A 91,733-nucleotide genomic window follows, 5' to 3' on the forward strand; every position below is an offset into this window, starting at 1 on the left:
CGGGCGGGCAGGTGTAGTAGTCGGGCTGGACGCCGTAGCGCTCGGCGAGCAGCAGCTGCGCGAGCCGGACCGAGGTGCGGGAGGTCGAACCGAGGGCGACCCGGGCGCCGTCGAGCCGGTCGAGGGGGACCTGGGAGACGATCACGCAGGACATCACCGGGCCGTCGCAGCCGACGGCGATGTCCGGGAAGGCGACGAGGTCGTCGGCGTTGCGCAGGAACTCGACCAGGGTGACGGGCCCGATGTCGAGGTCGCCGCGCACGATCTGCTCGCTGAGCTTCTCCGGGGTGTCCTTCGTCAGATCGAAGTCGAGGAGCGTGCCGGTTCTCGCGAGCCCCCAGTAGAGGGGCAGGCAGTTCAGGAACTGGATGTGGCCGACGCGCGGCCGGGTGCGAGAAATGTCCACATCGCGAGACTAGACCCCGTGCGGTACGGTGCCCGGACCGGCCCCCACCCTCGAACGGCCCAGCGGACGTTCAAACATCCGGGTGACGTGATCTTGACCTCTATTGCTTTCGGCTGCCCGCGTGCTAGGCTCGCCGCAAGTTGCAGTTTGGTTTCCCTTGCAGTACAGAGCCTGCGGAGCATGTGACCGCGGGCTCTCGTCGTTTTCAGAGTTATGCAGTTGTGCAGCACCGTTTCACACTTGCAGGTTCTGGAGCAGGGCAACCCTTTGTGAGCCCAAGGAGGGCTTATGGCTACCGGAACCGTTAAGTGGTTCAACGCCGAAAAGGGCTTTGGCTTCATCGCCCAGGAGGGCGGCGGCCCCGACGTCTTCGTTCACTACTCGGCGATCAACGCGCAGGGTTTCCGTTCGCTCGAGGAGAACCAGCAGGTCTCCTTCGACGTGACCCAGGGCCCGAAGGGTCCGCAGGCGGAGAACGTCACCCCCGTCTGATCACTCCCTGATCGCAGAACCTGAGAGCAGTACCCAAGGAGCCCCACGCCATCCGGCGACGGGGCTCCTGCCTTTTCCCGTTCATTTCACGTTCATGGCGGCGCCCATCTGTGGGGCATGGCCATGACATCCCATCAGTGCCCCGCCCGTCGCCCCTCCCCCGCTCTTCCCCTGTCCCACCCACCGTCCCGCCCGCCGTCCCGGCCAGGTATACCGGCGGACGGTCTGCGAACGTGACGACCGGACATTCAGACGAAACATTCTTATTACAGCTGCCCATAGTCCCTACCGATACCTGAACAAGGTGCTTTTCCGGCTAATCCTTCACCCGTTCGCTGCGCATCCATCATCGAATGGCGGAGGTTATTCGCAGCATGACGAAGGAATTGCGGGGGCGGGGAGTCGAACCTTTCTCGGAGCAGTCCCGTTCGACTGTACGGCGACCCACTCGACTGGGCTCTCACACCTACCTGCCCGCACCGAACGGCGCCGGCCTCAGCAAGGGAGCTTTGGCGAGGGGTGGACTCCTTGTCACGCTCGAGGCGACCGAGGAGATCCTCCAGGAATTCATGGATGTGATGAGCTCTCTGGAGAGACAGATCTCGAAACGCTGGACAAGCGCGGAAATTATGCACTGTGGCTCATCGGCGGAATGAGCGAGCCGGCCATGCATCCCGAGTACCTGGGGTACTACCCGGACCCACCCGTCGAGTACTCAGGCGGCCGCCAGGGTGGCGGCGGACGCCATCGGGGGCCCGCCGAGACCTTCTATCCGCCCCTCACCCCTCCGGACTCGGCCTGGGACCCCGCGGAAGAGCTGGCCTTCATGCTGCGGGACAGCATCGACCAGCAGCCGAAGATCCCGTCCGCCCGAAACGAGGACAATCTCGCAGGTCCGGGCGCCCAGAGCCATCGCGACGCCCTGGTGGCGATCACCGAGGAACTGCCGCCGGTTCAGTCCGCTCCGCGGGGTCATCGCAAAGTCCGGACACGGCAGCGCCCGGACGGCATTGTTATTACCAGCTACTTAATCGCAGCATTAGTGACCACCATCGCTTCGGCTGTCAGTATCTTCGGAGGCCTGATCGCTTATGACCCGCTGCGTTTCGTGGCAGCGTCCCGCACGCAAAGCAGCGCGGTCTCCTGGTGGCCTCTGCTGGTGTTCGGACCCTGGCTGGTGGCGTCGCTCTCCATTCTCCGGGCATCGCTGCATCAGCGCCGGGCTTTCCATTCCTGGTCCGTGCTGCTCATTTTCTCGGCGATCGCCATGACACTGTGTGTCGCGCAGGCACCGAGAAACATCGTCGACACCGCGGCCGCGGCCCTGCCGAGTTTCGCCTCCCTGGCCTGCTTCCAGCAGGTGGTACGTCAGATCACCCTGACCAGGCCGCCCCGACGGACGCTGCCCCGGCACCGGGTCCAGTCCACCGAGACAGCCACCGACGGAGCGAAGGACGGCGTGCGCAAGGACGGCAAGCCGTCGGCCGGCGGCCCTGCGAACCGAGCGGGGGCAGTGTGACGCCGACGGAGAGTCCGGTCACGGTCCACCACCCGTCCTTGCCCGATGTCGCCCGGCTCCGGCCGCGTCAGCAGATGGGCATCGACTGCGCCCTGTGCGCCCGGCCGCTGGGAGCGAGTGGCCGGGTGCTGGGTGAGGTGCGGCACCGCGGCCTGCTGTTCCGGCTCTGGGGCTGCATCGTCGGCTGCCAGGCGGCCACGTCTGCCGTCGCGACCACATGGGGCCCCATGAGGGGCGGCTGGTGACGTCGCCGCCCGCCCGACTTCCAGGAGCTACCGGTCCGCGTTGCGCCAGACGGTCAGGTCGCCCCTGAGGAAAGCGATGTCCGCGATCGCGGTGGACTTCGTCTCGATCACGTACAGCCCGATGTTGCCCTCGCCGTCCTTGATGCAGAACTCGGTGCCGGCCGCCGCCCCGGCCAGCGTCCAGCTGTGCCGGTCGGCACTCCTCAGCATGAGGCGGCACTCGTCGAGGGTGGTGCCGTGCGCGCCCCACATCTGGACGAACACGGCACTGTCGCTCTTCAGTTCGCAGCTGGGCTCCTGGCAGTCGAAGCGGATGGCACCCTTGCGGTTCTTCCGTTGGGCCTCCTCGTCCGTGAGGCTCAGCGAGTTCTTCGCGTCCAGCCACAGCCCGGCGTACCCCTCCGGCCTCGGGTCCCGGGGCGAGGCCGAGGACGCACCGTCACCGGCCACCCGGCCCGACGCGTCCGAACCGCCCGACACACCCGGGGATCCCGCCGACGAGTCCGATGACGAGCCGGGCGCGGAATCCGACGACGAGCCCGGCCCGGACGCCGACGAGGAGGCCCGTGCGGCCGGTCCCGTCGCGGACGTCTTCGAGCCCGCCGTGTCCCGGTCACCGAGCCGGCCCTTGGCGTCCATGACCGACCACGCGAAAGCCGCCACCAGCAGCGCGCCGCCCGCCACACCGGCCACCGTGATCAGCGCGGCGCGCCGCCTGCGGGCCTTGCGCTGCTCCGGCGCCGGCTGTGGCCACCCGTACGGCTGCGGGTACGCCGCGGTGGGCGCGGGCACCGGCGGCTGCGGGTACGCCGAGGCCGGCGCGGGCACCGGCGGCTGCGGGTAGGCCGGGGTCGGCTCGGCCACCGGCGCCGGGACCGCGACCTCGGGCCCGGTGACCTCGCGCCACACGGCAGGCCCCCCGCCCGCGTCGGCGTCCGCGCCCAGCCGCTGCCGGCACCACTCCACGATCTCCGCCGGGGTGGCCCGCTCCGCCGGATCGGCGGCCAGGCACCGGGCGAACAGCGGACGCAGCGGCTCGGGCAGAAGAGACAGGTCCGGCTCGGAGTGCACGATCCGGTACAGCACGTTGACGCCCGGGCCGTCGCCGTACAGGGGCCGGCCCAGCGCCGCGAACGCGGCTGTCTGGCCGAGCGCGAAGACATCGGTCGCCGCCGTGACCTCACTGCCGGACGCCTGCTCCGGGGCCATGAACGAGGGCGTGCCGATCGTGCCTCCCGTCGCCGTGTACGACGTGCCGTCGGCGGCCAGTGCGATACCGAAGTCGATCACCCGCGGACCGTCGGCGGCCAGCAGCACGTTCGACGGCTTCAGGTCCCGGTGCACGATGTCCTCGGCATGGATGGCCTGCAACGCCTCGGCCACCCCCGCCATCAGCCACAGCACCGCCGGCACCGGCAGCGGCCCACGCCGGGCGACGGCCTCCGCGAGCGACGGGCCGGGCACGTACAGCGTGGCCAGCCACGGCGGTATGCCGTCCGCGTCCGCGTCGATCAGCTCGGCGGTGTACGCGCCCCGCACCCGCCGGGCCGCCCTGATCTCCCGCCCGAACCGCCGCCGGAAATCCGGGTCGTCGGCCAGCTCCGGCCGTACGACCTTGATCGCGACCGGTCGGCCGCCCTGCGTATGCGACAGGTAGACCCGGCCCATGCCACCCGCGCCCAGCCGCGCGGCGAGCCGGTACCCGGCCACCACCGGTGGGTCGTCCGCCTGGAGTGGCTGGAAGACCTCCGTCGCACGGTTCATCGGCCCTGTCCCCCCAGTGTGATGCCTTGGCCAAGGGCAGCAGCCTAAAGGGGCTGTCAGTGCGGCCCGCTACGGTCCCTCCCCATGACCGACACCGAGGACTTCCTGACCGCCACCCGCACCTTCTACGACACCGTCGCCGAGGACTACGCCGGCCACTTCCGGAACCCCCTCGCCGACAGGCCGTTGGAGCGGGCGCTGCTCGCCGCGTACGCCGAGCAGGTCGGCCCCGACGGCACGGTCGCCGACCTCGGCTGCGGCCCCGGCGAGGTCACCGCGCACCTCGCCTCGCTGGGCCTCACCGTCTTCGGCCTGGACCTCTCCGAGTCCATGATCACCGTCGCCCGCCGCGAGCACCCCGCGCTGCGGTTCGAGCAGGGCTCGATGCTGGAGCTTCCCGTCGCCGACGGTTCGCTGGCCGGTGCCGTGTCCTGGTACTCCAGCATCCACACGCCGGTGGACCGGCTCCCCGCACTCTTCACCGAGTTCCACCGCGCGCTGGCCCCCGGCGGCCTGCTCCTGCTCGCCTTCCAGACGGGTGACGTGCCGCTCCGCCTCGACCGTCCCTGGGGCCGCCCCGTGGTGCTCGACTTCCACCGGCGACGCCCCGAACAGATGGCAAAGCTGTTGTCCGCGGCGGGGTTCGCCCTTCGGTCCAGCACCGTGCGGGAACGGGACGAGACGCTCGGGGAGTCAGCCCCGCAGGCGTTCCTTCTCGCCCAGAAGGAAGGCTGACCAGGCGGCGGGGGCGGCAGTGGGGTGAGCAGCGGCCGGTTGCTTCGAGTCGCGGATGTGGATGGCGGTGGGGTGGGCGGCGACTTCCAGGCAATCGCCGCCTTCGCCGCTGCTGTGGCTGGAGTTGCGCCAGGTGTAGGCGAGTTCGAGGCAATCGCCGCCTTCCTCGTCGCACAGCTGGACTTGAACCAGGCCAGGTCCTCGATGCTCATAGCCGCACGCTGCGGTTCCTGAACGGGCGGCCGGAGGACGAGTGCGGCCGTGGACTCGTCGTCGTACAGGTGCTGGCGTCGTCGTGGGGTGTGTCCGAGCGGGACGTCGGCAAGACCGTCTGGGTGCACTTGCCGCTCAGCCCGCGGCAGCGCCCGCAGCGACCCGGCACTCCACGACCGTGTCCGCGAAGGCCCGCGCCGGAGGGCTGAGCGCATCCCAGCGGCGGACGGCCCAGCCGACAGGGAGGGGGCGGAGGCCGGGGAGCGGGATCAGGCGCAAGGTGCTGGCCTCCCCGGGGACGGGGAGGGAGGGTACGGCGGGTACGACGGCCCGGCCCACCCCCAGCTCGGCGAGCAGCAGGGCCGTGTCCCAGTCGGCCACGCTCGGCTCGTACGCGAACCGTATGCCCACCTCGGCGCACGCCGCTTCGAGGTGGGCGGCGGACGTGGAGTTGGGCGGGAGCCGGATGAGCCGGGTGTCGGCCAGCTCCGCGGGGTCCAGGTGCGGGCGGTCGGCCAGCGGGTCTTCCGCGCGGACGGCGAGGAGCCACGGCAGTTCCACGACCGTGCGCTGCTCGATGCCGCGGACCGGGGGGCCGATGGTGATCCAGGCCAGGTCGAGCGTGCCGTCGGCGAGCGCGTCGAAACTGCCGCGGCCCGAACTGACCGTGCGGAATTCCAGGTTGACCTTGGGGTGGCGGCGGCGGAACGTGACGACCGCGTCGGACATGAAGTGGCGGACGGTGGTGGCGCCGGTGGCCACACGGACGTAGCCGCTGTGGCCGTCGACCAGGTCGCGGAGTTGCCGCACGGCCAGGTCCAGGCCGTTGATGCCCTCGGCCGCCGCGGTCTCCAGGAGGCGGCCCGCCTGGGTCGGGACGACTCCGCGCGGCCGGCGTTCCAGCAGGGCCACGCCCGTCTCCCGCTCCAGCCGCTTGACGTGCTGGCTGACGGCGGACTGGGTGCAGCCGAGGTCGCGGGCGACCGAACTCAGGCTGCCGGCGCGGCACACGGCCACGAACACACCGAGGTCGTCCAGAGTCACAAAACCCAAGTTAACACTAGGGTTTGGCGAGAAAACCCAAGGATTGACTCGCTCCCTGGGGGCGTACGAGGATCGTTCCCGGGCCGCGACCGACCCAGGCGGCAACCCGCTCCCCGCCCCACCGAGTCCGGACGACGTGGGATCAGTGAGGAGCGGGTGCCGACCCTTCCGCGCCGCCGCTCATCGCACGTAGAGGCTCTCCACCTCGTCGGCGAAGTCCCGCATGATCTGTTCCCGCCGCAGCTTCATGGAGGGGGTGAGGTGTCCGGCCGCCTCCGTGAAGTCCACCGGCAGTACGGTGAACCGGCGGATGGACTCGGGGCGGGACACCAGCTTGTTCGCCTCGTCCATGGCCCGTTGCAGGACCTCGGTCAACTCTTCGTCACCGGCCAGGAGTTCCGGCGGTACCGGGTGCTTGCCGATCACCTGGCGCCAGTGCGTGATGCCGTCGGGGTCGAGGGTGACGAGGGCCGCGACGTACGGGCGGGCGTCGCCGACCAGCATCACCTGGGAGATCAGCGGGTGCCGGCGCAGCCAGTTCTCCAGCGGGGCCGGGGCCACCGACTTGCCGCCCGCGGTGATCAGCAGCTCCTTCTTGCGGCCGGTGATGGTGAGGTAGCCCTCGTCGTCCAGCTCCCCGATGTCGCCCGTCGGCAGCCAGCCGTCGAGGGTCGCGGGGACCACACCGCCCGCCTGTGGGTCCCAGTAGCCGCGCAGCACATGTTCGCCGGCGACGAGGATCTCGCCGTCCGCCGCGATCCGTACCCGCGTGCCGGGCATCGGCCAGCCGACCGTGCCGAGGCGGGGCTTGAGGGGCGGGGTCACCGTCGACGCGCCGGTCGTCTCCGTGAGGCCGTAGCCCTCGAAGATCTCGATGCCCGCGCCCGTGTAGAACGCGGCGAGGCGCCGGCCGAGCGGGGAGCCGCCACAGATGACGTACCGGACCCGGCCGCCCATGGCGGTGCGGATGCGACGGTAGACCAAGGGGTCGTAGAAGGTGCGCTGCGTCTTCAGGGCGCGGCCCGGGCCGGTGCCGGTGCCGGTCTGGCGGGCCTCCAGCGTCTCGCCGTAACGCTCGGCCACCGCCGCCGCCCGGTCGAAGACGGCCACCCGGCCGCCCGCCTCCGCCTTGGCGCGGGCGGAGTTGTAGATCTTCTCCAGCATGTAGGGGATGGTCAGCAGGCAGGTCGGTCTGAACGCGGCCAGGTCGGGGAGGAGGTCGTCCGGGGCCAGGCTGGGGGCGTGGCCGAGGCGGACCCGGGCGCGGATGCAGGCGATGGCCACCATCCGGCCGAACACATGGGACATGGGCAGGAAGAGGAGGACGGACGGCTCGTCGCCCCTCGTCTTGAACACCGGATAGAGGAGTTCGATCGCGTTGTCGACCTCGGCGAAGAAGTTGCCGTGCGAGAGGGCGCAGCCCTTCGGGCGGCCGGTGGTGCCCGAGGTGTAGATCAACGTAGCGAGCGTGTCGGGGCTCAGCATGCCCCGGCGTACGGCCACTTCCCCGTCCGGCACCTGCGCGCCCGCGTCGGCGAGCCGGGCCACGTGGTCCTGCTCCATCACCCACAGGTGGCGTACGTCGGGCAGACGCGAAAGCTCGGGGCCGACGGCGGCGGCCTGCGCGGCGGTCTCCGTGACCAGGGCGACCGCGCCGGAGTCGTGCAGGATCCAGCGGGTCTGGAAGACGGACGAAGTCGGATAGACCGGGACCGTGACCAGGCCGGCCGCCCAGGCGGCGAAGTCGAGCAGCGTCCAGTCGTAGGTCGTACGGGCCATGACGGCGATCCGGTCGCCGGGCATCAGGCCCTCGGCGATCAGGCCCCGGGCCACGGCCTGCACCTGGTCGGCGAACTGGGCCGCCGTCACATCCGTCCAACGGCCGTCGGGGCGCTTGCGGCTGAGCACGACCGCGCCGGAAGCCGCCTCCGCGTTCTCGTACGGCAGGTCCGCGAGGGAGCCGTGGGTGACCGGGGGTGCGAACGGCGGTACGGACGCCTCCCGTACGGCGCCGTCGAGCCTCCGTATCTCCGGTTCTACGAGCACCGGGCGGCCGTCGTAGTCGGTGGCGGAGACGGGGGCGCCGGAGGAGACGGGGGTGTTCGGGAAGGGAGTGGACACGGGCGGCTCCTCAGGCGTGCGTGCACCGGCGGCGGGCCCTGGAAGGGGGTTACCGCTGGTTAGGCAGGTGATCGTACGGGTCCGCTGTGAGGGGGTTGTGCGGGTCCGGGGATGGTCCGGGGCCGGGGATGTGCAGCCTCGGGGGTTATGTGAGGGGCGTTCAACTTCGCCCGCCCCGAGGGGATCGAGGGCTCTTGAATCACCGTCACCCCTTGTCCTTACAGGGCTTACCTCCGGTAACCTTACTCCAGAGTAAGGAATTCGGACCCAGTCGCGCGGGAGTTGCTCATGGCCGGCCGCCACCTCGGCTTCACCAGCACGACGTCTGCGCGTTCCGGGGCGCCGGGGGACGCCGTGGCGCTGACCGGCGCCCCCGCGCTCGGCCCGCTGCTGCTTCGCGGGGCCCTGCGTTCCCCGTTCAAGCGCCGGCCGATCCCGGACGCCGACGTTCCGCGTACGCGGCTGGTGCTGTCCGGGCTGCGCGTCGACCCGGCCCGGCTGGCCGCGTACGAGCGGGTGTGCGGCTTCGGTACCGGTGAAGCCGGTCTACCGGTCACCTACCCGCATGTCCTGGGCTTTCCGCTGGCCATGCGGCTGATGAGCGCGCGGGATTTTCCGCTGCCGTTGCTGGGGCTGGTCCATACGTCGATCGAGATCGTGCGGGTGGGGGTGCTGTCGGCCGATGCCGTGTATGAGGTTTGTGTGTGGGTGGAGGGGGCGGCCGCGCACCGGCGGGGCGTTGAGGTGGACGTGGTGACGGAGCTGGGGGTGGGGGGTGAGGTGGTGTGGGCGTCGCGCAGTACGTATCTTGCGCGGGGCCGTGGGGGAGGTGAGCCTCGCGGGGCTGCGCCCCGGACCCCGGGCCTCGCCCACCCGCCCACCCGACTCGGTCCGCCGGAAAGTGAGCCTCGCGGGGCTGCGCCCCGGACCCCGGGCCTCGCCCACCCGCCCACCCGACTCGGTCCGCCGGGAAGTGGGCCTTGTGGGGAGGCGGCCCGGGGGTTGGAAGGGGTGGCGTTGCCCGTTGTGGGTGAGTGGCGGCTCGGTGGGGATGTGGGGCGGCGGTACGGGGCTGCCTCCGGGGACCGGAATCCCATTCATCTGTATCCCCTCACCGCCCGCCTCTTCGGCTTCCCTCGGGCCGTCGCGCACGGCATGTGGACCGTGGCCCGCTGCCTGGCCGCGCACGGCACGCCCGACGCGGTCGAGGTCCGGACCCGGTTCCGGGCACCCGTGCTGCTGCCGGGGATGGTGGCGTACGGCGCGGACGGCAGCGGGCGATTCGACCTGCGTGGCCCGGGCGGCCGACTTCATCTGTACGGCGAGGTGCGGCCCTTGTCCGGTACCGGGCGGAACTCGGCCACGGCGTTGTGACGGGACGGGCGCGTGTCCGGGCGCGGCTTTTCGGCAGGGCGGTGGGGTTCGGGGCGCGGTGATCAGTGTCCCGGAGCGCTAGCGTTCCTCGGGCGGCGCGGTGATCGGTGACCCCGGGCGCTGGCGTTCCTCGGGCGGCGCCGTGGTCGGTGACCCCGGGCGCTGGCGTTCCTCGGGCGGCGCCGTGGTCGGTGACCCCGGGCGCTGGCGTTCCTCGGGTGGTGGGGGCCACACGTGGCCCGACATCAGGTTGCCCAGGCCCGACCAGGCGAAGTTCATCAGCATGGCCGCCGCCTGGCGCGCGGTGACGCCGGGGGTGGCGTTGGCCCAGGCGGCGAGGGACTCCGCGGCCCCGACCAGGGCCACGGCGAGGCCGGCCACCTCGTGCTCGGGGAGGTCCGGGTCCCGGTGGGCCGCCCGGGCCGCCACCGCGACCAGACGGGTCACGAAGGCGACGATCTCCGCGCGCATCGCGGCGACCTCGGCCGCGAAGGGCTCACCGTGCGTACGGGCCTGGAGGTGCAGCACCGACCAGCCGTCGGGATGCTCGGCGGTGTGCGCGAAGAACGCCTGCAGGCCGTCCCAGAGCTGGCGGTCGGCGGGCAGCCCCGGACGTACGCCCGCGCGGACGGCCTCCGTGAGCGCGGTGGCCTCACGGCGGATGCAGGCGGTGAAGAGGTCTTCCTTCGAGTTCAGGTACAGATAGACCAACGGCTTGGACACACCCGCCAGTTCGGCTATCTCGTCCATGGAGGCGGCCATGTACCCGCGTTGCCCGAAAATCCGTACGGCAGCGTCGAGCATCTGCTGCTCCCGCACCGCCCTCGGCATCCGTTTGGTCTTCACGGCACCCATGAGGCAAGCCTAGTTGGGCCCGGGGGCGGCTAGCCCCGGGTCGGAAAGGCTCGGGTCAGGAAGGCTGGCTCTGGGCTCGCGCGCTGTCGTCGGCAAGGTCTTCCTGGCTGCGGTTGGCGTCCAGGTTGGCCTTCATCCGGTCGACCTTGCCCACGATCTGCACCGAGGCCCGGTCCCGCTCCTTGCGCAGCGCCACCCAGCTGATCGGCGCCGAGAGGATCAGGGCGAGCAGCAGGATCCACAGGCCGTTGGAGTTGCCGAAGCCGCGAGGGAAGATGCCGGCGTAGACGGCTCCCCAGACGACCGCGAGACAGCCCGCGAAGATACCGAGGCGCATCAGCGTGTAGCGGAGCATCTCAATCCACTCGTCCGATTCCAAAAGGGGTCATCGTCCAGTGAAGCACGCCGCGCAGGCGATCATGCAGCGGGGTCAGTGCAGCGGCAGCAGCATGAAGACGTCGTCGCGGTCGTCGTCGGGAGCCACGCGGATGGCACCGGGCACCCGGCCGACCTCCTTGTAGCCACAGGAGGCGTAGAAGCGCTCCAGACCGAGACCGCCGCGGCAGGTCAGGCGGATCGCCTCGATGCCCCCCATCCCGCGGGCCGCGTCCGCCGCGGCGGCCAGCAGGTCGCGGCCGTAGCCCTCGCCCTGGTGCCGGGGGTGCACCATCACCGTGTAGAGCCACACCCAGTGGGTCATCAGCCGGTGCGTGTTGCGGGTGACGAAGGCGGTCGCGGCGACCTCACCGTCCTCGTCGTGGCCGACGAGCAGCCGGGTGCGCCCCTCGGCCATCTGCGCGAAGTGCCGCACCAGCTCCGGGCGTATCTCCTCGCGGTTCACCGGGGCCGTGAAGCCGACGGCGCCGCCCGCGTTCGAGACGTCCGTCCACAGGCCGAGGATGCCGTCACGGAGGGCCGGGGTGACAGCGGGATCCAAGGTGAAAGTAAGGGGCATGCGCGCATGGTATCCATTACCCGAGGGCGCGTGCAGCCACCTTCAGATCGGCGACCAGTCCCTGGTACGCCTCCTCGCGGTCGTCCGCCCGCAGCACGGCCGACGGATGCACGGTCGGCACCAGCCGCTCCGGGCGGCCGTGGATCTCCTCCTCCAGCACGGTTCCGCGCACCTGGCCGACCCGGAACGACGATCCCAGCAGCGCCTTCCCGGCCGTCGCCCCCAGCACCACGATCAGCTCCGGCTCCACCAGCGCGAGTTCCGCCGCGAGCCAGGGACCGCACGCGGTCATCTCCCTCAGGCTCGGCGACTTGTGGATCCGGCGCTTGCGGGGCTCGGCCTGGGTGAACTTGAAATGCTTGACCGCGTTGGTGACGTAGGTGTCGGCCGGGTCCATGCCGGCTTCCGCCAGGGCCCGGTCGAGGAGCTTGCCGGCGGGGCCCACGAAGGGTCTGCCCTGGCGGTCCTCCTGGTCGCCGGGCTGCTCCCCCACGAGCATCACGCGGGCGTCGGAGTTTCCGGTGCCGAAGACGGTCTGCGTGGCGGCACGGTGGAGGGGGCAGCCGTGGCAGTTGGCCGCTGCGCGGCGCAGGTCGCCGATGGTGCCGTCGGCCGGTACGAAGGGTTCGGCGGTGTAGGCGTCCTCGGGGGGCTTGGTGCCAGCCATGCCCGTCGAGTACCCCTCGTCCGTGGCGGCGAACGAAGGGGATGCCTGGGCCGTCGGCCGGGTGCGGGTGCGCGGTGGCTTGTCGCGCAGTTCCCCGCGCCCCTGGGTCGGACCAGGCACCCCGCCGACGAGATCCGGCCCGCACAAGCCGGTCGCGCCCCGCGGCGCAGCCGCCACCGGCCACAGCCCCGCGCCCCTGGGTCGGACCAGGCACCCCCGCCGACGAGATCCGGCCCGCACAAGCCGGTCGCGCCCACACGGCGCAACCGCCCATCGGCCACGGCCCCGCGCCTGTGGTTGGACCGGGCTCCCCCCGCTGGAAAGGCCCGGCCGTCTCGCCGACGGAGTCGGGGTGGCGGGTGGGCGGCAGGTTTCAGACCCGCATCGGCTGGGGGGACTCCCTGCGTGCCGGGTCGGGGCCGTCGTACTCGCGGATGATCTCGTAGCGCGTGTTGCGTTCCACGGGGCGGAAGCCCGCGTCGCGGATCAGCTCCAGGAGGTCGTCGCGGGTCAGCTTGTTCGGCGTGCCGTAGTTGTCCGCGTCGTGGGTGATCTTGTACTCGACGACCGAGCCGTCCATGTCGTCGGCGCCGTGCTGGAGGGCCAGCTGGGCGGTCTGCACGCCGTGCATCACCCAGAAGACCTTGACGTGCGGGACGTTGTCGAACAGCAGCCTGGACACCGCGAAGGTCTTCAGGGCCTCGGCGCCCGTGGCCATCTGGGTACGGGCCTGGAGGGTGTTGCGGACCTTGCCGTCCTTCATGTCCACGAAGTCGTGCTGGTAACGCAGCGGGATGAAGACCTGGAAGCCGTTCGTCTCGTCCTGCAGCTCGCGGAGACGGAGAACGTGGTCGACCCGGTGCCTCGGCTCCTCGATGTGGCCGTACAGCATGGTGCACGGGGTCTTGAGCCCCTTCTCGTGCGCCAGACGGTGGATGCGGGACCAGTCCTCCCAGTGGGTCCTGTGGTCCACGATGTGCTGCCGGACCTCCCAGTCGAAGATCTCCGCACCGCCGCCGGTCAGCGACTCCAGGCCCGCGTCGATCAGCTCGTCCAGGATCTCCGAGGCCGACAGCCCGGAGATGGTCTCGAAGTGGTGGATCTCCGTCGCCGTGAACGCCTTGAGCGAGACGTCCGGGAGGGCGGCCTTCAGCTCGCGCAGGGAGCGCGGGTAGTAGCGCCACGGGAGGTTGGGGTGCAGGCCGTTGACGATGTGCAGCTCGGTGAGGTTCTCCGACTCCATCGCCTTGGCGAGCCGGACGGCCTCCTCGATGCGCATCGTGTACGCGTCCTTCTCACCCGGCTTGCGCTGGAAGGAGCAGTACGCGCAGGAGGCCGTGCACACGTTCGTCATGTTCAGGTGCCGGTTGACGTTGAAGTGGACGACGTCACCGTTCTTGCGGGTCCGCACCTCGTGGGCGAGCCCGCCCAGCCAGGCCAGGTCGTCCGACTCGTACAGCGCGATGCCGTCCTCGCGGGTCAGCCGCTCACCGGAGCGGACCTTATCCTCCAGCTCGCGCTTGAGCCCGACGTCCATGCCAACACCTTTCTACGACAGCCCGACCAACGGTATCCCTAGACCTCTTCGGGCAGCTCCCCGACCCGGTTCTCCCACTTCGTGGAGAGCACGATCGTGGTACGGGTCCGCGAGACGCCCTTGGTGCCGCTCAGCCGCCGGATGGTCCGCTCCAGGCCGTCGACGTCCGTCGAGCGCACCTTGAGCATGTAGGAGTCGTCGCCGGCGATGAACCAGCAGTCCTCAATCTCCGGCAGGTCCCGCAGGCGTTGGGCCACGTCCTCGTGGTCGGCCGCGTCGGACAGCGAGATGCCGATCAGCGCGGTGACGCCGAGGCCCAGCGAGGCCGCGTTCACCGTGGCGCGGTAGCCGGTGATGACACCGGCCGCCTCCAGCCGGTTGATGCGGTCGGTGACGCTGGGGCCCGACAGGCCGACAAGGCGTCCCAGCTCCGCGTACGAGGCCCGGCCGTTCTCCCTCAGAGCCTGGATGAGCTGCCTGTCCACCGCGTCCATGCGATCGAAGCCTTCCGGTGAAAGTTCCTGAAGTGATGAGAGGTACTGCTGGTTGCCCGCTGTGCTAGTCGCCCGCTGTGCCGCCGCCCAGTTCGCCCCGCCAGCGCCGGTACAGGCCGTGCTCGACGCCCGCCGCGTCCAGCACCCGGCCGGCGACGAAGTCCACCAGGTCCTGGATGTGGGTGGCGCCCGCGTAGAAGGCGGGCGAGGCCGGGACGACCGTGGCGCCGACGTCGTCCAGGGCCACGAGGTGCCGCAGCGTCTGCCCGTTCAAGGGGGTCTCCCGGACGGCCACGACGAGTGTCCGGCGCTCCTTCAGTGTGACGCTCGCCGCACGCTGCAGCAGGTCCTTGGACAGGCCGAGCGCGACACCGGCCACGCAGGCCGTGGAGGCGGGCACGATGAGCATGCCCTTCACCGCGTACGAGCCCGAGGACGGGCCGGCGGCGAGATCGCCCGCGCTCCAGTACCGCACCCCGCTGACGTCCACGTCGAAGGTCCCGGGCTTGCCGTCGGCACCCCGGGCCAGCCATTCGCGCAGGTCGTCCTGCCAGTGGGCGTCACGGAACGAGATCCCCGTCTCGTCCAGCAGCGTCAGCCGCGAGGCCCGGCTGACCACCAGGTCCACCGCTTCCCCCGCCGCCAGCAACGCCCGCAGCACAGCAGCCGCGTACGGCGTCCCGGATGCTCCGGACACCCCCACGATCCAAGGCACGCGCTGCGTTTCTCCTGCGTTCACACCTTGAGCGTACCGGCGGACGTGAAGGTGCTCAGGCCGGGTGGCCCTGGGCCTGGTCAGACGGTCAGACCGCGGACGAGGAGATCGAGCAGCGCGCACACGAACAGGGCAATGCCGATGAAGCCGTTGACGCTGAAGAAGGCCCGGTTCAGGCGGGACAGGTCGTGCGGGCGGACGATGCGGTGTTCGTAGAGGAAGGCGCCGGCGACGATCAGCAGGCCCAGCCAGAAGAAGGCGCCGGCGTGGGTGGCCAGTCCGTACCAGACGAACAGGGCCGTCGTGATCGTGTGGCAGGCCCGGGCCCCCCAGATCGCGGCCGGGATGCCGAAGCGGGCCGGGACCGACATGACACCGATCTCGCGGTCGGTCTCGACGTCCTGGCAGGCGTAGATGAGGTCGAAGCCGCCGATCCAGACGCCGACCGCGAGGCCGAGGATCACCGCGTCCCAGGACCAGCTCCCGGAGATCGCGAGCCAGCCGCCGACCGGGCCCATCGCCTGGGCGAGGCCCAGGATGGCCTGCGGGAAGTTGGTGAAGCGTTTCCCGTACGGATAGACCACCATCGGGATCACCGCGACCGGGGCCAGGGCCAGGCACAGCGGGTTCAGCAGGGCCGCGGCGCCGAGGAAGACCACGAGGGCGACCAGGGCGCCCGTCCAGGCGTGCTTCACCGACATGGCGCCGGTCACCAGTTCACGGTGGGCCGTGCGCGGGTTGCGGGCGTCGATCTCGCGGTCGATGATCCGGTTGACCGCCATCGCGAACGTGCGCAGGCCGACCATGCAGACGGTGACCAGCAGCAGCCGGCCCCAGTGGATGTTGCGGTCCCACTGGAACATCGCCGTGAGGGAGGCGATGTAGGCGAAGGGCAGCGCGAAGACCGAGTGCTCGATCATCACCAGGCGGAGGAAGGCCTTGGTGCGTCCCGGCTGGGGAATGGCGGCAGAGGCGCTGCTCACAGGCCGTACTCCTTCCAGCGGCGGTCCACCAGGGCCGCCGTGTCGGGGTCGGAGAGGACCATGTCCGGCCAGCCCCCGTCCCTGGTGTAGCCCTCCTCGGGCCATTTCTTCGTCGCGTCGATGCCCGCCTTGCCGCCCCAGAACTGCTGGTAGGAGGCGTGGTCGAGGTGGTCGACGGGGCCTTCCACGACGGTGAGGTCGCGGCCGTAGTCCGTGTTGCCGAGGGCCCGCCAGGCGACCTCGTGCAGGTCGTGGACGTCGCAGTCGGAGTCGACGACCACGATCAGCTTGGTGAGGGACATCATGTGGGCCCCCCAGATCGCGTGCATCACCTTCTGCGCGTGCTTCGGGTACTTCTTGTCGATCGAGACGATCGCGCAGTTGTGGAAGCCGCCGGCCTCGGGCAGGTGGTAGTCCACGATGTCCGGGACGATGATCTTGAGGAGCGGCAGGAAGAAGCGTTCCGTGGCCCGGCCGAGGGGGCCGTCCTCGGTGGGCGGCCGGCCGACGACGATCGACTGGAGCAGCGGGCGCTTCCGCATGGTCACGCAGTCGATCTTCAGCGCCGGGAAGGGTTCCTGGGGCGTGTAGAAGCCGGTGTGGTCGCCGAACGGGCCCTCGGGCAGCATCTCGCCGGGCTCCAGCCAGCCCTCCAGGACCACTTCGGCATTCGCCGGGACCTGCAGCGGGACCGTCTTGCAGTCGACCATCTCGATCCGCTTGCCCGCGATGAAACCGGCGAAGAGGTACTCGTCGATGTCGCCGGGGAGGGGGGCCGTGGAGGCGTACGTCACCGCCGGCGGGCAGCCGAAGGCGATGGCGACCGGCAGCCGCTCGCCCCGCCTGGCCGCCACCTGGTAGTGGTTCCGGCTGTCCTTGTGGATCTGCCAGTGCATGCCGATGGTGCGCTTGTCGTGGCGCTGCAGGCGGTACAGGCCGAGGTTCCGGATGCCGCTCTCGGGGTCCTTGGTGTGGGTCAGGCCCAGGTTGAAGAAGGAACCGCCGTCCTGCGGCCAGGTGAACAGCGCGGGGAGCCGGTCGAGGTCGACCTCGTCGCCGTGCAGCACGACCTCCTGCACCGGCGCGTCCTTGACCTTCTTCGGCGGGACGTGCGTCATCGCGCCCAGCTTGCCGAAGGCCTCCCGTACGCCGACGAAGCCGTGCGGCAGCTCGGGCCGCAGCAGGCCGCCGATCTTCTCGGAGATGTCGCCGTACGACTTCAGGCCCAGCGACTTCAGCAGCCGGCGGTCGGTCCCGAAGACGTTCATCGCGAGGGGCATCGCCGAGCCCTTCACGTTCTCGAAGAGAAGCGCCGGACCGCCGGATTTCTGCACCCGGTCGACGATCTCCCCGACCTCCAGATACGGGTCGACCTCGGCCTTGATGCGCTTGAGGTCTCCCTCGCGCTCCAGCGCCCGCAGCAGGGAGCGAAGATCGTCGTAAGCCATGCCCCCCAGTATCCGCCACCGGCTACGCTGGCCCGGTCACCAGGGTCGTCTCACGGCGTGGGGAGTACGCACGGCCATGCTGAGGTATCTGCCGTTCCTGCTGGTCCTGGCGCTGTGGATCTACGCCTTCGTGGACTGTCTGAACACCCCCGAGGAAGAGGTGCGGCACCTGCCCAAGGCGGTGTGGGTGATCATCGTGCTGCTGTTCGGTGAGGTGCTGGTCGGGCCGGTCGCCTGGCTGGTCACCGGCAAGGTGCGACGGGGTCCGGCGGGAGGCTCGACGCCGTCGGAGTGGCACCGCGACGCCGCCGCGAAATGGGTCGCCCCGGACGACAACCCGGAGTTCCTGAAGTCCCTGGACAAGGACGACCCCCGCAACGACTAGCGGCATCGGCGACCGGCGGACCGGCTCGGGCCCGTGGTGCGGAGCGGCTGGGGCCGCCGGGCGAACCGCCTGGGGGCCGCCGGGTGGAGCTGCTGAGGCCCGCCGGGAGGACCGGCTGAGGCCCGGCCGGGTGGAGCGACGAGGAGCGGCGAGGAGCGACAGAGACCCGGTCGGCAGGAGCGGCTGGAGCCCGGTCGGCGGGGCGAGCCCCCGGGGTTCAGCTCCTGGCCCAGCTCTGGGAGGCGGCTCCCGACCGGCAGGTCGCCTCGGCCACGTTGTCGTTCATGGCGATGTCGAGGCAGCCGCCGTCGTAGACGGTGCTCAGGGAGTTCCCGGAACCCGTCTTCCACTGCCGTGCGGTGTGGCTCACGGAGCAGTCGCCGACGAAGACGGCCTGGCCGTTGCCATTGGCGCTCAGGCAGGCGCCGGTCGAGACGTTGACGACCTTGACGCTGCCGCCGCCGGCGCTGCGGAAGGTCCAGCGGGCGGTGCCGGCGGAGCAGTCGCCGAGGCCCGTGGCGCCGTACACCTGGATCAGGCACTTGCCGTTCTCGCCGTTCTCCAGGCGGAACGTGGCGGGGGTGGAGGTCCCGCCCGTCCCACCGGAACTGCCGGACCCGCCGGTACTCCCCGCGCCGCCGCCGGAACTCCCCGTGCCGCCGCCGGAGCCGCCGGCACCGCCCGGACTGCCGGTGCCACCGGAACCGGATCCCGGGCCGGATCCGCCGCCCGGAGCGCCCGAGCCGCCGGCGGCGCCGTTCGGATCGGGCGCCGGGGATCCTTCGCCGTGCTCGCGCCCCTTCTCCCGGGACGCCGGGCCCTTGCCGTCCGGCTTGGGTGTGCCGGTGGTTCCCGTGCCGGAGGCGCCGGGCGCGGGATCGGCCGGCGCGGAGACGGACGTGCCCGGGGTGCCCGCGGCGGCGCCGTCCCGGTGGGCGTCGGTGGTGTACGGCGCCAGTCGGAAGGCCAGGGTCGCCACCCCGGCACCGACCACGACCGGTACGACGGCGAGCACGACGCGGGTACGGCGCCGGTTCCGCTCACGAGGCCGGGCGGAGGGCCGTACGAGGGCGCCGGGGCCCGGAGTGTTCCCTCCGATGACCGCCCCGGGCTCCTCCCCCGTGCCGTTCCCGGCCTGCTCCTCGCCGCGCTCCCCTGCCCCGCGGTTCCCTCCGGCAGGCTCCCGGCGGGTACCGGCCACCGCCCCCGGCACCGCCGCCCCCGGCACCGCCGCCTTCGGCACCGCCGCCTTCGGCTTCTCGGCCCCCGGCTGGGCCCCCGGCTCTTCGCTCCCCGCTTCCTGGGCCCTCGGCTCTTCGCTTCCCGCTTCCTGGGCCCTCGGCTCTTCGCTTCCCGCTGCCTGGGCCCCCGGCTTCTCGGCCTCCGACTCCTCAGCACTCGGCTCCTCGGTCCCGGATTCCTCGGCCCTCGGCTTCTCAGCCTCCGATTCCTCGGCCCCTGATTCCTCGGCCTCCGATTCCTCGGCCCCCGGCGTCTCCAGCACCGGCGGCACCTCCGCCGCGAACGCCGCCCGGGCGGTGAGCTGTTCGGTGAGGGCGGGAGGCCACAGCGGGCCGTCACCGGCCGGCGTCTTCCCCTCGGTGAGTTCGAGCAGCTCGGCCGCGGTGGGCCGGCCCTCGGGGTCCTTGTCCAGGCAGGACGCGACGACCGAGGCCAGCTCCGGGTCGACCGCGCGCAGCTCCGTCAGGTCGGGCTGCTCGTGCACGATCCGGTACAGCACGCCGTGCCCGGACTCGTCACCGAAGGGCGGTCGTCCGGCCCCGGCGTAGGCCACCACCGATCCGAGGGCGAAGACGTCCACCGCGCTGGTCAGCCGCCGGGCACCGCAGGCCTGTTCGGGGGACATGTAGGCCGGGGTGCCGACCACCATCCCGGTCCGGGTCAGCCGGCTCTGCTCGGCCGCCCGGGCGACGCCGAAGTCGATGAGGCTGAGCCCGTCGAGGGTCAGCATGATGTTGGACGGTTTGACGTCCCGGTGCACCATGTCCAGCCCGTGCACCGCCGCCAGCCCGGTGGCGGCCTCCCGGAGCAGCAGCCACAGCGACGCGGCCGGCAGCGGCCCTCCGTGTGCCTCGACGGCCTCGCCCAGGGTCAGCCCGGGCACGTAGGCGGTGGCGAACCACGGCGGCCGGGCGTCGCGGTCGCCGGCGAGCAGCGGTGCGGTGGCCCCGGCGGGCATCCGGGCGAGGTTGTCCAGTTCGTGCCCGAAGCGCCGTACGAAGTCTTTGTCCTCGCCGGCGACGGACGGCCGCACCTGCTTGACGGCGGCGTACCGCCCCTCGTGCACGCCGAGGTAGACCCGGCCCATGCCGCCGGACCCGAGCCGGCCGACGAGCGGGATCGGACCGATCCGCCGCGGATCGTCCTCGGCCAGCGGCTCGACCCCGTGGTGTTCCCCGTTCAACTCTCTCCCCCTGCGGTCCTGTTGACGGTGCGATGGCTGCTTCAGCGCGCGTACGACCCGAGGCCGGCCAGGCAGTACACATACTCGCTGACGGTCGCGCCGTTGATCGTGTAGCTCGAGGAAAAGGCGTATTCCGTACGGGGGTTGTCGTTGCAGCGGCTCATGTCCGTGGTGAACGGGATGGACTGGACGACCTTGTAGTGCGCGTCGGCGGCGGAGCAGGAGACCTCCTCGACCCCGCTGACGGACTGCGCGGTGGTGGAGGTGGGCAAGGTGCCGTTCAGGCAGGTACCGGAGGTGTAGGGGCTCGGGTCCGCGCTCCCCCCGCCATAGGGGTCGCTGCTGCCGTACGGATCACTGGTGTCGTACGGATCGCTGCTGCCGTACGGATCGCTGGTGTACGGCGCGCCGGTCGCCGGTGCGGACGTCGTGTACGACGGCGAGGCTCCCGCCAGGTCGTCGGAGCCGGCGGACGAGCCGCCGTCGCCGCTCCGGCCGGCCTGCCAGACGACTAACACGATCAGCGCGGCGACCACGAGTACGCCCAGGCAGGCGCCTCCTTGCTTCTTCTCGGGGTTCCCGGGTCCTCCGGGATTCGCGGGGCTCATGGGCGACGACACGGGCAGCTCCTGGATGTGAGGATGGTGCACCAGTGTGGGCCGACAGCCCACGATCTAAAATACGTTTCTAGAAAAGTACTTCAGAATGAGTCCCAAGCAGCAGCGTGGCGAGGCCACCGTCGAGCAGCTCCTGGACGCCGCGCTGCGCGTCTACGCCGAGTCCGGCGAGGAGGGGCTGACCGTCGCCGCCGTGACCCGGGCGAGCGGGGTCAGCCTCGGCAGCCTGTACCACCACTTCGGCAGCGTCGACGGCCTGATGAACGCCCTGCTGAACCGCTGGCTGGGCCGGCTGCTCGGCGAGCTGGTCGCGGCCATAGAGCACACCCGTACGGCCCGCACCGGCATCCGCGCCCTGGTCCGCGCGTACCTGGCCTTCGTCCAGGAGCACCGGGACGCCGCCCTGCTGCTGCACTCCTCGTACGCCGACCGGCAGGGCATGGCCGACGGCAAGCGGCTCCGGGACGCCCAGGAGGCCCGGCTGTCCCCGCTCGCCCAGTGGGCCCAGCGGTACCTCGACGCCGGTGAACTCGCGCCGCTTCCGCTGCCGCTGATCGAGTCGCTGATCCTCGGACCGGTGATCGGGGTCGCCCGCCGGTGGCTGTCCGGCATCGACGATGTCGACCTCGACGAGGCGGCGCTCGTCCTGCCGGGCCGGATCTGGCGGTCGGTGGCCGCGGAGCCGGGCTGACGGCGCGCCCGGCGGACGTCCGGTCCACGTTGCCCCGGTGTGCGTGGCGCAGCACAGTGAGGGCATGGACCGACAGCAGGCCCGAGCCCGGCCCGCCACCGCCACCGCGCCCGCAGCGCCGAGGCAGACCCGGCCGGGAGCGGGGGACCGAGAACCCGGATCGGCCGGCCCGGCCGAGTGCGGGACCGAGAACCCGGATCGGCCCGCCCGGCCGAGCACGGAACCGAGAACCCGGATCTCTGGAACGAGGACTTCGGTGAGTGATTCACGCATTCCGGCCATCGATCTGCGGCTCTGGACCAAGGGGGACGCGCCGGCCCGCGCCGCCCTGGCCCGTACCGTCGACGAGGCCCTGCAGACCGCGGGCTTCCTGCTGGTCACCGGGCACGGGGTGGAGCCCGGGCTGCGCGCCGGGATCCGGTCGGCCGCACGGGAGTTCTTCCTGCTGCCCACCGAGGTCAAGCAGCGGTACGAGGTGAAGGTCGGCGGACGCGGCTGGCTCGGGCGGGGCGCCGAGGCCAACGGGTACGCGGAGGGCACCGAGACCCCGCCGGATCTGAAGGAGTCGCTCACCTTCGCGACCGACGAGCCGTTCGAGGACCCGGTCGTGAACTCCGAGTGGTACGCGCCCAACGTGTGGCCCGCCGAGGTGCCGGCGCTGCGCGGGCTGTGCGAGGAGTACCTGGACCGGATGGCCGCGCTGGAGAAGGAGCTGCTGTCCCTGCTGGGCTACGCGCTCGGCCTGGAACCCGACTTCTTCTCGCGGCACATGGACCACCCGACGTACGGCTTCAACATCAACTGGTATCCGGGCACGGAGGTCGTCGGCGAGCCGGAGCCCGGGCAGTTCCGGATCGGTCCGCACACCGACTTCGGGACCGTCACCGTCCTCGACCGGCAGGCCGGCAAGGGTGGCCTGCAGGTCTACACGGACGAGGGCGGGTGGGAGGACGCGCCGTACGACCCGGCCGCCTTCACGATCAACGTGGGCGACCTGCTGTCCCGTTGGACCGGGGCCCGGTGGCGGTCGGGGCGGCACCGGGTGCTGCCGCCTCCGTCGGACGCGCCCGCCGAGGAGCTGATGTCCCTCGTCTACTTCGGCGAGTGCACCCCGGGCACGCTGGTGGAGTCCGTACCGGCGCCGGTGGGCCGGGTTGCGTACCCGCCCGTCGACTCGCACGTGTACCTCCGCGAGAAGCTCGACTCGATCACCGTGGACTGACCACCCGCACGCCCACCCGCCACCGCGGGCTGACCGCGTCCCCTCCGGACCGTCCCCTTGACCGACCGCGCCCGCTCCGGATCACCTCTGAACCGACCACGCCCCTCCTCCGGAGCGTCACCCTGCGCCGGCCGCGCCCCCCTCCGGAGCGTCACCCTGCGCCGGCCGCGCCCCCCTCCGGAGCATCACCCTGCGCCGGCCGTCTGCACTCCGGCTCGTCACCGTCGGCGCAGCCCAGGCCAGGCCCGGGCACCCGCCGTCAATGCCGGTTGTCCGCTTCCGCGTTCGGTCTACCGCCCGTTCCGGTGAAATGGACCGGACGGGCACATCCCGCCGGCCTCCCGCGTCATTGCCTTGAAGGGGGCCCGCATCCAGGGGCCCCCTTCTGCGATCGGAGACGCGTGCGAATCACTGACATCCAGCGCTGCGAGGTCCGGCCGGGACGGCTCGTCGAGTGGACGTTGAGTCCGGCGACCGTCGCGGCGGCGACGGCACTCCCGGAGGACTCCCGGCCCCCCGCCTACATCCAGGAGTCGCACATCAGGACCGCCAAGTGCGTGCGGGACGACGGGCTGTTCGTGCCGACCTGGCTCGGCACCGCGTTCGACCTGCCCGGCCCGGTCGACCTGGATGTGCTGCAGGAGGCGCTGCGGGCCTGGACGGTGCGCCACGAGACGCTGCGCAGCGGCTTCCGCTGGGCGGGCGGCGAGGGCGACGAGCTGCGCCGGTTCACGCTCGACGCGGCCGACGTGTCCCTGCGCAGGGAGGTGACCGGCGACTTCCCCGACGCCGACCGGCTGGTCCAGCACCTGCAAAATCGCTTCGACACCGTCGCGGACGCGCTGCGCTGGCCGAACCTCATCTACACGGCGGTCGTCCGGGACGACGGCGTCAGCGTCTACATGGCCTTCGACCACAGCAACGTCGACGCCTACTCGGTGCACCGGATCCCGGCGGAGATCATCGAGCTGTACGCGGCCGGGGCCGCGGGCGGCACACCCGAGGCGGCGGCGCCGGCCGCCAGCTACGTCGACTTCTGCGAGATCGAGCGGGCGGACGCGGACCGTCTCGACGGCGGCCACCAGATCGTCGCGCGCTGGCGGGAGTTCATCCGCCGCTGCGACGGGACGCTGCCCAGCTTCCCCGTGGACCTCGGCCTGGATCCGGACGGCCCGCTGCCGCGCCAGCAGATGCTGTGCGAACCGCTGGCCGACGCGGACGCGGCGGCGGCGTTCGAGGCGTACTGCAGGCCCTACGGGGGCAGCATGGTCGGGCTGCTGGCCGCGACCGGGCTCACCGTGCACGAACTCGGCGGGCAGCCGGTGTACCGGACGGTGGTGCCGTTCCACACCCGGGTGAAGTCACGGTGGAGCGACTCGGTGGGCTGGTACGTGGGCGGCGCCCCGATCGAGGTGCCGGTGGGCCGTACCCGCGGCTTCCCGGAGACCCTGCGCACGGTCCGTGCCGAGCTGCAGGCGAACCGGTCGCTGGCCCGGATGCCGCTGGCCCGGGTGCTGGCCCTGCTCGGCGCGGACTTCCGGCCGACCTCCCCGGACCTGTACTCGATCGTCTCCTACCTCGACACCCGCGCCATCCCGGGCGCCGAGCGGTGGGCCGAGCAGCGCGCCCACGGCCTGATCCGGGTGTCGTACGGCGACCAGGTGTGCGTGTGGGTGAACCGGCTGCACGAGGGGCTGTGGCTGGCGAGCCGCTACCCGGACACGGACGTGGCGGCGAAGAACATGCGGCTGTACGTCGAGCGGCTGCGCGACCGGATCGCCTGGGTGGCCCACGCCGGCCTCGCGGCGGTTTCGTGACACAACGGTCACCACCAACCCTGGTCCGGAGCAACTTCCCCTTCTTACACTGCTGTTGAGGGGGAGATGCGGTGCACAGACGGTTGCACGGGCGGGGAGCACTGTTCGACGTCGATCCGGCCGGCCTCGCGCCGAGACTGGTGGGCCTGCGCCCGCACCAGCACCGCGCACATCCGTACGAGCATCCGGACGAACCGCCGTTCGTGGTGCTCACCGGAGCGCGCGGGCTCGGCAAGAGCGCGGTTCTCGACGAGCTGCGGGACGCCTACCGGGGCCATACGCCGGTCGCGCTGGTCGACTGCGCGGAGGCCCAGTTCCGGGCGCCGCCCGCGGACCGGCCCGCCGCCTCCTGGTCGCCGCTCGGACAGGCGCTGCTGGTGATCGCCGAGCAGCTCGCCGCGCCGGTGACCGGCGCCGGGCGGATCACCTTCCCGCGGCTGATGCCGGGCCTGGTCGCGGTGGCCGCGGGCGGCTGGGGCGACGCCGACTCGGAGCGGATCCGCCGGGAGGTCGAGCGGATTCTGCTGCTGAACGAGAGCGGCTCGTGGATCAGCGGGCTGGCCGGGCGCTGGGCCGGGAAGGTGGCGGCCAAGGTGGTCGCCGCGGCCACCGGCACCGGGCCGCTGGTGTCGGGCGCCGTCGAGGCGACCCTGGAGGCCGTCGCCGAGGGGTTCTCCAGCCGCCGGCACCAGAAGGCGTCCGTGTGGTACCGGACGTATCCGAACGCGGGCGGCAACGCCCAGCGCGGGCTGATCCTGCTGTCCCAGCACTTCCGGGACGGCGGCAGCTCCCGGGAGCACGCCGAGCGGTATCTGGTGCGGGCCCTGCTGGCCGACCTGACCGAGGCGTACGCGGGGGTGCTGCCACGGATGCAGCGGCTGGGCCGGCCGCTGGTGCTGCTGGACAACGCGCAGGCCGCGCCGGGTACGGGGCTGCTGGCGGCCGTGCTGCGGGACCGCGCCGAGGGCATCACGGACCGGGTGGCGTTCGTCGCGGCCCGGCGTGGCGACGGCCGCGAGGAACTGCCGGCCGCGGCGCGGCGGGAGCTGGCGGAGGTGGCCCGGCGCTGCGACTGGGTGCCGGAGGCGGCGCCCTCCTCACGGGCGCTGCTGCTCGCGCTGGCGCCGCTGAGCCCGGACGACACCCTGCACATCGTCGGCGCGGTCTGCGCGGACACCGCCGTCCCGCCGCAGCTGCCGCCCGCCACCCACCGGTTGACCGGCGGGAACCCGCTCGGCGTCGTACTGCTCGCCGAGTCGGCCGCGCAGGCCCTGCCCGAGGTGTCCTCGCTCGGCGAACTCCTCACGGCCCGCTTACGGCCCGCCGAGGACCGGCCCGCCGTGGCCGCCTACGAGGCACTGCTGGACCGGCTGGTGCCGGCCGAGCACCTGGAGGAGCTGACCGTGCTGGCCGCCGCCCACGACCACGGCTCGGCCTGCGCGGTGGCCGCGGCACTGCTGCCGGACACCTTCGGCCCGGCGAGCGTCCGGGCACTGCAGACTCTGCTCGCCGAGGAGGGGCTGCCCGGCGTGCCGGGCCGGTTCGTCGGCGACCCGTTCGTGCGCACCCTGCTGCTGCTCCGGCTGCACCTGCGGGATGCCGACCACGCGTCCTGGCGCACCGCGCACGAGACGCTGATCGCCCACTACCCCGACGCCGGGCACGCCCGGTACCGGCTGCACCACGAACTGGCCCTCGGGGACACCGGGGCCGCGGTCGCCCATCTGTGCGACACCTTCCCCACCGCGGATCCCCGGGCCTGGCTGCGCACTCTGCGCTTCATCGCCTCCGCGCCCTATTTCCACGCGCACGACGCCGAGGGCCGCGACTTCACCGGACGCGGCGACCGGCGGGCCGCGGTCGCACTCGGCCGCACGGACGCCGAACACGCCGTACCGGACGGCGCGGACGCCGTGCTGCACCTGCGGATACGGCGGCTGCTGCACGCGGTGTGGCTGCTCGCGGACCCGCTGGTGCTGCCCGACCCGCAGGTGTGCGACCGCCTCCGCTTCGAGCTGGAGCAGCTGTCCAACCTGCGGCCGGCGGGCAACGCGCTGCTGTGGCGGGCCTCCCGGGACTGGCCGGCGACCGCGCTGGCCGGACGGCCCATGGACGGCCCCGAGGACGGCGACGACGGCGCCGGCAGCCCGGACGACGACAGAGGGGAGGCGTGATGGCGCGCAGGGGTGCGGGCACGTGGATACGCGAGGGTGTGTGGGAGATCCCGCTGCGCCGCTACACGGCTCTGCTGGTGGTCGCGGGTCTGGTGGCCGGCCTGGTGTTCGCGGCCCGGGCCCTGCTGGACGAGGACCGGTCCTGTGCGCCCGGTGTGGCCCGGCCGGAGGGCAGCGACGAGTGCGTGGGCGTGTCGACCGGGCCGTACGACTTCGGGCAGGCGCAGCTGCGGGACGTCGTCCGGGCCGTCGGCCGGGAGAACGACCGCCTCGAACCCGGCAGTTATGTGTCCGTGGCGCTGATGCTGCCGTACACCTCCACGTCACCGACCAGCCTCAACGACATCCGGCACCAGCTGCAGGGCGCCTACCTCGCTCAGTACCAGGCCAATCACGACTCCAACGGGGAACGCCCGCAGATCCGGCTCGTGCTGGCCAACCCGGGGGCGACCGGCGCGCACTGGCAGCGGACGGTCGACCAGCTGGCCGTGATGACGAAGGGCGCGGACCGGCTGCGGGCGGTCGCCGGCATCGGGCAGAGCACCGACGCCAACAAGCGGGCCGTCAAGGCGCTGACCCGGCAGGGCATTCCGGTGATCGGCTCCTCCATCACCGCCGACGACCTCGCGAACGGGCAGGGGGGCAAGGACCCCTACCCGGGGCTGGCCCGGGTGGCGCCGACCAACACCGACGAGGCCCGGGCGCTGGCCTCCTTCGCCAAGGTGGGCGCGGGCAAGGCACTGCTGGTGTACGACAAGCCCGGCGACCCGTACACCCGGACCCTCCAGCAGTCGTTCGCGGCGCTGATCAAGGGCTCGCCGTACGAGCCGCAGCCGTTCACCCCGCCCGCCGACCGCAGCGAGGAGGGCACGACCGCGAACACCTTCCGGCAGATCACGCACCTGGTGTGCGACACCTCCCGGGAGACGGACACGATCCTGTTCGCGGGCCGGCACACCCAGCTGCGGCAGTTCATCAACGCGCTGGGCGGACGCGGCTGCCAGGACCGGAGGTTCACGGTGCTGACCGGTGACGAGGCCTCGTACCTGACCCACGAGAAGGACCTGGACCGCAGCGCGCTGCGGCACCGCCTCTCCGTGCGCTACACCTCGCTCGCCCACCCGGACGCGTGGACGGAGAACCCGGCACGGTCGGGAGGCTCGACGGCCGACTTCACGGCACTGCGGCAGCTGCTGACGGCCGCGGCCCGGGAGCCGGTGGGCCCGGTCGGCTCGGCCGCCCTGGACGACGGACAGCTGATCATCGGCTACGACACCCTGCGGCTCGCGGTGCACGGCATCCGTGAGGCGGCGCCGGCCGGCCGGACCGTCCCGGCGCTCACGGACGTCGGCCTCCAGTGGCCGCAGGTCAAGGGGTCGCTGCGGGTCGACGGGGCGAGCGGCTGGATCTGCCTGGACGTGCACGGCAACCCGTACGACAAGGCGGTGCCGATCGTGGAGCTGACGGCCGGCGGCGGCTCGCGTTTCGTCCGGATCGCCTGGCCGGAGGGGAAGCCGCCGGGGAAGGCGTGCCTGCCGCCGTCGCCGGGGTCCTAGGTGAGCTGTCCGGGGAGGGGTTCGGAAGGCTCGGAAGGCGCTGCGGGCGCCGCGGGCTGCGTGGGCTCCGGTCGGGGGAGGCCGTGACCGGACTCCATGATTTCGATCAGCCGCTCGAAGCGGGCCCGCCAGCCCTGCTCGGACGCCGCCTCGCCCTGGAACTCGTGCGTGAACCGGAGTGCGCTGCCCTGGTCCTCCTCGCGCTCCAGATGGAAGCGGATCCGGCCGCCGTCCCCGACCGTGTACTCCGCGACCCGGTCCACGTCCCACGCGGTGACGTGACCGCTGCCCACGTCACGCAGGGTGACCGCGCCGCCGAGCCGGGGCTCCAGCACGTCGGCCGGGGTGAACCAGCTCCCGAGCCCCTCGGGCGTGGCCAGCGCGGGCCAGACGTCCTCCATGTGCCGCGGGAGCCGCACCACGAAGTGGAGGATGTGCGTGTTCCCGTGGGTCTGGCTGATGCCCTGCGCGATGGAACCGCTCATGACACCAGCCTGACCCCTGGGCCGGGGTTGTGCACGTGGCACGGACCCCGGCCCGGCCGGTGTCAGACGCCCGCGTAGGAGTGCTTGCCGCTCACGAAGATGTTGACGCCGTAGTAGTTGAACAGCCAGCAGCCGAAGGCGATCAGCGCCAGGTAGGCGGCCTTGCGGCCCTTCCAGCCGGCCGTGGCCCGGGCGTGCAGGTAGCAGGCGTAGGCGATCCAGGTGATGAAGGACCAGGTCTCCTTGGGGTCCCAGTTCCAGTACCGGCCCCAGGCGTCGCCCGCCCAGATCGCGCCCGCGATGATCGTGAACGTCCACAGCGGGAAGACGGCCGCGTTGACCCGGTAGGCGAACTTGTCCAGGGACGCGGAGGCGGGCAGCCGCTCCAGCACCGAGGACGCGAACTTTCCGGGCCTGCCGCCGGTCTGCAGCTTGTTCTCGTACGAGTCCTTGAACAGGTACAGGATCGTGGCGACCGCGCCGACGTAGAACACCGCGCCGCAGAAGATGGCGGTGGAGACGTGGATGTACAGCCAGTACGAGTGCAGGGCGGGCACCAGCTGGTCGCTGGCCGTGTACAGGACCGTGACCGCGAGGCCGAGGTCGAGCAGGACCGTGGTGATCAGGAACAGACCGAGCCAGCGCACGTTCCTCTTCAGCGCGAGCAGCCCGAGGTACACGCCGACGGCGACCGTCGAGAAGGTGATGTTGAACTCGTACATGTTGCCCCACGGCGCCCGCTCCACGGAGGCCGCGCGGGCGACGACACCGCCCAGCTCCACCAGGAACGCGAGCGCGGTGAGGGAGACGGCGATCCGGCCGTAGAGGTCGCCCTGCACGTCGCCGCCGTGCGCGCCGGGCCCGTCCGGCACGTCGCGTGCGCCGGACGCCGAGCGGACGACGACCTTGGGCCGCTCCAGCAGGGCGGTGCCGCCGGCCTGCTTCACCGTGACGGTGGGGCCGGCCGCCTTCTGCTGCTGCCCGGCGCCGGCGGTGAGCGCGGCGGCCGTACGGGCGACCTTGCTGCGGCTGCCGAAGAGCCACTCGGCGATGTAGGCGAAGAAGGCCAGGGTGTAGACGGCCATCGACGAGTAGATCAGCGTGTTGCTGATGCTCGCGAGGTTTTCGTTGGTCGCGGCGGCGAGATCGGTTGCGGCGGCGAGAGTCACTTCTCAGCCCCTTCGGCAGGTACGACTTGGGGGTCGGGGGTGGGTGAAGGATCGTCGTCGGGGTCGGGAGCCCCCGGCGCCTGGTCGTACAGGACTGCGGCGAGGTCGCCCAGTTCATCGGGCACCTTCGCGGACTCGCTGCGGCCGAGCCCGGCCATCTCGACGACCGTGACGCCGTCGTCGCCGCGCACGGCCCGCACCCAGACGCGGCGCCGCTGGATGAACAGGGACGCGGCCAGACCGAAGATCGCGGCGAGGGCACCGCCGAGCGCCCAGCCGCCGCCCGGCTCCTGGACGATCTCGAAGCCGGCCCACTCCTTGACGTCCTTCTCGAAGGTGATGGACCCGGCGCCGTCCGGCAGCTTCAGGGTGTCGCCCGGCTGGAGCAGCTTCTTCAGCAGCCGGCCCTTGCCGTCCTTGAACGCCTTCATGTGCTTCTTGTCGAGCTGGTACACGCTCTGCGCGCCCGCGTTCACGCCCAGGTCGCCGTGGTAGGCGTTCACCGCGAGCAGCGGGTTCACCAGCGCCGGGTACTGCGAGAGCATCGTGCCGCTCTTGGGGTCGAAGGTCGGCACGAAGAAGGCCTGGAAGCCGAGCTGGTCCTTCTTGCCCCGGCCGTCGCGGTAGTCGTCCATCACCTTGATCACGCCGTTGGAGGTGATGTTGCCGTCGAGCGGCAGCAGCGGAACGGCGTCCCGGTAGACGACCTTGCCCCGGCCGTCGCGGACGGTGACGACGGGCGCGTAGCCGTGGCTGACCAGGTAGACCTTCGCGTCGCCGATCTTCAGCGGCTCGTTGACCTTGACGGTGGTCGGCTTCTCCTTGCCGTAGGCGCCCTCGCTGTAGCGGATCCTCGCCTCGAAGGTGCGCGGGGTGCCCTTGTTCGGGCCGCTGACCTCGTAGGTGGCCCTGAAGTCCTTGAGGTCGAAGCTGAACGGGATCAGGTCGTCGGTGCGGAACAGGCTGCCGGACTTGATGTCGTCGTACATCGGCAGCGCGTTCGAGAAGCCGTCGCCCTCCACCATCAGCTTGGTGCCGTCCGACTTGTACAGCTGGCCGGAGGCGAAGGCGACCAGCAGCACGATCAGGGCGATGTGGAAGACCAGGTTGCCCAGCTCGCGCAGATAGCCCTTCTCGGCGGCGACGGCGTCCCCGGCGACATGGACGCGGAAGCGGCGCTTCTTCAGCAGCGCGAGCGCGGCCTCGCGGACCTGGTCCGGATCGGCCTGCGTGCGCCACGTCGTGTAGGCGGGCAGCCGGGTCAGCCGCTTGGGCGCGCCCGGCGGACGGCCGCGCAGCTGGCCGACGAACTGCCAGGTGCGCGGGACGATGCAGCCGATGAGGGAGACGAACAGCAGGATGTAGATCGCGGAGAACCACACCGAGCTGTAGACGTGGAACAGGCCGAGCTTGTCGTAGACCGGCGCGAGCGTGCCGTGGGTCCTGCGGAATTCCTCGACCTTGGTGGCGTCGGTCCCGGTCTGCGGGATCAGCGAGCCGGGGATGGCTCCGAGCGAGAGCAGCAGGAGCAGCAGCAGCGCGATCCGCATGGAGGTCAGCTGCCGCCAGAACCAGCGGACCCAGCCGATGACGCCGAGTCCGGGCAGGCTCGTCAGTTCCTCCTGCGGCGCGGTGGACAGCTGGGAGCCGGCCGCCCCCAGGTCCTCCTGGTCCCGGCTCTGGCCGGTGTCGGTCTTGCTCATCGGTCAGATCCCTACATCGAAGCCGTCGGACCAGGTCTGCATCTGCTGGATCAGAGCACCCCAGGCGCCGGTCAGCAGCAGCACACCGGTCAGGATCATCATCGAGCCGCCGATGCGCATCACCCAGACATAGTGGCGCTTGACCCATGCGAAGGCACCGAGCGCCTTGCGGAAGGCGATCGCGGTGAGGATGAACGGGACGCCGAGACCCAGACAGTAGACGACCATCAGCAAGGAGCCGCGCGCGGCGCTCGACTCGTTGATGGACAGGATGTTCACCGAGGAGAGCGTCGGGCCCATGCAGGGCGTCCAGCCGACACCGAAGAGTGCACCGAGGACGGGCGCCCCCAGGAGGCCGCCCGTCGGCCGCTTGTGGAAGCGGAACTCGCGCATGGTGAACCAGGGCAGCAGCCCCATGAAGAACACGCCCATGACGATCATGAGCAGGCCGAGCACCTTGGACAGGACGCCCTGGTACTCGATCAGGTTGGAGCCGAAGTAGCCGAACAGCGCCCCGGTGGAGATGAACACGGCGCTGAAGCCGAGCACGAAGAGGGAGGCGCCGGCGGCCATCCGCCCCCGTCTGGCCTCGGCCAGGTCGGTGCCCGCGACGCCCGTCACATAGGAGAGGTAGCCGGGGACCAGCGGCAGCACGCAAGGCGAGAAGAAGGAGACGAGCCCGGCGAGCAGGGCGACCGGCAGCGCGACCAGCAGGGCCCCGTGCATGACCGTCTGGTTGCGCCCGGACCCCGCTTCCGCGGCCAGCGTCAGCAGTGCGCTCACGTCACTTCTCCGCGAGGACCGGCTTGAGCATCTTCACCAGGGTCGCGTCGTCGAGCGCCTCCAGGGCACGCGCGGCGACCTTGCCCTTCCGGTCGACGATGAGCGTCGAGGGAATGAGCTGCGGGTTGAGGGTGCCCTTCTTGAAGCGGAGCATCAGCTTGCCCGTGGGGTCGTACAGGCTCGGGTACTCGACCTCGTGCTCCTTCTCGAAGGCGAGGGCGGGGGTGGTGCTGGTGTCCCGGGTGTTGATGCCGACGAACTGCACGCCCTTGTCCGCGTACTGCTTGGAGACCTTGGCGAAGTACTGCGCCTCCTCCCGGCACGGTCCGCACCAGGAGCCCCAGACGTTGAGGACGACGACCTTGCCCTTGTAGTCGGCGATGTCGAGGCTCTTGCCGTCGAGGGTCTTGCCGGACAGGTCCGGGGCCGCGGCACGCTTGCCGGCCGGGACGGTGTCGATGCCGTTGTTGCCGGTGACGAAGTTGGTGTCGCCACCGCCACCGGAGATGCCGCCCTTTCCGCACGCGGACAGGGTGAGGGCCGCGGCGGCGGCCACAGCGGTGAGCAGGACGGCGCGGCTACGGGTACTCATGTGAAAAGTTTCGCATGTCCGTTCCGGCGATCTCTCGCACCCCCCTGCCGGGCGGAAAACCCCTTTTCAGGGCGTATTTACACGGGACATTCCGGACAACAAGCCCGGCTCAGGCGGCGTCGGAGGAGGCCGACTTGCTGCCCCGCAGGAACTCCTTCCAGCCACCGGCGGGCTTCTGGCCCACCTCCAGCGTGCGCAGCTTGGCGAGCACCTCGGGCTTCTGCACGTCCATCCACTCCACGAACTGCCGGAAGGAGACCAGCCGCACATCGGCGCCCTTCTCCTTCTCGCGCGCGATGTGCTTGAAGGCCTCCTCGACGGAGTCCATGTAGATGCCGCCGTTCCACTGCTCGAAGTGGTTGCCGACGAAGAACGGGGCCCGATTGGTCTCGTATGCCCGCTTGAATCCCTGGATGTACGCCTGCGCGGACTGCTTGCGCCAGCCCGGGTAGTTGTAGGCGGGCGCCTTGGTGGAGTTCACGGACTGGTTGGCGAGCATGTTGTAGTCCATGGACAGCACCTCGAAGGACCGCCCGGGGAAAGGTATCTGCTGCAACGGCAGGTCCCAGATGCCCAGCTTCTTCACCGGCCACGTCTGACGGCCGCCCGGCGAGGAGGCGTCGTAGCGCCAGCCCAGCTTCTTGGCCGTGGGCAGCAGGTTGCCCTGGCCGAGCAGACAGGGCGTACGGCCGCCGACCAGCTCCTTGTCGTAGTCGAACGGCAGCGACGGCAGGTCCGTCCAGCCGGTGTTGGTCCGCCACTCCTTCACGAACGCCTTGGCCTGCCGGATCTCGCTCTCCCACTGCTGCGGGGTCCAGTTGCCGACCGTGCCGGTGCCGGCGCAGAAGTGCCCGTTGAAGTGGGTGCCGATCTCGTGCCCCTCCAGCCAGGCCCGGCGCACGTTCTTCAGCGTGGCCTTGACGTGCTCGTCGGTGAGGTAGCCGATGTCGGAGGCGCCGCGCGGATTGTTCGGGGGCTCGTACAGCCGCTTCTTCGACTCGGGCAGCAGGTACAGCCCCGAGAGGAAGAAGGTCATGCTCGCCCCGTGGTCCTTGGCGAGGTCCAGGAAGCGCGGGAAGAGACCGTTGCCGACCTCACCGGCGCCGTCCCAGGAGAAGACCACGAACTGCGGCGGGGTCTGCCCCGGCTCCAGCGGCTCGGGCTTGGCCGGCTGGTGCGGCTGCCTGCCGGTGAAGGAGGTCGAGCCGTCACCGATGGGCCGCGCCGGATGCGCACTGCTCCCGCTCCCGGGCCCGGGGCGGCCCTGACCGGAACCGTTCGGGTGCCGCTTGCCGTCCGAGGACGTGAGGCTCCCGCAGCCGGCGAGCGAGGCGGCGGCCGCCGCGCCCGCACCGAGGCCGAGTGCTCCCCGGCGGGAGAGGGTCCGGGAGAAGGTGCGCATGGAAATCCCCGATCGTCGCTGCCTGCTGGTCACCCAGACAGAGGGCGCGACGAACGGGGAGGTTCCGATGATTCTTATGTTTTTCGCAAGGTTTCCGGCAAAAACACCCTAAGTCACATCAAACGGACTGACAGGTACGGGTGTTGGGCCGGTCAGGCGCCGAAGGCCTTCCCCTGGGCCGTGCCCTTGCCCTTCTGGGGCTTGGCACCGGCGCGCAGATGAACCGGGACGAGGTCGATGGCGGGCTCGCTGTAGCCCACGGACACGATTCTGTCGCCCTGATATGTGAAAGTCGTCAGGGACGCGAGCGTGCACTGCCGTTTGCGCGGGTCGTGCCACAGCCGCCGCCGCTCGACGTACGACCGCACGATCCAGATCGGCAGCTGATGGCTCACCAGCACCGCCTCGTGCCCGCGCGCCTGGTCCTTCGCCGCGTTCAGCGCGCCCATCATCCGCACGACCTGGTCGACGTACGGCTCACCCCAGGACGGCCTGAACGGGTTGACGAGGTGCTTCCAGTTCTCCGGCTTGCGCAGCGCGCCGTCACCGACGCCGAAGGTCTTGCCCTGGAAGACGTTGTCGGCCTCGATCAGCCGCTCGTCGGTGTCGAGATCCAGTCCGTGCGCCTTGGCGATCGGCGTCGCGGTCTCCTGCGCCCGCTCCAGCGGCGAGGCACAGACATGGGTCACGTCCCGCGAGGCGAGGTGCTCGGCGACCCGGTCGGCCATCTGCCGGCCCAGCTCGGACAGGTGGTAGCCGGACAGCCGCCCGTACAGGATCCCGTCCGGGTTCTCGACCTCACCGTGCCGCATGAGGTGGACGACGGTGATGTCCTTGGTGTCGCTCATTCTGCCGTGGCCTCCGCAGCCGCACGGGCCGCCGCCGGAAGGGCGTCGGCGATCTTCTGGATGGCCCGCTCGTCGTGGGCCGTGGACACGAACCAGGACTCGAAGGACGACGGCGGCAGATAGACGCCGTTCGCCAGCAGCGAGTGGAAGAACGCGGTGAAGCGGTACGACTCCTGCCGCTTGGCGTCCTCGTAGTCGCGCACCTGCCGGTCCGTGAAGAAGACGGAGAACATGTTGGAGGCCGTCTGCAGCCGGTGCGCCACGCCCTCCTTGCTCAGCGCCTCGGTGACGAGACCCTGGATCTGCTTCGAGACGGCGTCGACGGTGTCGTACGCGGCGTCGTCGAGCAGTCGCAGCTGGGCGAGACCGGCGGCGGTGGCGACGGGGTTACCGGAGAGGGTGCCGGCCTGGTACACGGGCCCGGCGGGAGCGAGGTGGGCCATGACGTCGGCGCGACCGCCGAACGCGGCGGCCGGGAACCCGCCGCCCATGACCTTGCCGAAGGTCATGAGGTCGGGCTTGACGCCGTCCACGCCGTACCACCCGGCGCGGCTGGTGCGGAAGCCGGTCATCACCTCGTCGGAGATGAACAGCGCGCCGTTCTTCTGGCAGGCGTCCTTCAGCCCCTGGTTGAACCCGGGGGCCGGCGGCACGACGCCCATGTTGCCCGGCGAGGCCTCGGTGATCACACACGCGATCTCGCCCGGGTGCCGGTGGAAGGCCTCCTGCACGGCCTCCAGGTCGTTGTACGGCAGCACGATCGTGTCGCCGGCCTGCGCACCGGTGACACCGGGCGTGTCGGGCAGCGCGAAGGTGGCGACGCCGCTGCCGGCCGCGGCGAGCAGCGAGTCGACGTGCCCGTGGTAGCAGCCGGCGAACTTGATCACCTTGGACCGCCGGGTGAACCCACGGGCGAGCCGGATCGCGGACATGGTCGCCTCGGTCCCGCTGCTGACGAGCCGGACCTGCTCGACGGGCTCGACGCGGGCGACGATCTCCTCGGCCAGCGCCACCTCGCCCTCACCGGGCGTGCCGAAGGACGTACCGCGGGCGACGGCCTCCTGCACGGCGGCGATGACCTCGGGGTGGGAGTGCCCGAGGATCATGGGACCCCAGGAGCACACGAGGTCGACGTATTCGCGCCCGTCGGCGTCGGTGAGGTAGGCGCCCTTGCCCGACACCATGAACCGGGGGGTGCCGCCGACGGCGCGGAAGGCGCGCACCGGGGAGTTCACACCGCCCGGGGTGACGGCGGAGGCGCGGTCGAAGAGCGCCTGTGAGACGGGCGCGTCGTAGGGATATGGCGTTTCGCTCATGGCACTCATGACGTGCGACTTCTCCGGCTTCTCGGACTCCGGTTGCGGGGTGACCTCCTCAGGGTAGGCCGCGCCCCGGCCGGACCGCGGGCGACCTCGAGATCAAAGCGTCGCCACCCGGCAGGCATCTGCGAGACTGAGAGCTGATACACAAAGCTCCTGCGCACGTAATCATCAGGAGCCGGATGATCAGAGGCCGGAAAGATCCCCGTGGACTGTTGTTCCACCGCACGTTTCGGAGGGCGGCCGTGGGGGAGGTCACTGACACGATGATCGGGTTGCGCGGCGGGGGCCACGCGTCCTAGAAAAGCAGTCGGGTGGAGATATGCATCGCGGTGGCGGACTGGGCGAGGGGACTGATGACCTGGGTCCTCGACGTGCCCGGCGGGGAAGGCACCGGCGCGAAGCGGAGGAATCGACCGAGGCACGTCAGGAAGCACGACAGTCCGAGGGACGTCAGTCCGACGGGCGCCAGAATGACGGACGCCAGTCCGACGGGCGCCAGAGTGACGGACGCCAGAGCGACGGACGCCAAAGTGACGCACGCGAGGTGCAGGGGCTACGCGCCGACCGCCTCCGGGCGGGGAGCAGGAATGGTGGTCGGGTGGGGGTGACGTACAAATACTTCGGCGCGCCGGACGGCGCGACCGCGGCCCGCGTTCCCATCTCGATGCGGCCCGAGGAACTCGGCGGCGACGAACTGGGCATGAACGGCATGTTCACCAAGATCAAGCCGGAGACGATGGCCGCGATGGTCCTGACCGGCATCGAAGGCGTCCCCCTGCACAAGGTCCCGCCCCTCGAACTGGTCGTCCTGCACCCCGACTATGCGGTCGTGAAACTCCCCATGACGGTCGTCGACCCCTTGCGCGGCATCGGCGAGGAGGCCGTGGGCGCGGCGGCCTTCATCTGGTCCACGGTCCCGGACCGGGGCGGGCCGCGAGACGCGTTCAACGTGTACCAGCTGCTGCACGAGTGGCAGGACTTCAGCCATCGGTTGCACGAGGCGGGGCATCAGCCTTATTGCCTTGTTTGGCCCTGATCTGGGGTTTTGATGGGTTCGGGCGGGGTTTTCGGAACCTCGCCCTTTCAGTGCCGTAGAGGGGCCGTCAGGCAGCCAGGGCACATTGGGGTCACGCCGGCGGCCAGGGCGGCCGGTGGTTTCGACGCCCGGTGTCTCCGCGGACCGCGTGAAGGCTCGGCGCATGCGTCGCTGGGCCGCCGCCGCGAACTGGGACTGCTTCGGGGTACCCGCCGCCCTGTTCTGCTACATCGACCGCGACATGCGCCGGCCTCAATGGTCCGACGTCGGCATGTCTCTGCAGACCGTCATGCTGCTGCTGCGTGCCGAAGGCCTGCACAGCTGCCCGCAGATGGCCTGGGCGAAGTTTCACCGGACCGTCGCGGAGGTCCTGTCGCCCCCGGACGAACTCGTCCTCTTCTGCGGCATGTCGATCGGGTTCGAGGACGTCACGGCCGATGACGCCCGTACTGGCCGGGCACCGCTCGGCGAGACGGTCGCCTTCGTCGGGGACCAGGTGGCCGCGCGGTCTACGATCGGCCGCCATGGACTGGGTGGAGCGGACCGCGAAGCTGAGGCAGTGGACCAGGAGCGGGACCCGGGCTCCGCACAAGCCGCTGCTGCTCCTGTACGCCCTCGGCCGGTTCCAGGAGGACGCGGAGGGCGGACTGCGGTACACCGCGGTGGAGCGGGACCTGCAACTGCTGCTGACCGAGTACGGTCCTCCGAACAGGACGACGCCCGCCTATCCCTTCCATCACCTGGTCAGCGACGGCGTGTGGGAGGTGCGGACCGACCGCGGGCCCGGCAGCCCCGGAACCGGGGTGCGGGACCTCCGGGAGACGGGCGCCACCGGGCGGCTCGCGCCGGACCTGAGAGCGGCCCTGCGGCGCGAGCCGCACCTGCTCGGCAGGATCGCGCGATTGCTGCTCGACCTGCACTTCCCGCCCTCCCTCCATGGCGAACTGTGCGAAGCCGTCGGCCTGGAGCTGGAGCCGGCGCAGACCGAGCGGCTCACGGCGGTACGCAGGCAGCGGGACCCACGGATGCGGGAGCTGGTACTGACCGCCTACGAGTACCGGTGCGCCTTCTGCGGGTACGACGGCAGGATCGGCGCGGTGCCGGTCGGGCTGGAGGCCGCCCACGTGCGCTGGTGGGCGTTCGGCGGCCCCGACGAGATCGAGAACGGGCTGTGCCTGTGCTCCCTGCACCACAGGCTCTTCGACAAGGGCGTCCTCGGAGTGGGGGACGGTCACCGCATCCTGGTCTCACAGCGCTTCGTCGGCCACAGCCCCGCCGCCCGCGAGCACGTCATAGCCCTCGCGGGCCGTCTGCTCGTCGGCCCGCAGCCCGGTGCACAGCGTGTCGCTGCCGCGCACCGCGACTGGCACGCCCGCCAGGTCTTCCACGGCGAGCCGCGCCCTGCCACGGCGGCCTGACCACCGTCGCCCACCAGCCTGAGCCCCCACCCCGGCAGCCTGACCACCTCTGCCCCATCGGCCGCCGCGCAGCGCGCCCGCGGTCTCGGTGTCGCTCCCGGTAACCGCGCGTCAGGTCGTCGTGGCGGTGTGGTGCGGCCGGTTGTGTATGAGCAGGGCCGAGGCGAGGGCCGCGCACAGGAACACGGCGGCGATGACGGTCATACCGGCGTGGACGCCGGAGGTGAAGGCGTCGCCCACCGCGGCGGTCACGCTCTGCGGGGCCGCTCGGTGGCCGGCACTGCCGGTGGAGACGGCGTGCTCCACGGCGGGCCAGGCTGCCCGGGGCACGTGGTGGGCATCGAGCCGGGACGGCAGTTCGGACTGAAGCCGGCTGGCGAGGAGTGCGCCGAGGAGGGAGGAGCCGGTGACGGCTCCGATCTGGCGGAAGGCGTTGACGGCTCCGGAGGCCATGCCGGCGCGTTCGTGGGAGACGCTGACCAGGGCGGCAGCGGTGCTCGGCGCGGCCACCATCCCGCTCGCGGCTCCGAAGAGCACGTACAGCCACCACACCCGGGCATAGGGGGTGGTCGGGTCCAGCGTGGTGAATCCGGCCGTGGCGGCGGCGCCGACGAGGAAGCCCAGGGTCAGCGGGAGTTTGAAGCCGGTGCGGCGGATCACGCGTCCGGTCGCGTAGGCGACGACGACGTAGACGCCGAAGAAGGCCAGCAGCCGCCACCCCACGTCCAGGGCGGACAGTTGCTGGACACGCTCGTAGAAGAGCACCGACAGGATGGCCACCCCGGTGAAGCCGAACAGGGAAACGGCCCCGACGAACATGACGGCGCTGAACGACGCCGACCGGAACAGGGTCATGTCCAGCATGGGCGCGCGGGCGGCGCGCTCGACGAGGACGAAACCGGTCAGGGCCGCGGCGGCGACGACCCAGGCGGTGAGGATGCGGGGGCTGGTGTAGCCGTCGTGTCCGCCTTCGATGAGGGCGTAGACGAGGGCGGCGATGCCCAGGACGGCCAGGACCTGACCGGGGATGTCGAGCTTGCCGCCGGGGCTGCGCGATTCGGCGACGAAGACGGCGGCGGCCATGGTGATCACGGCGAGGACGGCGGTCGACAGGAAGACCGTGTTCCAGTGGAAGTGGTCCAGCAGTACGCCCGCGATCAGCGGGCCGGCGGCCAGTCCGATGCCGGAGGAGGCCGCCCAGGCGGTGACGACCTCGGTGCGCCGGTGGGGGTCGGGGAAAGCGGCACCCAGGACGGCCAGGCTGTTCGGCAGGATGAGCGCGCCTCCGACGCCGGAGACGAGCTGGCCGGCGATGACGCCTCCCGCCGAACCCGCGGAGTAGACGGTGAGCGACCCGACGACCATGACCGCGCATCCGACGAGGAAGGTGCGCTTACGGCCGTAGAGATTGCCGATGGTGCCCGCGGACATCACCAGGCTGGCCACGAGCAGGGTGTACGCGGAGGGGATCCAGACGACGCCGGTCGGGGAGACGTGCAGGTCGTCCTGGATGGCCGACAGCGCCGACACCGATGCCGTGACCAGCAGAAACGTCGTCATGGCGCCGAGGCACATGGCGACGAGCGTGAGGGCGGCGGCGGAACGGGTGGGCGTGCGCGGGGAGAGCCGGTCGCCGGATTGCGCGTCGGCCGTCTCGAGCCGGTTCAGGGCGGGGGAAGGAGTGGAAGGCATCGTGTCCTCGTCTCAGCCGGGCTGCGGGTGGAGGGCGGCGACGCCATCGGTGAGGTCGGCCTGCGAGTTGTCCCTCGTGATGCACACACCCAGCTGACTAACGTTTGCATAAGTTAGCTATGACGTTATAGGCTGACTACGCAGGAAGCAAGTCAGGTGGAGGGCCGAGGGATGAACGATCTGCTGAGCGAGCGGGACGCCTGGTCCATGGCCAACTGCTCCATCGCCCGGACCCTGGAGATCGTCGGCAACCGGACGGCGCTGCTGATCATGCGCGAGGCGTTCTTCGGCACGCGCCGGTTCGACGACTTCGCCAAGCGCGTGGGCGTCGGCGAACCCGCGGCCTCGGCACGCCTGAAGGAGCTGACCGCCGCCGGCCTCCTGGAGCGCGTCCCCTATCAGGAGCCCGGCCAGCGGACCCGGTACGCCTATCGGCTGACCGAGAAGGGGCGGGACTTCCTGCCCGTCATCGCGGCGCTGCGGCAGTGGGGCGACACCTGGGCCGCGGACGAACAGGGGCCTCCCGTGGTCGTACGCCACAAGGGTTGCGGTGCCGCGGTGCACGCGGTGCTCCGCTGCGAAGAGGGCCACGACGTCCAGCCCGGGGGGTCGGTCGCCGATGCCGGCCCTGGACTCATTCGCGTCGGCCCGGACACTCCCTGAACCCGACGGCGGCGGGAACCACCCATCGCCGACCGGCACACCACACCCACACACGCCCGCCGAGGAGCTGCCGCATGTCCGGAACACCGGAGAAGTCCCTGAACACCGACGCGATCGGCCAGAAGGGAGCGGACATACACAGGTCACGTGTGATCGGCTGGGAAGACCCCGCCCTTACCGCCGACGCCGTCCCTCACCACAGCGGCCTCGAGTTCCTCCGCGAGATCATTGCCGGGCGCCTGCCCGCCGCACCGATCGCCGCCACCCTGGGGTTCACCCTGGAGGAGGCCGAACACGGCCGGGCGGTCTTCGTACTGGAGCCGGGCGAGGAGCACTACAACCCGATCGGCAGCGTCCACGGCGGCGTCTACGCCACGCTCCTCGACTCGGCGGCGGGCTGCGCGGTGCAGTCCGTGCTGCCGCGGGGCATGGGTTACACCTCGATCGACCTGACCTTGAAATTCCTGCGCCCGATCACCGTCGACACCGGCAAGGTCCGCGCCATCGGCACCGTCCTCAACAGTGGCCGCCGCACCGCCCTCGCCCAGGCGGAACTCCGCGACTCCGACGACCGGCTGCTGGCCCACGCCACCAGCAGCTGCATGCTCTTCCCGGTCCCGGCCCCCTGACCATCGTGCGCGTACGGGGTTTCGAGGACCCCGGCGGCAGCCGGTCCGCTCGATCGGTGCCGGTAGATCGGTGCTGGCGCGCCGCTGACGGCAGCCGGTCCGCTCGATCGGTGCCGGCGGCCGCTGTCGGCACCGAGTCCGCTCGATCGGTGCCGTGCCCGCTGACGGCACCCGGTCCGGCGGTCCGTCACCGTCCCGCGTGGACGACCGTGATGTGGCGTTGCCGTCCCGGGCTCTCCAGCTCGTCGAGCACGGCCACCGCCAGGTCCTCCGCACTGATCCACGACCGGCCGTCGGGGGCGGTGAGCAGGGTGTCCGTGCCGCGGTGGTAGCGGCCGGTGCGGGGGCCGGGTTCGAGGAGGGCCGGAGGGCTCAGGTAGGTCCAGTCGGCGTGGGTGTGGGCCCGGCACGTTCCGAGTTGCGCGACTCCCGCGGCGGCGAGCGACCGCCACTCCGGCGGTACGTGGGCGGGATTGGCGGCCACCAGCAGGTCCGGGTCGTCGGGGCTGCGCAGTGCGCCGGCTCCGCCCACCACCAGGACACGGATGCCGAGTCGTGCGGCGGAGTCCAGGACGGTCCGGGTCACGCCGACCAGGAATTCCTCGTCCGCCGGGTCCGTCCGCACGGCCAGGACGACTGCGTTCGCGTCCGAGGACACCAGTGCCTTGTGCACGGCGTCCGGGTCGCTCGCGTCGAGCGGGACCGGCGTCACGTCCGGCTGCTCGCTCGCCGGCCTGCGGGACAGGGCCAGCACCCGGTGTCCGCGGACAGCGGCCTCGGTGATGACGCGGCTGCCGACCATTCCGGTGGCGCCGAGCACCGCGATCGTCATGTTCATCGGTTCGTCGTTCCCCTCGTTCTGTCGCTCTGACGTGCTGACGTGCTGACGTTCGGATATTCCGGCGTCCTGACGTTCGGACGATCTGGCGCCCTGGCGTTCTGGCGTCCTGACGTTCGGCTGAGCTTGCGTTCTGGCGTCCCGGCCTCCCGGCGTCCCGGCGTTCTGGCGTCCCGGCGTCCCGGCGTCCCGGCGTCCCGGCGTTCTGGCGTCCCGGCGTTCTGGCGTTCTGTATGTGTCGTCTCGTCGTGCGCGTCGCCATCAAGTCGGCGTGCTCTCGCGTCCGCGCCTGTTTTCACGTCTCGGCGTGTTCTCTCGCCGCGGCTTGCCCTCCCGTCGTGCGCATCGCCCTCGGGGCGGACCGCCGTCGCCTCGGCGGGTCCAGCTGTGCGGCCAGCATCGCCGCCAGCGCCAGGACGAAGCCGCACGTCTGGGGCAGGCTCAGGGACTCTCCCATGGCCGTGCCGATGACCGTGGCGACCAGGGGAGAGAGAAGTACCAGGGGGGCGGATGCGCCGACCGGGAGCTTGCCTATGCCGCGGAACCAGAGGGTGTACGCGATCAGGCCGCCCATGCTGCCCAGCCACAGGTAGCCGCCGGCCGCTCCGGCATCGATCCGCCCCGGCACCCCCTCGATCGCCAGGGTCAGCGGCAGCAGGAGCAGTCCGCCGGCCGCGAGCTGCCAGGCGGCCATGGTGAGAGGGCCGGCTCCCGTGGGCCGGCCCCAGCGCTTGGTGAGGACGACACCGGCGGCCATGGCGGCCGTACCGCCGAGGCCGGCGAGTACGCCGACGGCGTCCAGGCGGGCCTGCGGGCCGAGGACCACGAGTCCGACGCCGGCCACACCGAGCACGGCCCAGGCCCAGCGCCAGGCGGTCGGCCGGTCGTGGAGCACCGCGATGGCCAGGCCGGCGACCAGCAGCGGCTGGGTGGCGCCGAGGGTGGCCGCGACACCGCCGGGGAGTCGTTCGGCGGCCAGGAACAGCAGCGGGAACAGGGTTCCGATGTTGAGCGCGCCGAGGACGAGGGTCTTCCACCACCAGTCCCCGCGCGGGAGTACGCGGGTGAGCGCCAGGCCGGCCAGCCCGGCGGGCAGGGCGCGCATGAAGCCGGCGAACAACGGGTGCCCGGCGGGAAGGAGTTCGGTGGTGACGGCGTACGTCGTGCCCCAGGAGGCGGGGGCGAGGGCGGTCACGGCGACGACGGCCGCACGGTGGGCGGACGGGGCCCGCGGCGGGGTGAGTGCGGGTGGGGCAGGCATGAGGCAAGTCTTGACCGGAGCGTTCATGAAACCAACGCATGCTTGTCATCGCAGCCATGAATGAGGACGATGGACGATCGTGGATCTCCAGCAGATGCGGTACGTCGTCGCGGTCGCCGAAACCCGTAACTTCACCCGCGCCGCCGAGCGCTGTTCCGTGGTGCAGTCGTCGCTCAGTCACCGGATCGCCGGTCTGGAGCGGGAGTTGGGGGTGCGGCTGTTCGCGCGGTCCAGCCGCCGGGTCGAACTGACCAGTGCGGGCGAGGCGTTCGTGGCGCGGGCGCGCGAGTGCCTGGCCGCCGCCGACCTCGCGGTGGCCGACGCCGCCGCCGCGACGGGCGTGGTACGGGGCCGGCTTGCCGTCGGGGTGATCGTGACCACGGCCGCCGTGGACGTACCGGAGTTGTTGCAGCGCTACCGGGCACGGCACCCGGAGGTCCGCGTCATGCTCCGCTCCGGGCGCAGTGACGAGCTGGCGGCGGCGATCCGGGACGGCGACCTGGACATCGCCTTTCTCGGGCTGCCGGAGAGCGAGCGGCCCTCCGGTGTGGAGAGCGTGGTGCTGGACCACGACGAGCATGTGCTGGTCGTCGCGGCCGGGCACCGGCTCGCCGGGGCCTCCCGGGTCACGCTGGGGGAGATCGCCGAGGAGACGTTCGTGGACTTCGTGGCCGGGACGCCTGCCCGGGCCCAGTCGGACCAGGCTTTCGCCGCGGCCGGGCTGGCCCGGGACGTCGCGTACGAGGCCGGTGTGGTCGAGCTGATCACCCGGCTGATCATGCGCGGCCTCGGCATCGCGCTGCTGCCGTCGGCGTTCGTCCGGCCGCTGGCCGCCGAGGAGCCGGGGCTGGCGCTGGTCCCGGTGACCGACGGGCCGCACCGCATCGAGTATCTGGCGTGGAGCCGCTTCAATCCCAGCCCGGCCACCCGGGCCATGCTCGACGTCCTCGGGGTTCGGTCGCGGGGGTAGTCGCCGGGTGTCGGTGGGCGTCCAGTGCCGGCAGGCCCGGTTCGACGGTGGCCGTCGTCCCGGCCAGGAGGCGCAGGGCCGCGTCGGACGGGCTGCCGAACCGTCACGCCGACTGGACCCGAACCGTCACGCCGACTGGACCCGAACCGTCACCCCGACTGAACCCGAACCGTCACCCCGACTGAACCCGAACCGTCACCCCGACTGAACCCGAACCGTCACGCCGGCTGGAGGCGGTCCGTCAGCCCCGCCTCCTCGAAGGCCCGGACCACGTCCTCGCGCGACTCCGTGAAGTGGGCCCAGCTGTCGCAGTGCGCGGCGACCACCCGGCGGGCTTCCAGCAGCCGGGCGGCGGTCGCCGTGCCGCGGCCGTCGAGGACGAGGAGCGCGTCGTCGAGGGCCGGCATGCGGGGTGCGCCGGCGAAGAGGACGGCGGTGTCGACCGGGGCATACCGGGCGGCGATCTCCTTGACCAGGTCCAGGGAGGCGTTGTCGCCGCTGACGTAGACGCTGGGCAGGTCGGCGGAGGTCAGCACGAAGCCGGTGACCTCCCCGACGATCGGCTCGGAGCCCTCGGGTCCGTGCAGGGCGGGGGCCGCGGTCACGGTGACCGTGCCGCCGTCGGGGCGGGGCAGGTCCACGGACTGCCAGGGGGTCAGGGGCTCGGTGGTGCCGCCGAGGCGCTCGGCCGCGGCGGGGGTGGTGAAGGTGCGCGGTACGTCGGCGAGCAGGGCGCGGCCGGAGTGGTCGAGGTTGTCGGCGTGCTGGTCGTGGGAGAGCAGGACCACGTCGACGGGGCCGAGTTCACTGAGGGGCGTGCGGGGCGGGGCCGTCTTGACGAGGGTGCGGCCGCGGGGCGAGGGGTAGTCGCCGGGGCCGTCGAAGGTCGGGTCGGTGAGGAAGCGGAGGCCGCCGTACTCGATGAGGACGGTGGGGCCGCCGAGGACCTTGACCGGTATCTGCATGCCGACTCACCTCACGGATAGAAGGAATGTCATCCGTGAGAGACGTTAGCTCTTCTCACGGATGGGAGCAAGGCCTACCATGAGGAACATGAAGAACGAGGGACAGACACCCCAGCCGGTCACGGACGGGACGCCGCCTCTGCCCCCCGCACCCGGCACCGAGCAGCACCCCGCCCTCGGCCTCGCCAACACCGTGATCGCCCTGCCAGGGGGCCAGTCGGCGGACCTGCTCGGCACACCGGCCGCCGCCCGGCGCTGGCTGACCGACCGCGGCCTCGCGCCGGCCACCGCCGACCTGCAGGAGACCTGCGCGAGCCGGCTGCGCGCCCTGCGCGAGGAGGTCCGCCTGCTGCTCGCCGCGCGGGTCACCGGTGAGCCCGCCCCCACCGGCGCGCTCACCGCCCTCAACGCCGCACTCACCCTGGCGCCGGCCGCCTCGCTGCTGCACTGGTCCCAGGACCGCGGGCTGTACCGGGCCGCCGCCCACCCCACCACCCAGATCGTCGAGCACGCCCTGGCCGCCCTCGCCGCCGACGCCGCCGATCTGCTCACCGGGCCGGACGCCGAGCGGCTGACCGCCTGCGGCTCCACCCCCTGCAACCGCTACCTGCTCCGTCACGGCCGGCGCCACTGGTGCTCCACCCGCTGCGGCGACCGGGCCCGCGCCGCCCGCGCCTACGCCCGCCGCGCCCAGCGGGACGCGGCGGAGTAACTGACCGAAAGACGCCGCCCGAAGGTGACCCGTGTCCTCCGGAGAGCGATCGATGCTCGGCGATGTCGATCTACGACAACGTCGTGGCCGGCCTGAAGCTGACCGGTGTCCGCGCGAGCCGCCGCGAGAAGGACGAGCTGGTCGAGGAGTCGCTGACCCGTGCCGGGCTGTGGAAGGAGGTCCGCGACCGGCTCCGCAAACCCGGCGGCGCGCTCTCCGGCGGCCAGCAGCAGCGCCTGTGCATCGCCCGCGCCCTCGCCGTACGCCCCCGGGTGCTGCTCATGGACGAACCGTGCTCGGCGCTCGACCCGACGTCCACCCGCCGCGTCGAGGAGACGATCCAGGACCTGCGCGACCAGATCACGATCGTCATCGTCACGCACAACATGCAGCAGGCGGCCCGCGTCTGCGCCCAGTGCGCGTTCTTCCTCGCCGAGGCAGGGCGCACCCGGCGGGATCGTCGAGCACGGCTCCACGGAGCAGATGTTCAGCTCCCCGGCGGACGGGCGCACGGCGGACTACGTGGCGGGCCGCTTCGGCTGACCAGCCGCCCGCGGCCCGGCGGCACCGCTCCGTGACCCGGTCCTCGAACCCGGAGAACTCCTCGCGGCCGGCGCCACCAGCACCGCAGGCCGGCTGTCCGTGCCCCGGCGCGCCCGTACCGCACGGGCACGGCGCGGTGCCGTCCCCCGCGGCCCGCCCGGTCGCCCCGGTGCACGCCGCGCCGTCACCCGTGAGGGCCACCACGGGCATCCCAGGCCCGGGCTGTGGCCGGGTGCGGTTCCCCGGAGCGTATGGTGCGCAACGGCTCGTGGTGCATCCGCACGGCATCGGCCCGCACCGACCCTACGTATTGTAGGTTCCCAACCGGCAGCGGCCGCCGGGCTGTTCACACTGTTCAACGGGGGACCCATGCAGGACACCACGGAAACGGAGCCCGGCACGGAGATCTGTGCGGGCCGTCTCGCGCCGACGCTGACTCTGCTGATCGTCAGCCTGGCCGTCGCCGCCGTGGGCGTGTACGAGCTGTGCGGTTTCGGGCTGCACAGCCTGGCCCGGCGCCCCCACCTGTTCAGCGATGGACTGGCGACCGGCGGGGTGATCGCGGCCGCGGTGGCCGCCGGGGCCGCGGTGGGAAACCTGGCCTGGATGCTGACGGCGGCCCGGCGCGGCAGCGGCGGCTGACCCGGCGAGGCCGTGCCGTCGGGTCGGGGGCCCGACTCCCCGTCACCCGCGAGCTGTAGGGTCTGCGCTGCCCCGTCCCCGTCCCCAAGGGGTGATCCGTCACCATGCCCGCTCACCAGACGACCCTGAGCCCGCCACAGGCTCCCGATCCGCGGACCGCCCGCCGCGGCACCCGCCTCCTCCCGCCGTCCTTCCGTGCCTTCTCCGGTGACGACCGGCTGCGCACCCGCGCCGCCACGGCCACCGTCTGGTACCTGCGGCTGCTGGTCGTGCTGAACGTCGCGGCGGTCGTGTCGCTCCCGTTCCGCGAGGAGGTGCACGAGCACAACGCGGGCGAGTACTTCACCCCGTACCTGGCCACCGCCGGCCTGGTCTCGGCGGTCCTCGCCCTGTTCCTCGCGGTGGTGATGCGCCGCCGCAAGCGAGCCGCCTGGACCTTCAACCTCATCCTGGCCGGCCCGCTCTTCGGACTGTACGTCGTCGCCCTCACCCGCGCCCCGTACCGCGAACACGTCTTCAACTGGGTGTCCACCGCCCTCACCGGCCTGTTCGTCGCCGCCCTGCTGCTCGGCAGGCGCGACTTCGACGCCATCGGCGACCGCTCCAACCCGCGCCTCGCCCTCGCCGTCGGTGTGGGCGGCACCCTGGCCGGCGGCGGCCTCGGCACCCTCCTGGTGCACGCGACGAACAAGGTGACCGGCGCGTCCCTCAAGGACGAGATCTCCTACACCCTGCTGCGCGGCATCAGCGTCAGCCCGCTCGCCGACCGGATCGCCGCCGTACAGGCGCCCCGCTGGGCGGACATCGTCATCAACACCCTGACGGCCGTCACGTTGCTGCTGGTCCTCCACGCCTGTTTCCGCGCCCCGCGCGGCGCCTGCCTGCTGGCTCAGGAGGACGAGGCGCGGCTGCGCACCCTCCTGGACCGGCACGGCGACCGCGACTCCCTCGGCTACTTCGCCCTGCGCCGCGACAAGGCCGTCATCTTCTCCCCCAGCGGCAAGGCCGCCATCGCCTACCGTGTGGTCGGCGGGGTCAGCCTCGCCTCCGGCGACCCGATCGGCGACCCCGAGGCCTGGCCCGGCGCCATCGACGCCTGGCTCGCCGAGGCCCGCCGGCACGCCTGGACCCCGGCGGTGATGGGCGCGAGCGAGGAAGCCGGCACCATCTACGCCCGGCACGGCCTGGACGCGCTCGAACTCGGCGACGAGGCGATCGTGGAACTGGCCGACTTCACCCTCGAGGGCCGTGCCATGCGTGTGGTCCGCCAGGCCCACAAGCGGGTGCGCCGGGCCGGCTACACGGTCCGCGTCCGCCGCCACGAGGACATCCCCGCCGAGGAGATGGCCGTGCTCGTGGACCGCGCCGACCACTGGCGCGACGGCGCCACCGAACGCGGCTTCTCCATGGCCCTCGGCCGTCTCGGCGACCCGTCCGACGGCCGCTGCGTGATGCTGGAGTGCCGGGACGCGGACGGCGAACCGCGCGCCCTGCTCAGCTTCGTGCCCTGGGGGGAACGCGGTCTTTCCCTGGACCTGATGCGCCGCGACCGGGGCTGCGAGAACGGCCTGATGGAGTACATGGTGGTGGAACTCCTCCTGCAGGCGCAGGAACAGGGGATCGACCGGGTCTCGCTCAACTTCGCGATGTTCCGCTCGGTCTTCGAGCGCGGTGCCCGTCTCGGCGCGGGTCCCGTCCTGCGCCTGTGGCGCTCAACCCTCACCTTCTTCTCCCGCTGGTGGCAGATCGAGTCCCTCTACCGCGCCAACGCCAAGTACCGGCCCGTGTGGGAACCCCGCTTCCTGCTCTTCGCCAAGAGCAGCGACATCCCGAGGATCGGCCTGGCGAGCGCCCGCGCGGAGGGCTTCCTCACACTGCCGGGCCGCTCATAGGCGGCCGGGCGGCAGGCTTCCTCACGCTGCCGGAGCGCTCATGGGCGGCCGGGCCGGAGGACGGGCACGCTGACGGCGTCGGCGGCGGAATCGGGGTGGTAGGTCTCGGTCCCGCCGCCCTTCCACCCGGGGTCGTAGGCGCAGGGGGTGGCGGAGCCGCCCGTGAAGTACTGCCGTTCCGGGTACCAGATGAAGGACATCCGCTCCTCGCCCTCGCGCTGGACGTACAGCGCCCAGTCCTTGTTCCTGCCGCCCTCGCGGTACGAGGAGACCTTCCAGCCTTCGTCCTGCAGGCGCTGGTGCAGCCGGCGCAGGCCGGGCACGGCCTGGCTCGCGGGCACGTGGTCCAGCGCCCACTCGTGGTACAGCAGGTAGGCTCCGTCGACGGTCTTGTCCTCCAGCCCGAACGTGCCCCCGTCGTAGCAGTACCCGGCGCCCATCGTGTTCTGCGGGCTCACGCCGGCGTCCTCGACCCCCGGCTGCACGGTGCGCGTGAACCCCATGACGTCGTACGCCTCCTGCGAGTGCCGGAAGGCACGGTCCGCCATGTCCTCGGGCGCGACCCGGGGGAGGTCCGTACCGTCCGAGGCGTTCCACATGAGCACGAGGACCAGGGCCAGGACGGCGGCGAGGGCGACACCGCCGCATCCCAGACAGCCGAGCCCGAACGAACGCGCCACCGACCCGGCGCGCACCGCACCACCGCCCGAGCCGCCCCCGGCACTCTCCGCGACCCCGGCACCCTCCGCGACAACGGCACCCGCCGCGGTCCCGAGGCGCTCCGTGGCCTCCGTGGTCTCGGCGCCCGCCGTGATCTCCCCGGTCTCGGCGCTCTCCGAGGTCTCGGTGGTCGGAGTGTTCTGCGTGGTCTCGGTGATCTGGGTGGTCTCGGTGGTCGGCGCGTTCTCCTCAGGCATGCGGCGACGGTACGGCGGCGCACGCGCCGGGCGGATGGGCGTACCTACCCGGCAGTCGGTAGGTACACGTACTCAACCGACGTCGGCGGCACCCCCCAACACACACATGCCCACCCGCTCGTACGCGGCGACGGCGGGTGGTGTTCGTCAGGCGCCGTCGCCCCCGCTGCCCGCGTATCCGCCCCCGACCGTGAACCCGATGACCGACCCGCCGCCCGCCCGTCGGTAGGCGAACGGCGCCCCGCCGTGGGCCATCGCGACCTCGCGGACGATGGACAGGCCGAGCCCCGAGCCGGGCAGCGAGCGGGCGTCGGCAGCGCGGTAGAAGCGGTCGAAGATGCGGATGAGGTCGCCCTCGGCGATCCCGGGCCCCCGGTCCAGCACCTCCACCCGTACCGTGCCCGGCCTGGCCGGGCCGGTGATGTCGAGCTCGATCGGCGCCGTGCCGTCCCGGTCGAACTTGGCCGCGTTCTCCACCAGGTTGGAGATGGCCCGCTGGAGCATCCCGGGCCGCCCGTCGGTCGTCGTGTCGCCGCTCGTGCGCAGGACGACGTCCCGGCCGGTACGGCGCCTGGCCAGGCCGGCCACGTCCTCGGCCAGGTCGGCGAGGTCCACCCGATGCGGCGGCTCGCTGTCGGACTGCCCGGCGGCGAGGTCGACCAGCTCGTTGACGAGGTCGGTGAGTTCCCGGGCCTCCTGGCCGAGGTCGGCGACCAGCTCCTCACGGGTGGCCGGGGGAAGCTCGTCGATCCGGCGCAACAACGAGATGTTGGTCCGCAGGGACGTGAGCGGCGTGCGCAGTTCATGGCCCGCGTCCTGCACCAGCCGTCGCTGGTCCTCCTCCGACTGCGCGAGCCGGCCCAGCATCCGGTCGAAGGCCCGCCCCAGCCGCCCGACCTCGTCCAGCCCGGCCACCGGGACCTGGATGCCCAGCTGCCGGGTGCGGGCGACGTCCTCGGCGGCGGACGTGAGGATCACCAGGCGCCGGGTGATCCGCCGGGCCAGCCACCAGCCGAACAGGCCGGCCGCCACCACGACCGCGGCCATCAGGATCAGCGTCCGCTGCTGCAGCGCCCGCAGCAGGTCCTCGGTGTCGCTGAACTCCTGCGCGACCTGGACCGCCCCGCGCCCGTCGCCGAGCGAGACGGTGGCGATGCGGAACAGGTCCTCCTCCACGCGTACGTCCTTGTGCTGGACGACCTTCCCGGCCGGGCGCGCGACCGCCACCGCCCTGTCCCGCGAGGTGACCGGCAGGGCCGGGCTGCCGTGGTCCACGATCTGCCCCTGCGCGCCGAGCACCTGCACGTCGGTGCGGGCGGGGCGGACCAGGTCGTGCCCGGGGCGGGAGGAGGAGAAGTCCCCGGGGCTCATCTCGTGCTGCCGCACCTCGTCCCGGACGTCCTGCACGACCTGTGTGAACACCGACTGCTGGTCGACGCGCACGAGCCGCGCGGCGGAGCTGTAGGACAGGATGCCGACGAGGATCGTGACGGCCGCGGTGACGGCGGCGAAGGAGACCGCGAAGGTGGTCCGCAGGGAGACCAGCTTCGGCCGGGCCGGCAGCCGCCAGCGGCGGCCCATTCAGTCCTCCCGCAGCACGTAACCCACGCCCCGCACGGTGTGGATCAGCTGCGGGGCGCCGGGTTCGTCGAGCTTGCGGCGCAGATAGCCGACGTACACGGCGAGGTTCTTGGAGCCCGGGCCGAAGTCGTAGCCCCAGATGCGGTCGTAGATCGTGGAGTGGTCGAGCACGATCCCCGCGTTGCGCACCAGCAGTTCCAGGAGTTCGAACTCGGTGCGGGTCAGTTCCAGCTCGCGCGGGCCGCGCCAGGCCCGGCGGGCCTGCAGGTCCATGCGCAGGCCGGCGGCCTCCAGCTGCCGGTCGAAGACCTGTGTCTCCCGTGCGGGCTCTTCGAGGGTGCCGCCGACGACGGGCGCCGGGCTGGTGCGGCGCAGCAGGGCGCGCAGCCGGGCGAAGACCTCCTCGACGTCGAACGGCTTGACCACGTAGTCGTCGGCCCCGGCGTCCAGGCCAGCGATCCGGTCGGCGGTCTCCACGAGGGCGGTGAGCATGAGGATGGGGGTGCTGTCGCCCTCGGCGCGCAGTACGCGGCAGACCTGGAGGCCGTCGATGCCCGGCATCATCACGTCCAGGACGAGGACGTCCGGCGGGTTCCTGTGGGCCTGCGCCAGCGCCTCGACGCCGTCGGCGACCGCCGTCACCGCGTAGCCCTCCAGCGTCAGGGCACGCTCCAGGGCATGGCGGATGGCGCGGTCGTCCTCGGCGAGCAGCACAGTCTGGGGCACGTCCCCAGTCTGCCAAGGCCGCCACCGGTTCAACCGTGCCCACCGGCCCTGCGATCACCCTTTTTACCGGCCTCTCACCGTCACAGAACCCCCCCACCACCCAGCCCACCGAGTCGGGTGGGCGGGTGGGCGGGATCAGCGCTGCAGCGCCGCCAGCTGCTCGGCGAACGGCACGACCGCAACCTCGGCCCGCCGCGAAGCCAACGGCATCAGCGCGGCAAGCTCCTGCGCCGCCCGTTCGATCCGCTCGGCCAGCCCCTCCGCGCCCCAGTCCTCGGACGCGGCGTACACACCGGTCGGCACGACGACGGCCCGCAGATAGGCGAACAGCGGCCGCAGCGCATGCTCCAGCACCAGCGAGTGCCGCCCGGTACCCCCGGTCGCCGCGATCAGCACCGGCTTTCCCACCAGCGCATCCTTGTCGAGCACGTCGAAGAACGACTTGAACAGTCCGCTGTAGGACGCGCTGAACACCGGCGTGACGACGATCAGCCCGTCGGCCCCCGCCACCGCGTCCTGCGCGGCGGCCAGGGCCTTCCCGGCGAACCCGTTGGTGAAGTTGTGCGCGATCTCGACGGCGAGGTCCCGCAGCTCGACCACCTCGATGTCCACCGGCGTGCGCCGGTCCACCGCGGCGGCCAGCCGGTCGCCCAGCAGCCGGGTGGAGGACGGGACGCTCAGTCCCGCCGATACGACGACGAGCTTCATGCGACGGTCTCCTTCTGTGCGGCGGCGAGCAGGGACTGGTGGGTCGGCGCCTCGGGCACGCCGGCCGGGCGCCCGTCGGCGAACTCCTTGCGCAGCACCGGCACGACCTCCTCGCCGAGCATGTCGAGCTGCTCCAGCACGGTCTTCAGCGGCAGCCCCGCGTGGTCCATCAGGAACAGCTGGCGCTGGTAGTCGCCGGCGTACTCGCGGAAGGACAGCGTCTTCTCGATCACCTGCTGCGGGGAGCCCACGGTCAGCGGGGTCTGGTCGGTGAAGTCCTCGAGCGAGGGCCCGTGGCCGTACACCGGCGCGTTGTCGAAGTACGGCCGGAACTCCCGCACCGCGTCCTGCGAGTTCTTCCGCATGAACACCTGGCCGCCGAGGCCGACGATCGCCTGCTCCGGGGTGCCGTGCCCGTAGTGGGCGTACCGCTTCCGGTAGAACTCGACCATCCGCTTGGTGTGGTCGGCGGGCCAGAAGATGTTGTTGTGGAAGAAGCCGTCGCCGTAGTACGCGGCCTGCTCGGCGATCTCCGGCGAGCGGATGGAGCCGTGCCAGACGAACGGCGGTACGTCGTCCAGCGGGCGCGGGGTGGAGGTGAAGCCCTGCAGCGGTGTGCGGAACTTGCCCTCCCAGTCCACGACGTCCTCGTCCCACAGCCGGCGCAGCAGGGCGTAGTTCTCGACGGCGAGGCTGATGCCCTCCCGGATGTCCTTGCCGAACCAGGGGTAGACCGGCCCGGTGTTGCCGCGGCCCATCATCAGGTCGACGCGCCCGTCGGCCAGGTGCTGCAGCATCGCGAAGTCCTCCGCGATCTTCACCGGGTCGTTGGTGGTGATCAGCGTGGTGGACGTGGAGAGGATCAGGTTCTCCGTCCTCGCGGCTATGTAGCCGAGCATCGTGGTCGGCGAGGACGGCACGAACGGCGGGTTGTGGTGCTCGCCGGTCGCGAAGACGTCCAGGCCGACCTCCTCGGCCTTCAGCGCGATGGCGACCATGGCCTTGATCCGCTCGCGCTCGGACGGGGTCCGCCCCGTGGTGGGGTCCGGCGTGACGTCGCCGACCGTGAAGATCCCGAACTGCATGGTCGCTCACCCTCCAGGTTGTTGACCGTTCAACTACACTTGTCCAACGGTCACCCCACCCGAGGTATTCCGGCCCCCCTCCCGACCCCTTTCCGCGCCCCAGGACCCCGGCACCAGCCAGCCACCCGTTCCGCGCCCTGCAGCCCCACCAGCCGGCCCCCGCCCTCCGCGCCCTGCAGCCCCACCAGCCGCCCCCCGCCTTCCGCCCCCTACGGCCCCACCAGCCGCCCCCCGCCTTCCGCGCCCTACGGCACCAGCACCAGCCGGCCCCGCAGCCCGCCCTCGGCCAACCGGGCGTGTGCCTTCGCGGCCTCCTCCAGGGCGTAGGTCTCCGCCACCCGCAGGGTCAGCGTCCCCGCGTCCGCCAGCCGGACCAGCTCCGCCAGCTGCGCCCCGTCTGCGCGCACCTCCACGGCCGTGACACGCACCCCGCGCACGGACTCGGGCTGCCGGCCGGGCTGGGCGCTGACGAAGGCACCACCGTCGCGCACCCACTCCAGCGCCGGCTCACCGAGCATCGCCGCGTCCAGCACCGCGTCCACACTCCCCGCCGCCACAGCCCCGGCCGTGAAGTGCGCCGCCCCCAGCGACCGCACCAGCTCCTCGTCGCCGGCCCGGGCATGTCCGGTCACCTTGATCCCGCGGTGCGCGGCCAGCTGCACCGCGAACCCGCCGACCGCACCGGCCGCACCGGTCACCAGCAGGGACGCACCCGGCTCCAGATCCAGCAGCTCCAGTGCCTGGAGCGCGGTCAGCCCGTTCAGCGGCAGGGTGCCCGCATGTACCGCGTCCACCGAGGCCGGCGCCGCGGCCACCGCGTTCGCATCCACGACGACGTACTCGGCGTGCGCACCGAGCGGCTCGGCCACCCCGGGCACGAGCGCCACCACCGGATCGCCGACCTGCCAGGCGGCCGCCACCCCCACCGCGTCCACCGTCCCCGCCACGTCCCAGCCGAGCCCGATCGTCTTGCCTGCCCCGCCGAAGACACCGGCCCGGACGTACAGGTCCACCGGATTCAGCGCACCGGCCACCACCTTGATCCGCACCTGGCCGGCCGCCGGCTCCGGCAGCGGCACCTCGGCGATCTCCACCGCGTCCGGGCCGCCGAACGTCTTCACCACAGCAGCACGCATGTCAACTCTCCCTGTACGTAAAACACTTGTCGGTCCTTGCGGCTCGGTCCCGGCCGCAACACCAACTGTAGGAGAGGTACTATCGATTCGTAAGTAGTTACCTGAGAGTGCGTAGCTGCCCCGGAGGGAAGAGCCCATGGCGACCATGACCGCAGCCCAGCGCCGCGAACAGGCCCGCGCCGACTACGACGCCTTCCTGCGCGCATGCCCCACCAACCAGCTCCTCGGCCGGCTCAGTGACAAGTGGGTCAGCCTGGTCGTCGCCGCCCTTGCGGGCGGCCCCCAGCGCTACAGCGACATCGGCCGCAGGCTCGCCGGCGTCAGCCCCAAGATGCTCACCCAGACCCTGCGCACCCTGGAGCGGGACGGCATCGTCAGCCGCACGGTGACCCCGTCCGTCCCGGTCCGCGTCGACTACGCACTCACCCCGCTCGGCGCCAGCCTCGCCGGCCTGCTCACCGCGGTGAAGGACTGGGCGGAGACCCACTTCGACGACGTCCGCGCGGCCCGGGAACGCTACGACGCGGAGAACCCCGCCTAACCCTGGCCAGGGAGGCTCGGCAAGCGGGGCCAGAGCGGCCGACGGCCCCGGTCAGCGCGGTCGACCACCCCGGCCGGGACGGCTCGTCCACCGGGGTCGGGACGGCTCAGAAGGCGTACGAGTCCCCGGTGGCCAGCACCAGCACCGTCATCCGGTCGTTCGACCGGTCCTTGTCCACCACGTCCCCGCTCCACGCGGTGTCGATCTCCAGCGTCGCCTCGGACGCCCCCTCCTGCAGCCGCATCGGCACCCGCAGCTGCTCCCCCGTCGTCTCCGCGGCCAGCGCCCCGGTCCCGCACAGCACCGTGCGCTCGTCCTCCCGGACGCACGGGGCGGGCAGCAGCTGCCCGTCGGCCAGCGGCACCGACCAGCGCAGCCGCACCGTGGCGTCCGCGACGGCGGCCGGCCCGTTGTTCCGCGGGGTCAGCCGTACCTCCGCCTGGTCCCCCTCCATCACCACGGTCCCGTGGAAGGCCAGGTCCGTCTCCGGTGCCGGAGCGGCCACCGCGATCCCCGGCACCAGGACGGCACCCGCACACACCCCGGACAACACCCACGCCCGCATCCGCACGCCCCTCACCACTCCTCGCTCGCGCTCCCGCCGACGTACGGATGTATGCCACGCGAGCCGCCCGTCAGGCGCCCTCCAACAGGTGACACGGCCACGAGAGGAGATCGCCGCCGGGTGACCCGAGCACGCGTGCGAAGCTGCCCCCCATGACCGTCCTCCGCTCCGCCGCCCTGTTCGTCGTCGCCGCGCTGTTCGAGATCGGCGGGGCCTGGCTGGTCTGGCAGGGCTTGCGGGAACACCGCGGCTGGCTGTGGATCACCGGCGGCGTCCTCGCCCTCGGCGCGTACGGCTTCGTCGCCACCTTCCAGCCGGACGCCCACTTCGGCCGCGTCCTCGCCGCCTACGGCGGGATCTTCGTGGCCGGCTCGATCCTGTGGGGCGTCGTCGCCGACGGCTACCGGCCCGACCGCTGGGACATCGCCGGGGCACTGATCTGCCTCGCCGGCATGGCCGTGATCATGTGGGCGCCCAGGAACGGCGCCTGAAGCTCGCCTAGGCTGGACGGGACACGACCGCACACCGAACCCAGGAGCAGCTCATGGCCAGCGCAGCCCCGTCCGCCGCCTCCCGCATCGCCGTCGTCACCGGTGCGAGCAGCGGCATCGGCGCCGCCACGGCCCGGCAGCTCGCCACGGCCGGCTACCGCGTCGTCCTGACCGCCCGCCGCAAGGACCGCATCGAGGCCCTGGCCGAGGAACTGACCAAGGCGGGCCACTCGGCGGTGGCATACCAGCTGGACGTCACGGACCGCGCGGCGGTCGACGAGTTCGCCACGGCCTTCACGACCATCGGCGTCCTCGTCAACAACGCCGGCGGAGCACTCGGCGCCGACCCGGTGGCCACCGGCGACCCCGCCGACTGGCGCACGATGTACGAGACCAACGTCATCGGCACCCTGAACCTCACCCAGGCGCTGCTGCCGAAGCTCGAGGCGAGCGGCGACGGCGTGGTCGTCGTGCTCTCCTCCACGGCCGGCCACGGCACCTACGAGGGCGGCGGCGGCTACGTGGCCGCCAAGCACGGCGCCCACGTCCTCGCCGAGACCCTCCGCCTGGAGATCGTCGGCCGCCCGGTCCGCGTCATCGAGATCGCGCCCGGCATGGTCAAGACGGACGAGTTCGCCCTGACCCGCTTCGGCGGCGACACGGAGAAGGCGGAGAAGGTGTACGAGGGCGTCGCCGAGCCCCTCACCGCGGACGACGTGGCCGAGACCATCACCTGGGCGGTGACCCGCCCCAGCCACGTCAACGTCGACCTGCTGATCCTCCGCCCGCGCGCCCAGGCCTCCAACACCAAGGTCCACCGGGACCGTTGATGAGCGCCGACGACTCATCGGAGAAGCGCCGCCTGGCACAGGAGACCAAGGACGAACGCCAGGTCTGGTACTTCCTGGCCTACTTCCTCTTCGGCATCCACTTCATCGCGTTCGTCATGATCTACGCGGTGCGGCACGCGAAGTAGGCCGGGTGCGCGCTAGAGGCCCGGTGCGAACACGGGCAGATTCCGCGCGACCCACGCCGCGAAGGGCGCGGCCGGCCGGTGCAGGACCGCTTCCACGTCGGAGCTGATCCGCTGCTCGGCCGGCAGCGGCGCGCCGAGGACGTCGAGGGTGCCGGCGACGACCTCCTCCGGCAGGAACCGTGCCATTCCCGCCTGCGCCTCCGCGCGGGACAGCTCCACGAAGGCCACGTCCTCGCCCAGGGCCGCGGCGATCACCGCTGCCTGCCCGCGCGGACTGATCGGCTCGGGCCCGGTCAGCTCGTACACCCGGCCCGCGTGCCCGTCCTCGCGGAGCGCGGCTGCGGCCACGGCGGCGATGTCCGCCGGGTCGACGACGGGCAGCGCGACATCACCGAAGGGCGCGAAGACGGTGCGCTTCGTACGGACCGACTCGGCCCAGGCGAAGGCATTGGAGGCGAAACCCCCCGGACGCAGGACGGTGAACTCCCGCCCGGACGCCCGCACCGCCGCCTCGAACGCGCGCAGCCGGGCATGTGAGCGGGCCTCCGGCCGGGTGGCGCCGACCTGCGACGAGACCAGGACGATCCGTCCGACACCGGCGTCCGCGATCACGTCCAGCAACGCGTCGGGGCTCTCACCCCTGAGGTTCAGCTCGCCGCCCAGCACGAGGAAGACGGCGCGCGCACCGCCGAGCGCCGGACGCATGCTCAGGGCGTCCCCGACTCCGCCCTGGACCCACCGCACGCCGTCCGCCGACTGCGCGGCCCGGTCCCGCCGCGACACGGCCACGACCTCCTCCCCCGCCTCGGCCAGCAACTGCACCAGCGTCCGCCCGACATTGCCGGTCGCCCCGGTCACCGTGATCATTGCGCCCCCATCTCTCAGTCAGTTGACTAACTAACTCGGAAGATAGCACGCCTCCAGGGCGGCCTGTCTATAGTCAGTCAGGTGACGAACTCAGTGGACAGGCGGGCAACGGCGTCACAGAAGCGCCGACGGCTCACGGCAGCGGCCGCCCGGGTCCTGCACGAGCAGGGCGTGGAGCGCACCACCCTCGCCGACATCGCCCGCGAGGCCGACGTCCCGGTCGGCAACGTCTACTACTACTTCAAGACCAAGGACGAGCTGGTCCGGGCCGCGCTGACGGAGCACAGCGCACACCTGGACGAACTCACCGGCCGGCTGGACCTGTTGGCGACCCCGCGCGACCGCCTCAAGGGACTCGTCTCGGCATGGGTCGACCAGCGCGAGACCGCAGCCCGCCACGGCTGCCCCACCGGCACCCTCGCCGTCGAACTCGACAAGCGAACGGACAGCACCCTCGACGCCGAGGCCGGCGCGGTGATCCGACGCCTCCTGGACTGGACGGCCGGCCAGTTCCGCACCTGGGGCACCCCGGACCCGGACGACGACGCCCTCACCCTGGTCTGCGCCTACCAGGGCATGTCCCTCCTGGCGAACGCCCTGCGCGACCCGGCCGTCATGACCCGCGAGGGCGAACGCCTCCTGCGCTGGCTGGACTCCCTGAAACCGGCGGACGGGTAACCCCCACCGGCATCCGGGGGCCTCGCGCGTCAGCCCTTGACGCAGACGACCTGCTTCAGCTTCGCCACCACCTGCACCAGGTCGCGCTGCTGATCGATGACCTGGTCGATCGACTTGTAGGCGCCCGGGATCTCGTCCACGACGCCGGAGTCCTTACGGCACTCCACGCCCCGGGTCTGCTCCTCCAGGTCCTTGGCCGTGAAGCGCCGCTTGGCCGCGTTCCGGCTCATGCGCCGACCGGCGCCGTGCGAGGCCGAGTTGAAGGACTTCTCGTTCCCGCGGCCCTTCACGATGTACGACCCCGTACCCATCGAGCCCGGGATGATCCCGTACTCCCCGGAGCCGGCCCGGATCGCGCCCTTGCGGGTCACGAGCAGATCCATGCCCTCGTACCGCTCTTCCGACACGTAATTGTGGTGGCAGGAGATCTCCGGCTCGAAGGTCGGTTTCGCCTTCTTGAACTCCTTGCGGATCACGTCCTTCAGGAGCGCCATCATCAGGGTGCGGTTGTACTTGGCGTACTCCTGCGCCCAGAAGAGGTCGTTGCGGTACGCCGCCATCTGCGGGGTGTCCGAGACGAAGACGGCGAGGTCACGGTCGACCAGGCCCTGGTTGTGCGGAAGCTTCTGGGCCATGCCGATGTGGTGCTCGGCGAGTTCCTTGCCGATGTTCCTGGACCCGGAGTGGAGCATGAGCCACACCGAACCGGACAGATCAACGCAGACTTCTACGAAATGGTTTCCTCCACCCAGGGTCCCCATCTGCTTGTGCGCACGCTCCTGACGGAACCTGACCGCTTCGGCAACCCCGGCGAACCGCCCCCAGAAGTCCTCCCACCCGGCCGTGGGCAGCCCGTGGAAGTCCGCCGGTGCGACCGGGTCGTCGTGCATCCCCCGGCCCACCGGAATCGCCTGCTCGATCTTCGAGCGGAGCCGGGACAGGTCCCCGGGCAGGTCGTTCGCGGTCAGCGACGTCTTCACCGCCGACATCCCGCAGCCGATGTCCACACCCACCGCGGCCGGGCACACCGCACCCTGCATCGCGATGACCGACCCGACGGTCGCGCCCTTCCCGTAGTGCACGTCCGGCATCACGGCCAGACCCTTGATCCACGGCAGGGTCGCCACGTTCTGGAGCTGGCGCAGGGCCACGTCCTCCACCGTCGCCGGGTCCGTCCACAGCCGGATCGGGACCTTGGCGCCCGGCATCTCCACGTACGACATACGTTCCTCATTCCCCCGGAATCAACAACAAAAGGCTTAAGACCAGCAAAACGCAAAAGCGGCGCCAAGGTCGATGAAAAGGGACAAGGGACCGGCGTCCACGGCAGTGCGTGCGATACACATTGTCTCCAGGGGGCGCCCCGCTGCGGCAAGCGAATAACCAGCGGGGACACTGGAGCACCGAGCAGACACACACCGTCGAGAGGAGCCCGATCGTGCTGCGGAAGGCGTACGTACCCGGCACCGCCGCCCTCCTCGCGGCGCTGCTGGCCGGCTGCACGAGCAGCTCGGGGGACGACACCCCGCCGGACAACGCCAACCCGGGCCAGGCCGGCACCGCCACGGTGGCCGCCCAGCCCGGCAAGTACCGCACGCTCCCCGAACCCTGCGGCGCGGTCGGGCACGACACCCTGGACACGCTGCTGCCCGGCCTCCCGCAGATCGCCGATCCGGACCAGCAGGAGAAGGCCTACCAGGGCGAGGCCACGCTCACCTATGACACCGACCGCCAGGTCGGCTGCCGCTGGAAGGTGGAGTCGCCGGACGCCACGGACCGCCTCTCGGTGGACTTCGAGCGCGTGGTGTCGTACGACAACGCGGTCAGCGACGACGACCAGGCGGAGCGGCTGTTCCAGGAGAAGCAGACGGCAGCGGACCTTCCGGCGCCGAGCAGTTCCTCGGCGCCGCCCGCGTCCCCGACGCCGACCGGGTCGGCGAGCGGCTCCCCGTCCACGGCGACGCCTTCCTCTGGTGCCTCGGGCTCCTCCGCGTCCACGGACCCCGAGCAGGCCTCCTCCGGTGCCACGCCCGCCGATCTCCAGCCCCGCGTGCTCACGGATCTCGGTGACGAGGCGTATCTGGACGACCGGCTCAGCACGTCCGGTTCGACGGCCGAACCCCGGACGGTGACTGTGGTGTTCCGCACGTCCAACGTGGTCGTCACCATCCAGTACGAGGAGCAGCCGACAGCCACCGGCTCGGTCCCCGACAGCAAGGAAATGCAGGACAGCGCGCGTAACCTGGCCTCTCAACTGGCCGACACGCTCAACGGCTGACGGCCTCACCGGCCCCGTCCGCCCCCGCCCGCAATGCCCGGGAACGGAAACCGCACGGCTCCTTCACCGCGTACCGTGGCCCCGCAGGAACCCGCACGAACACCGAGCGTCACGAGTGAAGGAACCATGCAGCGAGCAGCCCAGCGAGACGACCGTGCCATGACGGTACCCTCCACGCCCGTCAGGCAGTGGCGGAGCGACCAGCGTGACCGGCGCGCCAAGCGCCTTCGCCGCGTTCTTGTCTGCGCGGCAGCCGTTCCCGCGGTCCTGATCACCGCCGCCTGTTCCTCGGACTCCGGCGACTCCAAGGCCAAGTCCGGTGGCGAGAGCGCCCAGCAGTCGGCGAGCGGCAGCACGCAGCCGTCGGCGAGCGCGTCCCCGACGGTGCAGGCCGCCGCGTACCAGAAGCTTCCCGATCCCTGTGGGGTGCTGGGGAAGAAGACGCTGGGCGATCTGGTGCCCGAGGGCGTGAAGTCGAGCAAGAAGGGCGGTTCGGACGATCCGTCGTCCCGGTCGTCCTGCTCGTGGAACAGTCTGGACAACAACGGCGTCAAGGGATCCCAGTTCCGCTGGCTGAACGTCTCCCTGCTCCGCCTGGAGTCGGACGCCACGCGCGGTTCCGGTGCCGAGCAGGCCCACACGTACTTCAGCCAGCAGGTCAAGGACGCCCAGTCGGTCGACGGTGCCAAGAACACCAAGCTCGTGCCGCTGTCGGGTACGGGTGCGGAGGCGACGGCGGTGCGCTACGACCTGAAGAAGAAGGAAGGCCTCTTCAAGCAGCAGACGGTCGTCGCCCGGGTCGAGAACGTCGTCGTCACCGTGGACTACAACGGTGCCGGTCTGGCGGGCGAGAAGACTCCGGACGCCGACGACCTGCTGAAGGCGGCGGAGAAGGCACTCAAGGAGGCGGTCGCGGCCGTCTCGGCGGCCAACGGTGAAGGTTCTGGGCAGGGTTCGGACGGCAAGGCGTCCGCGTCGCCGTCCGAGCCGGCGTCGAAATCCCCGTCCAAGCCGGCGTCCAAGTCACCCTCCTCCAGCGCATCTCCGTCCAAGTCGGCCGCGAAGAAGAGCTGACCGGGGAGCCGTAGCGGCCGACCGGCACCACGTGCGCCGCACACGTGTGCCACTCTGTTGCGCGCAACAACACGCAAGGGGAGGGGAGTACGAGTGGCTGCGCCACAGCTGACTCGGATGCATCGCGTTCTCATCGGCGTGGTCGTGACCGGCGCCTTGATCATCGCCGGCATCGGCTTCGCCGGCTCGTACGCGGCTGTACGAGAGCTGGCCATCAAGAAGGGCTTCGGGAACTTCTCCTATGTGTTCCCGATCGGTATCGACGCAGGTATCTGTGTTCTGCTCGCCCTTGACCTGCTGCTGACCTGGATCCGCATTCCGTTTCCCCTGCTCCGCCAGACCGCGTGGCTCCTGACGGCGGCGACGATCGCCTTCAACGGCGCCGCCGCCTGGCCGGACCCGCTGGGTGTCGGGATGCACGCCGTGATCCCGGTCCTGTTCGTCGTGGCGGTCGAGGCGGCCCGCCACGCGATCGGCCGCATCGCCGACATCACGGCGGACAAGCACATGGAGGGGGTCCGCCTCACCCGCTGGCTGCTCTCGCCGCTGCCCACGTTCCTGCTGTGGCGCCGCATGAAGCTGTGGGAGCTGCGTTCCTACGACCAGGTGATCAAGCTGGAGCAGGAACGTCTCGTCTACCAGGCCCGCCTGCGTTCCCGTTTCGGCCGGGCGTGGCGCCGCAAGGCCCCGGTGGAGTCGCTGATGCCCCTGCGCCTGGCGAGGTACGGCGTCCCCTTGGCGGAGACGGCCCCGGCGGGCCTGGCGGCGGCCGGCATCGAACCGGTTCTGCTGCCGCCGGTCCCGCAGCAGCCTCAGCTGGCGGCGGTGACCGAGGCCGCCGCCGTGGCCGCGGGCAGTCGTGCCGCCGGGGCGGTGCCCATCGCACAGAGAACGGCACCTGCCGGCGGGCAGAGCCCGCAGGCACCGCCCGAGGACGATCAGAGCCCGTGGTTCCAGACCCCCCGCGAGGTCGAGTACCACGGCGCCTACGACCCGACGTACGAACCGCCCCCCGAGCCCCAGTACCTCCCCGAGGAGCAGTACGAGGAGTGGTACGAGGAGCAGGCGCCGGAGGACTTCCAGCAGCCCTCTCCCGAGGAGACCGGCAGCTTTCCCATCCCGGTGAGCCCGACGCGCACCCGGGAGCTGGGGGAGGGCGGCGGCACCCCGGAGCCGAAGCCGAGCGAGGAGGACTACTACCAGGTCTTCCGCAAGTCGATCGACGGCAGTTTTCCCACTCCGCACCAGTTCGGCGAGGCGGTGGAGGCGACGTACGGCCTCACGCTCCCGCCACGCGATGCGGACCGCATGGTCAACCGCTTCACCAACCGCTTCAACGCGGAGCTGGAGGAAGACCACATCGCCTGAGGACATGCGCAGCATGAGGAAGGGGCCCTCCTGAGGAGGGCCCCTTCTTCGTGTGCCTGTGCGGCGTGTGCCTGTGCGGTCTCGCTTCTGCCTGCGCGGCCCTACTCGCCGAGCAGGGCCCGCACCCGCTCCTGGCCGACCGCGAGCAGCAGCGTGGGCAGCCGGGGACCGGTGTCCCGGCCCACGAGCAGGTGGTACAGCAGGGCGAAGAACGCCCGCTGAGCCGTCTTGATCTCGGCCGGCAGTTCCTTGGGCGTGGCGTCGGCGGAGAACCCGGCCTGCACCTTCGGCACGCCGTAGACGAGGTGCGTCAGGCCGTCGAGCGACCAGTGCTCGGCGAGTCCGTCGAGCAGGAGCCGTACGGACTGCTGGGAGGCCTCGTCGAGGGACTTCAGCAGTTCGGCGTCGGGCTCGTCGCGCACGATGGTCCGCTGGTCGGCGGGGACGTGCGTGTTGATCCACGCCTCGGCCTTGTCGTACCGCGGGCGGGCCTCGTCCAGTGAGGCGAGCGGCTGCTCGGGGTCCAGTTCGGAGAGGATCCGCAGCGCCTGGTCCTCGTGTCCGGCGGTGATGTCGGCGACGGAGGCGAGGGTGCGGTAGGGCAGCGGCCGCGGCGTCTTCGTCAGTTCACCGGCGGCGGTGCCGACGGCGCGGGTGTACGCGGCCACGTCCGCGGGGAGCGCGGAGCCGTCGGCGACCTTGCCGGCGAGCTTGTCCCACTCGTCGTACAGCCGCTGGATCTCCTGGTCGAAGGCGATCTTGAAGGACTGGTTGGGCCTGCGGCGGGCGTACAGCCAGCGCAGCAGCTGCGGCTCCATGATCTTCAGCGCGTCACCCGGGGTCGGCACACCACCGCGCGAGGACGACATCTTCGCCATGCCGCTGATGCCGACGAAGGCGTACATGGGGCCGATGGGCTGCTTGCCGTCGAAGATGCCGACGATCTGGCCGCCCACCTGGAAGGAGGACCCCGGGGACGAGTGGTCGACGCCGCTGGGCTCGAAGATCACGCCCTCGTACGCCCAGCGCATGGGCCAGTCGACCTTCCAGACCAGCTTGCCGCGGTTGAACTCGGTGAGCCGGACGGTCTCGGTGAAGCCGCAGGCGGTGCAGGTGTACGACAGCTCGGTGGTGTCGTCGTCGTAGGAGGTGACGGTCGTCAGGTCCTTCTCGCAGTTGCCGCAGTACGGCTTGTACGGGAAGTACCCGGCGGAACCGGAGCTGCCGTCGTCCTCGGACGCGGCGCCGGAGCCCTCCTCGGCCTCCAGTTCGGCCTCGTCGACGGCCTTCTGCTGGGGCTTCCTGGCCTTCGGCTTGGTCCGGTACTGGGCGAGGATGGCGTCGATGTCGCCGCGGTGCTTCATGGCGTGCAGGATCTGCTCGCGGTAGGCACCGGAGGTGTACTGCGCGGTCTGGCTGATCCCGTCGAACTCGACGCCCAGCTCGGCGAGCGATTCGATCATCGCGGCCTTGAAGTGCTCGGCCCAGTTCGGGTGGGCCGACCCCTTCGGTGCCGGGACCGAGGTGAGCGGCTTGCCGATGTGCTCGGCCCACGACTCGTCGACGCCTGCGACGCCCGCCGGAACCTTGCGGTACCGGTCGTAGTCGTCCCAGGAGATCAGGTGCCGGACCTGGTGCCCGCGGCGGCGGACCTCGTCGGCGACCAGGTGCGGGGTCATGACCTCACGGAGGTTGCCCAGGTGAATGGGCCCGGAGGGGGAGAGTCCGGACGCGACGACGACCGGTTTGCCCGGGGCCCGGCGCTCCGACTCCTCGATGACCTCATCCGCGAAACGGGAGACCCAGTCGGTGGTCTCGGTGCTCTGAGCCACGATCGGCACGTCCTTCTTTCTGAACGGGGTGACACCCCATTCTCACAGACGGTGCGGCAACCGGGAAAACGGCTTTACCCCCCGTGGGATACTGGCCGGGACTATCCATCCCCACGAGGAGAACGGCACCCATACCTATGGCCTCGGTCACGTCCCTCAGCGACAGCGTCCAGCAGCACCTCACGTCCGCCCTCTCGGCCACCCTGCCGGAGGCCGCCGGCGCGGACCCGCTGCTGCGACGAAGCGACCGGGCCGACTTCCAGGCCAACGGGATCCTGGCCCTGGCCAAGAAGGCGAAGGCGAACCCCCGGGAGCTGGCGACGCAGGTCGTCTCCCAGGTGGTGACGGGTGACGTGATCAAGGACGTCGAGGTGTCCGGCCCCGGCTTCCTCAACATCACGATCACGGACCGGGCGATCACCGAGAACCTGGCCGCGCGGTATGCGGACGAGACGGGCCGCCTGGGCGTGCCCTACGCCGAGCACCCCGGTACGACGGTGATCGACTACGCGCAGCCGAACGTCGCGAAGGAGATGCACGTCGGCCATCTGCGGTCGGCGGTGATCGGCGACTCGGTGGTGCAGCTCCTGGAGTTCACCGGCGAGAACGTGGTGCGCCGGCACCACATCGGCGACTGGGGCACCCAGTTCGGCATGCTCATCCAGTACCTGGACGAGCACCCGCACGAGCTGGACCACAAAGCGTCGGCCGCGGACACGGCGGCTTCCGGCGAGGAGGCGATGTCGAACCTCGACCGTCTCTACAAGGCCGCGCGCAAGTTCTTCGACTCGGACGAGGAGTTCAAGACGAGGGCCCGCCGCCGGGTGGTCGCCCTGCAGGCCGGTGACCCGCAGACGCTCGCCATGTGGCAGAAGTTCGTGGACGAGTCGAAGATCTACTTCTTCTCCGTCTTCGAGAAGCTGGACATGGAGATCCAGGACCCGGACATCGTCGGCGAGTCGGGTTACAACGACATGCTGGCCGAGACCTGCCGCCTCCTGGAGGAGTCCGGCGTGGCGGTCCGCTCCGAGGGCGCCCTCTGTGTCTTCTTCGACGACATCAAGGGCCCGGAGGGCAACCCGGTCCCGCTGATCGTGCAGAAGTCGGACGGCGGCTACGGCTACGCGGCCACAGACCTGTCCGCGATCCGCGACCGCGTGTTCAACCTCAAGGCGGACACGCTGCTGTACGTGGTGGACGCCCGCCAGTCGCTGCACTTCCGCATGGTCTTCGAGACGGCTCGCCGGGCGGGCTGGCTGAACGACGACGTCAAGGCGCACCAGCTGGCCTTCGGCACGGTCCTCGGCAAGGACGGCAAGCCGTTCAAGACCCGTGCGGGTGAGACGGTGAAGCTCCAGGACCTGCTGGACGAGGCCGTCGAACGGGCCACGGCGGTGGTGCGCGAGAAGGCCGAGAAGGTGGGCCTGACCGAGCAGGAGATCACGGAGAACGGCCGCTACGTCGGTGTCGGTGCGGTGAAGTACGCGGACCTGTCCACGTCGGCCGTCCGGGACTACAAGTTCGACCTGGACCAGATGGTCTCGCTGAACGGCGACACGTCCGTCTATCTCCAGTACGCCTACGCCCGTATCCAGTCCATCCTCCGCAAGGCCGGCGAGGCCCGCCCGGTCGCACACTCGGAGCTGGACCTGGCCCCGGCCGAGCGTGCGCTGGGCCTGCACCTGGACCAGTTCGCGGAGACGGTGCTGGAGGCGGCGGCGGAGTACGAGCCGCACAAGCTGGCGGCGTACCTCTACCAGCTCGCCTCGCTCCTGACGGCGTTCTACGACAAGTGCCAGGTGCTGTCCGCCGACAACGCGCCGGAGGTCGTGGAGAACCGCCTGTTCCTGGTCGACGTCACGGCCCGCACCCTGCACCAGGGCATGGGCCTGCTGGGCATCAGGACGCCCGAGAAGCTCTGAGCCGCAGCCCTTGAGGTCTGTGGAGACCCGTGTCCACAGGACCGTCTCCGCAGACCTTGAGGAAGCCGGACACCCGAACGCGTCCGGCGCGCACCGCGAACTGGCGCCGTGCACAGGGCCGATGCCTTGATGGAGGAGATCCGCACCGGCGACCCCTTGCCGTTCGCCCGCCCCCGCAGCGGTGGGCGGGACCTCTTCGAACAGCTCTGGTTCGGCGTCTTCACGTGACCGAAGCCTGCCCGTCCCGCGCCCGCGTGGCCGGCGAACGCGAGCCGAAGCATCACTCGTTCTCCTGGAAAAGCTCTCGCGCGCGGTGCGCCAGCGCCCTGCGAACCGGCTCCGGTCCGATGACCCGCAGCGACGTCCCCAGGCCCAGGAGGAACCGGGCCAGGCCGTCCGCGTCCGGGCCGCCGATGTCGACGAGGGTGGCGTCGGGGCCGTCGGGGCGGTGGGTGCCGATGGTCGCGGGCACGACCCGCAGCGCCTGGTCCATGGGCAGCGGCAGCCGGATGGTGGCCGACAGCGGATAGGGGCCGTTCGCCGTGTTGCGGGAGACCAGCTGTGCCGGGTCCGGCGGGTCGGTGATCTGCACCGGCTGCCCCGTGGGCTGGAGCCGCTCCACCCGGTCGGCCCGGAACGTCCGCCACCCCCGGCGCACGTCCCGCGCGACGAAGTACCAACGCCGTCCGGTGTGGACGAGCCGGTACGGATCCACGTCCCGCACCGTGCTCCGGCCCTCCCCGTCGCAGTACGACAACCGGGCCCGCTCCCCCCGTCGGCAGGCCGCCGCCAGCTCCAGCAGCATGCCGGGCCTCAGTTGCGGCTCCTCGGACCACGGAAGCCGTACCAGCGCGTCGTCCCACTCCCCCAGCCGCTCGGCGATCCGCGGCGGCAGCACCTGCCGCAGCTTGAGCAACGCGGACAGCGCGGCCTGGTCCCCGCCGAGCGCCCCGCTCAGCGCCGCCTCCCGCAGCCCGACGGCCACGGCCAGCGCCTCCTCGTCGTCCAGGATCAGCGGCGGCACGCGCGCGCCGGCGCGGAGCCGGTAGCCGCCCCACGGCCCGGCGTCCGAGTCCACGGTGTACCCGAGTTCCCGCAGCTTGGCGATGTCCCGCCGGACGGTGCGGTCGGTGACGGCCATACGCTCGGCCAGCTCGGCGCAGGTCCATGCGGGCCGGGCGGCGAGGAGCGCGAGCAGGCGCAGCAGACGGGCGGACGCGCTGAGCACAAGGCGAAGTTTTCCATACGATCCGCATGACCAGGACCAGAACTGTCCGGGTCACGTCCTAGCGTCGTCCCCATGACCACGGAAAACACTCCCGCACCCGCCTTCCGCTTCGCCGCCGTCACCTTCGACTGCGCGGACCCCGCCGAACTGTCCCGCTTCTACGCCGAGATGTTCGGCCTGCCCGTCGCCTACTCCAGCGACGACTTCGTCTTCCTGGGCGGCAAGGACGGCGCGGGCCTCGGCTTCAACCGCCTGGCCGACTACCGCCGCCCCACGTGGCCGGACCCGGCCCAGGAGAAGCAGGCCCACATCGAGGTGGGCGTGGCCGACCTGGACGCCGCCGAGGCCCACCTGCTGAAGCTGGGCGCGACCAAGCCGGAGTCCCAGCCGCAGCCGGACCGCTGGCGGGTCCTGCTGGACCCGGCGGGCCACCCGTTCTGCATCACGACCCTCGTCTGAACGGGGATCCGTCCGGCCTCCACCTCGCCCCCACCGCCCAAGCGGCGTTCAGCTGAGCCCTCCGGCCTCCACCTCGCCCCCACCGCCCAGGCGGCGTTCAGCTGAGCCCTCTGCCGGGGCGAGGTGGTTGTCAGTGGCCGGCCCTACAGTCACTGGCATGGCGACTCTTCCCAACCCCCTGCCCAAGCTGACCACCGACCCGAGCGGGCGTTCCCTGGGGCTTCAACTGCCGCCCGGCAGACTGGTGGACGAGACGGACGACGGGCTCTGGCACGAGCCCCTGCTGTGGCACGCGCAGAAGGCGTCCGCGCCCGGTACGTGGAAGGCGCTGGGCGGGCCCGCGGCCCGTACGGGGCTGTTGCCGGTGCTGGTGGACCTGGCCGGGTGCCGGGTCGGCGTGGAGGACTGGGCTCTGCTGCCCGGAAAGGTGTCGTACCCCGGAGACCATGACGCCGCGGACGTGCTCGCGGAGTACTGGGAGGAGGAGACGGACGGTCAGGTCACCGACGAGATCGCACCGTTCGGCACCGAGTGGCCGGGACTCGCGCCGGCCGGTGTGCTGTCGGCCGATCCTGAGACCCGCGCCGCACAGGTCGCCGACGCGCTGAACAGCGACCCGGGCACGTGGGCGAAGTGGATGGAGGAACCCCACCTGGCGCTGGTCCCGGCACGCCGCTCCGCCGACATACCGGCGGCGATCGGCTGGACGGGTCCGCTGAACTACGAGGCGGACGTGGCGCGGATCAGCGCGGTACTGCGGTCGTGGGAGGACCGGTTCGGCATCCGGGTCGTGGCGCTCGGCCTGGACTCCCTGGTGGTGTCGGTCGCGGCGCCGCCCGGCACCGTCACCGACGCCGGGGTACTGGCCGCCGAGCACTACGCCCTGTGCCCGAACACCGTGGCGCAGAGCGGTCCCGGAAGCGTGGAGGCGTACGCCAAGGAGCTGGTCGGCGCCACCAGTTGGTGCTTCTGGTGGGACTGACCCGGACCGTCTCGGACCGTAATCGGAAAAGTGTTCCCGGCTCGCACGCGTGAACGGTCATACTGACCAGGCGTCTCACGATGCGTGACCACCATCAGACCTGCACAGAACACGAATACGGGGAATCTTGCATACCGCGAAACAACTCAAGAACCGCCTGACCGGCTCCCTGCTCGGCGCCGCCCTGTGCGTGGCGCTGACCGCATCGGCGTCCGGTGTGGCATCAGCCGACGAGGGAACGGCAGCCGGTGCACCGCGTTCCGCCGCCGGCGCTCCGGCGGTCCCTTTCGGATCACCGGTCATCGACGCGATGAACTGGTTCGTGTCCCACAAGGGCGACACTTCCTACCACGGCCGCTGCGAATACGCGGTGGCGTCGGCCTGGAAGCGCCACATCGTCCACTACTCGGCCAAGGTGCACTGGCAGTCCGACGACGGTGCCCGGCACACGACGGGCACGCCGCCCATCGCAGCGTTCGTCTTCTGGAAGACGTCGAGCCCGTACTGGCATGTCGGCCTGTCGGACGGCAGGGGCGGCGTCTGGATGACGGACGCGGCAGACAACGGCGCGATCGGCTACAAGTCCAACTACAAGACCGCCGTCAGGGGCACGTACCTGGGCTGGAAGCCCGGCAGCCCGTGATCCGGCGCAGGCCGTGCCGGCGATAGGGCCGACCGGCTGTCCCCAGGTGACAGGGCCTACTGGCCGACGCCGGTGGCGTGGTACCAGTAGGCCCTTCACTCATGTGTGCTGCCCTGCGGCGGTGCGGATCAGTCCGCCTGGCGCAGCTTCTGGGCCACCTCGGTGGCCCAGTAGGTGAGGATGTTCCGCGCGCCGGCCCGCTTGATGCCGGTCAGGGTCTCGAAGATGGCCCGGTCGCGGTCGACCCAGCCCTTCTCGGCGGCGGCCTCGATCATCGAGTACTCGCCGGAGATCTGGTAGGCGGCGACGGGCACGTCCACGCTGTCGGCGACCCGGGCGAGGATGTCGAGGTACGGGCCGGCCGGCTTGACCATCACCATGTCGGCGCCCTCGGCCAGGTCCAGCTCCAGCTCGCGCAGGGACTCACGCCAGTTGGCCGGGTCCTGCTGGTAGGTCTTGCGGTCGCCCTGCAGCGAGGAGGCGACGGCCTCGCGGAACGGGCCGTAGAAGGCCGAGGAGTACTTGGCGGTGTAGGCGAGGATCGCCACGTCCTCCCGCCCGATCTGGTCGAGCGCGTCGCGGATGACGCCGATCTGGCCGTCCATCATCCCGCTGGGACCGACGACATGGGCGCCGGCGTCGGCCTGCACCTGGGCCATCTCGGCGTACCGCTCCAGGGTGGCGTCGTTGTCGACGCGCCCCTCGGTGTCCAGCACGCCGCAGTGCCCGTGGTCGGTGAACTCGTCCAGGCACAGGTCGGACATGACGAGCAGGTCGTCGCCGACCTCGGCGCGCACGTCCCGGAGGGCGACCTGCAGGATCCCGTCCGGATCGGTGCCGACCGTGCCATGGGCGTCCTTCTTGCCCTCCTCGGGCACGCCGAACAGCATGATCCCGGAGATCCCGGCCTCCACGGCCTCCAGCGCGGCCTTCTTCAGGCTGTCCCGGGTGTGCTGCACGACCCCGGGCATCGCCGAGATCGGCACCGGCTCGCTGACGCCCTCACGGACGAACGCCGGGAGGATGAAGTCGGCGGGGTGCAGCCGCGTCTCAGCGACCATCCGCCGCATCACGGGCGAGGTCCGCAGCCGCCGGGGACGCGTACCGGGGAAGGATCCGTACTTCGTCATGCCATCTACGCTACGCCCGTCCCACCCGTGACTTTGCCGACGCGCAGTCGGTGCGACCGCACCGGCGGCGCGGGGTCACCCCGGCCGCGCTCCGACCGCTACGAGCCGCTCACGCCACTCCCGCATCCGCCCCGCGGCACCGGCGTTCAGCACCTGATCGACCGCGCCGCCGGCCGCACCCGACGCCGTCCGGAAGGGCTCCACGACCGCCGGCCGGCCGTGGACCTCCACCGGTGAGCCGGTCGCCGTACTCGTGGAGGACGGATGGGCTGTCGGGGGTCGCATGAGCTCGGACAGGCCGTGTCCTGCAACGGAACCGGCTCAGGGGTGCCCCCGAAACAGGGGCACCCCTGAGCCGGTGTGCGCCGAAGCTCAGGTGGTCGAGCGACGCCTGCGCGCCCCCGGCCGGCGTTCGCTCGGCCGCGTCACCGGATCCCCGGCCTCCACCGCCGCCGCACGCAGCTTCATCCCGAAGTCGGCCAGCGCCTCCGCGAGCTTGTGCACGGACGGCTCCGGTGCCATGACGTCGACCCGCAGCCCGTGCTCCTCGGCGGTCTTGGCCGTGGCGGGCCCGATGCACGCGATCACCGTCACGTTGTGCGGCTTGCCCGCGATACCCACCAGGTTCCGGACCGTCGACGAGGACGTGAAGAGCACCGCGTCGAAACCGCCGCCCTTGATCGCTTCACGGGTCTCCGCCGGCGGGGGCGAGGCGCGCACGGTCCGGTAGGCCGTGACGTCGTCGACCTCCCAGCCCAGCTCGATCAGCCCGGCGACCAGAGTCTCCGTGGCGATGTCGGCCCGCGGCAGGAAGACACGGTCGATCGGGTCGAAGACGGGGTCGTACGGCGGCCAGTCCTCCAGGAGGCCCGCCGCGGACTGCTCGCCGCTCGGCACCAGGTCCGGCTTCACGCCGAAGGCGACCAGCGCCTTGGCGGTCTGCTCCCCCACCGCGGCCACCTTGATGCCCGCGAAAGCCCGGGCGTCGAGGCCGTACTCCTCGAACTTCTCCCGCACCGCCTTCACCGCGTTGACGGACGTGAAGGCGATCCACTCGTACCGCCCGGTCACCAGACCCTTGACGGCACGTTCCATCTGCTGGGGCGTGCGCGGCGGTTCGACGGCGATCGTCGGGACCTCGTGCGGCACGGCACCGTAGGACCGCAGCTGGTCGGAGAGCGACGCCGCCTGCTCCTTCGTACGCGGCACGAGCACCTTCCAGCCGAACAGCGGCTTGGACTCGAACCACGACAGCTGGTCGCGCCGGGCGGCGGCGGAACGCTCGCCGACCACGGCTATCACCGGCCGGCCGCCGTCCGGCGACGGCAGCACCTTCGCCTGCTTCAGCGTCTGGGCGATCGTGCCGAGCGTCGCCGTCCAGGTGCGCTGGCGGGTCGTCGTACCGGCGATGGTCACCGTCAGCGGGGTGTCCGGCTTGCGGCCCGCGGAGACCAGTTCGCCCGCCGCGGCGGCCACGGAGTCCAGGGTCGTCGACACCACCACCGTGCCGTCCGACGCGCCCACCTCCGTCCAGCACCGGTCGGAGGCGGTACGGGCGTCCACGAACCGGACGTCCGCGCCGTCGGCGTCCCGCAGCGGCACGCCGGCGTACGCGGGCACGCCGACCGCGGCCGCGACACCGGGGACGACCTCGAAGGGCACCCCGGCGGCGGCGCAGGCGAGCATTTCCTCCGCCGCGTACGTATCAAGTCCCGGGTCCCCGGACACCGCACGGACGACCCGCCTGCCGCCCCGCGCAGCCTCCATGACAAGATGAGCGGCATCCCGGGCAGCGGCCGGGACAGCGGCGGGTGTTGACGTGCCGTCAACGACCGTCAGCTGGGGCGTGCCCGGCGGCGAGACCGACGAGGGATCGGAGTCCGTCTCCACGACGGAGACGCCCTGTCGGGCGTGCGTCCGGATGACGTCGAGCACCTCGTGCTCGGCGACCAGGACGTCCGCGTGCGACAGCGCCTCCACAGCGCGCAGAGTCAGCAGTCCCGGATCCCCGGGTCCGGCACCGAGGAAGGTGACGTGCCCGTGTTCCGGACCGGCGGGAAGGGTGGTGGGGCTCAATGTGCTCGCTCCCCCATCAGACCGGCCGCGCCCTGGGCGAGCATCTCGGTGGCGAGTTCGCGACCGAGTGCCCACGCCTGGTCGTGCGTCTGGGGCACGGGACCGGTGGTGGACAGCTGCACCATGCGGGTGCCGTCGGTCGTGCCGACGACGCCGCGCAGGCGCATTTCCTTGACAATCTGCCCGTCGGCCTGGGTGTCCCCCCGCTCGAGCGGAGCCGAGAGTGGGGGAAGGTCGGCCAGCGCGCCCACAGGGGCGCTGCAACCGGCCTCCAGGGCGGCGAGCAGTGACCGCTCGGCGGTGACGGCGACCCGCGTGAACGGGTCGTCGAGCTCGCCGAGCGCAGCGATCAGGGCAGCGTCTCGGGCGGTGTTCCCCGCCCTGCATTCGATCGCCAGGGCCCCCTGGCCGGGGGCGGGCAGAACCGTGTCGACCGACAGGAAGTCGGTCACCTCGTCGATCCGGCCGATCCGGTTGAGGCCGGCGGCGGCCAGTACGACCGCGTCCAGCTCGCCGTCCCGGACGTATCCGATCCGCGTGTCGACGTTGCCGCGGATCGGGACGGTCTCGATGTCCATGCCGTGGGCACGGGCGTACGCGTTCAGCTGGGCCATGCGGCGCGGCGAGCCGGTGCCGATGCGCGCACCGCGCGGGAGGTCGGTGAGCTTCAGCGCGTCGCGGGCGACGATCACGTCCCGCGGGTCCTCGCGCACCGGTACGGCGGCCAGGACCAGTTCCTCGGGCTGCGTGGTCGGCAGGTCCTTGAGCGAATGAACCGCGAAGTCGACCTCGCCCTTCACCAGCGCGTCCCGCAGCGCCGTGACGAACACCCCGGTGCCGCCGATCTGCGCGAGGTTCTCGCGGGAGACGTCGCCGTACGTGGTGATCTCGACCAGCTCGACGGGCCGCCCGGTCACCCGGCGGACGGCCTCCGCCACCTGCCCGGACTGGGCCATGGCGAGCTTGCTGCGCCTGGTCCCCAGCCTCAGTGCCTTCTCAGTCATGCCGGTCGGTCCTTCGTGTCTGTGCTGTCCACGGCCCGGGAGACGGAGGCGACCGTCTCGGGGTCGAGGTCGAACAGGGTGCGCAGCGCGTCCGCGTACCCGGCGCCGCCGGGCTCGGCCGCGAGCTGCTTGACCCGTACGGTCGGCGCGTGCAGCAGCTTGTCCACGACCCGGTGGACGGCCTGCCGGATCTCACCGCGCTGGCGTTCGTCCAGGTCGGGCAGGCGGCCGTCGAGCCGCGCGATCTCACCGGCGACGACGTCGGCGGCCATGGTGCGCAGCGCGACCACGGTCGGCGTGATGTGCGCCGCCCGCTGGGCCGCCCCGAAGGCCGCGACCTCGTCGGAGACGATACGCCGGACCTGGTCCACGTCGGCCGCCATCGGCGCGTCGGCGGAGGCTTCCGCCAGCGACTCGATGTCCACCAGGCGCACCCCGGCCAGCCGGTGCACGGCCGCGTCGATGTCGCGGGGCATGGCCAGGTCGAGGAGGAAGAAGAAGGGCGCGGGCCGCTCGGCCGGCGGCTCGGGCCTGCGCCGCTCGGGGATCCGGCCGACGGTGGCGGCGGTCGCGGCGAGCGCGGTGATCAGCTCGGCGTCCGCCTCGGGGCTGCGGCGGTCCCGGCGGTCGATGGTGCCGCCCGCCACCCAGGCCGCGTGCTGCTCGAGGGTGGCCGCGTCCATGCCGGCCACGGCGGCCTCGCCCATGAGCGAGAAGCCGGGCTGTACGGCGGCCAGGTCGAGCGGACAGTTCTCCTCGGTGCCGACGCTGGTGGGCGGCAGCGGGGCCATGGTCTTCGGTGCCGTACGAGCCGTGTCGGCCGGGCCGGCGGGCTCGGCGGTCTCGGCGGCCGGGGCGCCGGTACGGCCCTCGACCGCCTGCGCGACCGCCTCCGCGGTGAGCACCAGACCCGTCGCACCGGTGCAGGAGACGACGACGTCGGCACGTGTCAGCTCGTGCTGTACCGCCGCCATCTCCACCGCGCGGGCGGGGACGGCCGTGTCGTCGCCCTCGGTCAGTATCCGGGCGAGCCGCTCGGCGCGTTCGAAGGTGCGGTTGGCGACGACGACCTCGGCGACACCGGCACGCGCGAGCGTGGCCGCGGCCAGGGACGACATCGATCCGGCGCCGATGACCAGTGCCTTCTTGCCCGCGGCCCAGTCCGGGACGGCGCCGCCGACGGCGAGCTGTTCCAGGCCGAAGGTGACCAGGGACTGTCCGGCGCGGTCGATACCGGTCTCGGAGTGGGCGCGCTTGCCGACCCGCAGGGCCTGCTGGAACAGGTCGTTCAGCAGCTTGCCGGCGCTGTGCAGCTCCTGGGCACGGGCCAGGGAGTCCTTGATCTGCCCGAGGATCTGCCCTTCGCCGACGACCATCGAGTCGAGGCCGCAGGCCACCGAGAACAGGTGGTGGACGGCCCGGTCCTCGTAGTGCACGTACAGATAGGGCGTCAGCTCTTCCAGGCCGACCCCGCTGTGCTGGGCGAGCAGCGTGGACAGCTCGGCGACACCGGCGTGGAACTTGTCCACGTCGGCGTACAGCTCGATGCGGTTGCAGGTGGCGAGGACCGCGGCCTCGGTGGCGGGCTCGGCGGCGACCGTGTCCTGGACCAGCTTGGTCTGGGCGTCCGTGCTCAGCGCAGCCCGCTCCAGCACGCTGACCGGGGCACTGCGGTGGCTCAGCCCGACGACGAGGAGACTCATGCCGGCATCACGGCGGGGACGTCCCCGTCGGGCCCCTGGTCGCGGGAGTCTTCGCGGCTGGTGGCGGCGGGCAGCGCGCCGTCGCCCGCGGCGGTCTCCTCGCCGGCCTTGCGCTGCTCGTGGAAGGCGAGGATCTGCAGCTCGATGGAGAGGTCGACCTTGCGCACGTCGACGCCGTCCGGGACGGACAGCACGGTCGGCGCGAAGTTGAGGATGGAGGTCACCCCGGCGGCCACGAGCCGGTCGCAGACCTGCTGGGCGGCACCGGCGGGGGTGGCGATCACGCCGATCGACACGCCGTTGTCCTCGATGATCTTCTCGAGGTCGTCGGTGTGCTGCACGGGGATGCCCGCGACGGGCTTCCCGGCCATCGCCGGGTCGGCGTCGATGAGCGCGGCCACCCGGAAACCGCGTGAGGCGAAGCCGCCGTAGTTGGCGAGGGCGGCGCCGAGGTTGCCGATACCGACGATGACAACCGGCCAGTCCTGGGTGAGGCCGAGTTCACGGGAGATCTGGTAGACGAGATACTCCACGTCGTAGCCGACACCGCGCGTTCCGTAGGAGCCCAGGTAGGAGAAGTCCTTGCGCAGCTTGGCGGAGTTGACCCCCGCCGCCGCGGCCAGCTCCTCGGAGGAGACCGTGGGGACCGAGCGCTCCGACAGTGCGGTCAGGGCTCGGAGGTACAGCGGAAGCCGGGCGACGGTGGCCTCGGGAATCCCTCGGCTACGGGTCGCCGGTCGGTGTGTTCGGCCAGTTGCCACGGTGCTCCTGCGGGTAGAGCGGGGCTGCAGGCGGTCCGTCCCCAGACCGCCCCGTCGACAGCAGGCTATGTCTTTGTGAACGCGTGCACAAAGATGGTGTCCGATTTGCCCGGCAGAAGTGACCGGGGTCACGCGCCTTTCGCGCCCTCGGCCGGAACTGGCGCATACGCACCGGCGTTCCTTCATTACTGGGGGCAAAGCCGCACACACTCCTCACGAATCCCGCCCCCGAGACCAAACCGCCGTCGATCCTAAGCGACTTTCCGGTCGGTTTGGACTAGTCGGTCAGTGCCCGGCGCAGTCGCTCCTCGTTCACGCGCCAGAAGGTGTGCTGTTCACCGTCGACCAGTACGACCGGGATCTGCTCCCAGTAGCGGTCATGGAGTTCCCGGTCCTCGGTGATGTCCTTGAACTCCCACGGCACGCCGAGGTCGCTGCAAACCTTTTCGATCACCAGCTGCGCGTCGTCGCACAGGTGACAGCCCGGCTTGCGGATGAGGGTGACCAGCCGCTCACGAGGCTCGGTCTTGCGTCGGAAGAGGGGACTCATACCGGTCATTCTCGCGCGCTCCATGCCCGTTCCGGATCGTCTCTTTAACGGCCCCGACGCGCAGAGTTCACACCTTGCCAACCTCTCGACTCCGGAACCACCGAACAGACTGGCTATGCTCACGCCATGGCCGCTCTCGGATGGCTCACTCCCCGTAGGCGCTCCGCCACCGCGCGCAGCGTGCTGGCAGGCGAGGCCTCGGCGGAGGCTGCCCGCAAGTCCTCACAGGAGGCCCCGCAGGCCGCGCCGGCCGAACCGGAGTTCCCGGTGATCGGCGACGACAAGGCCGCCGCCTTCTTCGACCTCGACAACACGGTGATGCAGGGCGCCGCGCTCTTCCACTTCGGCCGGGGGCTGTACAAGCGGAAGTTCTTCGAGACCCGCGACCTCGCCCGGTTCGCCTGGCAGCAGGCATGGTTCCGGCTGGCCGGCGTCGAGGACCCCGAGCACATGCAGGACGCCCGCGATTCGGCCCTGTCGATCGTCAAGGGCCACCGGGTGGCCGAGCTGGAGACGATCGGCGAGGAGATCTACGACGAGTACATGGCCGACCGCATCTGGCCCGGCACCCGCGCCCTCGCCCAGGCCCACCTGGACGCCGGCCAGAAGGTGTGGCTGGTCACCGCGGCTCCTGTCGAGATCGCCCAGGTCATCGCCCGCCGCCTCGGCCTGACCGGCGCCCTCGGCACGGTCGCCGAATCGGTCGACGGCGTCTACACCGGCAAGCTGGTCGGCGAACCGCTGCACGGCCCCGCGAAGGCCGAGGCGGTCCGCGCCCTGGCCGCCGCCGAGGGCCTCGACCTCTCCCGCTGCGCGGCCTACAGCGACAGCCACAACGACATCCCGATGCTGTCCCTGGTCGGCCACCCCTACGCCATCAACCCCGACGCCAAGCTCCGCAGGCACGCCCGCGAGAAGGACTGGCGCCTGCGCGACTACCGTACCGGCCGCAAGGCGGCGAAGGTGGGCATCCCGGCGGCGGCCGGGGTGGGGGCGGTCGCCGGCGGCACCGCGGCCGCGATCGCTTTGAGCCGGCGCCGCCGGTAGTTCGGCCGGCTGGGCCGGATCCTCACCGCGGGAGCGACGGACCGTCACCGGCCGTGGCTCCTTTCGGGCGTTCCTGCAGTTCCCGGCACCCCTGGGGTGCGCCGCCCGGTGTGCCCTTCGAACGGTGCATGTACATCACGTTCTTCAACACGCCCTGCACTTCACCGAAACACGCCCTTTTCCGGTCAACAAGCGATCAGCTTAGGAAACTTGACCTGGCATCAAACGGATACAGATGCGACGCAACCGATGATTTGAGCAACTCGGTGTAGCAGGGCCTGCACGAAGCGTTATTCTCCTCAGACGCAAACCGGTACCTCTCCTTCGCTACGACGAGTGAAAGGTCCCGCACTGCACGTGATGGAAGCTCTGCCTCTGGGAGTCCCGTGTACCCACACGTCGGGGTTGACGCCTCGGGCCTGGCTACGCTGCGCGCAACGGTCGCAACGGTCAAAGAGACGCTGCGCGACTTCGTCCCCACCGCGTACGCCGTCCCCGCCTACGCCGTCCCCGCCTTCGCCGCCGCCGCGCCCGCAGGCCCGTGCTACGCACTGGCCGACGGCAGCGCCGCCGTCGGCAGACGAGGACGTGCCACCGGCTCGGCCACCGCACGCCGCCCGGCCGCCGACAGTGACAGCGCCCGGATGATGGACCTGGTCGAACGCGCCCAGGCCGGCGAGGCCGAGGCCTTCGGGCGGCTCTACGACCAGTACAGCGACACCGTGTACCGGTACATCTACTACCGCGTCGGCGGCCGGGCGACCGCCGAGGACCTCACCAGCGAGACCTTTCTGCGGGCGCTCCGCCGGATCGGCACCTTCACCTGGCAGGGCCGGGACTTCGGCGCCTGGCTGGTCACGATCGCCCGGAACCTCGTCGCCGACCACTTCAAGTCGAGCCGGTTCCGACTGGAGGTCACCACCGGCGAGATGCTCGACGCCAACGAGGTCGAGCGCTCCCCGGAGGACTCCGTCCTGGAGTCCCTGTCCAACGCCGCGCTGCTCGACGCCGTACGCCGGCTCAACCCGCAGCAGCAGGAGTGCGTCACGCTCCGCTTCCTCCAGGGCCTCTCGGTCGCCGAGACCGCCCGGGTGATGGGCAAGAACGAGGGCGCCATCAAGACCCTCCAGTACCGCGCCGTGCGCACGCTCGCCCGTCTGCTGCCGGACGACGCCCGCTGAGCATGACAACCGTGAGCGACGCCCAACTCACGTTGCGTGCACGACCGTTGTCTTTCTGAGCCGATCATCCGCCGTCCGTAACCCAAGTGCCGCGCCAGTCGTTGTGCGGGATACAGGCTCCCTGTGGTCACGTCCTGGCCCACCCCGATCACCCGATCGTGTGGAAGTGGTCGAGGGCGTGCAACCCTCAGGACCCCCTGGGGAGTCGACCGTCATGACGAGAGGAGGTGCCGCCAGTGATCGCGAACGTATCGGCGCACCGGCGGGCGAACGCCTTCGCCCAGGCCCTGGAGGAGCAGTCCGACCGGGACACGGCGGCCGAGCAGTCCGCAGCGGTGGCGGCTTCACCGCCGACCCCTGCGGAACAGGCCGGGCAGGGCGAGCTGCTGGCCCTGGCCGCTGGCCTCGGCGCACTGCCCAAGCCGCAGCTCGACCCCGAGGTCAAGGTCGTTCAGCGGGCCCAGCTGGTGGCCGCGATGGAGGCCATGCTCCAGGAGGGAACCGGGGCGGCGGATGCGCCGGTGCCGGAACAACGGTCCCACCGGGCCCGGGGCGCACACCGGGCGAGCCCACTGGGCAAACTGCGCCCGCGTACGAGGCTGACCAAGGGGCTGGCGGCCGGCGGGCTGAGCGTCGGCGTGGCCGCAGGGGCTTTCGGCGGGGTCGCAGCCGCCAGCTCCGACGCCCTGCCCGGCGACTCGCTCTACGGCCTGAAGCGGGGCATCGAGGACTTCAAGCTCAACTACCTGACCGACGGGGACGACCAGCGCGGCGAGACCTACCTCGACCAGGCCTCCACCCGGCTCAGCGAGGCCCGGCGACTGCTGGAGCGCGGCCGGGGCGGCCACCTCGACCACGAGTCCATCGGGGAGATCCGCCGCACCCTGTCCGGGATGCAGCACGACGTCATCGAGGGCCACCGGCTGCTGCACGCGGCCTACGAGGCCGACCCGGACTCGCTGGGCCCCATCCAGGCCCTGTCCACCTTCTCGCGGTCCCACCGCGAGGCCTGGTCCGCGCTCAGCGACAAGCTGCCCGTGCAGCTCGGCGACGTCAAACAGCAGGTCTCCTCGGTCTTCGACGCCATAGACGAAGAGGTCGCCCCGCTGCAGTCCCTGCTCCCGCAGCCGCCCGCCCGGCCCGGCGACGGCCGGCACCGGAGCGGCTCCGGCACGGCGTCCACCGGCTCCTCCGGCAGCCACCGGTCGGCCGCGCCCAGCTCCTCCGGCGACACCCCGTCCGCCGGCAAGCACACCGGCACCGGGGCCCCGAGCGGCTCGGCCACCGGCAGCAGCGGCGACGGCCTGCTCGGCGGCGACACGGGCGGCCTGCTCGACCCGCCGAAGGTCGGCTCCGAGGGCAGCTCCCCGTCCGCCGGCAAGTCCCCGTCCACCCAGCCGGACGTCACCATCCCGCCGCTCATCCCGGACCTGCTCCCGGGCCTGGGCATCGGCACCGAGGACGACGACTAGCCCCACCACGGCCACGGCTTCGGGGGCGCCCACCCGAGCGGGACGCCCCCGAAGCCACACGGCCAGGCAACACCGGAACAGCCCAGCCATACCGACCGGCGACACCCGGCAGGCGGAATCAGCCCTGTGCCGGTCGTGCCGCTCGCCCAGGAGGAAGACCGACCGCCGCTGCACCAGCAGCTCGGCCCCTCCTGTCCGCTGCCCTCACACTGCTACGCAGGCATCGCACAGCCGCGCCGGCCTCCGACCGGCCACACCGGACCCGCGACACTCGGCAGGCGACACCCGGCAGGCGGATTCGGCCCAGTGCCGGTCGTGCCGCTCGCTCAGAAGAAGACCGACCGCCGCTGCACCAGCAGCTTGTACAGCGTGTGCTGGATCTGTTCCCGCACCTGGTCGGTCAGGTTGAACATCAGCATCGGGTCCTCGGCCGCCTCCGGCGGATAGCCGTCCGTCGGGATCGGCTCGCCGAACTGGATCGTCCACTTGGTCGGGAGCGGGATCGCGCCCAGCGGGCCCAGCCACGGGAACGTCGGCGTCAGCGGGAAGTACGGGAAGCCCAGCAGCCGGGCCAGCGTCTTGGCGTTGCCGATCATCGGGTAGATCTCCTCCGCCCCGACGATCGAGCACGGGATGATCGGCGCACCCTGACGCAGGGCCGTGGAGACGAAGCCGCCGCGGCCGAACCGCTGGAGCTTGTAGCGCTCGCTGAAAGGTTTCCCGATGCCCTTGAATCCCTCGGGCATCACCCCGACCAGCTCGCCCTGGGCCAGCAGCCGCTCCGCGTCCTCCGCGCAAGCGAGGGTGTGCCCCAGCTTGCGGGCCAGCTCGTTGACCACCGGCAGCACGAACACCAGGTCCGCCGCCAGGAGCCGGAGATGACGGCCGGCCGGATGGTGGTCGTGCACCGCCACCTGCATCATCAGCCCGTCCAGCGGCAGCGTGCCGGAGTGGTTGGCGACGATCAGCGCCCCGCCGTCGGCCGGGATGTTCTCGATGCCCTTCACATCGACGCGGAAGTACTTCTCGTACACCGGCCGCAGCAGCGACATCAGGACCTGGTCGGTCAGCTCCTCGTCGTAGCCGAAGTCATCGACCTCGTAGTCCCCGGTGAGCCGGCGCCGCAGGAAGGCCAGCCCGGCCGCCACACGCCGCTCCAGGCCGCCGTCCCGCCCTTCGGCCTCCCGGGGCCGCTCCAGCGGCTCCTCCTCGCGGCTCACAGCCCCATCATCCTGCGCCTGTGCCCGGCTCGGCAGAGGCTGGACCTCACCGATCTCGCCCGTCTCCCCGAGTGCCCCCCGTCGGCCGGCCCCGTTCCGGCGCCGCGCCGGGCGCTGCGCGGCGCTCCCGCGGGACCGGTCGTCGTCGAACGGAATGACCTTGGCGTCCGCCATCGTTGCCGCTCTCCTCAATTGGCGCTGTGCGTCTGCGGGTGGTGGCCGGCCGCCTTCGCGGCCAGCGCGACGATCCGGTCGACGGCCCCCGCGAGGGCCTCCGGCGGCAGCAACCCGGGGCCCTGGCTGCGCGCGAAGTCCGCGAACGTCTCCGCCGTCGTGTACTTGGGTGCGAACCCCAGCGTCTCGCGCATCTGGTCCGTGGCCACCACCCGGCCATGGGTGAGCAGCCGGATCTGCTCCGGCGAGAAGTCCGTCATGCCGAGCGTGCGGACCAGGGAGCCGGCCCAGGTGACCGCGGGCAGCAGCAGCGGCACCGTGGGCCGCCCGAGCCGCCGCGAGCACTGCGACAGCAGCAGCACACCGTCACCGGCGATGTTGAACGTGCCGCTGTTGAGCGTGCCCCGGCGCGGCTCGTGCGAGGCGATGCGCAGCACCTCGATGACGTCGTCCTCGTGCACGAACTGCAGCCGCGGGTCGTAGCCGCCCACCGTGGGCAGCACGGGCAGGCAGAAGTACGAGGCGAGCGGGGTGTCCGCGGCCGGTCCGAGGATGTTGGCGAACCGCAGCACGCACACGGCGACGTCCGGCCGCCGCCGCGCGAACCCGCGCACATACCCCTCGACCTCGACGGCGTCCTTGGCGAAGCCGCCGCTGGGCAGCGACTTCGGCGGGGTCGTCTCGGTGAAGACGGCCGGATCGCGGGGCGCCGACCCGTACACGTTCGTACTGGACTTCACCACCAGCCGCTGCACGGTCGGCGACTTCTGGCAGGCGCCGAGCAGCTGCATGGTGCCGATGACGTTGGTCTCCTTGACCGTGGCCCGGCTGCCGCTGCCCAGTGCCGTGGCCGTCACATCCATGTGGACCACGGTGTCGGCGCCCGTCTCGGCGAGCACCCGGGCGATGGTCGGCTGCCGGATGTCGGCCTGGATGAAGTCGGCCCCGCCCAGATGGTGCGCCGGGGGCACCGCGTCCACGGCGATCACCCGGTCGACCTCCGGGTCCCGCTGGATCCGTCGCACGAACCGGCCGCCCAGCTGCCGGGCCACTCCGGTGACGAGCACGACCTTTCCCAAGATCAGCGCCTTCCTTCCCGCGTACCGGTATCCCGCGTTCCCCGTGTGCGGCCAACCTAGCGGTTTGATGTTGCGCTGTGATGACCGCCGATGCGCGAGGTGACGGAATTTCCCCCATCGGTATATGCCTGTGGCCCCCCACCACTGCTGGTGGGGGGCCACAGGGCCACGCTCTCGCTGCGCCGCTTACTTCTTGTTACGACGCTGAACGCGCGTGCGCTTGAGCAGCTTGCGGTGCTTCTTCTTGGCCATCCGCTTGCGCCGCTTCTTGATAACAGAGCCCACGACTACCCTCGCTCACTTCTCATCACTCGGTTGTTTGGGCGCCATGGGCCCACACGACCTACGAGGGGCTAGCCTACCCAACCGAGCGCTGAGGTCGTAATCGAGGGGGTACCCCCAGGTCACCCCGGGGTTGCCGTCAGGCCGTCTCCACCCCCACATAGCTGTCGCGGAGGTACTCGTGGACCGCTTGCTCGGGGACACGGAAGGACCGCCCCACCCGAATCGCGGGCAGATGACCGCTGTGCACCAGCCGGTACACGGTCATCTTCGACACTCGCATCACCGAGGCGACCTCCGCCACGGTAAGGAACTGAACCTCGTTCAGAGGCCTCTCGCCAGCTGCAGCCATGACACACCTGAACCTTCCGCACTCGACGGCCACCGGCTTCCCCTTCCGGTGACTCTTCGTCGTTGCGTGCTCACTCCCCAGACTAGGGGCGTGTGATGCGAGTGGGGAAGAGGTGCACCCATCGGCGGCCTACTGTGACAGACACGCGCGATTGAGCACGTAGCGGGTCAGCGGCCGGTAGTGAGCAGACCGCACTGCGTCATCAACCGGAACGACCACGGACACCCGCCCCTCCGCCTCCCCCACGAACAGCGCGGGATCATCCGTGTCGGCCAGCCCGATGGCCTCGAACCCCAGCTGACCAGCACCGCAGACCCACCCGTGGTCGCCCACGACCAGCTCGGGCAGGGGCCCGCCGGCCGCCGCGGCGGCCTCCAGCACGACCCGAACCGGGAGCGGCGAATGGCTGTGCGTACCCGGCTCACAACCGGGGCGCTCGCTCTCCGGTTCCCGCACCAGGGCAACTCCTCGTACGTAGTCGAGGTAGTGGGTGCGTAGACCGAACCGGGTCAATATGTCGACACAGCGACCCTGCGCCGGTGTGAGCACCTCACACCCCGCCGCCGAGAGCGCGTCCGCCAACCCGGCGTAGAAACCGAGCAGCCGCTGCGGGTGCCCGGTGCCGAACAGCACGGGCGCACCACGTCCGGCCACCTCCCGGATCCGCTCCGCGAAGACATCCAGCGCGGCGAGCGTCCGCTCCGGATCGATCACATCAGGGCCGGTGGTGTACCCGGGATCGGCCGAAACCCCGCACTTCTCCGCCATCAACGCGAGCAACTCCCGCTGCCCCCAGGCCCCTTCCGGATCAATCCCGATCAGCATCCGGGGATCCCGCGCGGCGAACAGCCGATAACTCCGCAGACCCTCCTCCCGCGGGGTCGCCACCACCCCGGCGAGCCGAGCGGCCACCAGATGCGCGCGGAGTCGGGCGGGGGTCAGCACGGCTGCGATGGTGGCCCACCTGGGCGCACCGACGGGACGAAAACGCCAGAAATCCGCACGGATGGCCTAATGAACCCCAGGAGGACAGACCCCAGCCGACCGAGCCACCCACCCCGACACAGACCTGCGAGAGCGCCTCCCCAGCCGGCCGAGCCACACAGACCTGCGCCAACGGCCCCACAGCCGACCGAGCCACCCACCCCGACGCAGACCTGCGAGAGCGCCTCCCCAGTCGGTGACGCTGACCTGCGAGAGTGCCCCCAGCGGTCCGAGGCGGTCGTCCGACGGGGGCCTGTGACGGTGCCTTCCGAGCCGACCGAGTCGGGTGGGCGGGTGGGCAAGGTCCGGGGGTCCAGGGGGCTGAGCCCCCTGGTCGGCTCACGGCAACAGCCCCCGCAGCGGAAACACGGCCCGCCGAGTGGCCAGCACAGCCTGATCAACCTGGTCAGCGGGGTCGTACCCGGCCTCCCACTCCCCGTACGACACCGGCCACCGCCCATCCGTCATCCGCTGCGGCCCCAACTGCCGCGTCCGAGCGAACACTTCCTGCCGCCAGCCCTCAGGAATCATCGCCTCCGGAGCCACCGGCTTCCCCGCCGCGATCCCCACGAGATGCGTCCACGACCGCGGTACGACGTCCACCACCGCGTACCCGCCCCCGCCCAGCGCGACCCACTTCCCGCCCGCGTACTCGTGCGCCAGCTCATGACACGCCACCTGCACCGCCCGCTGGGCGTCCAGCGACACGGCCAGATGCGCCAACGGATCCTCGAAGTGCGTGTCCGCCCCGTGCTGAGACACGATCACCTGCGGCCGGAACTCCGCCAGCAGTTCCGGCACCACCCCGTGGAACGCCCGCACCCAGCCGGCGTCCCCGGTCCCGGCCGGCAGCGCCACGTTCACCGCGGCCCCCTCCCCCGCGCCCGCCCCGGTCTCCTGCGGCCAGCCGGTCTGCGGGAACAACGTACGGGGATGCTCGTGCACGGAGATCGTCAGCACCCGGGGGTCCTCCCAGAACGCCGCCTGCACCCCGTCCCCGTGGTGCACGTCGACGTCCACGTAGGCGACCCGCTCCGCCCCCAGCTCCAGCAGCCGCGCGATCGCGAGCGACGCGTCGTTGTAGATGCAGAAGCCCGACGCCCCGCCCGGCATCGCATGGTGCAGCCCGCCCGCGAAGTTCACGGCGTGATCGGCGTCCCCCCGCCACACCGCCTCGGCCGCCCCCACCGACTGCCCGGCGATCAGCGCGGACACCTCGTGCATCCCGGCGAACGCGGGATCGTCGAGCGTACCGAGTCCGTACGCCATGTCGGCCCCCGCCGGATCCGCGGACGCGGCCTTGACGGCGTCGATGTAGTCCTCCCGGTGGACCAGCCGGAGCGTCGACTCACCGGCCGGTTTCGCCGCGACGATCTCCAGTTCCCGGTCCAGCCCGAAGGCGCCGACCAGTTTCCGGGTCAGCTCCAGCCGGACCGGATCCATCGGGTGGTTCGGGCCGAAGTCATAGCCCGTTACTGCCTCGTCCCACATCAGCTGTGCGCGGCCGCTCATGCCCGCCACCGTATCGGTCCGGTTGAGCGGCGAACGACCTGGCGTACCCCAGTGTCACCAGCACCAACACCATCGGCACCAGCATGGCCCCCCGGTAGCTCCAGGCGTCCCCGAGGGCACCCACCAACGGGGAACCGATCAAGAAGCCCACATAGTTGAAGATGTTCAGCCGCGCGATCGCCGCGTCCGAGGCATTCGGGAACAGCCTCCCCGCCGCCGCGAAGGTCTGCGGCACCAGGACGCACAGCCCCAGCCCCAGCAGGGTGAACCCGAGCATTCCGGCCCACGCGCCGGGCGCCGCGGCCACCACCGCGAACCCGCCGGCCGCCACGAGCGCCCCGAGCCGTACGACGGTGACGGCCCCGAACCGACGTACACCGAGGTCCCCGACGGCCCGTCCCACCAGCGTGGTCACCATGTACACGTTGTACGGCACGGTGGCCAGCTGCTCCGAGCTGCCCAGCACGTCCTTCAGATACTTCGCGCTCCAGTTGGAGACCGTCGAGTCCCCGATGTAGGCGAAGGTCATCACCAGGCACAGCGGCAGCAGCAGCCCGAAGACGACGCGCCCGCCGCGCTCCTGGCTTTCCGTCAGGACCGCCGGCTCCGGCTCCGGCTCCCCGTCGACGTACCACCGGCTCCCCAGCAGTACCGCCGGCAGCAGCACGGCCACCACGGGCAGGTACGACACCCACAGCGCGAGATGCCAGTGCGCCCCCGCCCAGGCCAGTGAGGCCCCTACGATCCCGCCCAGGCTGTAGACGGCGTGAAAGCCGAGCATGATGCTGCGCCCGTACGACCGCTGCAGGCTCACCCCGAGCATGTTCATGGACGCGTCCAGCGCCCCCACCGCCAGGCCGAAGGTGCCCAGCGCCACCGCCAGCGCGGCTACCTGCCCCTGCCCGCCCGCCCCGACGCCGAGCAGCGCCAGCAGCACCACCGGCTGGGACCAGCGCAGCAGCCGGCTGGGACGCACCCGCTTGACCAGCTGCTCGGTGGTCACGCTGCCGACCCCGGCGAGGATCGGTACGGCCGCGAGGAACACCGGCAGCAGCGCGTCGGAGACGCCGTACCGGTCCTGGACGGCCGGGATGCGCGTGACCAGCAGAGCGAACGCGGCGCCCTGGGCGAAGAAGCTGAACGCCAGCGAGGCCCTGCCGCGCCGCAGCACATCAGTCATGGCGGCGAGCGTAGGGCCCCGGACTACCCGTGGGTAGATCCAGCCAAAGATGAATTTCCTTCAGCTTCTGCCGAGTCGGCGCGCCGGTCAGGCCGCGACGGCCACCGCCGGTCGCTCGGCCCGGTCGGCCTCCGCCTCGGTGGTGAGCATCTGCTCCATCGGTCCGGCCGCCAGCCCACCGCTGACCACGAAGCCGATCACCATGCCGCCGATCAAGATGACGGAGCCGAGCCACACCATGGTGTCCACGGGGATGGTGTACGCACCCACCGCCCGTACGACGCACTCGGCCAGCAGCACCACGCCCCAGACCACGGAGAAGGCCCGCTCCTTGCGCCGGAAGGCCTCGGCCCTGGCTCCCGTCCCGGACACCAGCCGCTGCCAGGCGGCTTCTTTCGCCGCATCCCCCTTCACCAGGAAGGGCTTCATGCCGGCGGTCATCATCGGCTTGCCGAGCGCGACGGAGACCAGGATCCCGATGCCGACCGTGCTGCTGACCGCGCTGTCCTTGGCGAGCATCAGCCGCGGGTCGCCGGAGACGAAACTCAGCAGCAGGGACACCACGTTGACGACCAGAATGAGGCCGGCCAGGCCGTTGGTCTTCCGCTCCTTGACCAGGCCCCACGCGGTCCGCACGGCCGGTACCACGCTGCTCCAGGCGAGGGCCGCGAAGGTGCTCATCCCGAAGGCGTCCTTGAGGAGGTAGTACGAGCCGAGCGGCACCGCCACGTCGATGAGCAGCGGCTTGAAGTTGTCCAGCACGCTCGGCTGCCGGTCCTGCTGCTTGCCGTGGCCCTGAGCCCCCGTGTTCTTCGTCATGCCCTCAGCTTCGCCGCTGCGGGCAGTCCGCCAGTAGAAACGAACGTCCGGAGGTCCGCATGACAATTGTCAGGCCGCTGCGGATGGCGGCTGTCACTTCAGCAGGTCGGCCAACTGCCGCGGGTCGCTGAACAGTCGGCCGGTCTCGGCGCCGGCGCGCAGCAGCCGGTCCGGGGGCGTCATGGCGGTGAACCCGTAGACGTCCATTCCGGCCTCACGTGCCGCCAGCACCCCGAGCGGCGAGTCCTCGACGACCGCACACCGCTCGGGCGCCACGCCCATCCGCTCAGCCGCGTGCAGGAAGAGATCGGGCCACGGCTTCCCGCGTCCCACGTCCTCCGAGCTGAAGATCCGTCCTTCCTCGAACCACCGGTCGAGCCCGGTCGTCCGGTGCCCCGCCCGGATGCGCGCGTGACTCCCGGACGAGGCCACGCAGTACGGCACCCCGTCGGCGGCCAGCTTCTCCAGTACGTCGGTGACGCCGGCCACCGGCTTCAAGTCGCGCTCGAAGGCAGCGAACACGCGCGCATGGAAGACGTCGTCGAAGTCGTCCGGCAACCGCTGTCCCGTCCGCTGCAGGACCATCTCGTGAATCCGGTGCATCGCCGACCCCATGTAGTCCCGGATCGAGTCCTCGTAGGTGGTCGGATGGCCCAGCTCGGTCAGATAGACGGCCAGCAGCCGGTTCGATATGGGCTCGCTGTCCACGAGGACACCGTCATTGTCGAAGATCACAAGGTCATAGCGCATACCGTCGAGCTTACGGCCGGGCCGCAAAAGGCCCGGAATACAGAAAACCCCCGCATCGAACCGATGCGGGGGTTTTCTCAAAATTTGTTCGGCGGCGTCCTACTCTCCCACAGGGTCCCCCCTGCAGTACCATCGGCGCTGTGAGGCTTAGCTTCCGGGTTCGGAATGTAACCGGGCGTTTCCCTCACGCTATGACCACCGAAACACTATGAAACTGTCGACCGGAACGCCTGTACGGCGACGTGGTCGTGGTTTCAGAACCAACACAGTGAACGCGAGCGTCTGAGGACAAGCCCTCGGCCTATTAGTACCAGTCAACTCCACCCGTTACCGGGCTTCCATATCTGGCCTATCAACCCAGTCGTCTACTGGGAGCCTTAC

General features: G+C 71.3%; 86 protein-coding genes, 2 rRNA genes and 4 pseudogenes (1 of these 92 only partly in view). 36 read left to right on the forward strand and 56 right to left on the reverse strand.

Going from position 1 to position 91,733, the window contains the following annotated elements:
- Nucleotides 1-406, reverse strand: the beginning of a protein-coding gene (locus ACZ4SF_RS08890; RefSeq protein ID WP_468380156.1) for a menaquinone biosynthetic enzyme MqnA/MqnD family protein. 443 nt of this gene lie to the left of the window's left edge; the window shows 406 of its 849 coding nt (coding positions 1-406); it begins with the start codon at nucleotides 404-406; the stop codon falls past the left edge of the window.
- A 288-nt stretch (nucleotides 407-694) separates the two neighbouring features.
- Here ACZ4SF_RS08890 and ACZ4SF_RS08895 point away from each other — a divergent pair, with 288 nt between their 5' ends.
- From ACZ4SF_RS08895 to ACZ4SF_RS08905, 3 genes are all read left to right on the forward strand, one after another.
- A complete protein-coding gene (locus ACZ4SF_RS08895) occupies nucleotides 695-898 on the forward strand; it encodes a cold-shock protein (protein ID WP_003974443.1) in 204 nt (67 codons plus the stop codon).
- 652 nt (nucleotides 899-1,550) lie between these two features.
- Nucleotides 1,551-2,417, forward strand: a complete 867-nt coding sequence (locus tag ACZ4SF_RS08900) for a DUF2637 domain-containing protein (protein ID WP_468380159.1) — start codon at nucleotides 1,551-1,553, stop codon at nucleotides 2,415-2,417.
- Nucleotides 2,418-2,455: 38 nt separating this feature from the next.
- Nucleotides 2,456-2,662: a hypothetical protein gene (locus tag ACZ4SF_RS08905; protein ID WP_468380161.1), complete on the forward strand. Its 207-nt coding sequence runs from the start codon at nucleotides 2,456-2,458 to the stop codon at nucleotides 2,660-2,662.
- A 27-nt stretch (nucleotides 2,663-2,689) separates the two neighbouring features.
- Here the strand turns inward: ACZ4SF_RS08905 and ACZ4SF_RS08910 are convergent, their stop codons facing one another.
- On the reverse strand, nucleotides 2,690-4,426 hold the full coding sequence (locus tag ACZ4SF_RS08910) for a serine/threonine-protein kinase (RefSeq protein ID WP_468380164.1): 1,737 nt from the start codon (nucleotides 4,424-4,426) through the stop codon (nucleotides 2,690-2,692).
- Nucleotides 4,427-4,510: 84 nt separating this feature from the next.
- On the opposite strand from ACZ4SF_RS08910, the gene ACZ4SF_RS08915 reads away from it, so the two are divergent.
- A complete protein-coding gene (locus tag ACZ4SF_RS08915; RefSeq protein ID WP_468380167.1) occupies nucleotides 4,511-5,161 on the forward strand; it encodes a class I SAM-dependent methyltransferase in 651 nt (216 codons plus the stop codon).
- Here ACZ4SF_RS08915 and ACZ4SF_RS08920 read toward each other — a convergent pair.
- The 3 genes and pseudogenes from ACZ4SF_RS08920 to ACZ4SF_RS08930 all read right to left on the reverse strand — a co-directional run bounded on the left by ACZ4SF_RS08920 (nucleotide 5,120) and on the right by ACZ4SF_RS08930 (nucleotide 8,464).
- Nucleotides 5,120-5,373, reverse strand: a pseudogene (locus ACZ4SF_RS08920) (DUF397 domain-containing protein). The gene ACZ4SF_RS08915 and the pseudogene ACZ4SF_RS08920 sit on opposite strands and share 42 nt — an antisense overlap.
- Nucleotides 5,374-5,509: 136 nt before the next feature.
- Nucleotides 5,510-6,418 carry a LysR family transcriptional regulator gene (locus ACZ4SF_RS08925; RefSeq protein WP_468380170.1) on the reverse strand — a complete coding sequence of 303 codons (909 nt, stop codon included), beginning with the start codon at nucleotides 6,416-6,418 and terminating at the stop codon, nucleotides 5,510-5,512.
- A 180-nt stretch (nucleotides 6,419-6,598) separates the two neighbouring features.
- The gene (locus tag ACZ4SF_RS08930; RefSeq protein ID WP_468380452.1) at nucleotides 6,599-8,464 is read right to left on the reverse strand and encodes an AMP-dependent synthetase/ligase; all 1,866 of its coding nucleotides are present in this window, start codon (nucleotides 8,462-8,464) and stop codon (nucleotides 6,599-6,601) included.
- 363 nt (nucleotides 8,465-8,827) lie between these two features.
- On the opposite strand from ACZ4SF_RS08930, the gene ACZ4SF_RS08935 reads away from it, so the two are divergent.
- On the forward strand, nucleotides 8,828-9,913 hold the full coding sequence (locus ACZ4SF_RS08935; RefSeq protein ID WP_468380173.1) for a MaoC family dehydratase: 1,086 nt from the start codon (nucleotides 8,828-8,830) through the stop codon (nucleotides 9,911-9,913).
- A gap of 78 nt (nucleotides 9,914-9,991) precedes the next feature.
- Here ACZ4SF_RS08935 and ACZ4SF_RS08940 read toward each other — a convergent pair whose 3' ends face one another.
- The 9 genes from ACZ4SF_RS08940 to ACZ4SF_RS08980 form a co-directional block, all read right to left on the reverse strand.
- On the reverse strand, nucleotides 9,992-10,768 hold the full coding sequence (locus ACZ4SF_RS08940; protein ID WP_468380176.1) for a TetR/AcrR family transcriptional regulator: 777 nt from the start codon (nucleotides 10,766-10,768) through the stop codon (nucleotides 9,992-9,994).
- A gap of 55 nt (nucleotides 10,769-10,823) precedes the next feature.
- Nucleotides 10,824-11,123 (reverse strand): DUF4229 domain-containing protein, encoded by a 300-nt coding sequence (locus ACZ4SF_RS08945; protein WP_468380178.1) that lies wholly within the window; start codon nucleotides 11,121-11,123, stop codon nucleotides 10,824-10,826.
- A 75-nt stretch (nucleotides 11,124-11,198) separates the two neighbouring features.
- Entirely contained in the window at nucleotides 11,199-11,723 is a 525-nt protein-coding gene (locus ACZ4SF_RS08950) for a GNAT family N-acetyltransferase (protein ID WP_468380181.1), read from the reverse strand.
- Nucleotides 11,724-11,739: 16 nt separating this feature from the next.
- Nucleotides 11,740-12,390 carry a UdgX family uracil-DNA binding protein gene (locus tag ACZ4SF_RS08955; protein ID WP_468380455.1) on the reverse strand — a complete coding sequence of 217 codons (651 nt, stop codon included), beginning with the start codon at nucleotides 12,388-12,390 and terminating at the stop codon, nucleotides 11,740-11,742.
- Between the two features lie 373 nt (nucleotides 12,391-12,763).
- The gene (gene mqnE, locus ACZ4SF_RS08960) at nucleotides 12,764-13,927 is read right to left on the reverse strand and encodes an aminofutalosine synthase MqnE (protein WP_468380184.1); all 1,164 of its coding nucleotides are present in this window, start codon (nucleotides 13,925-13,927) and stop codon (nucleotides 12,764-12,766) included.
- Between the two features lie 38 nt (nucleotides 13,928-13,965).
- Nucleotides 13,966-14,421: an Lrp/AsnC family transcriptional regulator gene (locus tag ACZ4SF_RS08965; RefSeq protein WP_061928809.1), complete on the reverse strand. Its 456-nt coding sequence runs from the start codon at nucleotides 14,419-14,421 to the stop codon at nucleotides 13,966-13,968.
- Nucleotides 14,422-14,485: 64 nt separating this feature from the next.
- Nucleotides 14,486-15,136 carry a UbiX family flavin prenyltransferase gene (locus tag ACZ4SF_RS08970; RefSeq protein WP_468380457.1) on the reverse strand — a complete coding sequence of 217 codons (651 nt, stop codon included), beginning with the start codon at nucleotides 15,134-15,136 and terminating at the stop codon, nucleotides 14,486-14,488.
- An 80-nt stretch (nucleotides 15,137-15,216) separates the two neighbouring features.
- Nucleotides 15,217-16,119 (reverse strand): menaquinone biosynthesis prenyltransferase MqnP, encoded by a 903-nt coding sequence (gene mqnP, locus ACZ4SF_RS08975; RefSeq protein WP_468380187.1) that lies wholly within the window; start codon nucleotides 16,117-16,119, stop codon nucleotides 15,217-15,219.
- A complete protein-coding gene (locus ACZ4SF_RS08980; protein ID WP_468380190.1) occupies nucleotides 16,116-17,567 on the reverse strand; it encodes a menaquinone biosynthesis decarboxylase in 1,452 nt (483 codons plus the stop codon). The genes mqnP and ACZ4SF_RS08980 overlap by 4 nt, the downstream gene beginning before the upstream one ends.
- Nucleotides 17,568-17,643: 76 nt before the next feature.
- On the opposite strand from ACZ4SF_RS08980, the pseudogene ACZ4SF_RS08985 reads away from it, so the two are divergent.
- A pseudogene (locus ACZ4SF_RS08985) lies at nucleotides 17,644-17,949 on the forward strand (PLD nuclease N-terminal domain-containing protein); the annotation flags it as partial.
- Between the two features lie 220 nt (nucleotides 17,950-18,169).
- On the opposite strand, the gene ACZ4SF_RS08990 reads toward ACZ4SF_RS08985, so the two are convergent.
- On the reverse strand, nucleotides 18,170-20,377 hold the full coding sequence (locus tag ACZ4SF_RS08990) for a protein kinase domain-containing protein (RefSeq protein ID WP_468380193.1): 2,208 nt from the start codon (nucleotides 20,375-20,377) through the stop codon (nucleotides 18,170-18,172).
- 41 nt (nucleotides 20,378-20,418) lie between these two features.
- A complete protein-coding gene (locus ACZ4SF_RS08995) occupies nucleotides 20,419-20,997 on the reverse strand; it encodes an LppU/SCO3897 family protein (protein WP_468380197.1) in 579 nt (192 codons plus the stop codon).
- A gap of 85 nt (nucleotides 20,998-21,082) precedes the next feature.
- Here ACZ4SF_RS08995 and ACZ4SF_RS09000 point away from each other — a divergent pair, with 85 nt between their 5' ends.
- The 5 genes from ACZ4SF_RS09000 to ACZ4SF_RS09020 all read left to right on the forward strand — a co-directional run bounded on the left by ACZ4SF_RS09000 (nucleotide 21,083) and on the right by ACZ4SF_RS09020 (nucleotide 28,454).
- The gene (locus tag ACZ4SF_RS09000; protein ID WP_468380200.1) at nucleotides 21,083-21,685 is read left to right on the forward strand and encodes a TetR/AcrR family transcriptional regulator; all 603 of its coding nucleotides are present in this window, start codon (nucleotides 21,083-21,085) and stop codon (nucleotides 21,683-21,685) included.
- A 256-nt stretch (nucleotides 21,686-21,941) separates the two neighbouring features.
- A complete protein-coding gene (locus ACZ4SF_RS09005; protein WP_468380203.1) occupies nucleotides 21,942-22,907 on the forward strand; it encodes an isopenicillin N synthase family dioxygenase in 966 nt (321 codons plus the stop codon).
- A gap of 401 nt (nucleotides 22,908-23,308) precedes the next feature.
- Entirely contained in the window at nucleotides 23,309-24,724 is a 1,416-nt protein-coding gene (locus tag ACZ4SF_RS09010; protein WP_468380206.1) for a condensation domain-containing protein, read from the forward strand.
- 71 nt (nucleotides 24,725-24,795) lie between these two features.
- Entirely contained in the window at nucleotides 24,796-26,898 is a 2,103-nt protein-coding gene (locus ACZ4SF_RS09015) for a hypothetical protein (RefSeq protein WP_468380209.1), read from the forward strand.
- Entirely contained in the window at nucleotides 26,898-28,454 is a 1,557-nt protein-coding gene (locus ACZ4SF_RS09020; RefSeq protein WP_468380211.1) for a hypothetical protein, read from the forward strand. The genes ACZ4SF_RS09015 and ACZ4SF_RS09020 overlap by 1 nt, the downstream gene beginning before the upstream one ends.
- On the opposite strand, the gene ACZ4SF_RS09025 is transcribed toward ACZ4SF_RS09020, so the two are convergent.
- The 8 genes from ACZ4SF_RS09025 to hemL all read right to left on the reverse strand — a co-directional run bounded on the left by ACZ4SF_RS09025 (nucleotide 28,451) and on the right by hemL (nucleotide 36,752).
- Nucleotides 28,451-28,939, reverse strand: a complete 489-nt coding sequence (locus ACZ4SF_RS09025) for an SRPBCC domain-containing protein (RefSeq protein ID WP_468380214.1) — start codon at nucleotides 28,937-28,939, stop codon at nucleotides 28,451-28,453. The two genes, ACZ4SF_RS09020 and ACZ4SF_RS09025, sit on opposite strands and share 4 nt — an antisense overlap.
- Before the next feature lie 62 nt (nucleotides 28,940-29,001).
- On the reverse strand, nucleotides 29,002-30,108 hold the full coding sequence (gene ccsB, locus ACZ4SF_RS09030; protein WP_468380217.1) for a c-type cytochrome biogenesis protein CcsB: 1,107 nt from the start codon (nucleotides 30,106-30,108) through the stop codon (nucleotides 29,002-29,004).
- Nucleotides 30,105-31,811, reverse strand: coding sequence for a cytochrome c biogenesis protein ResB (gene resB / locus ACZ4SF_RS09035; protein WP_468380219.1), 1,707 nt, complete (start codon nucleotides 31,809-31,811; stop codon nucleotides 30,105-30,107). The genes ccsB and resB overlap by 4 nt, the downstream gene beginning before the upstream one ends.
- A 3-nt stretch (nucleotides 31,812-31,814) precedes the next feature.
- Complete coding sequence (locus tag ACZ4SF_RS09040) at nucleotides 31,815-32,594, reverse strand: cytochrome c biogenesis CcdA family protein (RefSeq protein ID WP_468380221.1); 780 nt, start codon at nucleotides 32,592-32,594, stop codon at nucleotides 31,815-31,817.
- A 1-nt stretch (nucleotide 32,595) separates the two neighbouring features.
- The gene (locus tag ACZ4SF_RS09045; RefSeq protein WP_468380223.1) at nucleotides 32,596-33,186 is read right to left on the reverse strand and encodes a TlpA family protein disulfide reductase; all 591 of its coding nucleotides are present in this window, start codon (nucleotides 33,184-33,186) and stop codon (nucleotides 32,596-32,598) included.
- 109 nt (nucleotides 33,187-33,295) lie between these two features.
- Entirely contained in the window at nucleotides 33,296-34,588 is a 1,293-nt protein-coding gene (locus tag ACZ4SF_RS09050) for a polysaccharide deacetylase family protein (RefSeq protein ID WP_468380226.1), read from the reverse strand.
- Nucleotides 34,589-34,740: 152 nt separating this feature from the next.
- On the reverse strand, nucleotides 34,741-35,436 hold the full coding sequence (locus tag ACZ4SF_RS09055; RefSeq protein ID WP_468380229.1) for a histidine phosphatase family protein: 696 nt from the start codon (nucleotides 35,434-35,436) through the stop codon (nucleotides 34,741-34,743).
- Nucleotides 35,433-36,752, reverse strand: coding sequence for a glutamate-1-semialdehyde 2,1-aminomutase (gene hemL / locus ACZ4SF_RS09060; protein WP_468380231.1), 1,320 nt, complete (start codon nucleotides 36,750-36,752; stop codon nucleotides 35,433-35,435). Before hemL ends, ACZ4SF_RS09055 begins: the two co-directional genes overlap by 4 nt.
- A gap of 604 nt (nucleotides 36,753-37,356) precedes the next feature.
- Between hemL and ACZ4SF_RS09065 the strand changes: the two genes are divergently transcribed.
- From ACZ4SF_RS09065 to ACZ4SF_RS09075, 3 genes and pseudogenes are all read left to right on the forward strand, one after another.
- Nucleotides 37,357-37,794, forward strand: a complete 438-nt coding sequence (locus ACZ4SF_RS09065; RefSeq protein ID WP_003974483.1) for a hypothetical protein — start codon at nucleotides 37,357-37,359, stop codon at nucleotides 37,792-37,794.
- A gap of 175 nt (nucleotides 37,795-37,969) precedes the next feature.
- Nucleotides 37,970-38,281: pseudogene (locus tag ACZ4SF_RS09070) on the forward strand (nitroreductase family protein); the annotation flags it as partial.
- A gap of 37 nt (nucleotides 38,282-38,318) precedes the next feature.
- Nucleotides 38,319-39,212 (forward strand): phosphorothioated DNA-binding restriction endonuclease, encoded by an 894-nt coding sequence (locus ACZ4SF_RS09075; protein ID WP_468380234.1) that lies wholly within the window; start codon nucleotides 38,319-38,321, stop codon nucleotides 39,210-39,212.
- Between the two features lie 111 nt (nucleotides 39,213-39,323).
- Here ACZ4SF_RS09075 and ACZ4SF_RS09080 read toward each other — a convergent pair whose 3' ends face one another.
- The gene (locus tag ACZ4SF_RS09080) at nucleotides 39,324-40,904 is read right to left on the reverse strand and encodes an MFS transporter (protein WP_468380236.1); all 1,581 of its coding nucleotides are present in this window, start codon (nucleotides 40,902-40,904) and stop codon (nucleotides 39,324-39,326) included.
- A gap of 171 nt (nucleotides 40,905-41,075) precedes the next feature.
- Between ACZ4SF_RS09080 and ACZ4SF_RS09085 the strand changes: the two genes are divergently transcribed.
- Together ACZ4SF_RS09085 and ACZ4SF_RS09090 are read left to right on the forward strand one after the other, a co-directional pair.
- Nucleotides 41,076-41,567 carry a winged helix-turn-helix transcriptional regulator gene (locus ACZ4SF_RS09085; protein ID WP_468380237.1) on the forward strand — a complete coding sequence of 164 codons (492 nt, stop codon included), beginning with the start codon at nucleotides 41,076-41,078 and terminating at the stop codon, nucleotides 41,565-41,567.
- 134 nt (nucleotides 41,568-41,701) lie between these two features.
- Nucleotides 41,702-42,196: a PaaI family thioesterase gene (locus ACZ4SF_RS09090; RefSeq protein ID WP_468380460.1), complete on the forward strand. Its 495-nt coding sequence runs from the start codon at nucleotides 41,702-41,704 to the stop codon at nucleotides 42,194-42,196.
- Between the two features lie 187 nt (nucleotides 42,197-42,383).
- Here ACZ4SF_RS09090 and ACZ4SF_RS09095 read toward each other — a convergent pair whose 3' ends face one another.
- Together ACZ4SF_RS09095 and ACZ4SF_RS09100 are read right to left on the reverse strand one after the other, a co-directional pair.
- A complete protein-coding gene (locus ACZ4SF_RS09095; RefSeq protein ID WP_468380463.1) occupies nucleotides 42,384-43,028 on the reverse strand; it encodes an NAD(P)-dependent oxidoreductase in 645 nt (214 codons plus the stop codon).
- 301 nt (nucleotides 43,029-43,329) lie between these two features.
- A complete protein-coding gene (locus tag ACZ4SF_RS09100; protein ID WP_468380240.1) occupies nucleotides 43,330-44,295 on the reverse strand; it encodes an EamA family transporter in 966 nt (321 codons plus the stop codon).
- Between the two features lie 79 nt (nucleotides 44,296-44,374).
- Between ACZ4SF_RS09100 and ACZ4SF_RS09105 the strand changes: the two genes are divergently transcribed.
- Entirely contained in the window at nucleotides 44,375-45,265 is an 891-nt protein-coding gene (locus ACZ4SF_RS09105; RefSeq protein ID WP_468380242.1) for a LysR family transcriptional regulator, read from the forward strand.
- Between the two features lie 218 nt (nucleotides 45,266-45,483).
- On the opposite strand, the gene ACZ4SF_RS09110 is transcribed toward ACZ4SF_RS09105, so the two are convergent.
- On the reverse strand, nucleotides 45,484-46,230 hold the full coding sequence (locus ACZ4SF_RS09110) for an MBL fold metallo-hydrolase (protein WP_468380245.1): 747 nt from the start codon (nucleotides 46,228-46,230) through the stop codon (nucleotides 45,484-45,486).
- Between the two features lie 88 nt (nucleotides 46,231-46,318).
- Here ACZ4SF_RS09110 and ACZ4SF_RS09115 point away from each other — a divergent pair, with 88 nt between their 5' ends.
- The 4 genes and pseudogenes from ACZ4SF_RS09115 (at nucleotide 46,319) to ACZ4SF_RS09130 (ending at nucleotide 50,019) form a co-directional block, all read left to right on the forward strand.
- On the forward strand, nucleotides 46,319-46,942 hold the full coding sequence (locus tag ACZ4SF_RS09115) for a CGNR zinc finger domain-containing protein (protein ID WP_468380248.1): 624 nt from the start codon (nucleotides 46,319-46,321) through the stop codon (nucleotides 46,940-46,942).
- Nucleotides 46,943-47,004: 62 nt separating this feature from the next.
- Nucleotides 47,005-47,485: pseudogene (locus ACZ4SF_RS09120) on the forward strand (phosphate ABC transporter ATP-binding protein); the annotation flags it as partial.
- A gap of 369 nt (nucleotides 47,486-47,854) precedes the next feature.
- Nucleotides 47,855-48,127 (forward strand): hypothetical protein, encoded by a 273-nt coding sequence (locus tag ACZ4SF_RS09125; protein ID WP_468380251.1) that lies wholly within the window; start codon nucleotides 47,855-47,857, stop codon nucleotides 48,125-48,127.
- A gap of 104 nt (nucleotides 48,128-48,231) precedes the next feature.
- Entirely contained in the window at nucleotides 48,232-50,019 is a 1,788-nt protein-coding gene (locus ACZ4SF_RS09130) for a phosphatidylglycerol lysyltransferase domain-containing protein (protein ID WP_468380253.1), read from the forward strand.
- 38 nt (nucleotides 50,020-50,057) lie between these two features.
- Here the strand turns inward: ACZ4SF_RS09130 and ACZ4SF_RS09135 are convergent, their stop codons facing one another.
- The 6 genes from ACZ4SF_RS09135 to ACZ4SF_RS09160 all read right to left on the reverse strand — a co-directional run bounded on the left by ACZ4SF_RS09135 (nucleotide 50,058) and on the right by ACZ4SF_RS09160 (nucleotide 56,172).
- A complete protein-coding gene (locus ACZ4SF_RS09135) occupies nucleotides 50,058-50,936 on the reverse strand; it encodes a hypothetical protein (protein ID WP_468380256.1) in 879 nt (292 codons plus the stop codon).
- A 147-nt stretch (nucleotides 50,937-51,083) separates the two neighbouring features.
- Entirely contained in the window at nucleotides 51,084-52,517 is a 1,434-nt protein-coding gene (locus ACZ4SF_RS09140) for a sensor histidine kinase (protein WP_468380259.1), read from the reverse strand.
- Nucleotides 52,518-53,243 carry a response regulator transcription factor gene (locus ACZ4SF_RS09145; protein ID WP_468380261.1) on the reverse strand — a complete coding sequence of 242 codons (726 nt, stop codon included), beginning with the start codon at nucleotides 53,241-53,243 and terminating at the stop codon, nucleotides 52,518-52,520.
- A 135-nt stretch (nucleotides 53,244-53,378) separates the two neighbouring features.
- Nucleotides 53,379-53,951 carry an FMN reductase gene (locus ACZ4SF_RS09150; RefSeq protein WP_468380263.1) on the reverse strand — a complete coding sequence of 191 codons (573 nt, stop codon included), beginning with the start codon at nucleotides 53,949-53,951 and terminating at the stop codon, nucleotides 53,379-53,381.
- Nucleotides 53,948-55,036 carry an LLM class flavin-dependent oxidoreductase gene (locus tag ACZ4SF_RS09155; RefSeq protein ID WP_468380266.1) on the reverse strand — a complete coding sequence of 363 codons (1,089 nt, stop codon included), beginning with the start codon at nucleotides 55,034-55,036 and terminating at the stop codon, nucleotides 53,948-53,950. Before ACZ4SF_RS09155 ends, ACZ4SF_RS09150 begins: the two co-directional genes overlap by 4 nt.
- A 245-nt stretch (nucleotides 55,037-55,281) precedes the next feature.
- The gene (locus ACZ4SF_RS09160) at nucleotides 55,282-56,172 is read right to left on the reverse strand and encodes an NADP-dependent oxidoreductase (protein WP_468380268.1); all 891 of its coding nucleotides are present in this window, start codon (nucleotides 56,170-56,172) and stop codon (nucleotides 55,282-55,284) included.
- A 136-nt stretch (nucleotides 56,173-56,308) separates the two neighbouring features.
- Between ACZ4SF_RS09160 and ACZ4SF_RS09165 the strand changes: the two genes are divergently transcribed.
- On the forward strand, nucleotides 56,309-56,713 hold the full coding sequence (locus ACZ4SF_RS09165; protein WP_468380271.1) for a winged helix-turn-helix transcriptional regulator: 405 nt from the start codon (nucleotides 56,309-56,311) through the stop codon (nucleotides 56,711-56,713).
- A 106-nt stretch (nucleotides 56,714-56,819) separates the two neighbouring features.
- Here ACZ4SF_RS09165 and ACZ4SF_RS09170 read toward each other — a convergent pair whose 3' ends face one another.
- Nucleotides 56,820-57,278: a hypothetical protein gene (locus ACZ4SF_RS09170; RefSeq protein WP_468380465.1), complete on the reverse strand. Its 459-nt coding sequence runs from the start codon at nucleotides 57,276-57,278 to the stop codon at nucleotides 56,820-56,822.
- A gap of 152 nt (nucleotides 57,279-57,430) precedes the next feature.
- Here ACZ4SF_RS09170 and ACZ4SF_RS09175 point away from each other — a divergent pair, with 152 nt between their 5' ends.
- The 3 genes from ACZ4SF_RS09175 to ACZ4SF_RS09185 are packed head-to-tail and all read left to right on the forward strand — an operon-like array spanning nucleotide 57,431 to nucleotide 58,745.
- Nucleotides 57,431-57,769, forward strand: a complete 339-nt coding sequence (locus ACZ4SF_RS09175; protein WP_468380273.1) for a YnfA family protein — start codon at nucleotides 57,431-57,433, stop codon at nucleotides 57,767-57,769.
- A gap of 53 nt (nucleotides 57,770-57,822) precedes the next feature.
- A complete protein-coding gene (locus ACZ4SF_RS09180; RefSeq protein WP_468380275.1) occupies nucleotides 57,823-58,599 on the forward strand; it encodes an SDR family NAD(P)-dependent oxidoreductase in 777 nt (258 codons plus the stop codon).
- Nucleotides 58,599-58,745: a hypothetical protein gene (locus ACZ4SF_RS09185; RefSeq protein WP_468380276.1), complete on the forward strand. Its 147-nt coding sequence runs from the start codon at nucleotides 58,599-58,601 to the stop codon at nucleotides 58,743-58,745. Before ACZ4SF_RS09180 ends, ACZ4SF_RS09185 begins: the two co-directional genes overlap by 1 nt.
- A 12-nt stretch (nucleotides 58,746-58,757) precedes the next feature.
- On the opposite strand, the gene ACZ4SF_RS09190 is transcribed toward ACZ4SF_RS09185, so the two are convergent.
- Complete coding sequence (locus ACZ4SF_RS09190) at nucleotides 58,758-59,612, reverse strand: SDR family oxidoreductase (RefSeq protein WP_468380279.1); 855 nt, start codon at nucleotides 59,610-59,612, stop codon at nucleotides 58,758-58,760.
- 81 nt (nucleotides 59,613-59,693) lie between these two features.
- Here ACZ4SF_RS09190 and ACZ4SF_RS09195 point away from each other — a divergent pair, with 81 nt between their 5' ends.
- Complete coding sequence (locus tag ACZ4SF_RS09195; protein ID WP_468380281.1) at nucleotides 59,694-60,290, forward strand: TetR/AcrR family transcriptional regulator; 597 nt, start codon at nucleotides 59,694-59,696, stop codon at nucleotides 60,288-60,290.
- 29 nt (nucleotides 60,291-60,319) lie between these two features.
- On the opposite strand, the gene ACZ4SF_RS09200 is transcribed toward ACZ4SF_RS09195, so the two are convergent.
- Nucleotides 60,320-61,513 (reverse strand): RtcB family protein, encoded by a 1,194-nt coding sequence (locus ACZ4SF_RS09200; protein WP_468380284.1) that lies wholly within the window; start codon nucleotides 61,511-61,513, stop codon nucleotides 60,320-60,322.
- A gap of 215 nt (nucleotides 61,514-61,728) precedes the next feature.
- Here ACZ4SF_RS09200 and ACZ4SF_RS09205 point away from each other — a divergent pair, with 215 nt between their 5' ends.
- The 3 genes from ACZ4SF_RS09205 (at nucleotide 61,729) to ACZ4SF_RS09215 (ending at nucleotide 65,010) form a co-directional block, all read left to right on the forward strand.
- Complete coding sequence (locus ACZ4SF_RS09205) at nucleotides 61,729-62,568, forward strand: DUF3558 domain-containing protein (protein ID WP_468380286.1); 840 nt, start codon at nucleotides 61,729-61,731, stop codon at nucleotides 62,566-62,568.
- A gap of 159 nt (nucleotides 62,569-62,727) precedes the next feature.
- Nucleotides 62,728-63,642 carry a DUF3558 family protein gene (locus ACZ4SF_RS09210; RefSeq protein ID WP_468380288.1) on the forward strand — a complete coding sequence of 305 codons (915 nt, stop codon included), beginning with the start codon at nucleotides 62,728-62,730 and terminating at the stop codon, nucleotides 63,640-63,642.
- A gap of 117 nt (nucleotides 63,643-63,759) precedes the next feature.
- A complete protein-coding gene (locus ACZ4SF_RS09215; RefSeq protein WP_468380291.1) occupies nucleotides 63,760-65,010 on the forward strand; it encodes a DUF2637 domain-containing protein in 1,251 nt (416 codons plus the stop codon).
- Nucleotides 65,011-65,111: 101 nt separating this feature from the next.
- Here ACZ4SF_RS09215 and lysS read toward each other — a convergent pair whose 3' ends face one another.
- Nucleotides 65,112-66,851, reverse strand: coding sequence for a lysine--tRNA ligase (gene lysS / locus ACZ4SF_RS09220; protein ID WP_468380294.1), 1,740 nt, complete (start codon nucleotides 66,849-66,851; stop codon nucleotides 65,112-65,114).
- A gap of 128 nt (nucleotides 66,852-66,979) precedes the next feature.
- On the opposite strand from lysS, the gene argS reads away from it, so the two are divergent.
- A complete protein-coding gene (gene argS, locus ACZ4SF_RS09225) occupies nucleotides 66,980-68,764 on the forward strand; it encodes an arginine--tRNA ligase (protein WP_468380296.1) in 1,785 nt (594 codons plus the stop codon).
- Nucleotides 68,765-69,044: 280 nt separating this feature from the next.
- Here the strand turns inward: argS and ACZ4SF_RS09230 are convergent, their stop codons facing one another.
- The gene (locus ACZ4SF_RS09230; protein ID WP_468380299.1) at nucleotides 69,045-69,992 is read right to left on the reverse strand and encodes a helix-turn-helix transcriptional regulator; all 948 of its coding nucleotides are present in this window, start codon (nucleotides 69,990-69,992) and stop codon (nucleotides 69,045-69,047) included.
- Nucleotides 69,993-70,064: 72 nt separating this feature from the next.
- Here ACZ4SF_RS09230 and ACZ4SF_RS09235 point away from each other — a divergent pair, with 72 nt between their 5' ends.
- From ACZ4SF_RS09235 to ACZ4SF_RS09245, 3 genes are all read left to right on the forward strand, one after another.
- Nucleotides 70,065-70,451 (forward strand): VOC family protein, encoded by a 387-nt coding sequence (locus ACZ4SF_RS09235; RefSeq protein WP_468380301.1) that lies wholly within the window; start codon nucleotides 70,065-70,067, stop codon nucleotides 70,449-70,451.
- 157 nt (nucleotides 70,452-70,608) lie between these two features.
- Nucleotides 70,609-71,433, forward strand: coding sequence for a DUF4253 domain-containing protein (locus tag ACZ4SF_RS09240; protein ID WP_468380304.1), 825 nt, complete (start codon nucleotides 70,609-70,611; stop codon nucleotides 71,431-71,433).
- A gap of 127 nt (nucleotides 71,434-71,560) precedes the next feature.
- The gene (locus ACZ4SF_RS09245; RefSeq protein ID WP_468380307.1) at nucleotides 71,561-72,076 is read left to right on the forward strand and encodes a hypothetical protein; all 516 of its coding nucleotides are present in this window, start codon (nucleotides 71,561-71,563) and stop codon (nucleotides 72,074-72,076) included.
- A 128-nt stretch (nucleotides 72,077-72,204) separates the two neighbouring features.
- Here the strand turns inward: ACZ4SF_RS09245 and hemB are convergent, their stop codons facing one another.
- From hemB to ACZ4SF_RS09275, 6 genes are all read right to left on the reverse strand, one after another.
- A complete protein-coding gene (gene hemB / locus ACZ4SF_RS09250; protein ID WP_468380309.1) occupies nucleotides 72,205-73,206 on the reverse strand; it encodes a porphobilinogen synthase in 1,002 nt (333 codons plus the stop codon).
- Between the two features lie 372 nt (nucleotides 73,207-73,578).
- Nucleotides 73,579-75,282: a bifunctional uroporphyrinogen-III C-methyltransferase/uroporphyrinogen-III synthase gene (locus ACZ4SF_RS09255; RefSeq protein WP_468380311.1), complete on the reverse strand. Its 1,704-nt coding sequence runs from the start codon at nucleotides 75,280-75,282 to the stop codon at nucleotides 73,579-73,581.
- On the reverse strand, nucleotides 75,279-76,286 hold the full coding sequence (gene hemC, locus ACZ4SF_RS09260; RefSeq protein WP_468380314.1) for a hydroxymethylbilane synthase: 1,008 nt from the start codon (nucleotides 76,284-76,286) through the stop codon (nucleotides 75,279-75,281). Before hemC ends, ACZ4SF_RS09255 begins: the two co-directional genes overlap by 4 nt.
- The gene (locus ACZ4SF_RS09265; protein ID WP_468380317.1) at nucleotides 76,283-77,989 is read right to left on the reverse strand and encodes a glutamyl-tRNA reductase; all 1,707 of its coding nucleotides are present in this window, start codon (nucleotides 77,987-77,989) and stop codon (nucleotides 76,283-76,285) included. Before ACZ4SF_RS09265 ends, hemC begins: the two co-directional genes overlap by 4 nt.
- Complete coding sequence (locus ACZ4SF_RS09270; RefSeq protein ID WP_468380320.1) at nucleotides 77,986-78,750, reverse strand: redox-sensing transcriptional repressor Rex; 765 nt, start codon at nucleotides 78,748-78,750, stop codon at nucleotides 77,986-77,988. Before ACZ4SF_RS09270 ends, ACZ4SF_RS09265 begins: the two co-directional genes overlap by 4 nt.
- Before the next feature lie 277 nt (nucleotides 78,751-79,027).
- Complete coding sequence (locus ACZ4SF_RS09275) at nucleotides 79,028-79,300, reverse strand: glutaredoxin family protein (protein ID WP_468380322.1); 273 nt, start codon at nucleotides 79,298-79,300, stop codon at nucleotides 79,028-79,030.
- Nucleotides 79,301-79,426: 126 nt separating this feature from the next.
- On the opposite strand from ACZ4SF_RS09275, the gene ACZ4SF_RS09280 reads away from it, so the two are divergent.
- The 3 genes from ACZ4SF_RS09280 to ACZ4SF_RS09290 all read left to right on the forward strand — a co-directional run bounded on the left by ACZ4SF_RS09280 (nucleotide 79,427) and on the right by ACZ4SF_RS09290 (nucleotide 83,000).
- On the forward strand, nucleotides 79,427-80,347 hold the full coding sequence (locus tag ACZ4SF_RS09280) for an HAD family hydrolase (protein ID WP_468380324.1): 921 nt from the start codon (nucleotides 79,427-79,429) through the stop codon (nucleotides 80,345-80,347).
- Between the two features lie 386 nt (nucleotides 80,348-80,733).
- Nucleotides 80,734-81,528: an ECF subfamily RNA polymerase sigma factor, BldN family gene (locus ACZ4SF_RS09285; RefSeq protein ID WP_468380326.1), complete on the forward strand. Its 795-nt coding sequence runs from the start codon at nucleotides 80,734-80,736 to the stop codon at nucleotides 81,526-81,528.
- Nucleotides 81,529-81,764: 236 nt separating this feature from the next.
- Complete coding sequence (locus ACZ4SF_RS09290) at nucleotides 81,765-83,000, forward strand: DUF5667 domain-containing protein (protein WP_468380327.1); 1,236 nt, start codon at nucleotides 81,765-81,767, stop codon at nucleotides 82,998-83,000.
- Nucleotides 83,001-83,326: 326 nt separating this feature from the next.
- Here ACZ4SF_RS09290 and ACZ4SF_RS09295 read toward each other — a convergent pair whose 3' ends face one another.
- The 11 genes from ACZ4SF_RS09295 to ACZ4SF_RS09345 all read right to left on the reverse strand — a co-directional run.
- Nucleotides 83,327-84,394 carry a lysophospholipid acyltransferase family protein gene (locus tag ACZ4SF_RS09295; RefSeq protein ID WP_468380329.1) on the reverse strand — a complete coding sequence of 356 codons (1,068 nt, stop codon included), beginning with the start codon at nucleotides 84,392-84,394 and terminating at the stop codon, nucleotides 83,327-83,329.
- Between the two features lie 14 nt (nucleotides 84,395-84,408).
- Nucleotides 84,409-85,473: an NAD-dependent epimerase/dehydratase family protein gene (locus ACZ4SF_RS09300; RefSeq protein WP_468380332.1), complete on the reverse strand. Its 1,065-nt coding sequence runs from the start codon at nucleotides 85,471-85,473 to the stop codon at nucleotides 84,409-84,411.
- Between the two features lie 186 nt (nucleotides 85,474-85,659).
- Nucleotides 85,660-85,758: a 30S ribosomal protein bS22 gene (locus ACZ4SF_RS09305; RefSeq protein ID WP_003948845.1), complete on the reverse strand. Its 99-nt coding sequence runs from the start codon at nucleotides 85,756-85,758 to the stop codon at nucleotides 85,660-85,662.
- Nucleotides 85,759-85,894: 136 nt separating this feature from the next.
- A complete protein-coding gene (locus ACZ4SF_RS09310) occupies nucleotides 85,895-86,107 on the reverse strand; it encodes a helix-turn-helix domain-containing protein (RefSeq protein WP_121791081.1) in 213 nt (70 codons plus the stop codon).
- A 129-nt stretch (nucleotides 86,108-86,236) separates the two neighbouring features.
- On the reverse strand, nucleotides 86,237-87,052 hold the full coding sequence (locus ACZ4SF_RS09315; protein WP_468380334.1) for a phosphatase: 816 nt from the start codon (nucleotides 87,050-87,052) through the stop codon (nucleotides 86,237-86,239).
- 378 nt (nucleotides 87,053-87,430) lie between these two features.
- Nucleotides 87,431-88,603 (reverse strand): acetoin utilization protein AcuC, encoded by a 1,173-nt coding sequence (locus tag ACZ4SF_RS09320; protein WP_468380336.1) that lies wholly within the window; start codon nucleotides 88,601-88,603, stop codon nucleotides 87,431-87,433.
- Entirely contained in the window at nucleotides 88,554-89,783 is a 1,230-nt protein-coding gene (locus tag ACZ4SF_RS09325; RefSeq protein WP_468380338.1) for an MFS transporter, read from the reverse strand. Before ACZ4SF_RS09325 ends, ACZ4SF_RS09320 begins: the two co-directional genes overlap by 50 nt.
- Nucleotides 89,784-89,870: 87 nt before the next feature.
- Nucleotides 89,871-90,602, reverse strand: a complete 732-nt coding sequence (locus tag ACZ4SF_RS09330; RefSeq protein ID WP_468380340.1) for a VC0807 family protein — start codon at nucleotides 90,600-90,602, stop codon at nucleotides 89,871-89,873.
- Nucleotides 90,603-90,695: 93 nt separating this feature from the next.
- Nucleotides 90,696-91,352 (reverse strand): HAD family hydrolase, encoded by a 657-nt coding sequence (locus ACZ4SF_RS09335; RefSeq protein ID WP_468380341.1) that lies wholly within the window; start codon nucleotides 91,350-91,352, stop codon nucleotides 90,696-90,698.
- Between the two features lie 86 nt (nucleotides 91,353-91,438).
- Nucleotides 91,439-91,555: ribosomal RNA gene (gene rrf, locus ACZ4SF_RS09340) — 5S ribosomal RNA — on the reverse strand.
- 81 nt (nucleotides 91,556-91,636) lie between these two features.
- A 23S ribosomal RNA gene (locus ACZ4SF_RS09345) occupies nucleotides 91,637-91,733 on the reverse strand; the annotation flags it as partial.

It is taken from the genome of Streptomyces sp. NPDC027663, assembly GCF_055566415.1.

Bases quoted from the DNA above. Each gene is read 5' to 3' on its own strand.
- ACZ4SF_RS08980 (WP_468380190.1), bottom strand. From the start codon at position 17,567: ATGGCTTACGACGATCTTCGCTCCCTGCTGCGGGCGCTGGAGCGCGAG.
- resB (WP_468380219.1), bottom strand. From the start codon at position 31,811: ATGAGCAAGACCGACACCGGCCAGAGCCGGGACCAGGAGGACCTGGGG.
- ACZ4SF_RS08900 (WP_468380159.1), top strand. From the start codon at position 1,551: ATGAGCGAGCCGGCCATGCATCCCGAGTACCTGGGGTACTACCCGGAC.
- hemL (WP_468380231.1), bottom strand. From the start codon at position 36,752: ATGAGCGAAACGCCATATCCCTACGACGCGCCCGTCTCACAGGCGCTC.
- ACZ4SF_RS08965 (WP_061928809.1), bottom strand. From the start codon at position 14,421: ATGGACGCGGTGGACAGGCAGCTCATCCAGGCTCTGAGGGAGAACGGC.
- ACZ4SF_RS08940 (WP_468380176.1), bottom strand. From the start codon at position 10,768: ATGGGTGCCGTGAAGACCAAACGGATGCCGAGGGCGGTGCGGGAGCAG.
- ACZ4SF_RS09180 (WP_468380275.1), top strand. From the start codon at position 57,823: ATGGCCAGCGCAGCCCCGTCCGCCGCCTCCCGCATCGCCGTCGTCACC.
- ACZ4SF_RS09025 (WP_468380214.1), bottom strand. From the start codon at position 28,939: ATGAGCGGTTCCATCGCGCAGGGCATCAGCCAGACCCACGGGAACACG.
- ACZ4SF_RS09335 (WP_468380341.1), bottom strand. From the start codon at position 91,352: ATGCGCTATGACCTTGTGATCTTCGACAATGACGGTGTCCTCGTGGAC.
- ACZ4SF_RS09050 (WP_468380226.1), bottom strand. From the start codon at position 34,588: ATGCGCACCTTCTCCCGGACCCTCTCCCGCCGGGGAGCACTCGGCCTC.
- ACZ4SF_RS08895 (WP_003974443.1), top strand. From the start codon at position 695: ATGGCTACCGGAACCGTTAAGTGGTTCAACGCCGAAAAGGGCTTTGGC.
- hemC (WP_468380314.1), bottom strand. From the start codon at position 76,286: ATGACTGAGAAGGCACTGAGGCTGGGGACCAGGCGCAGCAAGCTCGCC.
- ACZ4SF_RS09295 (WP_468380329.1), bottom strand. From the start codon at position 84,394: ATGGCGGACGCCAAGGTCATTCCGTTCGACGACGACCGGTCCCGCGGG.
- ACZ4SF_RS09075 (WP_468380234.1), top strand. From the start codon at position 38,319: ATGGACTGGGTGGAGCGGACCGCGAAGCTGAGGCAGTGGACCAGGAGC.
- ACZ4SF_RS09190 (WP_468380279.1), bottom strand. From the start codon at position 59,612: ATGATCACGGTGACCGGGGCGACCGGCAATGTCGGGCGGACGCTGGTG.
- ACZ4SF_RS09265 (WP_468380317.1), bottom strand. From the start codon at position 77,989: ATGAGTCTCCTCGTCGTCGGGCTGAGCCACCGCAGTGCCCCGGTCAGC.
- ACZ4SF_RS08910 (WP_468380164.1), bottom strand. From the start codon at position 4,426: ATGAACCGTGCGACGGAGGTCTTCCAGCCACTCCAGGCGGACGACCCA.
- ACZ4SF_RS09235 (WP_468380301.1), top strand. From the start codon at position 70,065: ATGACCACGGAAAACACTCCCGCACCCGCCTTCCGCTTCGCCGCCGTC.
- ACZ4SF_RS09055 (WP_468380229.1), bottom strand. From the start codon at position 35,436: ATGAGCGACACCAAGGACATCACCGTCGTCCACCTCATGCGGCACGGT.
- hemB (WP_468380309.1), bottom strand. From the start codon at position 73,206: ATGACGAAGTACGGATCCTTCCCCGGTACGCGTCCCCGGCGGCTGCGG.
- ACZ4SF_RS09275 (WP_468380322.1), bottom strand. From the start codon at position 79,300: ATGAGTCCCCTCTTCCGACGCAAGACCGAGCCTCGTGAGCGGCTGGTC.
- ACZ4SF_RS09240 (WP_468380304.1), top strand. From the start codon at position 70,609: ATGGCGACTCTTCCCAACCCCCTGCCCAAGCTGACCACCGACCCGAGC.
- ACZ4SF_RS09140 (WP_468380259.1), bottom strand. From the start codon at position 52,517: ATGGGCCGCCGCTGGCGGCTGCCGGCCCGGCCGAAGCTGGTCTCCCTG.
- ACZ4SF_RS08950 (WP_468380181.1), bottom strand. From the start codon at position 11,723: ATGCCCCTTACTTTCACCTTGGATCCCGCTGTCACCCCGGCCCTCCGT.
- ACZ4SF_RS09115 (WP_468380248.1), top strand. From the start codon at position 46,319: ATGAAGAACGAGGGACAGACACCCCAGCCGGTCACGGACGGGACGCCG.
- ACZ4SF_RS09125 (WP_468380251.1), top strand. From the start codon at position 47,855: ATGCAGGACACCACGGAAACGGAGCCCGGCACGGAGATCTGTGCGGGC.
- ACZ4SF_RS09165 (WP_468380271.1), top strand. From the start codon at position 56,309: ATGGCGACCATGACCGCAGCCCAGCGCCGCGAACAGGCCCGCGCCGAC.
- ACZ4SF_RS09320 (WP_468380336.1), bottom strand. From the start codon at position 88,603: ATGAGCGGCCGCGCACAGCTGATGTGGGACGAGGCAGTAACGGGCTAT.
- ACZ4SF_RS08935 (WP_468380173.1), top strand. From the start codon at position 8,828: ATGGCCGGCCGCCACCTCGGCTTCACCAGCACGACGTCTGCGCGTTCC.
- ACZ4SF_RS09160 (WP_468380268.1), bottom strand. From the start codon at position 56,172: ATGCGTGCTGCTGTGGTGAAGACGTTCGGCGGCCCGGACGCGGTGGAG.
- ACZ4SF_RS09100 (WP_468380240.1), bottom strand. From the start codon at position 44,295: ATGCCTGCCCCACCCGCACTCACCCCGCCGCGGGCCCCGTCCGCCCAC.
- ACZ4SF_RS09155 (WP_468380266.1), bottom strand. From the start codon at position 55,036: ATGCAGTTCGGGATCTTCACGGTCGGCGACGTCACGCCGGACCCCACC.
- ACZ4SF_RS09000 (WP_468380200.1), top strand. From the start codon at position 21,083: ATGAGTCCCAAGCAGCAGCGTGGCGAGGCCACCGTCGAGCAGCTCCTG.
- argS (WP_468380296.1), top strand. From the start codon at position 66,980: ATGGCCTCGGTCACGTCCCTCAGCGACAGCGTCCAGCAGCACCTCACG.
- ACZ4SF_RS09330 (WP_468380340.1), bottom strand. From the start codon at position 90,602: ATGACGAAGAACACGGGGGCTCAGGGCCACGGCAAGCAGCAGGACCGG.
- ACZ4SF_RS09150 (WP_468380263.1), bottom strand. From the start codon at position 53,951: ATGAAGCTCGTCGTCGTATCGGCGGGACTGAGCGTCCCGTCCTCCACC.
- ACZ4SF_RS09095 (WP_468380463.1), bottom strand. From the start codon at position 43,028: ATGACGATCGCGGTGCTCGGCGCCACCGGAATGGTCGGCAGCCGCGTC.
- ACZ4SF_RS09020 (WP_468380211.1), top strand. From the start codon at position 26,898: ATGGCGCGCAGGGGTGCGGGCACGTGGATACGCGAGGGTGTGTGGGAG.
- mqnE (WP_468380184.1), bottom strand. From the start codon at position 13,927: ATGGACGTCGGGCTCAAGCGCGAGCTGGAGGATAAGGTCCGCTCCGGT.
- ACZ4SF_RS09135 (WP_468380256.1), bottom strand. From the start codon at position 50,936: ATGCCTGAGGAGAACGCGCCGACCACCGAGACCACCCAGATCACCGAG.
- ACZ4SF_RS09310 (WP_121791081.1), bottom strand. From the start codon at position 86,107: ATGGCTGCAGCTGGCGAGAGGCCTCTGAACGAGGTTCAGTTCCTTACC.
- ACZ4SF_RS09085 (WP_468380237.1), top strand. From the start codon at position 41,076: ATGAACGATCTGCTGAGCGAGCGGGACGCCTGGTCCATGGCCAACTGC.
- ACZ4SF_RS08955 (WP_468380455.1), bottom strand. From the start codon at position 12,390: ATGGCTGGCACCAAGCCCCCCGAGGACGCCTACACCGCCGAACCCTTC.
- ACZ4SF_RS09325 (WP_468380338.1), bottom strand. From the start codon at position 89,783: ATGACTGATGTGCTGCGGCGCGGCAGGGCCTCGCTGGCGTTCAGCTTC.
- ACZ4SF_RS09215 (WP_468380291.1), top strand. From the start codon at position 63,760: ATGCATCGCGTTCTCATCGGCGTGGTCGTGACCGGCGCCTTGATCATC.
- ACZ4SF_RS09200 (WP_468380284.1), bottom strand. From the start codon at position 61,513: ATGTCGTACGTGGAGATGCCGGGCGCCAAGGTCCCGATCCGGCTGTGG.
- ACZ4SF_RS09110 (WP_468380245.1), bottom strand. From the start codon at position 46,230: ATGCAGATACCGGTCAAGGTCCTCGGCGGCCCCACCGTCCTCATCGAG.
- ACZ4SF_RS09210 (WP_468380288.1), top strand. From the start codon at position 62,728: ATGACGGTACCCTCCACGCCCGTCAGGCAGTGGCGGAGCGACCAGCGT.
- ACZ4SF_RS09185 (WP_468380276.1), top strand. From the start codon at position 58,599: ATGAGCGCCGACGACTCATCGGAGAAGCGCCGCCTGGCACAGGAGACC.
- ACZ4SF_RS09280 (WP_468380324.1), top strand. From the start codon at position 79,427: ATGGCCGCTCTCGGATGGCTCACTCCCCGTAGGCGCTCCGCCACCGCG.
- ACZ4SF_RS08945 (WP_468380178.1), bottom strand. From the start codon at position 11,123: ATGCTCCGCTACACGCTGATGCGCCTCGGTATCTTCGCGGGCTGTCTC.
- ACZ4SF_RS08915 (WP_468380167.1), top strand. From the start codon at position 4,511: ATGACCGACACCGAGGACTTCCTGACCGCCACCCGCACCTTCTACGAC.
- ACZ4SF_RS09045 (WP_468380223.1), bottom strand. From the start codon at position 33,186: ATGAGTACCCGTAGCCGCGCCGTCCTGCTCACCGCTGTGGCCGCCGCC.
- ACZ4SF_RS09175 (WP_468380273.1), top strand. From the start codon at position 57,431: ATGACCGTCCTCCGCTCCGCCGCCCTGTTCGTCGTCGCCGCGCTGTTC.
- ACZ4SF_RS09130 (WP_468380253.1), top strand. From the start codon at position 48,232: ATGCCCGCTCACCAGACGACCCTGAGCCCGCCACAGGCTCCCGATCCG.
- ACZ4SF_RS09170 (WP_468380465.1), bottom strand. From the start codon at position 57,278: ATGCGGGCGTGGGTGTTGTCCGGGGTGTGTGCGGGTGCCGTCCTGGTG.
- ACZ4SF_RS09080 (WP_468380236.1), bottom strand. From the start codon at position 40,904: ATGCCTTCCACTCCTTCCCCCGCCCTGAACCGGCTCGAGACGGCCGAC.